The sequence below is a fragment of the Spiroplasma endosymbiont of Notiophilus biguttatus genome, from assembly GCF_964030985.1.
Taxonomy (GTDB): Bacteria; Bacillota_I; Bacilli_A; order Mycoplasmatales; family VBWQ01; genus Spiroplasma_E; species Spiroplasma_E ixodetis_A.
In genome coordinates this window covers 173,015-288,357 of sequence record NZ_OZ034993.1, presented here as the reverse complement: position 1 = coordinate 288,357, position 115,343 = coordinate 173,015, and the positions used below count along the sequence as shown (strand labels likewise).

Genomic DNA, 115,343 nt, shown 5'->3' with positions numbered 1-115,343 from the left:
ACATCTTTTACTAATTCTTCTAAATCTTCATTAATAACTTTTGTTTTTACTTCATTTAATTCAATTTCAAATTGTACCAATTGACCTTTTAAATTTGGAACATGATAATCTTCTGGGAAAGTAACTTCAATAGTTTTTTTAGATTTAGGTTCCATATCAATCATTCTTTCTTCAAAACCAGGAATAAATTTACCAGAACCAATTTCTAATTCCATGTTTTTAGCTTCACCACCAGGGAATTTTTTACCTTCTAAAAAACCAGTGAAATTAAAAACTGCGGTATCACCTTTTTCTAATTTTCCTTTTTCTTTTGGATTAAAAATAGCAAAACGATCTTGTAATAGTTTAATTTGAGTATCAATTTCTTCTTGATTAACAGTTGCTACAGGTTTTACTATATCAATACCACAATATTTACCAATAGTAATTTCTGCTGGTAAATCAAATACAAACATTATTTCACATTCTTTAATAGTAGATTTTTCCACATTAACTTCGGGTTGATTAGTAGGCATTAAGTTAGGTTTTTGTTTTAAGGCAAAATCATAAGCAATAGTAATAACTGCTTTAGTTGCTGTTTGTAAAGTTTGTTCTTCAGTTACATGTTTTTTAGCCATTTTAGTAGGAACTTTTCCTTTACGAAATCCAGGAATTTCTACTTGTGCAATCAATTTATTTTCAGCTTTTGCCAATTGGTCTTTTCAAGTTTTAGCATCAATGGTAACATGTCATTTTCCAACACCATTTTTTTCATCTTTTATAATATTTAATGTCATTTTCAAATCTCTCCTTATGTAATTTGTTGTTGAATCATAATACTTAAGTATTTTTTTATTAAAGTAGTAGTAGTTTTAAATTTTTTAGCACTTTCTACCAATTTTACACTAATAAACTGGAAACTACAAGCACGAATATACAAAGCAGCTGCTAGTGCTGCTGCTTGATTTTTATTAGGTAATGTTGGAAACAAATTCTCAAAATAACTATCCAATAAAAACAAGCAAATACCATAAATACCTGGATTATCAATATGAACTTCATCTTCAAATATTTTTGTAATTTTTAAATAAACGAGTGATTCTTGTCATTGTGTTATTTTTTTTGGATTAATTTTAAATGTATCATGACCTTTTATTACTTCTATTTCTTCATCAATACCTTGATTATTTAATATAAATAATAGTTGTGTTTTATTTATATTATTTATATTTTTATTTGTAAGATAAATCTTAATTGTTGGCAAAATTAACCTAGCATTATGACTTTGTAAATAATAAAATGCCACCGGATGAAGATCTTCATCAAATGGATTCATTAATACACGACTTATTCTCTCTAAATTTCACTCATGACTTTCATTTTTACTATTTAATCTAATATGAGTAGTAATATTATGATGTAACTCTTGTAATGTAATTTCATGATGAATAGGAATATAAGGCATCTCTAATTCATGTTTGACCAACTTCATTGCTTGATCTCATTTATTTTCACTAATGAGGTGGTTAATTTTACCAATAATGTCTTGATAATAATTGTCATGATTTATCATTATTTAGTTAAACCTTCTTAGTATTTTAAAAATTTAATGGCGCCCACGAGAAGATTCGAACTTCTGACCCCCGCCTTAGAAGGGCGGTGCTCTATCCACTGAGCTACGTGGGCATAACATTTACCATAAGTAATCTTAACTTGTTTGATTAAAAAATGCAATTATTAATTGGCTACTTTTCAATAAAATAATAATAATATTATATTTAATATTATTATTATTTTATTGTCTACCTTTAAGTAATAATTTTTTTCGGAATTTTACGCTTATTGGTTAACACTTAATTCTTAATAAATAATTTAATTATGATATTTTTAAATGTGATTTTTTCTTTACGGTTATTATATTTAAAACAAAATTCATTTAAATAAGATTGGAGTCATTTTTTTGAAACTCAATGAAATTGGCCGATAAAACCTCTTTTTAATATTGCTCAAAAACTTTCTATTGTATTTGTATGAATACCATTATAAGAAAAATATTTTTTGTGATTAACTTGTTCATGTGGTAAAATTTTATTCATTTTATAATATCCACGATATTCATCAGTAAAAAGAATAGAATTGTTAATATCAACATTTTCTTTAACTATTTTCATTAAATCTTCAGATTTAATACTTTTATTTTTTGCATGAAATAATTTAAAATTACCATTTCGTTCAATAATGCCAACAACACACTCTTTACTAGTTCCTCTACCACGTAATGAGTTATTTTTATTATCAACATCATTATATTTACGCGGTTTTCCACCCACATATGTTTCATCCATCTCTAATATTTTTGCTAATAATTTAATCTCATCATTAGCCATTGCCTTTCTAATTTTATGCATCATTTTTCATACAGTTGCTAAACGTAAATTTAAGTCTCTTGAAGCTTGAGATGATGATAAACTTTTTTTAGCATTAGCCATTAATACTATTAAAATAAATCACTTTTGAAGTGGTACACGTGTATGATGAAAAATAGTTTGAGCAGTTACACTAAAAGACTTATGACATTTTTTGCATTTATAACGCGACTCTTTTAAAACAGAGTTAACTTTTTCACTAAAACAAAAAAGACATTTTGGTTTGTTATTTCATCTTATTTCTTCTAAAAATTTTATACAAGATTCTTGGTTTGGAAATTTATTTATTATGTCTAAAATATTCATTTTCAATCACCTTTAATTAGATTTTATTTTACTAATATCTAATTATAGTTTTCAGAAATAATAATGTATATAAGTTATTGCCAATAAACGTAAAATTCCGTTTTTTTTTATACGCTTTTCTCAGCGTTTATGTACTATTTTTTGATTTTATCACATAAACGCTGAGAAAAGCGTATGATTTTTATAAATTTAAATTTCAAATGGAATCATTAACTCCAAATCAATTAGAATGATTTACTTCTAACCAAAAGGCAACATTTACCAAAGAACAAATACAAACATTCACAATCAAACAAAAAAAATCTTTTAATAAACCTTCTATACAAACAAGAAATCAACAATTAAATTATTTTGTTTTTATTTTTTTATAACTAAAATTTCATACTTTTTTTATAAAGAATAAGAATAAGAATTTTAATTAAGTTATAATTAAAATATGAAATTTGATTAAACATTAGAATAATGATTTAATATATTTTAATTAAAATATAGTTATTATTGTTAATTATTTAGTATTAAGAGAGGGAAAAATATATGAACCAAGATTTGCAAAAACTTTTCCATGAAATGGATTTTAATGATGTTAATAATGAATTTAATCATGCTACTATTAAAAAAGTACAATATTTTCATCATAATCAACAAGTAATAATTACCATCAACTTACCTAATTTTCTAACAACTACTACTTTAAAAAGTTTTGAACAACATTTTGAAAAATTACCTGTTTCTAATATTAGTGTTGATTTTAATGTTTCCTTTACTGCTGATGAATCAACTGTATTAACATATTTTCATTATATTAAAACTCATAAATTGCAACTATTAGCTGGCATTTATTATTCTTTACCCGACTCAGCAATTAATTATAAAAATAATATTATTACCATTACTATTCATAATAGTATTGAAGAAAAATTAATAACTAATGAATTTTTACAATTTATTAATTACTTTCAACAATATGGTTTTAAAAAAATTGAATTAAAAACTAAAATAAATAAAGCAGAGCAACCATTTATTAGTTATGAAAATGAATCTAAAGTAGAAATTAGCAAAATTACTAACAATTTAAAAACTAAAATTACTAACAATAATGTAAGTAAAAATTTTAATAACACTACTTATCGCAAAAAAGCAAAAGTTAATTTAGAAATAACATACCCAACTCATAGTATTAAAGATATCATTGGCGATGAACCCAATATTATTATTTGTGGTAAAGTTTTTAAAATTAATAAATTTTTAACTAAAACTCAAAAATGATTTTATTCATTTTGAATTACTGATTATAGTGATGCAATTACTTGCAAAGCATTTATTAATAGCGATCAACCAGATGAGAAATTTGATAATATTAAAGTTGATGATTGAATAAAAATTAATGCTAATAGTCGTTATGATAATTATAGTAAAGAACAAGTACTATGAATTGATGATTTAATTATTGATTTAAATAATAAAAATGCTAACAATAACGATGATGTTAAAACTAAAAGAATTGAATTTCATACTCATACTAAAATGAGTGCTATGGATGGTATTACTTCACCAAGTGATTATATCAATCAAGTAGCGAAATGAGGACACCAAGCAATTGGTTTTACTGATCACTTAAATGTACAAGCATACCCAGATATTGCTAATGCTGCTAAAAAACATCCAAACTTAAAAGTAATGTATGGTGTTGAAATGGATTTAATCCCCAATAATATTAGTATTACTAAAAATAATATTAATACATCATTATTAGATTTAGAATACATTGTTCTTGACTTAGAAACAACTGGTTTATCAACGAATTACCACGAAATTATTGAATTTGGTTATACAATTGTTAAAGACAATATGATTTTAAAACAAGATACAATTTTAATTAAACCAAATAATCCCGTACCTGAACATATTACTGAACTTACTAGTATTACCAATGTTATGCTAAAAGATAAACAAACATTACAACAAATATTGCCAACAATTATTGAAATAATTGGTAATAAAACGATAGTTGCTCATAATGCTAACTTTGACTTTGGTTTTTTACAATCAGCAATGAAACAATTAGGTTTCATTGCTTTAAATAATCCTGTCATCGATACTTTGCAATTATCTAGAGCAATTCTACCACAACTAAAATATTATCGATTAGGTACTATTTGTCGTACTTATGGCATTAAATATGATGATGAAATTGCCCACCGTGCTAATTATGATGCTAATGTATTAGCACAAGTATTTTTAAAAATGTTGCAACAATTAAAAACAGAATTTAATTGTATTAATTTACAAGAAATTAATAACTTAATTAATGAACAAATTAATTATAAACTTCGTGGTGAACATATTACTGTTTTTGCAAAAAATCAATTAGGTTTAAAAGATTTATATCAATTAGTTTCACTATCTCATACAAAATATTTTTATAAAACACCAAAAATCATAACAGAAGCAATTAATGAAAATAGAAAAGAATTATTAATTGGTAGTAGTTGTATAAATGGTGCTGTTTTTGAAACAGCATTAAATAAAAGTGAAGAAGAACTAATTAAAGTAATGAAATGATTTGATTTTATTGAAATCCAACCACCTGCTGTTTATAATCACTTAATACAGTTAGGAAATATTACTAAAGAACAATTACATGATACTATTAAAAAAATTATTAATAATGCTCTTAAATTAAATAAATTAGTAATTGCTACTAGCGATGCTCACTACTTACATCGCCATGAAAAAATGTATCGTGATGTTATTATTAATAGTAAAGCAATTGGTGGTTTATTGCACCCATTATTTGATCGTAAAGGTAAAGTTACATCATATCCTGATCAACATTTAAGAACTACTAATCAAATGTTAACAGAATTTAACTTTTTAGATGACCCTAATTTAATTAATGATATTGTTATTAATAATCCTTTGCAATTAGCTAAACAATTTGAAATGATTAAACCAATTAAAGATGGCTTATTTACACCAAGTATTGTTAATGTTGATACTAAATTACGTAATCTTTGTTATGAACAAGCATGAAATCGTTATGGCAATCCATTACCAACATATGTAGAAAAACGTTTAACTCGCGAATTAGATGCAATTATTACTCATGGTTTTGCTGTTGTTTATTGAATTGCACACAAATTAGTAGAAAAATCTTTACAAGATGGTTATCTTGTTGGTAGTCGTGGCTCAGTTGGTTCATCTTTAGTAGCTACTTTTGCTAACATTACTGAGGTTAACCCACTACAACCACATTATTTATGTCCGCAATGTAAAACTAGTGAATTTATTAGTAATGGTTCTTATAAATGTGGTTATGACTTACCAAAAAAAACGTGTTCACAATGCAATATTGATTTAATTACTGATGGTCATGATATTCCTTTTGAAACATTTTTAGGATTTGATGGTGATAAAACACCTGATATTGATTTAAACTTTTCTGGTGAATATCAAAATAAAGCTCATGATTTTACTAAAGAAATGTTTGGTGAAGAAAATGTTTTTCGTGCTGGAACAATTTCAACAATTGCCAATAAAACAGCTTATGGTTATGTTAAAGCTTATGCAGAAAAAATTGGTCAATCAGATATGCGTGCAGCAAAACTAGAGTTACTAAGTCAAGGATGTGTTGGTATTAAAAGAACAACTGGTCAACATCCCGGGGGTATTATTGTTGTACCAAAAGAATATAATATTAATGATTTTACACCAATTAATTTTCCAGCCGATGATACTAGTTCTACATGAAAAACTACACACTTTGATTTTAATGCTATTCATGATAATTTATTAAAATTAGATATTCTGGGTCACGTTGATCCAACAGCATTAAAAATGTTAGAAAATTTAACTGGTATTGATCCAAAAACTATTCCTAATCAAGATGAAAAAGTTTTATCATTATTTTCTAATTTAAGTGCCTTAAATATTACTAGTGATGATTTACTTGGTGAAAAAACAGGGGCAATTGGTATCCCTGAATTTGGTACTGGTTTTGTTCGTAAAATGTTAAGTGATACATTACCTACTTCATTTTCTGAATTAGTACAAATATCTGGTTTATCACATGGTACTGATGTTTGATTAAATAATGCTGATGAATTAATTTCACAACAAGGTTTAAAACTAAAAGATGTAATTGGTTGTCGTGATGATATTATGACTTATTTAGTATATCAAGTCTTACCAGCAAAAATTGCCTTTAACATTATGGAAGATGTCCGTAAAGGAAAAGGCATTAAACAAGAATATGAAAAGTTAATGCAAGAAAAGAAAGTTCCTAATTGATACATTCAATCTTGCAAAAAAATTAAATATATGTTTCCTAAAGCACACGCTACTGCTTATGTATTAATGGCATGAAGAGTGGCTTGATTTAAAGTTTATTATCCACATGAATATTATGCTACTTATTTTACAACAAGATGTGAAATTTTTGATATTAAAACTATGTTGCAAGGTATTGGTGCTATTACTAATAAATTAAAAGATATTAATAACAGATTAAGGAAAAATGATGGTCAAAAAAATACAGTTACTACTAAAGAAAAAGATTTAATCCCATTATTAGAAGTAGCATTAGAAATGAATGCTAGAAATATTAAATTTAGCAATATTAGTTTAGAACATTCTGATGCTAAACTTTTTCAAGTTAAAGTAATAAATGGTGAAAAACAAATTTTACCACCATTTATTACTTTGGACGGATTGGGTGAAATTGTGGCTAATTCAATTGTTAAAGCAAGGAATGAACAAGCAATTACTTCAAAAAATGATTTACAACTACGAACTAATATTACTAAAACTAATTATCAACTATTAAATGAGTTAGGAGTATTAGAACATTTAGAAGAAAATACACAATTAATATTAGAATTATAATACAAAGAAAAAAGAAAAGATGTGGAATTATTATGTATAAATTAAGTAACAAAGCCAACTTTTATATACGTTTATCTGCATTAATAATGATAATTTTATTTTTAATTATTGATTTAATTAGTGCAATATATTATCCATTGGAAAAGTTTGAAGATTTAGGATATGGTGAACGAGTAAGTAACTACTATGCCTTTTTCACTACTGAAAGTAATTATATGGTTGTTATTTATTTTTGTGTTTATTTATTTGACTCTTATTTTCGTGGTACTAAACCAAGTTTTCAAACTCGATTAGCAGTAACTGTTTATATTACTATTACGATGTTAGTATTTTGAATAGGAATTTTTACTGCTGAACAAGATCCAAAACAATACAGTGCTTATAATTGAATTGCAACATTAATTTTACACTTATTAATGCCAATAATTATGATTACTAGTTTTATTGTTACATCAGGTCATCAATATATTAATATGAAACAACAACATAAAATATATTTATGATTAATTGTTATTTATCCAGCAATTTATTGTATTGTTATTTTAATTAGAGGTCATTTACGTTATTTAGATTTTATAGAAACTGGTCATCCACCAAGAGATACATGATATCCATATTTTTTCTTTGATTATTCAAATGGAGAATATGGATGATTAATCGCTGCTAGCGCTGTTGTTTTTGTTTTTGGTTTAGTGTTCAGTTTACAATATTTTTATATATGAATTAATAACTTAATGTTCAAACGTTATCAAACTTCTGAACATCGTTTATATGATTTTTATCAAAAAATATTACGTAAACTTAATAAAAAAAAAGCAAAATTAAAAAGAAAAGAAAAAAATAAAAATTTAAAACATATCTTATATTCCTTACAAGATAAATATTATTGATTTAATTAAATAAAAAAGAAAAGTTAGGTGATTGTAATTGAAAATTAACTTTAAAACAATGTTAAAACATGCACAAATTAACAAATACACAATCCCAAGTTTTAACTTTGATAATTTAGAAATGTTAATTGCAATTACTAATGCAGCCGAAAAACAAAAAGCACCAATATGTTTAATGATAACACCCAACACTATTAATTGTATTGATTTAAAATATGTACTTGCTATTACTAACAATGTTATTAATCGTGCAAAAGTACCAATTTTATTACAACTAGACCACTGTCTTGATCCACACTTTATTAAAACTAAAATTACATCTGATTTTAGTTCAGTTATGCTAAATTACAGTAACTATCCAATTAAAGAAAATATTGAAAAAACTAAAGATATTGTCCACTTTGCCGCTCCTTTGGGTATTAGTGTTGAATCAGAGATTTTTTATAATAATACAAAAGGAGATATTACTAATGATATTAATTTAATTGAACAAGCAATATTATTTAGAAATAAAACTAATATTAATGGTCTTGTATTTACTGCTATCAATAGTCATCATCAAGATAATAGACAAGATTTAAAAATTTCTCTAATTAAAGAAATTGCTATTAAAATGCCTGAAATTTTTTTAGTATTACATGATAATGTTACTATTAATGATGAACAATTAACTCTAGCAATTAAAGCCGGTATTACTAAAGTTAATATTAGTAGTGATTTAAGAAAGATTTATGTTGAAAGTCTAAAAAAAAGTTTGCAAACTAACTCTAATTTATCCAATATTAATACTTTAACAGAAAATGCAATGATAGCTATTCAAAAATTTGTTGAAGAAAAAATAATTCTCTTAGGAGCAAATAATCGATATAAATTTTAATTTTTATATTTATAGATTTTATTTCAAAATAAAATAAAAAGTGAACAATATTGTTCACTTAAAATAGTTACTATTTTATTTTTTTAAAATATAAATAATTAAGAAAATTACTCAAAACTTTTTTGTTCAAATTAATTATCCTATTATAAATAGGATTTTACTATAAAGTAAAGATTAAAAAAATATATCTTTAATAGTAATAGCAATAAAAATAACTAAAAATAATATAGCTCCAGCAATACTAACAATAATTTTATATTTTTCATTTAATTTTTTTCTTGTTACTGCTTCAACTGCATTTTCAACAAATTTATAACCATCCAATGGCGGAATTGGTAACATATTTAATAAAAATAAATTAGAAGATAATAATGCTGCTCAACGAAAATATGTACTTGCTGCTTGTGTTGATGATAAATCAGGATTTAAAAAACTATTAGTTGATTTAACAATACCAACAGGTCCTGATAAATTTTGTCAATGAAAAGTAACTAATTGTCCCAATGCTTGTAAAAGACTATAACTATCTTTAAAAGTATCAATGATACCATCACCAATAACTTGCCCTGCATTTAAATAATAACTACCTTGACTAACACCAATGAATAGTTCCCCTTTTTGTTCTACTGGTTTAAAAGTAACAGTTCTATCGTCTTTATTATCAAAAGTAATTTCGTAATCAGCAATAACTGTACCATTAGTAGTCTTTTTATTATATTTACTTAATCATACTTGTAAATCATAATATGATTTAATTGATTGTTTAGATTCAATATCACCAGTATTATAAATACTAGTAATAGCATCAGTATCTAAAATTGGTAAACTTGGATTTTTTTCATTATATTTTTGAACAGCTTCATATAATGGTCCTGTTGTTGCATAGGTTGGTGGCAAGTTAGGATCATATTTATGTGGATAAATTCCATATCCAATCATTAATAAAATAAAAGCTAATAATAAATTCATTAGTGCACCTGCACTAATGAAAGCTGCTTTTTTACCACGTTGCAAGTTTTCCATCATTCGTTTATTATCAATTACTTCATCTTCTCGTCCCTTAGGAGCATCAGCAATTTCTGAAGCAATAGAAACATAACCACCCAATGGTAATAGTCTTAAAGTATAACGTGTTTCTTTTTTACCTCACTGCAAAAGTTTTGGACCCATACCAATAGCAAATTCATATACATATGCTCCTGATAATTTAGCAATTACAAAATGAGCAAATTCATGCAAGGTAATTAAAAATAATATTGTAAATAAACCAATTAAAATGGCTAAAAATATATACATAACTTCATCCTTAAATTTTATATATTAAGCAATAGCTGCTAGAATAATTAGAGAACCAAAAATAACTACTGTTGAAAATGAATCTAAACGATCTAATAATCCTCCATGTCCAGGTAGAATATTTGAAAAATCCTTAACATGATAATTACGTTTCAAATTTGAAAATAATAAATCACCCATTTGACTAGCAATTGAAAGAATAAAACTAGTAGCAAGATAAGCAATATAGATTGGTGCTTTACTATTAACTTCTAAAAAAGGTAATGGATTATAATTACTTGTTTCTAAAAAAATAGTTACTGTTATCATACTTAAAATAATTGCTGTTATTAAACCAGTAATAGCACCTTCTCAAGTTTTATTTGGTGATATACTTGGTGCCATTTTTGTTTTACCATAAATTATACCACCAATAAAAGCACCAACATCATTAGACATAACAATAATGAATAAAAACAATAATGTTGGTCATCCTAGTTTTGAAAGTTTAATTTCTGATAACATTAAAAAATTAACAGCTTTAACAACAAATACTAAATAAATAATTCAAGTAAAAATAAAAACAACATCATTTAATTGAAAATTTTTACTTCGTCAAGCAATTAAAATAAAAATACAAATGAAAAATAATAAAATTAATAAAGTCATTCAAGTTTCAAATCAATAATGATTATAAATATATGGGCCAAAAGTTTCCTTACCAAGTGGAACTCATAAAAGTATGACTCCTGTTAAAATTATAGAAATTTTAAGTACAACTGATCAATTTGATTGTTTTCTTAAATTAATAATTTCTCATAAACAACTAATAAAAATAAAAGTATTAATTATCATAAATGTATAGGTTGATCACTGTGGTTTATTACCAAAAATTGGTTCTAAATAAACTGCCCCAATAAACATTCATAATACGCCACAAGCAATTAACATAAAGCTTGTAAGAATACGATTTCGATAGGTTCTAAAAAAATTACTAAGTTTTGCAAAAAAAGAAACTTTAGATTTTATATTTTCTTTATTTATTATCTTTTTTTTCACAATATTTAACCCCTAACTATTTATTGCTAAATTTTCATTAAATCGGTTTTTTTATTGTTTTCTATTAATACAAGTTCTTTAATTTTACTATCAGTTAAATCTTGAATTGTAGTTTCTGCATGTTTTTCTTGATCTTCTGGTAATTTTATTTTTTTCAGATTTTGAACAGCATCACGTCGACAATTACGGATTTTAACTTTATATTCTTCAGTTTTTTTACTCAAATCTTTAACTAAAGATTTACGAACATCTTCTGTTAATTGTGGAAAAATTAAACGTATATGCTCTGTTTCGGTTTTAATTTGTAATTTCAAATCGGCTTTCGTAACAGCTTCTGTAATGTCTTTAATTAAACTACGATCATATGGTTTAATTAATAATTGATGTGCTTCTGCTACTTTAATTTGGGCAACATTACTTAAATTATCAACACCACCATAACATCTAACATTAACTCCTTCTAAGATATTAGGATTAGCTCTTCCTGTGCGAATTTTGTTAATTTCATTTTTATAACGTAAAATTATTTCATTCATGAAATTTGTGGCTTCTAAAATAATAACTTCCATATTTGTTTTCCTCCTAGTTAATAATTTTAAATTGTTTTTAAATCAAACTATAAAAATTATATAATAATTTTTACTAAAACCAATGGAAAACTATTTAAAAAAATAAAAAACATCATTAATTAATGATGTTTTTTATTAATATCTTTGAATTTTATTTTCATCATTGTTTAAATTAACTAATATAAAAATACCACCAATAATACCTAATGCAGCACCAAAGATAATTCCTAATATTGCTAAAGCAATTTTTTGATCGGTAGTTGCTTCACCTTTACTTACTTTTTTGTATAAAATAAAACCAGGTATTGTTCATAATAAAGGAATTATAAATATTGATTCTAAAATAAAAACAATAAATATTAATATACTTCCTGCTTTTAACATATTTTTTCTCCTTCTTTAATTCTTATAATTAATAATATCACTTCATAAAATTGAAAGATAGAATTGTGTCCTCATTTAAAGTTTAGTTTTTTAACTTATTAAGTTATCACTTTAATTACTATTAATTTCAAATGTCTAATTATTAATAATTAGACATTTGAAATTAATAGTAACAAAAAAAATATGATAATTAACAAAAACTGTCATTATATTTTTTAAAATATTTAATGATTTAAACAGTTGGTGGTATACCACAATCTATTCTAGGTAAAAGAAGAACATCACCAAAATATACTGCTAAATAAACTTTTAAATTTCTAAATTTCCTGTTACTAATGGACCAACAGCAACGCTAGCACGGAACTGGGTACTAACATTTGTATTTAATAGTTGAACTAGAGAATCAAATTGTTTTTGTTTACTTTCTGAATTTATTACTACTTTAAAATCAGCAACAGACTCACCTTGTTTAAATCCTTGAGCAGCAGTTAATTTTAAACCATTTTTATCACTAATAAGTTCAGTAATAACTATCTTTGAAATATTTAATCCATCATTTTAGCAGTATTGATAGTATAAGATTTTACTACACTATCATCATCTTTGTTTATAATATCAATTTGACAAGTACCAGCAAGAACTTTAAAATCAGTTCCTGTATCATTTTCTTCAGTTTTACCTGATTCAGTACTGGTAACTTTTGCAGATAAGGTACTAATTTTTTTAACATCAGCAGGCGAATATTCTTATTCTTCGTTTTCACTACCACTTGTAATTCCTAATTCTTTCAAAAATGCTGCAGCATCAGCATCTTTTGCTTGATTTGGATTTCTAATTTCGTTTACTTTTAATAAACTGTTTTTAAAATTAGTCATCATAATTTTTGTGTCATCAGCCTCAATTGAATACTTCTTTTTACCAGTAGTATCATCCTTCTTTAATTCTTGATTAATTAAACTTGTATTTTCATCACTATATCAGCCTAATAATTTTTCATATTTACCATTTAATATTGGTGCTTTTGTTTCAAAAGCACAGGCAACAATTGAACTTGCTGCAGTTGTAGTTAAAGCAGTAGCAGCCATTAATCGTAATAATGTTTTTATATTTTTCATATAGTATTTTCTCCCCTTTTAGATAATTTTCTAAGAAATATAAATTATTTTCTGCTGTTTATTATATATTCTTCTTAAATTAAAACTATTTTTATAATTTTAATTACTATTAGTAGTATTTTTTAAATGATAAAAAAGAATATAAATTAAAAAAGATTGCAATTGCAATCTTTTAAAATATTTAATGATTAAGCGGGCATTTTGTCAACTTTAAAACTTACTACCTTTACTTCACCAAATATTACTCTTAAAAATACATCAGTAGTAATATCATTAGGATACTTGTTTATAGCATCTCCATCAGCAGTAGTAGATCAAACTAATTTTTGATCACCAATTAACTTAACTAAAGAATCATATAGATTTTTTTCTTTAGTCTTTCCATCAGCTCAAGGTAAAGATGTAAGAACCTTTACATCTTTTTTAAAATTGTTTGCAGGAGTTAATGCTAAATTGCCCTTTTCAACAATTGCTGCTACTGCAGCAGGAACATCTAATTTATCCTTTTTTACAGTATCAATAGTATATTTTTTTACAGATTTGGGATCATCTCCGGTTGCCTTATCCATAATGTTAATTTGACAAGTACCAGCAGCAACATTAAAATCATTTTTTCCAGTATTTGCTTCAATTTTACCTGATTCAGTACTTTCAACTGTTGCAGATAAAGCAGTAATAGATGTAACTTCTTCAGCTTTATAAAAAGCACTAGTGCTACCAGATGTAAATCCTAAGTCTTTTAAAAAGGCTGCAGCATCAGCATCTTTTGCTTTAAATTTACCAGTATCAGGAGCAGTACCTTCTGTTAATAAAACATTTTTAAAATTAGTTGCAGTAATCAATGTAGCAACAGCTTCAATTGAATATTTTTCTTTACCAGCAGTATCATCCTTTTTTAATTCTTGTGCTATTTTACTTGTTTTATTATCTGCATCATATCATCCTAGTAATGTTGCATATTTGCCATCTAATGCTGGCGCTTTTGTTTGAGTTCCACATGCAACAACTGAACTTGCTGCAACTGTTGTTAAAGCAGCAGCACCCATTAGTCGTAGTAATGTTTTCATGTTTCTCATATTGTTTTTCCCCCTTAGATAATTTTTCTGAAAAATATAAACTATTTTCTGCTCTTAATTATACATTCTTTTTTATTTGGTATTCTTTTTATAATATTTTTCATTAATTAAGTGTTATTTTGTTTTTTTAAAGAAAATAATTTCAAAAATGTTAGGATTAAATTGTTCATTAACTGAACATTCTTATTATTTTTTATATACTCTACAGTACTTCCAAGATTATTGAGTAATATAATATAAAAAACCTGAAAATTTTTTCAGGTTTTTTATATTTAAAAATTAAGATAAAAAAGGTAATAGTTTAACGATATTCATAATGAATTTAAAGTATTCATCTATACAAATTAATCTTCAATTAGTTAACTTCTGCTAATTGATAGTTTTTAATATCGCTTTTCTCCCTTTATGTACTATTTTTTAATTTTATGACATAAATGCTGAGAAAAGCGTATCTACGGACTTCTCCCCACATTTTTAAATTAAACACAGCATTACAATTTCAAAACTAGGTATCTTGTTGAATTTATATGCAGCTTCTTTGGGATATAAATAAACATGATGTTTTGCAACTTTGATATGTGTTTTAAATGTTCTTCTTATATGTTTTCAAACTGATTCAATTTGATTGGTATTTACACCAGTTTTTGAAACATAACCATCTTGATGGTTAACTGTTTTATGTTTTGGGAAAACCAATTTGAAATCGCAATATCCTTTTCAATCATCAGTATGTACATGACATTTTGAAGAAATGTGGCTTCTTGCAAAATTCAAAAGACTTTTACTCTTTGCATTTTTCAATACTTTCACAATTAAATTATTAGTTGTTTTTTCATAAATGCCAACAATCAATGTTTTATTTTTCAAGGATCTTCCTTGTTTTTTAAAAGCCATATGTGAAAGATACATTTCATCAATTTGCACTGTGCCTTCAACAATAAATTGAGGTTCTTGTTTTGCAATACGTGTTCTAATTTTATGACCCATTCTCCATGCTGTTTTTAAGGTCACTCCCAATTCTTTTGAAACATCAGTTGATGGAATTCCATGTTTGGTGTTTATTCATCTAAAGATGAAGTAAAATCATGATCTTAAAGATGTTTGTGACCTTGAAAATATGGTACCCGTGAGAATACTAAATGTTTGATTACATTTCAAACATCTTATTCTTTTTAAATCAGAAGTTCAAATTAAAACTAGAACACCTAATACATTTGTTTTCTTTCAAATTTGCTATATATGCAAGACATTGCTATTCAGTTTGAAAAGCATTGTTGAACTCATTCAGTTTCATTGTTCCCTCCACAAGTACATGTGGGGAGAAGTCCGTTTAATATTATAATTTTATTTTACAAACAGAAAAAAGAAATCAAAAAATGATGAAAAGGAAAAAATAATAAATGGAACTAAAAGAAATTTTTAAAGCAATAAAAAAATAACTAAAGAATCTGAGCAAGAACAAAATCAAAAAATAAATTTATTTCATAAACAATTTAATGAAGAAATAAAAAATATAGGTTCTATATTAGAAGGAATTGAAATTAGTTCATTTGGAAAATTTTCTCCACATAATAATACAAACATATCAAATAATAATAAATTAATACATTATGGAAAACTTTAATAAAAAAGAAATAAATTTTATTAGAAATAACTCAAATCTTAAATTTGGTAATTAATTAGAATTATTTATGGATAAAATTCAAAAAATATAAACAAATATGTATCTAAAGATAAAAAATATTATATTCAAAACAAAGAAAAATGAACGTTATATCTTTCAATGATAATAGAACAAAAACAATTACTACTATATAAATAATTATATTTAATCAATTTAAAACTTGAAAATTACCATTAATATAATGAAAGATATTTTTACAATATAATCTACCATAATAAAACTCTATCATTTAATAAATTTATATTGTTTTCAAATTACTAATATTGTATAATGAATTAGAATTATAGCAAGACAGCTACCAGCTGTCTTTATTATTTCTAGTGTAATATATTTTTTTTGATTTAAGTATATTTTCATTTTGAAATAAATCTATTTCAAATACTATTAAATAATAAACAACAACAATGTTTATAAAAACAAGGAGGAGAAAAAGTGGATAAAGAAATTAGTCAAATCATTTTAAATGCCATAAATGAAATTGCTGAAGAAAAACAAATAGCAAAAGAAGATATCATTGAAGCTTTAAAAGAAGGACTAAAAAAAGCATATGAATATCAAAGTCATCGTGATGATAGTACAAATATCAGAATTGAAATTGATCAAAATAAAGGTACTATTAAAATTTTAAAGGATTTAATTGTTGTTCCAAAAGTTGAAGATCCTGAATTAGAAATTGCACTTTCAACTATTAAAACAAAGAATCCTGGCTTAACAATTGGTGATACATATACGCAAATAATTCCTAGTGATCAATTCTCTCGTTTATCAATTTTTAAAGCTATTCAAGTAGTTAAACAATCAATTCGTGAAGCAGAAAAAACATCAATTTATGATGAATTTATTGATAAAAAAGAACACATATTAATTGGTACTATTGAAAGCGTTGAAGAAACTTATATGTTAATTAAAATTGGTAGAGCCTATGCTTTCTTACCAAAACAAAATCAAATCCCTAGTGAGATCTTACCAAAAAATAAACCAATAGCTAATAACACTTACATCAAATTTTATGTTGAAGATATTATTAAAAACAAAAACTATGGTCAAATTTTAGCATCAAGAACTCATGTTAATTTTTTACGTTGTTTACTAGAATTAGAAGTTCCTGAAATCGCACAAGGTGTAATCGAAGTTAAAGATATTGCTCGTATTCCTGGAATTAGAGCTAAGGTTGCAATCGTTAGTCATGATCCAAGCATTGATGGTATTGGTGCATGTATTGGTCCAAAAGGCGAAAGAACAAAACTAATTACGCAAGAATTAAGTGGTGAAAAAATTGATATCATTGCCTGAAATCCTAATATAAAAGAATATATAATTAACGCTTTAACACCAGCTAAAGTTATTTCAATTGATATCAATGAAGAAGAAAAACAAGCAAATATTATTGTTCCTACTGAACAATTATCATTAGCTATTGGTAAAAATGGTATGGCTGCTAAATTAGTTGCCGGTGTAACTCACTGAAATATTAATATTACTTCATTAGAACAAGCAAATGAAAATAACATTAAATTTACTTGAAATGCTAATATTAAAGAAAGTGAATACGAAAAGTTTATATCTGAATTATTAAAAAAAACAGAATGAAAAAATAAAAATCAATAAACAATAAAGTAGATCGTTATGAATAAAATACCTTTAATTCAACGTAAAAAAATACCAATGCGTAAATGTATAGTTACAAATACTATTTTACCTAAACGTGAATTAATTAGAATTGTTATTAATAAAGAAGGACAATTATTCATTGATAAAACTGGCAAACAAAATGGTCGCGGTGCCTACATCCAACCAAAACTTGAATTAATACCTTTGCTTATCAAAAACAAAGCATTAGAACGAGCATTAAAAACAAAAATTCCAAATGAATTTTATGAACAATTAATTAATGAAATTAAAAAAAATTGAGATTAATTTTCCCAAGCGAAAGGCGGGATGCAAATGGCAAAAAAACGAATATCTCAACAAACACAAAATATTAATCAACAACTAAAACAAAAAACATCTCAAATTAATGAAAAAGGAGTATTCTTATATAACGAACCATTAACTATTTCAGAATTTGCTAAAGCATTGAATCATCCAGTAACTGACATTATTAAATACTTCATGAAACAAGGCAAACTATTTAATCAAAATCAAATATTAACTCAAGAATTAATGCTTGAACTTTGTTTGGAATGAAATATCGATTTTGAAAAAGCTAAAGTGGTAACATATGAAAACTTATTAGAAAATATTAATGTCGAAGATGATAAAAAAAATTTAGTAACTCGACCACCTGTTGTGACAATTATGGGCCATGTTGATCATGGAAAAACAACACTATTAGATACTATTCGTAATTCTAAAGTTACTAATCAAGAACACGGTGGTATTACTCAACATATTGGTGCTTATCAAATTAAAACTAATAATAAATTAATTACTTTTATTGATACTCCAGGTCACGAAGCATTTACTGAAATGCGTTCACGTGGTTCTAAAATTACTGATATTGTTGTTCTAGTAGTTGCTGGTGATGATGGTGTGATGCCACAAACTCGTGAAGCAATTGACCATGCAAAAGTAGCTGGTGTTTCAATTATTGTTTTTGTTAATAAAATGGATAAACCGAATGTTAATACTGATCGCATTATGAATGAACTAGCTAATTGTGATTTAACTAGTGAAGAATGAGGTGGCGATACTATTTTCGTTTATGGTAGTGCTTTAAAAAATCAAGGAATTGATGAATTATTAGAAGCAATATTAGTAATTGCTGAATTAAAAGAACTAAATGCTAATCCAAATCGTTTTGCTAATGGAACTGTTATCGAATCTCATCATGATAAAAATGTTGGTTCAATTTGTACTTTGTTAGTACAAGGTGGAACACTAAAAGTTACTGATATTGTAGTTGCGGGTAGTGTTAAAGGTAAAATTAAACGTCTTATTAATGATACTGGTAAAATGATTACTAAAGCTGGACCTTCAATGCCTGTTCAAGTTTTAGGATTTGAAACAGCCCCTACTCCGGGTGAATCTTTTATTGTTTTTAATGATGATAAAATAGCAAGAAAAGTAGCACTAGTACGACAAACAGAAGAAACAAATAAAATTAGAAATAATCGACAAATTAGTTTAGGTAATTTAACACAAGATGTTGCTACAGGTGAATTAAAACAAATTAATGTTATTTTACGAGCAGATACTCAAGGTTCAGTGCAAGCAATCGTTCAAGCAGTAAATAAAATTAATGTTAATGATATTACTGTTAAGTTTATTAGAGCAACTATTGGTGGTATTAGTGAATCAGATATTAAACTTGCTCAAACTTCAGGAAGTATTATTTATGGTTTCAATGTTCGTCCCAATCATGTTATTCGTGAAGCTGCTAACAATGCTGGTGTTGAAATTAGATTACATAATATCATTTATAAAATAACTGAAGAATTAGAATTGGCTGCTAAAGGCTTATTAGAACCAACTTATGAAGATAAAATTCTTGGTCAAGCACGAGTTATTAAAACTTTTCATTTTTCAAAAATAGGAACAATTGCTGGTTGTGTTGTCATTAATGGCTTCATTCAACGTAACAGCAAAGTTCATATCATTCGTGATGATGTTGTTATTTATAAAGGCGAAATCAGTGGTTTAAAACATGAAAAAAATGATTTAAAAATTGCTAAAAAAGAAACTCAATGTGGTATTACTATTAAAAATTTTAATGACTTAAAAGAAAATGATATTATTGAATCATATTTAGTGGAAGAAGTGGAGATAAAATAGGATGTCTATCATTAAATTTGAACAACAAGAAAGTTTCTTAAAAAAAGAAATTACTAATATATTAAAAAAAGAATCAAAAAATATTCTTTTCAAAGATATCACTATTACTAATGTAAAAATAACAAAAGATAATAGTTATGCTACCATTTATTGAACGGTTTACTTAGATAATTTAGATATTAAAAGCATTAGTAATGCTCTAGAAAAAGCGAAAGGTTTTTGTCGAAGCGCACTCGCTAAAACAAGTAATAAATATAAAGTCCCAGAATTACGCTTTAAATATGATAATACCAACACTAGAGTTAAAAACATTGAAGAAATATTAAAAAATATCAAAAATAATAATTCATCTAATTAATAAAAAATAGTTATAACATATACTTATTAAAACCTTTAATTAGGTTTTTTTATTTTCTTTAGGAACAGCCGCTACTGGAATTCGGCAATTGGGTTTATATCCGCTCCCAGTGGTGGTGCCGATGGTTATGCTTGTGGATCAATTATTAGTGATTTTATAAAAGAAACAACATCTATTTGATTAGAACCTGTTTAGAATCTTTTAGAGAATAAGGTAAAATTATTATATATTTTAAAATAAGAGGTATATATGCATAAAAATTATCCAAGTCATGTCACTAAAGAACAATTTGAGAACATAAGATTAATTTTAGAAAATGTCAAAAAGAAAACAAAACCAAGAAATTTAGATTTATATGAAGTATTTTGTGCAGTTTTATATGTATTAAAAAGTGGTTGTCAATGAAAAATGTTACCAAAAAATTTTCCAAAATGACAAACTGTATATTATTATTTTCAAATTTGAAGTAAAAATAATGGTAAAGAACGTAGCATATGACAATTAATTTTAAAAAAAATTAGTTAGAAAAGTTCGTATCAATAATCATCGAAAAGAAAAAACCAGTTTTTGTATAATTGATTCACAAAGTGTTAAAATACAGATACTACTAAAAACAAAGGTTATGATGCTGGTAAAAAGATTTCAGGAATAAAACGTCATATTGCTGTTGATTCTCAAGGTTTACCACATGCAATTTACGTAACTACAGCAGAAAAAACAGATCGTAATAGTGCTATAATAATGATTCAAAATGAAAAAGAAAATCTTTCTACAGTTCAAAAAATAATAGTAGATGCTGGTTATACTGGTGAAAAATTTGCTTCTGCAATCAAAACAATTATAAATGCGAATGTTGAAGTTGCAAAACGTAATGAATTACATTCTTTTGTAGTATTACCAAAAAGATGAGTTGTAGAGCGAAGTTTTGCTTGATTAGAAAAATGTAGAAGATTATGAAAAAATTGTGAAAGAAAATTAAATACTAGTTTACAAATGGTTGTTCTTTCCTTTATTTCAATTTTATTAAAAAGATTCTAAACAGGTTCTTATAATTTTTATTATATAAAGTTAATAATTAATATTTTTTCTTTCTAATTTATAAAAATATTTCATAATTTTATCTTTTTGCTTGTAATAACTAATATTTATGGTTAATATTAAGATTAAAGTTAATATTTATATTAATCTAAATTAGATAAGTATTATTAATAATAATTAGTTTTCAGCGAGAGTGAATAGTGTAAGCACTTAACCATTATTAATTAGAAGCTCCTAATTTAACAATTTTAATCATTAATTAAGCGCATTTACTTTGTAAGTGAATTAGGATGGTACCGCGTTAAAAAACGTTCCTATTTTGATAGGAATTTTTATTATTTTGAGGAGAAATTATTATGTCAATAAAATGAACAACAGATAAAGTTAGAACAACTTGATTAAATTTTTTTAAAACTTATGATCATCATATTTTAGCAAGTGCATCACTTGTTCCAAATGACGATCCTTCACTATTGTGGATTAATTCTGGAGTTGCTACATTAAAACCATATTTTGATGGACAACAAACTCCAATTGCTAAAAGATTAGCAAATTCACAAAAAGCAATTAGAACTAATGATATTGAAAATATTGGTATTACAGCAAGACATCAAACTTTTTTTGAAATGTTAGGTAATTTTTCAATTGGTGATTATTTTAAAAAAGAAGCTATTATTTGAGGATGAGAATTTTTAACTAGTAAAAAGTGATTAAATTTAGATGCTAATTTATTATATGTAACATTTTTTAATGAAGATGAAGAAACATATAATTTATGATTAAATATTATTAAATTACCGAAAGAACGTATTATTAAAGGTACAAGATCTACTAACTTTTGAGATATGGGTCAAGGTCCTTGTGGTCCTAATACTGAAATTTATTATGATCGTGGTATTAAATATGATTCTGAAAATATTGGTATTAAATTATTAAAAGATGATATTGAAAATGATCGTTATATTGAAATTTGAAATATTGTTTTTTCACAATTTAACAATGATGGCAAAAATAATTATACTGATTTACCAAGAAAAAATATTGATACTGGTGCAGGATTAGAAAGACTAGTAGCAATTTTACAAGATGTACCAACTAATTTTGATACTGATTTATTTCAAAATATTATTCATGAATGTGAAAAATTAACAAATTTTCGTTATGATATTAATAATTATTTTACACAAGAGATTAAACAAAAAACTATTAATACTGCATTTAAAATTATTGCTGATCATATTCGTTGTTTAGTTTTTGCAATTAGTGATGGTGTTTTTCCTAGTAATAAAGATCGTGGTTATGTATTACGAAGATTGATTAGAAGAGCTGTTGTATATGGACAAAAACTTAATATTAATGAACCATTTTTGTTTAAGTTAGTTTCAATTATTATCAAAGTTATGGGTCAACATTATCAAGAATTACATGAAAAAGTCGATTTAATAACTAATATTATTAAAAGCGAAGAATTAAAATTTTGAACAACATTGATAACAGGAAAACAATTGTTATTACAAGTTATTAGAGATAATAAAAAAGTAGATGCAACTGCGGCTTTTAAATTATTTGATACCTATGGTTATCCTATTGAATTAACATTAGAGATTGCAAATGAAGAGAATGCTACTGTTGATTTAAAAGGTTTTCAAAAATTATTGGATAACAGTAAAGATAATACAAGAAAAGTAAGAATCAATCATCAAGCTTTAACAATTCAATCTTCATTACTAACTAATTTAAAAGTTCCTTCAACCTTTATTGGTTATGATAAAGAACAAATAAATACAAATATTGTTTTTATGTTTAAATCAGAGCATGAGGTAAAAGTTTTAAAAAATGAAAAAGGTTATTTAATTTTAAATGAAACTCCTTTTTATGCAGAAGGGGGGGGGCAAGCAGCTGATGATGGCATTATCAAAGGAGAAAATGGAACGGCCTCTGTTATTGATGTACAACAAGGACCACAAAAACAGCATATTCATCAAGTGGAAGTAAAAGGTGAATTAACGCAAACAGAAATTGTTGAAGCACAAATTAATAGTTCACATCGTTTCTATACAAGAAAAAATCATTCAGGAACTCATTTATTACATGCTGCTTTAAGAAAATTATTAGGTTTACATGTTATACAATCTGGAAGTTTTAATAATTATCAATATTTACGATTAGATTTTAGTCATTATGAAATGTTAACTTTAGAACAAATTATAACCATAGAACAACAAATCAGTAAATGAATTAAAGGTAAATATCCTTGTGAAATTATTTATTGTACATATGAAGAAGCAATAAAAATTGGAGCTTTAGCTTTTTTTGGTGAAAAATATGAAGAAAAAGTTCGAGTAATTAAGTTTGGTGATTTTTCAATTGAACTTTGTGGAGGCACTCATTGTTATAACTCGCAAGAAGTAGAACAATTATTAATAACTAATGTTGAATCAAAAGGATCTGGTTCTTATCGAATTCATGCTTTAACATCATTAAAAACTATTAATGAATACTTAACACAACAAATAATGATGATTAAAGAACAAAGCAATAATTTATTTATTCAATATCAAAAAAATAAAGATAATTGTATGCAAGAGGAAGAAATTGAAAAAATATATGATGCTATTAATAATTTAAAAGTGGTAGCTGCTGATTGAAGAAAGGGAAAAATGTTATTACTAGAATTACATGGTTTATTTAAAAAATGACAAATTAATTTTGAAGAATTAAATCGTCAGAAGATAGTGAAAAAATATTTAACTTTAGTTCCTAAAAATGAAAATAATTATAAACTATTAATTGCAAATTTTGAAAATTTAGATATTAAAACATTAAGAGAAATAGTTGAACATTATCGTAATCAATATCAAAATATTATTATTATTTTTATTAATAAAATTAACAATCAAGAATATTTAGTATTAGTTGCTTCAAGTAAAGAATTACATAATAATAAACAGTATCAAAGTAATAATATTTTACAAAAAATATTAAAAATATATAATGGTAAGGGTGGCGGTAGCCCAATCTTAGCGCAAGGGAAGATTGATAAGTTTATTACAGAAAAAGAAATTAATAAAATTATATATTAAACGGCATCAGTCACTTAAGTTTACCAATTAATATTTTCAATCTGTAATATAATTAAAAATAATTAATACAGAAGGAGAAATTATGAATTATAAAGTTTATTCAAAAGAAACAAAATTAGCCGTTGTTAATGAGTATTTAGTTGATAAAAAACTAAAAATACATGAAATTCAAGTCAAATATAAATTATCAACTCCAGTATTAATTTATAATTGGGTTAACCAATATCAAATTAAAGGTGAAAATGCATTCACCAAAATTTCTAAATCCCAAACTTCTCACAGGATCGATAAGAAAGATATTGAAATTAAACTATTAAACAAAGAAATTGATAAACTTAGAAAACAAGCTTTAAAAGATGAGGTTGAAAAAGAACTTTTAAAGGAGCAATTAGCCTGTGAAAAGAAATTAACAAGGGGAAAAAATAGTAAATTATTAAAATATAAGTGTTTTTTAATAGTAGAAAAATATAAGCAAAAAGGTCATCAATTAAATAAAATTATTGTTTACATAGCTATTAGCAAAACAGCATACTATTTATGAGTAAAAAAAGGTAAAAAGCAATATCAATCAAAAATTAATGATAATTTGATACAAGCAATAAACAAAATAGTTCTCATTAAAAATGAAAAAAAGTACATTAATATCACTAGTTTTGAAAAAGTAAGATTAGAGTTAAAAATAAAAAATAAAGGTCTTAAATGCAGTAAAACAAGCATAAAACAAATATTAAAAGATAATAATATTAAATTATTATTAGAACCTAAATCAACAAATAGAGTAGTAGAAAATAGTGATTTAAAAAATAATAAAGATTTATTAAAACGTAATTTTTCAAGTAATAACTTTCTTGAAAAAGTTGGTATGGATGGCACATGATTTAAAAATATAATTATTGGTGATAAAAAAACAAAATTATTAGTTGTTTTTGCTACTGATATGTACAGTAATTCAATTGTTGGCTGAAAAATAAACAAAAGTGAAAATGCCAAAACTGTGTTAAATGTGGTTAATCAAATAGAATTAGCGAGTGCTAAACAATGTAATTTTACGACTATTCAATCAGATTTAGGTTTTGCTAATACAAGCGAAATTGTTAGTAAAGTTTTTAATACAAGTACTAATCTAATTCATTCAAAAAGTCTATCAGGTTTTAAAGGTAATCAAGTTAGTGAATGTTTAAATCGTTGAATTAAAAGAGATTTTAAAATGATGTTTGGTAGCACTTTTGAAAGTATGGAAAGTTTTAATAAAATATTAGAAAAATTTGTTAGATATTGAAACAATGATAGAATAGTTATTAGATTGAAAATGCCTCCAAATCAATTTGTACAGATTTGAAGACAAGAAAGTAAACTTATCTAACCAATGCCGAATTAGAAAAAGAAGAAGAAATTATAGAAAATTTTGAAGTGTAGTATGAATAAAAACATGAGAGTTAGATGTGCAGAATGTGATATAAAAAATGGAGAATTTGATAATGAATAATCAACAAATAAGAAATGCTTGATTAACTAGTATTGGTATATGATATAAAAAAAATCCTAATTTATTATGTGAATTTATTTTTGGCTTTTCTCCCTTTATGTACTATTTTTTAATTTTATCACATAAATGCTGAGAAAAGCGTATCTACGGACTTCTCCCCACATTTTTAAATTAAACACAGCATTACAATTTCAAAACTAGGTATCTTGTTGAATTTATATGCAGCTTCTTTGGCATATAAATAAACATGATATTTTGCAACTTTGATATGTGTTTTAAATGTTCTTCTTATATGTTTTCAAACTGATTCAATTTGATTGGTATTTACACCAGTTTTTGAAACATAACCATCTTGATGGTTAACTGTTTTATGTTTTGGAAAAACCAATTTGAAATCGCAATATCCTTTTCAATCATCAGTATATACATGACATTTTAAAGAAATGTGGCTTCTTGCAAAATTCAAAAGACTTTTACTCTTTGCATTTTTCAATACTTTCACAATTAAATTATTAGTTGTTTTTTTCATAAATGCCAACAATCAATGTTTTATTTTTCAAGGATCTTCCTTGTTTTTTAAAAGCCATATGTGAAAGATACATTTCATCAATTTGCATTGTGCCTTCAGCAATAAATTGAGGTTCTTGTTTTGCAATACGTGTTCTAATTTTATGACCCATTCTCCATGCTGTTTTTAAGGTCACTCCCAATTCTTTTGAAACATCAGTTGGCGGAATCCCATGTTTGGTGTTTATTAATCTAAAGATGAGGTAAAATCATGATCTTAAAGATGTTTGTGACCTTGAAAATATGGTACCCGTGAGAATACTAAATGTTTGATTACATTTCAAACATCTTATTCTTTTTAAATCAGAAGTATTCAAATTAAAACTAGAACACCTAATGCATTTGTTTTCTTTCAAATTTGCTATATATGCAAGACATTGCTGTTCATTTTGAAAAGCATTATTGAACTCATTCAGTTTCATTGTTCCTTCCACAAGTACATGGGGGGAGAAGTGCGTATAAATATTTAAAAAGTGAGAATAAAATTCTCACTTTTTATTTTAATTTAGTATTCTTCTTCAAGTGAAGAATTACCCATACCTATTAACTTCTCAGTTGACATTAAACCAGTACCAGCCGGTATCAAGTTTCCTAAAATAACATTTTCCTTTAAACCACGTAAATTATCTTGTTTTGACTTAATAACAGCATTAGTTAATACTCTTGTTGTATCTTGGAAAGAAGCAGCAGCCAAGAATGATTCTGATTCTAATGGTGCTTTTTTAATCCCTAAAATAATTGGATGACCAAAAGCAGGTTTTTTACCAGCAACAATAATTTTGGCATTAACATTCTTAAATTCTTTGATATCAACAATCGCTCCAGGCAATAATGGTGAATCATTACCTTCAACTACAAAAATACGATTCAACATTTTTTTTACAATAATTTCAATATACTTATCAGAAATTTCAATTCCTTGTAAACGATAAACACGTTGTACTTCTTTTAAAATATATTGTTGAACTTCAATGATTCCTGCTACTTCTAGTAATTGTGTAATATTAATTGCACCTTCAGTTAGTTTTTGTCCAATCTTAACATTATCACCAATTTTAATTCTTACCTGCGCATTATATTGAGTTTTGTATTCTTTATAGTCAAGTTTTGATTTTACAGTAATTGTATAAATTCCTTGCTCTTCACGAATATCTGTTACTTTACCATCAAACTCACTAATAATAGCAACAGCACCTTTGGGATTAGTAATATCTAATAATTCTTTAATTCTTGGTAATCCTTGGGTAATATCACTACCACCAGCAACTCCTCCAGTATGGAAAGTTCTCATCGTTAGTTGAGTTCCTGGTTCACCAATTGATTGCGCTGCAATAATTCCAACTGCTTCACCAATAGCAACAATAGAACCTGTTGTTAAATTAATACCATAACATTTTTGACAAACACCATAACTTGCTTCACAAGTTAAAACTGAACGAATATTTATTTTTGTAATTTTTGCCTCTAATATTGTTTCTACTAATTTTTCAGTAATTAATTCGTTATTTGCAACAATTACATTATTTTTACTATCAACAACATCACCTTGAACAAAACGTCCAAATAAACGGTCACGTAGCGGCACAATAATATTATTACGTTTTTGGTCAACAACGTCACTAATTATAAAGCCATTACCGGTATTACAATCTTCTTCAGTAACAATAATATCTTGTGAAACGTCAACTAGTCTTCTTGTTAAATAACCTGAGTCAGAAGTTTTAAGCGCCATATCTGCCATTCCTTTACGAGCACCATGGGTAGAAATAAAGAACTCTGAAACATTTAATCCTTCACGGAATGAAGATTTAATTGGTAATTCAATAACTTCTCCTTTTGGATTATTCATTAAACCACGCATCCCTACTAATTGAGTAAAGTTACTAATATTAGTTCTAGCACCTGAATCTCACATCATAAAGATTGGATTTTCAATATCTTTTCTTAAAACTGTTTCTAGTTCAACTTGAATATTATTTTTAATACTACTTCATTTATTAATAATATGGTAATGACGCTCACGATTAGTTAACATACCTTGTTTATAAAACTTGTTAATTGTTTTAACATATTCATCTGCTTCTTTAAATAATCTTGTTTTACCTGAATAAGACACAACATCGCCTGCAGAAATTGTTGTTCCTGAAATTGTTGAAAATTTAAAACCAAGATTTTTCATTTTATCTAACATTTGTGCAGTTAATTGAGTCCCAAAAGTTTTAAAATATTTATGAATAATATCTGCTAAAGCTTTTTTCTTAAATGGTTCAACAATAACTCTCTTTTTAATAAATTCACGAAAATCAACATCAGTTGCAACTAAATCTTCATTATGAGTTTCAGTTAAATTAATAATATTTGGGCGATTAATAAATGGCATTCTTTCTGAAAACATTTGATTAAAAATAATCTTACCAATAGTAGTAATTAAAAATTTATTTTGATCGGTAGCAGCAAATTTACTTGCACCTAAACTAGCAACACGGATTCCAATAATAGCATGTAATGAAACTTGTTTTGTATCATAAGCTTTAATTGCTTCATTAACATCTTTAAAAATTGAACCTTGACCTAATTCATCTAATTTTTCAATAGTTAAATAATAATTACCAAGAACCATATCTTGAGTTGGCGTAACAATTGGTTTACCATCTTTAGGACTTAAAATATTTTTTGAACCTAACATTAAACTTCTTGCTTCAGCTACTGCTTCTTGGGTAATTGGCACGTGAACAGCCATTTGGTCACCATCAAAGTCAGCATTAAAAGCAGGAGTTACTAGTGGATGTAAACGGATAGCTTTCCCTTTAACTAGAATTGGTTCAAATGCTTGAATTCCTAAACGGTGTAAAGTTGGAGCACGGTTTAATAAGACAGGACGATCTTTAATTACTTCTTCTAAAACATCCCAAATTCGTTCATCTTGAATTTCAATTAATTTTTCAGCAATTTTAATATTTAAGGCTAATTCTTGATGAACTAATCTTTGCACAACAAAAGGTTTAAACAAAATAATTGCCATATCACGAGGAATACCACATTGATACATTTTTAATTCTGGACCAACAGCAATAACACTTCGACCTGAATAATCAACACGCTTACCTAATAAGTTTTGACGGAAACGTCCTTGTTTTCCTTTTAATGTTGAAGTTAAAGATTTTAATGGACGTTTATCTCTTCCTGTTACTGGACGTGCTTTACGTTCATTATCAAATAAAGCATCAACTGATTCTTGCAACATTCTTTTTTCATTATTAATAATTAAGATTGGTGCTCCCATTTGTTTTACTTTTTTTAAACGTTCATTACGAATAATAATTCTTCGATATAAATCGTTAATTTCTGATGTTGTAAAACGTCCACCATCTAATTGAATAATTGGACGAATATCAGGCGGAATCACAGGAATAGCATGTAATACCATTCATTCTGGTTTATTTCCTGATTTAGCAAATGAATCAATAACATCTAAACGACGTTCTAATTTTCTACGATCAGTTTGTGATTTCTTGTTTGTCAATTGTTTTTTAATGGCAAGAAATTCTTTTTCTAAATTAATATTTTTTAATAAATACTCAATAGCTGAAGCACCAATTCCAAATTTTGTTCCAGTATGTTTAGTAATAAATTGAGCACATTCATCCATTGAAAATGGACGTGAAGTATCTGCTAAAGTATCAGTTAACATTTGAGCACGAGTATAAGCAAAAGAAGAAGGTTCTAATTGTTCTAAAATTTGTGGAAATACTTTACGTAAACGATTACGAGTATCAGTTGAAGATTTAGCATTACCTAAATCCATAATCATTTTTTGTTTTAAACCTTTAGCGGTCCCTGGATCTAAAACAATATAAGAAACAAAGTATGCTACTTCTTCTAAGTCTTTAGCTTTCATATCTAATGCTAACGCAATTCTTGAAGGAGAAGCCTTTAACATTCAAATATGAGTTACTGGCTCTTCTAACTCAATGTGTCCTAAACGTTCACGTCGAACAATTGCTTCAGTAATTTCTACTAAACAGCGTTCACAAACTTTACCTTTATTTTTTATTTTCTTATATTTACCACAAGTACATTCATAATTTTTAGTTGGTCCAAATATTCGTGCATCAAATAATCCATCTTTTTCAGGTTTTAATGACTTATAATTGATTGTTTCTGGCTTTGTAATTTCTCCATGTGATCATGAGCGAATTTGATCGGGAGAAGCAAGAGAAATTTTAAGGGCAGTATAATGTTTTGAATTTTTTTGCATTTGCATATATTTATTACTCCTTTTCTAATCCTCAAGATAGCTTTCGACTTCTTCATCGTAAGTTACCACTTTTTGTTCTTGACCTTTTTCGTCAATTAACACAATATTTATTCCTAAACCTTGTAGTTCTTTTGTTAAAACATTAAATGATTCAGGGATACCTGGCGTTGGAATTTGTTTATTACGTAGAATTGCTTCATAAGTTTTAATTCTACCTTTAATATCATCAGATTTAATAGTTAGAATTTCTTGTAAAGTATGAGCAGCACCATAAGCTTCTAATGCTCAAACTTCCATTTCTCCAAATCTTTGTCCACCATTTTGTGCCTTACCTCCTAATGGTTGTTGAGTAATTAATGAATATGGGCCAACATTACGAGCATGTAATTTATCATCTACCATGTGTGATAGTTTTAGCATATACATAACACCAACAGAAATTTTCTTGGCAAACTTTTCACCAGTTAAACCATCATATAATGTTAATTTATCAAAGTCATTATATTTTGCTTCTTTCATAATATCTAACAAGTCTTGATTTTTTGCACCATCAAAAACAGGTGTTGCTACTTTAATTCCTAAAGTTTTAGCAGCCATTCCTAAGTGTAATTCAAGAATTTGTCCAATATTCATCCGTGATGGTACTCCTAATGGATTTAACATAATATCAACTGGTGTTCCATCTTCTAGGAAAGGCATATCTTCAATTGGTAAAACTTTAGAAATAACACCTTTATTTCCATGTCTTCCAGCCATTTTATCTCCTTCTCGGATTTTACGTTTTTGTACAATAAATACTTTAACTACTTCTTCTACTTCTGAAGGTAAATCAAAACCATCTTCACGTTTATAACGTTTGATACCTTGAACAATTCCAGCACCACCATTTGGTACTCGTAATGAATTATCTTTAACATTACGTGATTTTTCACCAAAAATAGCAGCTAATAATTTTTCTTCAGCAGTTGATTGTGTTTGACCTTTTGGTGTAACTTTACCAACAAGAATATCTCCTTCTTTAACTTCAGTTCCAATTAAAACAATTCCTTCATCATCAAGATAACGTCTTGATTGTTCAGAAGTATTAGGGATTTCACGTGTAATTTCTTCTTTACCTTGTTTTGTTTTTCGACATTCTAAATTATATTCTTCAATATGCATTGAAGTATAAACATCATCTTTTACTAAACGTTCACTAATAATAATAGCATCTTCATAGTTATAACCATGTCAAGTCATGAAAGCAATAATTACATTTTGCCCTAATGCAAGTTCACCATCTTTCATCGAAGGTCCATCTGCTAAAATTTGATTAACTTCAACTTTATCACCAACTTTTACTAATGGCACATGAGTTACTGCTGTTCCTTGATTACTACGTTCAAAACGACTTAATTCATAAGTTGTTATTTCATCTTCTGATTTAATAATAATCTCATGAGAATCAACATATTGTACAACTCCTGGTAAATTAGCAACAATAGCTAATCCTGAGTCACGAGCAACAGCATACTCAACACCGGTACCAACAATTGGTGTTTGTGGTTTTAATAATGGAATTGCTTGACGTTGCATATTAGCACCCATTAAAGCACGGTTAGCATCATCATTTTCTAAAAAGGGAATACAACTTGTAGCTATTGAAACAATTTGTTTTGGTGAAACATCAATATATTCAACTTCATTTGGTCCAACAATAATATTTTGACCATTACTACGAGCAATAACATTATTATTTTTAATAACATTATTAGCATCTAATTCAATATTAGCTTGTGCAATGATATAACTCTTTTCTTCACCAGCAGTTAAATATTTAATTTTATTAGTAATTTTACCTGCAATTACTTGACGGTAAGGTGTTTCAATAAAACCGTATTCATTAATACGAGCATAAGTGGCTAAATTATTGATTAAACCAATATTAGGTCCTTCAGGAGTTTCAATTGGACAAATTCTTCCATAGTGAGAATAGTGAACATCACGAACTTCTAAACTAGCACGATCACGTGACAATCCACCAGGTCCTAAAGCAGTTAAACGTCTTTTATTAGCCAATTCTGCTAATGGATTAGTTTGATCCATAAATTGTGATAATTGTGATAAGTTAAAAAACTCACCAATAACAGCTGTTAATGGTTTATTATTTGTAATATTTGCTGGTTTCATTTTATCACTATCAGTAGTTGACATTTTTTCTTTAACATTTTTTTCAATACGTCCCATTCCAATACGAAATTGGTTTTGTAATAATTCACCAATTGTACGAATACGACGATTTGCTAAGTGATCAATATCATCAGCATTACCAATATCATGAACAAAATTTAAAATATAAGAAAGGGTTGCTAAAATATCAGCAATAGTAATAATTACTTCTTTACATTTAGGATTAATTCCAACAACATTAATAACTTCATTTAATCTTTCTTTATCATTATAAACTTTAATTAACTGCACATAATGTTTTGGTTCACTATCACTGATTGATGTTTTTAAAGGTACTAAACATGCTCCTTCTTCTAATACTGTTTTTAGAATTTCTAATTGTGATTTACCAATTACTGTTTTTTTGGATAAAACAACATTACCTCTAATATCTTTAATATCTTCAGCCAAAGTGTAATTTAAAACACGATCTGTAATAGCTAATTTTTGAATTAACTTATATCTTCCTGCTTTTGTTAAATCATATTTTTTTGAATCAAATAATAATCCAGTTAAAAATTTTGTAGCACCATCAACACTGGCAGTTTCTCCAGCTTTAATTTTCTTATAAATTTCTTGTACTGCTGCTGGTCAATTTTGATGTTCATCATATTCATAAGTATTTAATAAAACATCATCTTTACCAATGATATTAATAACATCTTCTTTAGTTAATCCCAAGGCAGTAAGTAAAGTGGTTACTGCAATTTTACGTGATTTTTCAATTTTAACTTGAATAATATCTTTAATTGCATTTTTATTACGAACTAATTTATTACGTTTAGAATCAGTTTCAAATTCTAGTCAAGTTCCACGTGATGGAATTAAATCACCTAAAAATTTATATAATCCGGTTTTTGGATCAATTTCAATTTTAAAATATGCACCTGGTGAACGAACTAATTGTGAAACAACAACCTTTTCACTTCCATTAATAATAAATGTTCCTTTTTGTGTCATTAATGGAAAATCACCTAAAAATACATCTCCTTCACGAGTTAATGTATAATCAACAATTAAAACATCTTCTTCTCTATTTTTAATAGTAACTTCAATAGTTGAAAATTCACTATTAGCATGAACATTTTTTTCTTCAAAATAATATATATTATCGCTAACTTTTGGTTCATTAATGTTTTTAATACCAAATTGGTCTTTAATCCAACGCATTAAATAATCTAAAATATTATCTTTAGCAGCAATAGTTAAATGACGATTATTTTCATGAATTGATAAAGATAATTTTGTATAGATTGGTGCTTCATAAGTTTTTGACTCATCTTTTGCTTCTTTTAATGTTCTTCTTGGTTTACGAAATTCTCAATCAATCAATGATAAAATAATACGATTATCATTATCAGTTACTGGAAATATTTCATTAAATACTTCTTGTATTCCTGTATCAATAAATCATTTATAAGTATCACGTTGAATTGAAATTAAATCAGGAAGATCTAAATTTCCTGATACTTTAGTATAGTCACGTCTTTTAGCATAATGACCAAATTGTTTTGTAGTATATGACATTGGTTCATCTCCAATTTTAAAAATTTATTAAAATCAAATAATTTGATTTCAGTTAATTAGTATTAATTTACTAATTAGTTTGATAAAATATTAAGTTTTAAGTTGATAATTTTTAATTAAATAACAAACAGAAAACCAGTATTAATTAAAACTGGTTTTCATATAAATTTTTAATATTTGAACTACTTAACTTCAACAATAGCACCAACGGCTTTTAACGTTGCTTCGTGTTCTGTTGCTTTTGCTGTATCAATATTTTCTAAAATCTTTTGTGGTCCTGTTGCTACTGCATCAACCATTTTTTTAGCATCCATTAAAGATATTGTACCACCAACAATTGCCTTAACTGCTTTAATAACATCAACTTTTTTGTCTCCTACTTCTTTTAGGATTACAGAAACTGTTGATGGTTTTGTTGCTTCTTCTTTAGCTGCTGCTGGTGCAGAAGCAACTGCTGCAGTTACTCCAAAAGTTGTTTCAATTAATTCAACTAATTCTTTTAATTGAACTGCTGTCATTGTTTTAACATGTTCAATAATTTGTTTATTTGTAATATTTTCCATTATTTTTTCCTCCATATATTTTTTTATTTAATAAGTGTTAATTATGCGTTTTCTTTTTGTTGGGCTACTGCCTTAATTGCTAAAGCCAAATTGCGAACTGGTGCTTGTAAACAAGAAGCTAACATTGAAATTAATTCTAATTTTGATGGTAATGAAGCTATTTTTTGTAACTCACTTTGATCAATAACTTTCCCTTCAAAAATGCCACCTCTTAATACTAATAATTTATTAATTTTAGCATAATTAGAAACTATTTTAGCTGTTTCTAAGTCGTTTTCAAATCCAAAGATAAAACCATTTGGGCCAACTAAACTACTTTCAAGCGATGAATATTCTTTTTTTAAAGCACGAGCAACTAAATTATTCTTATAAATAGTGAATGTTGCACCTTTAGCTCTTAATTCCTTACGTAAAGAACTAATTTCTTCAACATTCATACCTTGATATTGTACAACAATTGTTGTTTTTGAATCATTAATTTGCTTAGCAATTAAATCAATAGTTTTTTGTTTTTCAACCATTGCTGGGCGCATAAGTACACCTCCTTATTATTTTGAAATAACTAGCAATAAGTAGTAAATAAAACTCGGAGCAAAAGCGAGTAAATCACATGCATATATAATGATGGAAATTACCTGGGCAACATAATTAAGACAAAAGTCCGTTGCTGTCTTTGGCTTATTCTAGCTTGTATATTATATGATATATATATATTAAAATCAAGAAAAATTTACAAAAGATTAAATAAATAATTTTTTATTATATATATTTTAAGTTATAGATACTATTTTTAATAAATAAATGCTAATTTCATCAATATCTTAATGAAAATTAATGAAATAAATTAAAATAAACTTCATATTGAAGTTTATTTTAATTAAAAAAATTGTTATTTTATAATTGGTTACTGTTTTTACTACTAGAGTTTTTGCTTTCACTTGAAGAAGATTCACTATTTATTTTTGATTTATCTAACTCAAGATTTTTACAAACTCTTTCTCTTCTTTCTGATTCGTTTTTTTCTCCTCAAGCTTTATTTATTTTATCAGCATTTTTAGCATGCGCTTCTTGTTTTAATTTATTATTCTCAATAGATTTTCATGGCATAATTTATTATTCCTTTCACTTTTTGAATATTTTTTCTACCTTTAAATACTCAATAAAATTATATATTTTTAATAAAAAATATATATAAAAATATATATAAAAATATATAAAAAATTACTCTTACTTAATTAAGTAAGAGTAATTAAACTAATTATACGTTATATTTTAAAATGAATAACTTCGTTGTATTACATTTGTAGGAGGTTGCATATTGCCCATAGAATTAGCTTTATCTACATCAAATTGATTTTCAACTGGAATTATATTATTTTCAACATTTAGTATTATTTTATCATTCATTAGTTCATTTATAGTTTTAAGTTTTCTACTATCCAGTTCTTGTTTTAATATATTAAATTGTGTTTCTAATTTATCACTTGTTAAATCTTTAGATACTGATTTAACTTCTTTTTTATCTTTATTATTTTTAAATAATTTATTATAAATTCATGATTCAACTTTTTTTGATGCAGTTGAAAAAACTGATGTAATTGCTTTAAAACCTCCACTAATAAAAACTGAAGCAATAGCAATATCAATCTTAATTGTTGCCACTACTGCAGCAGCCAAATAAGGAGCTAAAATCACAGGAATCAAATTTGGAAGAACAGCAATAATAATAGTAATGACTAAAATAATAACCCAAACTTTTCACTCCGTTTTAGATGGCTTTAATTTTAATTCTATTTGTTCTTTTAATAATTCTTTAACTGGCATTGTACTAATATTATTTGCATTTTCTTTATCAATTAAACAAGTACTTTTTTTATATTCTTCAATACTCTGATACTTTTTAGTCTGTTTTCAAACTTCAATTTCATTTTTTTCATTATTATCAAAATATATTATTTCTTCAAAAATTGATTCATCATTATAAACTAAAGTTGTTATATAAAATATCTTATCTTTAATTAGAAAAATTTCTTCATACATTTTTCTAACATTTTGACTTTTAATATTTCATTCTTTTTTTATTTCTTTTTTTATTTCTTTTTTTATTTCTTTTTTTATTTCTTTTTTTAACTTAGAAATATTAGAAAATATTTTTAGTCTTTGCTCTTCAGTTAAATCTTCTTCATCAATTTTTCTTTGTAGTTCTATTCTTCTATTAATATTATCTTTTAATGATAACGGCATCCAATCATCACTATAACTATCTAGTTCATTATTTAAATTGCTTATAGTATTTTCTAATTCCTCAATTTTAGAATTATTTTTTTCAATATTATCATTCAATTCTTTTTTTATATTTCTTTGTTCTTCAAGTTTTAATTCTTTATTTTCTATTGTTTCTTTAAGAGCAAAATATTCTCTAAATTCACTATCAGTTGTATTTTGTTTCTTAGTTTTATTTATTTCCATTTTTCTTTCTTTACGTTTTAAATCATCACGTAATGGTTTAAGCTGAATAATTTCTAATTCAAAAAGATTTTCTCTAACAATAGTTAAGTTTTGATTTAAATCATCATTTGTTCTTTTGAAATCTTCTAATTGTTTTGTAAAATTAAAAATTTCTTCTCTAAGTTTACTTATCTTTTGATCTTCTATAATTGTAAGACAATTATATTTATATTTATTTAAATCATTATTATCACTATTTGTTTCATTTAGAGTATTTGTACTTCTAGAAGATTTTATTGCTAAACCTCCATGTCTTTTTTTTATAGAACCATCAGTTTGAGCAAAAATATTTTCTGGATTATTTTCCATTATTCGCTGAAATGTTGTTGATTTTCTTTTATCATTATCACGCATTTTATACACCTTCTTATAAAATAAAACCCATTTACTTACAAATAAAGCAATGGGTTAAAAACTATATTTAGTTTTACACTTATCTTTTACCAAATTTTAGAAATTTTTACAATATTTTTTTATTTTCAAATTATATAGATGATTTAAGTATTATTAAATTTCGGAATTTTACGTTTATTGGCAATAACTTATATACATTATTATTTCTGAAAACTATAATTAGATATTAGTAAAATAAAATCTAATTAAAGGTGATTGAAAATGAATATTTTAGACATAATAAATAAATTTCCAAACCAAGAATCTTGTATAAAATTTTTAGAAGAAATAAGATGAAATAACAAACCAAAATGTCTTTTTTGTTTTAGTGAAAAAGTTAACTCTGTTTTAAAAGAGTCGCGTTATAAATGCAAAAAATGTCATAAGTCTTTTAGTGTAACTGCTCAAACTATTTTTCATCATACACGTGTACCACTTCAAAAGTGATTTATTTTAATAGTATTAATGGCTAATGCTAAAAAAAGTTTATCATCATCTCAAGCTTCAAGAGACTTAAATTTACGTTTAGCAACTGTATGAAAAATGATGCATAAAATTAGAAAGGCAATGGCTAATGATGAGATTAAATTATTAGCAAAAATATTAGAGATGGATGAAACATATGTGGGTGGAAAACCGCGTAAATATAATGATGTTGATAATAAAAATAACTCATTACGTGGTAGAGGAACTAGTAAAGAGTGTGTTGTTGGCATTATTGAACGAAATGGTAATGTTAAATTATTTCATGCAAAAAATAAAAGTATTAAATCTTCAGATTTAATGAAAATAGTTAAAGAAAATGTTGATATTAACAATTCTATTCTTTTTACTGATGAATATCGTGGATATTATAAAATGAATAAAATTTTACCACATGAACAAGTTAATCACAAAAAATATTTTTCTTATAATGGTATTCATACAAATACAATAGAAAGTTTTTGAGCAATATTAAAAAGAGGTTTTATCGGCCAATTTCATTGAGTTTCAAAAAAATGACTCCAATCTTATTTAAATGAATTTTGTTTTAAATATAATAACCGTAAAGAAAAAATCACATTTAAAAATATCACAATTAAATTATTTATTAAGAATTAAGTGTTAACCAATAAGCGTAAAATTCCGTTAAATTTTGAGGTATATAATAATCATTTAAAATAAATAAAAGAGTTACCAATAATGGTAACTCTTATTCACTGTTAGGTGCCAACCCAATGAATATTTACTTACCCTTAACTAAGTAAGTATTTTTATTATACTACTAAAATAAAGTTTTTTTAGTTTTATTTACTAAAAAAATTAAAACCTTTTTAATTTTATATATTTTTGATATTTATAATTAACTATTAATATACATCTGTATGCTTATTAGTATTTAATTATTTATTTTTTCTAATCAAAAATATTATTTAAAACAACATTCTGATCACATAAAATTTTCTTAAATAATTGATAAAAAACTATATTTTTTAATTTTTAATAATAATAATAATGAAAATCTTTTAAAAGTTTTTCATAACAAATAATTTTTTTAATTTTTGTTTTTGTGAAGAGAAATAACATTTTAGTTTATTTTTAGATTTTTTTGGACAATCTTCTATATTTTCTTCAAATAAATTTATTTCTTTGAAAAGATCAAAGTTATTTTTCAGTTTTTCAGTTTTAACTTTATCTTGACATTTATCAAGTAATTTTTTTAACTTTAAAGGATTTGAAACTACATTTGAAAAACTTTCAACAATTGCATAGTTATTTATTACATTTTCATAAATTCTTGGAGTAGAATTTTGTTCATTAATTAAAGTTTTATAATCCTTATCATTAAAATCACAATTTTTTTTTGTTTTTTTAATAAAATCATCAGTTAAAAGTATTAATAAACTATTTTTTTTCCTTCGATGAAGACTACCATATATTGATAATGAAGCTGCAATTTCTCAATCAATATGTTTTCTACATTTTGTATGTTTTCCTAAAATAACTATAGTAATATCTGAATCTTTTAAATATTCTTCTCTAATAGTTTTAAATATCTTTTTAGGAGGTGATTGGGGATCAATATCACCTAGTTTTACAGATACGTCTTTTACTTCGAAATATTCTCCATAACATTGCCAAATTAATTCTGATAATTCATCCTTTGCTTTTTGTTCTCTTAAATGATGATATGAAATAAAAATTTTTAACATTATGTATTAACCTCTTTTTTAACATTATTAAAAAAATATTTTTTTATAAACTTTAATAGGTTTATACTTTATTATAAAATAATACTGGGCGGTTGTCAAATTTACTAAATAATTTATTACTATATTAGTAACTTATTTCCGAAAATGAATTATTTAAAAAATAATTAAAATTAGACAAAATTACTCTCTTTTCTTAAAACATTAAATTTATATTTTATATTCGACGTATTTAAAAAAAAAAATATACATTTTATAAGTTAAATTAAAATTATCAACAAGGAAAAAGACAAGAAATAATCTTGTCTTTTTTTGTAATTGTAAAATTTGATAACATGGCATCAGTCACTTAAGTTTACCAATTAATATTTTCAATCTGTAATATAATTAAAAATAATTAATACAGAAGGAGAAATTATGAATTATAAAGTTTATTCAAAAGAAACAAAATTAGCCGTTGTTAATGAGTATTTAGTTGATAAAAAACTAAAAATACATGAAATTCAAGTCAAATATAAATTATCAACTCCAGTATTAATTTATAATTGGGTTAACCAATATCAAATTAAAGGTGAAAATGCATTCACCAAAATTTCTAAATCCCAAACTTCTCACAGGATCGATAAGAAAGATATTGAAATTAAACTATTAAACAAAGAAATTGATAAACTTAGAAAACAAGCTTTAAAAGATGAGGTTGAAAAAGAACTTTTAAAGGAGCAATTAGCCTGTGAAAAGAAATTAACAAGGGGAAAAAATAGTAAATTATTAAAATATAAGTGTTTTTTAATAGTAGAAAAATATAAGCAAAAAGGTCATCAATTAAATAAAATTATTGTTTACATAGCTATTAGCAAAACAGCATACTATTTATGAGTAAAAAAAGGTAAAAAGCAATATCAATCAAAAATTAATGATAATTTGATACAAGCAATAAACAAAATAGTTCTCATTAAAAATGAAAAAAAGTACATTAATATCACTAGTTTTGAAAAAGTAAGATTAGAGTTAAAAATAAAAAATAAAGGTCTTAAATGCAGTAAAACAAGCATAAAACAAATATTAAAAGATAATAATATTAAATTATTATTAGAACCTAAATCAACAAATAGAGTAGTAGAAAATAGTGATTTAAAAAATAATAAAGATTTATTAAAACGTAATTTTTCAAGTAATAACTTTCTTGAAAAAGTTGGTATGGATGGCACATGATTTAAAAATATAATTATTGGTGATAAAAAAACAAAATTATTAGTTGTTTTTGCTACTGATATGTACAGTAATTCAATTGTTGGCTGAAAAATAAACAAAAGTGAAAATGCCAAAACTGTGTTAAATGTGGTTAATCAAATAGAATTAGCGAGTGCTAAACAATGTAATTTTACGACTATTCAATCAGATTTAGGTTCTGCTAATACAAGCGAAATTGTTAGTAAAGTTTTTAATACAAGTACTAATCTAATTCACTCAAAAAGTCTATCAGGTTTTAAAGGTAATCAAGTTAGTGAATGTTTAAATCGTTGAATTAAAAGAGATTTTAAAATGATGTTTGGTAGCACTTTTGAAAGTATGGAAAGTTTTAATAAAATATTAGAAAAATTTATTAGATATTGAAACAATGATAGAATAGTTATTAGATTGAAAATGCCTCCAAATCAATTTGTACAGATTTGAAGACAAGAAAGTAAACTTATCTAACCAATGCCGAAAATTAAATACTAGTTTACAAATGGTTGTTCTTTCCTTTATTTCAATTTTATTAAAAAGATTCTAAACAGGTTCTTAGAACTATTCATAGAGTTTTTAAGAATTTAGAAGTAATTGAAGTAAATCCAGTAAAAGTAAAATTAGAAAAAAATCAGCCTATTTTTGTAGCGATTGATGATGGACATCGAAAGTTTTGAGATTTTAAACGTAAAGGTATAAAACACTCTATGAGATTAATAACAACATATACAGATAATATTAATCATAAATTACAAAATAAAAGAGTAAAAGCAATTATAAGACCAACAAGAACAGCAATTGGAATTAAAAAGACTGCTGAATTTATTAAAGAATATTGTCAAAAATTTTATGAAAATGTTGAACAAGCAAAAATAATTATTTGTGGTGATAGTGCAGGGTGAATTAAAGATGTAGCAGATTATTTAGTGCTGAGTTTGTTTTAGATAAATTCCATTTAATTAGAACATTATATCTTAGTATAATGGTTGGAAATAAAGGAAAATATTTAAAAGAATATAATCATTGTAAAAATTTAACGGACTTCTCCCCACAAGTACTTGTGGGGAGAAGTCCGTTTTTTAATTTTCATCTTTAAGTTCTCCTTAAATTTATTTGTTAATTTTAGCATTTAATAAAATTTATCGGAATTTTACGTTTATTGGCAATAACTTATATACATTATTATTTCTAAAAACTATAATTAGATATTAGTAAAATAAAATCTAATTAAAGGTGATTGAAAATGAATATTTTAGACATAATAAATAAATTTCCAAACCAAGAATCTTGTATAAAATTTTTAGAAGAAATAAGATGAAATAACAAACCAAAATGTCTTTTTTGTTTTAGTGAAAAAGTTAACTCTGTTTTAAAAGAGTCGCGTTATAAATGCAAAAAATGTCATAAGTCTTTTAGTGTAACTGCTCAAACTATTTTTCATCATACACGTGTACCACTTCAAAAGTGATTTATTTTAATAGTATTAATGGCTAATGCTAAAAAAAGTTTATCATCATCTCAAGCTTCAAGAGACTTAAATTTACGTTTAGCAACTGTATGAAAAATGATGCATAAAATTAGAAAGGCAATGGCTAATGATGAGATTAAATTATTAGCAAAAATATTAGAGATGGATGAAACATATGTGGGTGGAAAACCGCGTAAATATAATGATGTTGATAATAAAAATAACTCATTACGTGGTAGAGGAACTAGTAAAGAGTGTGTTGTTGGCATTATTGAACGAAATGGTAATGTTAAATTATTTCATGCAAAAAATAAAAGTATTAAATCTGAAGATTTAATGAAAATAGTTAAAGAAAATGTTGATATTAACAATTCTATTCTTTTTACTGATGAATATCGTGGATATTATAAAATGAATAAGATTTTACCACATGAACAAGTTAATCACAAAAAATATTTTTCTTATAATGGTATTCATACAAATACAATAGAAAGTTTTTGAGCAATATTAAAAAGAGGTTTTATCGGCCAATTTCATTGAGTTTCAAAAAAATGACTCCAATCTTATTTAAATGAATTTTGTTTTAAATATAATAACCGTAAAGAAAAAATCACATTTAAAAATATCATAATTAAATTATTTATTAAGAATTAAGTGTTAACCAATAAACGTAAAATTCCGAAATTTATTATAAGTATCTTAGTTGTAATATTTTTAAAATAGTAGTAAGATGATTTTACAATTACATAAAATCCCAAATTATTTCTTGTCTACATTATAATAAGACTATATAAGATTTAATTTTTTCCGGATTTTTGACAATCTTCCAATAATAATCACTAAAAGTAATATTTTTGACTTTTAAGTTTTATAAAATCTTATTATTAAAATAAAGTAAATATTATACAAATTTCAAGTAATTACTAGTATAATGATTTAAGAATAAAAAAGAATAATTAGTACAAATAAAACTTGTTATTTTAAAGGAGAATAATATACATGAATAAAAACTATAAAGATACATTATTAATGCCTCAAACTAACTTTGAAATGCGTGCTAATTTAACTATAAAAGAACCACAACTACAAAAATATTGACAAGACCAAAAAATATATCAACAACTAATTAACAAAAATAAAAAATCTACGAAAACTTTTATCCTTCATGATGGACCTCCATATGCTAATGGTGATCTACATTTAGGGCATGCATTAAATAAAATTTTAAAAGATATTATTGTTCGTTATTATAATAATAACAATTATTATGCACCCTATATTGCAGGTTGAGATACGCATGGTTTACCTATTGAAACAGCAGTCACTAACTCGGGAATTAATCGTAAAACAATAGCAGTATCAGATTTTAGAAAACAATGCCAAAAATATGCAGAACTGCAAGTTGCTAATCAAATTAATCAATTTAAAACATTAGGATTATTAACAGATTTTGAAGATCATTATGTTACTTATGATAAAAAATATGAATCTGAACAAATTAAAGTTTTTGCTAAAATGGTAGAAAAAAAACTAGTATATCGTAATTTATATCCTGTATATTGATCACCATCAAGTGAAAGTGCCTTAGCTGAAGCTGAAATTGAATATTTAACAAAAACTAGTGCTGCTATTTATGTTGCCTTTTTACTAAATAACGAAAAAAAAATATTTAACTTACCTACCTCATTAGTAATTTGAACAACAACACCATGAACAATTCCTAGCAATCAAATGTTAGCAGTAAATGAAGAATTTACATATAGTATTATTAAGACTAATGAACAACAATATATTATTGCACAACCATTGATTGATTCTTTTACCAAAGTAAACAACATCACCGATTTTATAATTGTTAAAACAATTTCTGGTAAAGATTTAATTGGATTAACAGCATTACATCCATTATATCAAAGAAAAACTCCAATCGTTCATGGTTCTCATGTTACTATAAATGATGGAACTGGAATTGTTCATACTGCTCCAGCGTTTGGTGAAGAAGATTTTGATTTAGGATTAAAACATAATATCAAAATTCTTTGTCCAATTAATGATCAAGGTCAATTTACATCAGAAATCAACGATGAACAATTAGTCAATAAGTTTTATGATGATACTAATAAAATTATTGTTGAGCGCTTAAAAAAAAATGGTACATTAATTGGTATGAAATGATTTAAACATCAATATCCACATGATTGACGAACTAAAAAACCCGTTATTTATCGTGCTACTTTACAATGATTTATCGCTATTGAAAAAATCAAACCATTACTTACTAAAAATATTAATAAAGTAAATTTTGTTCCTGAGTGAGCAAAAAAAAGAATGTTATTAATGACAAATAATCGCTATGATTGATGCATTTCTCGTCAACGCGCTTGAGGATTACCAATTCCAATTTTTTACACTGAAAAAAAAGAACTAATCATGGATATAAACCTTATTAATCATGTTGCTGATTTATTTGCTAAACATGGTTCAAATATTTGATTTGAAAAAGAAGCAAAAGATTTATTACCACCTAAATATCAACATAAAGATAGCCCAAATGGTATTTTTTATAAAGAACAAGACATCATGGATGTTTGATATGATAGTGGCGTTTCCCACTTAGCAGTTATTAAAAATAATAATTTACCTTGACCAGCAGATTTATATTTAGAAGGTAATGATCAATTTCGTGGTTGATTTAATTCAAGTTTAACAACAGGAACTATTACTAATAATAGTAGTCCATATAAAAACTTGCTAGCACATGGTTTTGTAACTGACGCTAAAGGCAATAAAATGTCAAAATCAATTGGTAATGTTATTAGTGTTAAATCAATTTGTGATACTAATGGTGCTGATATTTTACGATTATGAGTAGCCAGTGTTGATTTTACTGATGATACAAGAATTGGTACTGAAATTTTAAAACAAGTTAGTGAAAATTATCGTAAAATCAGAAATATTTTTCGTTTCTTACTAGGTAATCTATTTGATTTAGATATCAAAACTATTGAAAATAAAACAGAAGAAGACATTATTAATAGTTTATCAGAAGTTGATCAATATATTTTAAATAAATTAAACGGATTAGTGACTAAAATTAATGAAAATTATCAAACTTACCAATTTAATAGTATCTATCATTTAATTTTAAATTTTGTTACTAATGATTTGTCTGCTTTTTATTGTGATTTTACTAAAGATATTTTATATGTTAATAGCAAAAATGACATTAGAAGAAAACAAGTACAAATGACAATGTTTTTAATAGTAAAAACATTAATTGGTCTACTAGCCCCTATTTTACCACACACTACTGAAGAAGCATTCCAAAGTTTAACTAAAAAAGATTTAAATACAAGCAGTGATTCTATTCATTTAAAAAAATTTCCACAACCATGAAATTCAAACAAACAAACAAAATTAATGGAAAAATGAGAATATTTTATTAACTTTAAAAATGAAGTTAATAAAGTTATTGAACAAGCTAAAAAAGACAAAATTGTTAAAACACCCCTAGAAACGATAGTGACTATTATTTTTAAAGATAATCATAATATCTTATCAACAATTGATGAAAAAGAATTAGCACAATTATTAATTGTTAGTGAAGTTAATATTAATTATAATAATAGCAACGTTAATGACTGAACTATTAATGTTAAAACAAAAGATGGTACTAAATGTCCTCGCTGTTGATTAATCGTTAATGAAACAAAAGAAGATGTTTGTAATCGTTGTTTTGAAGTGTTATCATTAATAATGTAAATAACTAATATTAGTTTAGAAAGAAGTAATTATGGAATTTTCTTGATTAGCAATTAAAAATCACTTAAAAACACGTGATTGAAAATGATTAACTAAAATAATTTGTTTTTGCGCAATTATTATTCTAATTGTCACTGATCAAATGATAAAACTAGCAGTACAAAACGGAATAAAAGCCAGTGAAGAATATAAATTTATACCAGGATTTATTAATTTAAAATTTATTATTAATTATGGTTCTGCTTTTAGTTTTTTTCAAAATCAAAGAATCTTTCTAATAACTTTTGCTTTTCTACTAGCAATTGCTAGTAGCACCTGACTATTATTTACTAAATCTATTAACAGAGCACTAGGTCTCAGTTTTGTTATTGCAGGAACAATTGGTAATTTAACCGATAGATTTTTACACAAAGGTGGTGTTATTGACTTTTTATTATGACAACTATTCCCACCATATACTATTTTTAATACTGCGGATATATTTATTACCATTGGTATCACAATTATTATTCTACAAATAATTATTGGAACCATAATTAATGCCTATCAAGAAAAGTTTGGAGAACACAATAATGAAGTCAACAATGGAACATTTACAACAATCATCAATGACAGAAAATCAAAAGATGATAAAACTAACATATCATGAAAACAAAAATATCCGCATCGACAAATATTTAGCAATGGTATTAACAGAACATCATTATTCACGAAATTTTATCCAAAATTTAATCATTAATGGGCAAGTAATAGTTAATAATAAAACTATTTCATCAGCTAATCTACTATTAAAAAATAATGATGAAATAAATATTATTATTAAAAATGAAAAAAAGAACACTTTAAAAGCAACTGCAATTGATTTTGAAATAATTTATGAGGATAATGAAATTCTTGTTATTAACAAACCTAATAATTTAATTGTTCACCCAGGAGCAGGTAATTGAGATAATACTTTAGTTAACGGATTATTATTCCAATCTAAAATTGAAAATATTGATGAAAATAATTTGCGTCCAGGCATTGTTCATCGTATTGACAAACAAACAACAGGATTATTATTAGTAGCTAAAAATAAAATTAGTCATTATATTTTAGCAGAACAATTACAAAAACATGAAATTAAACGAATTTATATTGCTTTAGTTCATGGTACAATTAAAGGTAGATCAGGAACCATTAAAGCGCCTATTGCTAGAAGCAATAATAATCGTCTAAAAATGATGGTCAATGAACAAAATAGTAAGAAAGCAACTACTCATTTTACAGTTATTGAACGATTTAAAGACTATACTTTAATTCAATGTCAATTAGAAACTGGTCGAACACACCAAATTCGTGTTCATTTTGAGTGAATTGAACATCCAATTGTAAATGACCCTTTATACAGCAAGTTTAAATTGGAAAATGCTAATATTGGACAATACTTACATGCTAAAGTCATTACTTTTACTCATCCCACAACTAAAAAAGTTATGACTTTTGAATGTAATTTACCTGATTTTTTTGAAAATAAATTACAATTATTACGAAAGGAAAGTGTTAAATAATGGATGATAATATTCTAGATATTTTAGGTTTACAATTAGTTGATTATTTTATTAGTCATCAAGATTATCGACCATTTAATGTTCCTAAAGAATTAAAATTACATGCTAAAGGTGAAGTATATCTAACTAATAAAGATAGTAATACTTATCATATTATTAAAATTATTAAAGAAAATAATTTTAATCCTCACCATTTAAAAAACAAAGATGAAGTTTATGAAATTTTACATAAACATTTAGCAAATGAAGGTGTTAAAGATATTCGTTATTTAATGGTTATTTTAAATGATGATAACCAAAACGAAAACCGAATGTCACCAGCGGTTGATGTTATTATTGCTACTAGTGATAAAATTGTTCAAGAATTGTCTAAATTTTATCCTAGTATTACTAAATTTATTAAAGTAGACTTACCCCAACTTGAAACTGAAACTGAAAATAATGAAGAGACTAATGAAGATAATAGTAGTGGAACTTTAAGTGATAATTGAAAAAAAGTTAATTTTCAAAACCGTCGTTACTTAAGCGAAACATTAAAAAAATGTACTAATTCTAATTTGGCAGTTACCTGATTTCTTTTTATAATTCCTATTATTACACTTGTTGTTTTTCTAATAATTATAAATCTTAATCAAGATGATTGATTAGCATTAGATTATAATCAGCAACATTTGCTTTTTGGTGCCAATTATCATAACTTAATATTTGGTGCTTATCAATATTGAAGATGATTAATTTATCCATTTGCTGGTAATGATATAAATCCTTCAGCTCCTATTAATTTAATATTTTCACTTTGAATGTTTTATCGTGTTGGCAGATTTGTTGAAGGATTTTATGGATGATGAAAAGCAATTTTCATTTGAATTGGTGCAATGATTCTAACCGGTATTTTACAAAGTGTTGTTGATAATATTAATATCATGTCAGGATTTTGAGTTTTTCCTGTAATTTCATTAGGAGCAATGTTACCTTTCATTTGAAATTATAAATTATTTAAAACTCCAATTATGAGTCGTTTCTTTACAACTATCTTATTAATGTTAATATTTTGATTTATAACTGATCAACAAGTACTGACATTATTATATTGAATGATTGCTTTTGTCACAGGATGATTATTTGCTTCTTTAATCGGATATCATAATCATAAAATAACTGTGTATTATGCTTTTAGTCCAATAGCTATTGGTTCATTAGTATTATTTGCTGGTTTACTTTGAGGTTTAAATAATTATTATCCTGTTGATGATAATAATTATACTTTAGAAATATTAAAACAATATCAAAAACTTGGTCTAATTAGTCAGAGTACTATTAAAAGTATTATGCTTAATTACTTTCATATACAAGTATAAAAAAAATTCTATATTTTTTTTAATGTATCAAACAAATAATTTTCTTTTTTTAAAAGAAGAAAATTAGTATTAACAGTTATTTGTCTACTATTAATATCAATAATTTTAAAATCTATAGCAACATATGAATAATTATTAAAATTAATTTTTAATCTTTCTGATCATTCAATTATCATAAAATTATTCATCATTATTTCATAATATTCTTCTAAATGAGGATTAATTAAACGATAAGCATCCATATGAATTAAATTTCATTCATATTTAGTTTGATACTCATTTCAAATAATAAAAGTTGGTGAATTAATAATATTTTTAACTCCAAGTAAATTACCAATTAATTTAGTAATTTGCGTTTTACCACTACCAAGCGGACCATTTAATAATAAAATTAAATTTGGTTTGGCAATTTTAGCAATTATTTTGGCAAGAGTATTAGTGTCATCTAAATTTTTTAATATATATACATTCTTTTTCATAATAACCTTCTTTGATAATTATTTTATACTTTACAAACTATTATACAAAAAAATAACATATTTTCTAAATTATTATTTTTCTTATTTAAAAGTTATTAATGTTCATATGTTTCTTTTTTAACTACTACTTTTTCTTTACTTCTTACAAAAAATCATTGATAAAAACCAAAACCAGAATTACCAAGAGCAACAATTCACATTAATAAAAGATTTACATCCAAACGATTATGAGCCATTCCCGAATACATAGCTATTTGAAAAATATTAACAATTATTCAAAAAATTCATTGTTCACGAAAACGTAATAACATTAGTATTTGCGCAACAATACTTAAAGAATTAGTTAATGAATCTAAAATATGTGGTAAAATTTTTCAACAAATTTTACCATCAAAATCATATTTTCCTAAAATTACACGTGAAAATTCAGGAATTTCAAAATAAAAAAATACTGATAAAACAATTGCAAAGTAAATAGTAACAATACTTGTTTTTAAATTTAAACGTTTAGAAATTATTTCTTGTTGTGAATCTAAATGAAATTTCCATAAACTATAGCCAATAAATTGAAAAGGCAAAAAGAAAAATAAATTCAACTGCATATCACCAACATAGTCCCAAACTAAAGCAATACAACCATAAATACTAACAGCAAAAAAACCTCAAAAAAAATTAGAAATTTTACCAAACGAAATTAAAATTATACAAATAACATTAGTAAAAGCAGCAATACCATTTAAGAATAATAATACTTGCTGTCAAGGATGATAAGCTTGACGATTTACAATAGTTCAAACCGAAGGATATAAATTAGGATTAATAAAATGATTCAAATCAAAAAATGTATTTCATAACATAAAAATTCCTAAACAAATAATAGCTACTTTAGCAGAAAATGGAATTTTATTAAGATCTTTGGGTATTGATAATAAAAATTCTTTTATATTTTTCTTTCTTTTTATAAATCTAAATTTTATATCTTTAAACATATTTTCTTCCTTTTAAATTTATTTATTTATGTTCACTATTGCATTATTCAATCGTAATTTTCCATAAATTGCCAATGTAAGTGCATCATTAACTTTATCTAGTTCACTCTCATTAATAAAAATACCATTAATACCATTTTCACCAATACTACCATCACCTTTACCAAAATAACTTAACTTTAAATCTAAATTTAAACTAGATAAATCAACAGCATAAAAATGTCATACTTTTATTGAATTTTTATTAGCATAATAACTACCAAGTGTATAAATACAATCAAGTTTTAAACTGCTAATATTAATTCCTGTCTCTTCTAAAATTTCATTTTTAACAGTTTCCAGTGATGATATACCTAATTTACAACCACCTGTTAGAGTACTAAAGAATGATAACTTTTTATTTTCAAATAAAGGATTCTTTTCTTTCATTAATAAAAACCAATATTGATTATATTTATATACAAAAGGTAAAACTGCAACTCCTTCATTATTACATTATGGTTCACTAACCCCTGTCATAAAGCCATTAGTAATCAACTTTAAAAATTTACCCATAATAAACCCCCTTTATTATAACTAATATTATAACATTAACTTAAAATTCAATTTTAAAATTTCATACTAATTAAAAATAAAATTAATCACAAATATAATAGACTTACTGCATAACGTTTTTAAGTTTTAATGATAAATTATAAAATCCTGTAATTAAATTAAATCTTAAAAATATTCGTTTTCTGGCTTTTCTAAATTTATAACCAATAATCTTAAAACATTTTAAAAATGCAAAAACATGTTCAATTTTTCTACGAGTTTTATTAATAATCTTATTAAAGATTTTGGTTTTATTTGTTTTAGGATTATTTTTGCTAATTTTAATGGGTAAAAATGTATTAGCATGAATTTTTTGTAAACCTTGATAACCTTTATCTGCAAGAATTATAGTTTCTGATAAAAACTTTAACTTTGAATTCTTAAAAGTTTTAAAATCATGATTTTTACCAATATCAGAAAAAATATTTAAAATTTCATTAGTATTTGCATTAATTACGGTTTGAAACTTAACAGTATGCATTCATTTTTTACCAGAAAATCAATCTTTTTGGTTATATTTTGGTCGTTCTGTTTCTACCTCTGTTACATCAATTATCAAAATTTTATTTTTTAATTCTTCTTTTTAAAAAAATATTTTTATTTGTTAAATTATTAAACTTATTATTCTTTATTAAAATATCTTCAATTGAACGAATATTTCGTAAAGCAGTAGTATCAACCATACCATACTCAGCACCAATACTATGATATGTACGATTTTCATATAAATATCTTAAACTCATTACTAGTCGATCTTCTATTGACATTTTATATGGCCTTCCACCAATAGTAGTTTTGAGTTTTTGATGTTCTAATAAAATATTTAAAATTTCGTTAAAAACGAGTTTATTAATACCCACTATTTTACGAAAATATTGATCAGATTTATCTTTTAATTCAAAATATGTCATAAAGTTTATCCTTAACTATTCAAATTTTATTTTAATAATAACAAAAAAATAAAAAGTTAACTAGTTATGCAGTAAGTCTAATGAAAAAAATCGTAAATAATTCCCTACTAAGATAATAGTTAATATATAATTTATTTACGGACTTCTCCCCACATGTACTTGTGGAGGGAACAATGAAACTGAATGAGTTCAACATTGCTTTTCAAACTGAACAGCAATCAATGTCTTGCATATATAGCAAATTTGAAAGAAAACAAATGTATTAGGTGTTCTAGTTTTAATTTGAATACTTCTGATTTAAAAAGAATAAGATGTTTGAAATGTAATCAAACATTTAGTATTCTCACCGGTATCATATTTTCAAGGTCACAAACATCTTTAAGATCATGATTTTATCTCATCTTTAGATGAATAAACACCAAACATGGAATTCCGTCAACTGATGTTTCAAAAGAATTGGGAGTGACCTTAAAAACAGCATGGAGAATGGGTCATAAAATTAGAACACGTATTGCAAAACAAGAACCTCAATTTATTGTTGAAGGCACAGTGCAAATTGATGAAATGTATCTTTCACATATGGCTTTTAAAAAACAAGGAAGATCCTTGAAAATAAAACATTGATTGTTGGCATTTATGAAAAAACAACTAATAATTTAATTGTGAAAGTATTGAAAAATGCAAAGAGTAAAAGTCTTTTGAATTTTGCAAAAAGCCACATTTCTTCAAAATGTCATGTATATACTGATGATTGAAAAGGATATTGCGATTTCAAATTGGTTTTCCCAAAACATAAAACAGTTAACCATCAAGATGGTTATGTTTCAAAAACTGGTGTAAATACCAATCAAATTGAATCAGTTTGAAAACATATAAGAAGAACATTTAAAACACATATCAAAGTTGCAAAACAGCATGTTTATTTATATGCCAAAGAAGCTGCATATAAATTCAACAAGATACCTAGTTTTGAAATTGTAATGCTGTGTTTAATTTAAAAATGTGGGGAGAAGTCCGTAGATACGCTTTTCTCAGCATTTATGTGATAAAATTAAAAAATAGTACATAAAGGGAAAAAAGCGTTTATTTATTATATAAAAATAAATAGGAGGAACAATAATGATTTACACAATTAATAATTTATTTATTAATAGTAACGATAAAACTAAAAAAATACCAACACAAATAACTGTTAACGGTTGGGTTCGTTCTAATCGAAATAGTAAAAAAGTTGGGTTTTTAGATTTAAATGATGGTTCTTCAATTAATAACTTACAAGTAGTATATGATCCAAATTTAGAAAATACTAACAGTTTAACTAACGTTACTACCGGTAGTGCTGTTACTATTACTGGCAATTTAATTTTAACACCAAATGCAAAGCAACCATTTGAACTAAAAGTAATTACTGCTACTGTCTACAATATATGTGCTAATGATTATCCAATCCAAAAAAAAGAACATACAAATGAATTTCTTCGTGAACATGCACACTTACGTGTTCGTACTAATACTTTCTTGTCATTATTTAGAATTCGTGATCAAGTATCATGATCTATTCATAAATTTTTCCATGATAATCAATTTATTTACTTACATAGTCCTCTTATTACTGCTAATGATGCTGAAGGTGCTGGTGAAAATTTTATTGTTACTACTATAACTAATGATAAATATGAAAAGGATTTTTTTGGGAAAAAAGCCTCATTAACTGTTAGTGGTCAGTTAAATGCTGAAGCCTACGCTCAATCTTTACAAAAAGTTTATACATTTGGACCAACATTTCGTGCTGAAAAATCTAATACTACACGTCATGCAGCAGAATTTTGAATGGTAGAACCAGAATTTACCTTTAGTAATCTACAAGACAATATTATACTAGCCCAAAAACTAATAAAAACTGTTATTAGAGATGTTCTAAATAATTGTGATTCTGAATTAAAATTCTTAGAGCAAAAACAAGAAACTAAAAATGAACAATCATTAATTGAAAAATTAGAAAAAATTGCCGATTTTAAATCTGATTTTAAAGTTATTACTTATACAGAAGTCATTGAATTACTTTTAAATGCACAAAAAAAAGGGAAAAAATTTGAATTTAATGAAATTAAATGAGGAATTGATTTACAATCAGAACATGAAAGATATTTATGTGAAGAAATAACTAAACAGCCAACTTTTGTTATTAACTATCCACAAACTATCAAAGCTTTTTACATGAAACTTAATCCAATTGATAGTAATCATCCACAACAAAAAACAGTAGCAGCTATGGATTTATTAGTGCCAGGGATTGGTGAATTAATTGGTGGTTCTGTTCGTGAAGATAATTATGAACAATTACTAAAAAATAAAACACAATTCAAAATTGAAGGTAATGATCTACAATGATATTTTGATTTAAGAAAATATGGATATGCACCAAGTGCTGGTTTTGGTTTAGGTCTAGAAAGATTTTTAATGTTTATTACTGGTATTAATAATATTAGAGATGTTATTCCTTTTCCTCGTACACCAAATAACTTATTATTCTAAAATAACAATATTTTAATAATATCTTTTTAACTTAAACTTATAATATTATTTAAAACTCCTATTACTAGATTAAAATCTAAGAACCTGTTTAGAATCTTTTAATAAAATTGAAATAAAGGAAAGAACAACCATTTGTAAACTAGTATTTAATTTTCTTTCACAATTTTTTCATAATCTTCTACATTTTTCTAATCAAGCAAAACTTCGCTCTACAACTCATCTTTTTGGTAATACTACAAAAGAATGTAATTCATTACGTTTTACAACTTCAACATTCGCATTTATAATTGTTTTGATTGCAGAAGCAAATTTTTCACCAGTATAACCAGCATCTACTATTATTTTTTGAACTGTAGAAACATTTTCTTTTTCATTTTGAATCATTATTATAGCACTATTACGATCTGTTTTTTCTGCTGTAGTTACGTAAATTGCATGTGGTAAACCTTGAGAATCAACAGCAATATGACGTTTTATTCCTGAAATCTTTTTACCAGCATCATAACCTTTGTTTTTAGTAGTATCTGTATTTTTAACACTTTGTGAATCAATTATACAAAAACTGGTTTTTTCTTTTCGATGATTATTGATACGAATTTTTCTAACTAATTTTTTTTAAAATTAATTGTCATATGCTAGGTTCTTTACCATTATTTTTACTTCAAATTTGAAAACGGACTTCTCCCCACATGTACTTGTGGAGGGAACAATGAAACTAAATGAGTTCAACAATGCTTTAAACTGAATAGCAATGTCTTGCATATATAGCAAATTTGAAAGAAAACAAATGTATTAGGTGTTCTAGTTTTAATTTGAATACTTCTGATTTAAAAAGAATAAGATGTTTGAAATGTAATCAAACATTTAGTATTCTCACGGGTACCATATTTTCAAGGTCACAAACATCTTTAAGATCATGATTTTACCTCATCTTTAGATGAATAAACACCAAACATGGAATTCCGTCAACTGATGTTTCAAAAGAATTGGTAGTGACCTTAAAAACAGCATGGAAAATGGGTCATAAAATTAGAACACGTATTGCAAAACAAGAACCTCAATTTATTGCTGAAGGCACAGTGCAAATTGATGAAATGTATCTTTCACATATGGCTTTTAAAAAACAAGGAAGATCCTTGAAAAATAAAACATTGATTGTTGGCATTTATGAAAAAACAACTAATAATTTAATTGTGAAAGTATTGAAAAATGCAAAGAGTAAAAGTCTTTTGAATTTTGCAAGAAGCCACATTTCTTCAAAATGTCATGTACATACTGATGATTGAAAAGGATATTGCGATTTCAAATTGGTTTTCCCAAAACATAAAACAGTTAACCATCAAGATGGTTATGTTTCAAAAACTGGTGTAAATACCAATCAAATTGATTCAATTTGAAAACATATAAGAAGAACATTTAAAACACATATCAAAGTTGCAAAACATCATGTTTATTTATATGCCAAAGAAGCTGCATATAAATTCAACAAGATACCTAGTTTTGAAATTGTAATGCTGTGTTTAATTTAAAAATAATACATAAAGGGAGAAAAGCGTTAAAAATAATACTTTTAGATTAAAAAGTAAACGTTTAAATTTAGAAATAATGATTGATTATAATCAAAAAGATCTAATTAATGTTCAACACTCAATTTACAATAGTTCAAAAGTAACCATTTTTTCTAAAGAATTACAAGAATTTTTAAAAAATGGTTACCATAATGCAGTTGCATCTAAAAAAATAGATATCCCATGAGTAATAAATAACAGCAACTTTTAATTTACCAAAATTTAAAATTAATCAAAAAAAATTACCAAATTCATCATATATAACTGAAATTAATGATTTAAAAAATAAAATTATTAAAGAAGGTATAACTATTAAAAATGATGAAACACACTTTGAAACTAAACTTTCTTTAAAAGAAATATGTGAAAACTTTAATATTGAAAATTCTAACATAAAAGAATTACTAAATGATTGCTTAAAAATTCCAGATAATAATTTTGAAAAAATCAAACAACAAAGTAATTTAGATACTAAAAAAACAAAACTTATAATTGATTTTTTACTTCTATAATTTTTACCCTATATGTTTCTTTAATACCTTTAATATCAACAATATCACCAACAACACAATTCATAATTGATACTGCTAATGGGCATTCATTAGAAATTAATCCTTCAAATGGATTAGTTTCAATACTTCCAACAATTTTAAATTTTTCTTCTGAATTAGAAACAATTTTACCATCTTTAATTTTTACAATTGTTACTCAACTACCAACACGAACTGCTTTGGTATTACTATTTTTACGTTGTTTTTGTTCTTCAAGAATAACAGCACTAGTAATAATCGTTTCAAGTTCTTGAATGCGCGCTTCATTTTTACCTTGCTCTTCACGTGCACTAGTATAATCAGCATTTTCTGATAAATCACCATCAGCCCTAGCTGCTTTTAATCGTTCTTTTATTGATTCACGTTCAACATTAATTCGTTTATATAATTCAGTTTTTAACTTTTCTAAACCTTGTTCTGAAATTATTATTTCTTTATTTTTGTTAATTTCGCTCATTAAATGCCTCCATTTATATAATTTAATATTTTAAAACCATTTACTTTATTAATTTTTCTTCTTTTAATAAAGAAATAATTTCTGATTTAACTTCTTCAAGTTTTTTATCTTCTTCTTTTGCATCCATTTTTGTAATAATAAAAGCAATTTTACTAAAATTTTTTGCTTGTAAACCTAGAAAATTAAGAACTGACTTAGCTTTAACTTTAGTTTCATTACCAGTAAGTTTTACTGGCTTCATAATATCTGCATTATCAGGTAATTTAATAACTTCTACCTCAATATTTTTATACTTACTAATAGCGGCTGCAATTTTGGCTATTGGTCGTGCATGTAAACCAATCTTTTTTTCATCATCAATTTGCACCGTATAAATAATACAATTCATTTTTTTCCTCCAAGATTTCTTAAAAATTTGTATAATATAGTTTATTTATAACATATTTTTTATTTTTTAAAAAAAAATATATAATTTAAATTTTTCTTATTAAAATAATGTCCTAGTAAATATTCATTTTTTTACAAATAAATTTTATTTTTTTAAAAAAAATAAAATAAATATGATATTATTTATTAGTTAAAACATTAATAAGGAGAAAATAATTATGGCAAGAAAATGTGCTTTAAGTGGTATTGGTCCACTAGCTGGTAACAACCGTTCGCATGCGATGAACTCTTCTAGAAGAAAATGAAATCCAAACTTACAACCAGTAAAAATTGGTGGAAAAACTTTAATGATTAGTGCTCGTACTTTAAAAACTTTAAAGAAAAATAATGCTTTAGATAATAAAAAATAAAGTTATTTTAACTTTTGAATTATATAAATAAAGAATACTAATAAATAAAAGAAAAGTATTTCTTTTATTTATTATATTAAATTAAAAATATTTAATAAAATGGTATTAAGTTAACTAGTGGTACCATTTTTTAATTACTAAAAAATATTAATAATATAGTCTAGAACCTACATTTTTTATAAAAATGAAATAATTTTTCTAGTTTTTATCAATTATATTGTTATAATACGTGTATGATAAAGAAAACTCTCAGTTGGGTGGATTTATATGCTAAAAAAAAGAATTTTGTCATTATTTTGATTAATCACAATGATTAGTATTTTTATTGTAACTTTAGTTAGTCATAAACCCTATTTTATTATGGGGGGTTCAACTTCAGTAGCACCATTAATGCATACATTAATGGAAGACTATCCCGATAATCATAAAGAAACAGATTTTACTTATAACAGTTTAGGTTCAGATGCAGCAGTAATTCCCGTTAATAAAAATATGTTTGGTATTGGCTGACTTTCAAAAGAATATACAACTCCTGATAATAATTTAATTTCTTTTGTATTATCAAAAGATGGCATGATTCTAGTTTATAATCTACCACAAGATTACTTAGGTAATAATAAACCTATAAATTTTACACAAGATAAAGTAAAAAAAATGTATTTAACTAATTGACCTATTTTCTGAAGAGATTTATTTCCACAAAATACTTCAGAACCAAATCAAGGTTGAATCAAACCAACTTGTGAACTCAAAATTTTACCTTATACTAGAGAAAATGGTTCAGGAACACGAGATGTTTTTAATGAAAAAGTTCTGGGTGATTCAAAAGCATATTATCCACAAGCAATAACCGTTAATTCAAGTACACAAATGTTTAATATGTCTAGTGGTGGTGTTGGCTATAGTTCATATTCAGATAAAAAACAATTAGATTCGAATAAACAATTCACTACTATTCATATTGCTAATTGAGAAAAAATTGCTCCAAGTTTAGATACCATTAAAAATGGTACTTATCAGTTATCACGACCATTTACAGGTTTAATAAATAAAAATTTTAAACAAATTAATACTTTAGTTAAATTTCTAAAATTCTTGTTTATTCCTAACTATCCAGGTCATAACCAATACGTAGGTCCTGCTTTTTCAGAAGCTCAATATGCACAATCAGCAGTACCATTAACTGACGAATTAAATTATGATTTAAATCAGTGATTAAGCAAATTTCCATAAAGGAGTATTAATAAATGAAATCCAAATCTTTTAAAAAGTTTTGACATAAAATAACTTTTAATCATTTTAATAAAAATCATGATCCAAAAAATGTTTTTATTAGTGAACAAAAAAAACATACTTATGATTTGATTGCTAAAATTTGTGTATTGTCTATATCTTCATTAGCACTAATTGCCGCTTCATTATTAATTGGTTTTATTATTGGTCAAACATTTAGTAATATGAGTTTTCTTAATTGATTTAAAATGTTAGGAAATAGTAAATGATTACCTAGTACTAATACTTTTGGTATTATTGCCTTTATTGTTGCCACTTTTTGAGTTGCACTATTTTCAATGATACTTGCTGTTCCTTTAAGTTTACTAACATCATTATTTATATGTGAATTTTTACCACCAAAATTAAAAAAAACAACATTAACTTTAGTAGAATTATTATCTGGTATTCCTTCCGTTGTTTTTGGTGCTTTTGGTTTAATGACCATTGGTCCTATTTTTGTAAAATTGGGAGCACCAACCAAAGAAAATATGATGACAGCAAGTTTTATTTTATCAATGATGGCATTACCAACAATTATTTCATTATCTGTTAATGCTATTACTCGAGTACCAAAATCTTATCTATATGCATCATTAGCACTAGGTATCAGCAGAACTGACACTAGTTTTAAAGTTATTTTTAAAGCGGCGAAAACCAAAATCATTGGTGCAATAATTTTTGGATTTGGAAGAGTCATTGGTGAAACAATGGCCGTCGTCATGATTGCTGGTAATAGTACTCTAACCCCAAATTTTGCACATGGTCCACTTGCATTTTTATTTAGTTCAATTTCTACTTTAGCGGGAGTAATTGGACTAGAAATTGGAGAAGCAGTTAGTTCTCAACAAATATCAGCATTATATGGAATTGGTTTATTTTTATTTATTATAGTTTCAATCATTAATTTTATTGTTTTAATAATTTATAAACGTAGTGATAAAAAAGCAAAAGGTCATAAAAAACCACGAAATTATAATTTAAAAAAAATAAATCTATCTGATAATCAACTAATGTTAACTATTAGTGAAAAAACTATTAAAAAACAAGGTTGAAAACACTTTAAAGACTATTTCCGATTATTCTTTATGGGGTTAGCTTGTTTTATTACTATGGGGTTAATTATTTGAATTATTGGTGATATTATTATTAATGGCATCTTCAACATTAGTGGTAATGCTGGTAGTGGCGTTTTCAATTTTAATTTTGCAGCTTTAATTTGAACAACTGGTGATGAAGGTTACTTATCAATTATTACAATGACATGTTTACTGGTATTAACAACAATTACTATTGCTATGCCAGTAGGTATTATTGGTGCAATTTATCTTCACGAATACGCCAAAAATGGTTGATTTGTTCCAATACTACGTTTTGTGCTAAATACCTTAGCTTCTACGCCGTCAATTATCTTTGGTATGTTTGGATTTACTTTTTTTATTACTTTCTTACAAATAACTTTCTCAGCAATTGCTGCTAGTTTAACATTAACAATTGTTATTTTACCACTTATTATTAGAGCAGTAGAAGATACATTAAAATCAGTACCTATTGAATATCGTGAAGCATCATTAGCACTAGGTGCTAGTAAATTTGAAACAATAAGAAAAGTAGTTATTCCGGCTGCCATTGGTGGCATTATTACTAGCATGATTTTATCAATGGGTAGAATTATTGGTGAATCAGCACCGGTTTATCTAACATTAGGAAGCACTGTTGCTTTTCCCAATAAAGGTTTCTTAAGTTCAGGACAAACCTTAACAACTCATATTTTATTAGTTAATAAAGAATCAAATGACCCTAATAAATTAGGAATGATGTACCAAACAGCACTAATAACAGTTATACTAATATTTATTTTAAACTTTATAGCAAAACATTTTGAAAAAAGTTTAACAACAGGAATCGGGGTGAAAACAAAATGCTCAATTGAATTATTAAAAGAAAAAATGAAAGCAAGAAAGAATCAGCGAATAGCAATAAAAAAAGAAAAGTAAATGTAATTAAACCTTACTTTTTAAAAATGAAAGACAAATTTAAGAAAAAAGCAAATAACAAATCAAACAACTTATCAAATATAGAAAACATTCCAAAAAGTAATTATGTTTTTACTATTAAAAATTTAAATTTTTTCTATAATCATGGTAAAAAACAAGCTTTATTTAATATAAATTTAGAAATAAGTCGTAATCAAGTAACCGCTTTTATTGGACCAAGTGGTTGTGGCAAATCAACATTACTACGAACTTTAAATAGAATGAATGATTTAATTGATGGTGTTAAAATTAATGGACAAATATTATTCAATAATGAAGATATTTATGAAAATAATAAAAATATTATTTCATTACGAACTAAAGTTGGAATGGTATTTCAAAAACCTAATCCCTTTCCAATATCAATTTATGATAATGTTGCATATGGTCCAAAAAATCAAGGCATTAAAAATAAAAAGATTCTAAATCAAATTGTCGAAGATGCTTTAAAAAAAGGGGCTTTATGAGATGAAGTTGCTCAACACTTATTCGATTCAGCATTATCATTATCAGGTGGTCAACAACAACGTTTATGTATTGCTCGTGCTATTGCCCTAAAACCAGAAGTACTATTAATGGATGAACCAACTTCAGCTCTAGATCCGATTGCCGCATCTAAAATTGAAGACTTAATGAATGATTTAAAATCAGACTTTACAATTATTATTGTTACTCATTCAATGCAACAAGCAGCACGAATTTCTGATAAAACTGCCTTTTTCTTAAATGGAGAAGTCATTGAATATAATAATACTAAAAAAATATTTTCACGACCAAAAGATAAAAGAACAGAAGATTATATTACCGGCAGATTTGGTTAAAATATATATAATTAATTATAGAGAAAGGAGGAAAAAATGAAAATAATTAACCGTAGATTTGATTTAGATATCATAAATTTAAAACAAAACTTATTAACTTTATTAAAAGAAGTAAAAAAAGAACATAAAGACGCTTTAATAGCAATGGAAACACAAGATTTTGACATGTCAAAAAGAATTGTTGAAACCGATAAAGAAATTAGAACAGTCGCTGAAAGTTTAACAATTACTGCAATTTGAAGTATTGCTCAACAAAATCCTTTTGCTACTGACTTGCGTACTATTATTGGTTACATGAATATTATTCGTGATTTAGAACGTATTTCAAATTATGCTAAAAATTTATCCAAATTTAATGTCAAATATAAACCAGAAATTAAATTAACATCTCAATTATCAGGATTAATGAAAAAAGTATTTAAAATGATGGATTTAATTGGTGAATCTATAAATGAAAATGATATTAACAAAGCTTATCAAGCAGCAGAATATGATATTGATATTGATAATCGTTTTCGTGAATCAATGAAAAACATTGTCAATATGTTAAAAGTGAACAAAAATAATGATCAACTCTCTCAATATACATCAACAATGCAACAGTTGAAATATATTGAAAGACTAGGTGATCACTTAGTTAACATTTGTGAAACAATAGTATATATTATTAAAGGTAAATTTTATGATTTATCTTCAACAAAAATATCTGAATAATTTATCAATCAGTGTTATTTATTAAAATAATTACTTTTTTGCAAGTTTCATTTAAATATTCTTTTTGTTTACTTAAAATATTTTTAAGTCATACTTTAATCATAATACTTATTATTATTTTATTTTTAATTGTATTAAATTAAGGTATGATTTTTTAATTTAATATTAAAATTTCTAAAAAGGAATGTTTAACTTAATTCTTCTATTTTAATATTACTATTAATATTTTTTTTGTTATCTACATTTTGCTTATTTTTATTATATAATAAAGAAATTCCTATTATTAAACCAATTAAATTTAATGTTAAAAATAATAATATGATACCTAATGCATTATTACTATTACATAAACTTATACCTCAAATTAAAAACACTATTCAAATTACTAAACATATTCATATAATAAATGTAATTAAACCAATACTCATTACCTTGTACCTTTTTCTTTCTAAAAAATAATTAAACTAAATAAAATATAGTATTTTCTATTAGATTCTTATAATTTAATATTTTTTTCTTTATACAAGTATTTATTAAATCAACCCCCATCTATACCCTTCTTTTCTTATGATCAATTTATTTCATTTGGTTTCATTGGTTTTTCATTATTCTTTACACTAATAATTTTACCATTTTTAACGTTAATAACAGTATTTGCAACATATTGGAAGTTAGGATTATGAGTAACCATAATAATTGAAGTTTTATATTCTCGATTAACATCCAATAAAATCTCTAATACCTTACGTCCCATTTCCTCATCAAGCGCTCCTGTTGGTTCATCACAAAATAAAATTGTCGGATTTTTTGCTAGTGCTCTACCAATCGATACTCTTTGTTGTTGTCCACCCGATAATTGACTTGGAAACTTATTCATATGTTCATCCATTTCAATAACTTGAAAAATATCATCAATACTCATATTTTTATTTTTAGCAAGATTTTCACCAACTTCAGCATTTTCACGAGCAGTTAAGTTAGTTAATAAATTGTATTGTTGAAAAATAAAACCAACATTATCTCGTCTAAATTTAGTTAAATGACTATCTTTTAATAAAGATAAATTATATCCCGCCACAAAAACATCACCAGTATTAGGTTTATCTAACCCCGAAATAATATTTAATAATGTTGTCTTACCACTTCCCGATGGTCCTAAGATAACAACAAAATCACCTAATTTAATTTTTAAATTAACGCCTTTTAATACTTCGTATTCTAAGTCTCCAGTTAAATAAGATTTTTTAACATCAAATAATTCAATAACATTAGTTTTAGTATCAGGTGTATTATTATTAGTCATTGATATAATTTTACCTGCTAAAATTTCTTTTGAATGAGTTTTTGTTAATTTTTTAATTGCTTTTTGATTATCTTTAAAAGCTTGCAATTTTGCTTTATTAGCTTCTATTTCTTCCTTTGATTCTGATTTATCATGAGATTTATGAGTTACTGGTGCTATTGTACCTTCATTTTTAGATACTGACTTCTTTGTAAAACTAGATTCTAACTTATTTTTGGTTACTTGTTCACTTGAATTTTCAGTGTTTTTTTTATCATTTTTCATGTTTTTATTCCTTTCTACTTTTAATCAATTTCATTTAAAGTTTTAATTGGATTAATCTTCTTCATGGCATATCAATCAATAATAAAGGTTGTTGCATAAATACCAAAGACAATGAAACCAACTAAAAGTGGTAATCATCAAACAAAGAACAATGGTAAAACCCATGTTGTATTAGCAGCTAAATTGTTAAGAATAAACTTAACAATTATTCATCCTACTGGAAAACCAATAACAAACATAACAGTAATCACTGGTAAATACATACCAATAACAATATTAGTTATCTTTGCATCACTATAACCAAGTGTTTTCATTGTTGCTATTGTTTTGCGATTTTCATAAATTACTAAATTACTTGTTAATAAAATAATAAAGAATGAAATAATTAATGAAAAGATAATAAATGCAATCAATACTGTATCGACTAAAGCAGTAATTTGATTTAACAACTGATGATGGACATCTTGTGGCGTAATATTAACAGCACTACCTGCACCATAACCTTGATAAGTACCCGAATCATCAGTACCACCATTTAAACCAAAAGCACTATAATCTCCATACATTTGTGAAGTTGAAAACGAATTAGTTATATCTGGTAATGCTTGTGAATTTGAAAATTTAAAATTAAAGATTGGATTTTCATTTTCAAATACTTGATTAAGTTTAAAAATAACTGGATCATTTAATTGATTAAGAAAATCTTGATATTTATTAAATGATTTTAATTTACCAAAATCAACATCACACGTTGTATTTTTGTCTTCTCATTCTTTTTTAAATAATAAAAATAAAAATTCTTTTGTTTTATTAAATGATAAAACTTTATCAGCATTAGTTTTACTAATATAAGCATTAGGTTGACCATAACCATTATATATACCAACTACTTTATACGTTGGTGTTTTAGAACTTATCTTATCATTATAAGAATTAACAACCTTACCAGCAGCAACTTCTTTTAACATATTTGTAGCATTAATACCTGCATTCTCATAAGCTCCAGCCTTTAACTTATCAACTTGTGTATAACCAGTTTGTTGTTTTAATAATGTTACATTATTAACATTTTTACTATTACCAACAATGTTATCAATATTAATTTTATCCAAATCAAAAGGTTTCAATTCATTATTATCTTTAAATTTCATAGTATTACCATTATTACTCATTTTAAACTCATCATTTATTTTTAAATTTAATTGTTTAGCAATCGTTTGATTAATAACAATACTAATACTATTATCACTATTTTCTTGTTCTAAAAGTGGATTTAATGAAGAACCTCCAGCATCATATAATTGCATCATTGAAGGTTTGCCTAACTGTTGTTGATTTTGTAAACCGTAAACTTTCATTAAATATTTGTTCTGTTTAAATAATTTTTCAGGAGTACCAATAAAGTAAGTTCCTAATTCATCAGTTTCTTTATCAAAAGGCACAACATTAAAAGCAACATTAAAAGGAGCATTGGGATCACTATAAGCTTTGGCAATATTTTGACGAATAAAATATGGACTTTTAGTATAAGCACCTTGCACTACAGTTTGTCCCATTCTATTATAAAATAAAGCACCAAATCAAATTCCAACTTTATTAATTCAACTATCACGCTCTTTGTCACTAATTTCAGATGCATTATTATTCAATAATTGTGTTTCATTAGTTAAATGTCACGGATATAATTTATCGCTAGTATCAAAACTTAAATTATCAATATCATTAATAAAAGTAGGACCCTCACTTGAGGCATTTTTGTAAGCAGAAATATTACTATTTGCTCAATCTTTGAATTTTGTAATATCTAAATCATTAGGATTAGTACTAATCTTACCAGTCTTCGAAATTGTACCACTAACATTCATTGCCACTGTTGTTCGATAGTTTTGATAAAATTTTCTAATAATATTATAAGTATTCTCACTATAAAAACTGTTAATATTAGTATTTTTTAAAACTGTGTCATACATTGGTAATGCATTTGGTCAAGCCATTTGTACCATAATTCCAACAATCACAGAAGCATCTTTAATATCACTAGAATCTAATCCATTTAAAAAGTTTTTAGTAAGCATTTTACTATTTAAATATGTTAAACTAGTATATCCTAAATCAGTAATACTACCACCCGGATTAGATTCATCTGACATTGGAGCATATGCTTCAGCATTAATATTATTTTCTAATAATTCTTTAACAAAAGTATCATTTAATGGCCCAGAATTATCAAAACGTGGTGGATGTCAATATGTATCACCAGTAGCATTATCAACACTAGAAGTATAAGTTCAATCATCTTTATTATTTGGATTATAAGTTTTATAAAAACTATATGGAGAATTATAAGTCGGAACGTCATATTCAACTAAGGAGTGATAATTCATACCAGTAAAAGAAAGTAATTTATTATCAGCCATAATTTTTGGTCCAATAATAGATGTTGTCATTAATGTTGTTCCTAAAAACATAGTTAATGCTGCTGCTGCCATTTTTCCAATTGATGATGTAAATAGTGATAAACGGAATCTTGTTAAAAATCCACGATTAATACTTTTTGTTTTAATAATTCGACTAAAGCGAGAATTAACAGTAACCGATTCATTTTTAATTAAATCTATTGGTTTTTTAATAACTGTTAAAGCACTAATAACTCATGCAATAATTGATAAAAAACCAAATATTAAAATTAAACAATATATAAATCCTAAACCATTAAAAATAAAATGACCAAAATCTAGATTAAAATAGTTGGCAAATGTTTGAACTATAATTACTTGTAAACCACTTGCTGGTAAAAACACTAAAATAGTACCAATAAGTGCTGCTACCATTGGATAAGCTAAAGATGTAATTAAAATTTTAATATTACTATAACCTAATGATTTTAAAATTCCAATTTGTGTTCGTGAATTATCAATATTTTTATAAGTAATTAATATTACTGTAATTCCTGTAATAATTAAAACAATTAATAATAAAGCAATTAATAAACTTTTAAATCCAATAATAGTTGCATTCAAAGTAGCAGTACGATTATTAAACGTATACTTATTATTTCCTAACTTATATACTAAAGCAGCATCAGAATCAATAGTATTAATATATTTATTTCTTAAACTTTGTGAAATTAATTTAATATCATTAATTTTACCTATTGTTGATTTTCCAACAAAATAAATTTCGCGATCATTATCAGAAGAAATTGTAATTTTTTCATTAGCTTTATCATATGATCAAATATAATTATTTTTTTCTGACCTTTTACTTAAACCAAATTGCATTGGATCAACGTATAATAAACCTTCACGAGTTTTATTTGGAATTGGTGTAGTTTGATCAATAATTGGGGTTGTAAAATCAGCAGATACACCATATCCAACAATTTTTAATCAATTATAACTACTATAAGCAGCATCATTTAAATCATATCCCGAAACTTTTAAACTACTTCCTAATTGATCTGATTGTACACGAATTGTATCATTAATATGCAAATTATTTTTTTGGGCAAATTCTTTATTAATAACTACCTGTTTTCAACTTGGATTTTTATCTGGATTATTACTATCTCCTATTTGATAACCATCACTAATGATTAATTTATCAATACGAGCATCTTGATTATAAGTTAATATTTTTAAAATTCTAGGATTACTATTATTATCTAATTGCATAATTCTGCCTTCAACACGATCTCATATAAATTCATTACCAGCATCATTTGCAATATTGTTAATATCAAAATCATTCTTTTCATCAACAGCAGTTGTTGATGTTGAAATTTTATTAGAAACAGTTTTTGAAGTAGTATTAGATAAATCAATAACAAAATCATGTAAATTAGATTTTGTAACTAATGTTGAATATTCATCAGAAATTCTTGCTAAACTTGTTTGCATTAATGAAAAAATAGTTGATGATAATAATACTAAAACAATTAAACCAACTAATTGAATTTTATTACGAAATGCTTGTTTAAACGCATTTTTAAAAAGCAAAAATGATTGTTTTTTCATATTCGTTCTTCCTTTCTTTTAAATTTTAAAACAAAAAAAGTTATTGAATTAAAGCCATTTTTCATCCATTAATTAAAGTTTTTAAATCTTGAATAGTTTTAGTAATAAGTAGTGTTAATTGGGCACTTAAAAAATAAGTTAAATTCTTCTTAAAAATAGCGATTAAAAGTTTTTTATTATTATCAGTAATAGAAACTTGGTAGTCAAAATTAGTAAATATTTGTTTTTTAAATTGCCATGTTAAAATAATAATTTTAGTTTTAGTATATGCTTTTACTGGAAATTGTTTATTAATAATATTAGGTAATGAAGAATTACTAAATAATGTTACTCAAGTTTTTTTCATTAAATTAAAAATTGTAAATAAATTATCACTAAACATTTTTCATGAAAAAAAAACTAATCAATAGTAAAAGAACACTAAAATTAGTACTGAAACAAAGTTATTTATTGATGGTAATGATATTTTAATCATAGTAAAATTAAATTGTAAAATAATAGCAATTATAATAATTGACAAAATAGTAAAACGCATCACTTTCATAATTTGATTATTATTACGACTTAAAAAACTAAAACAAATAAATAGATGTAAAATTGAAATCAATGATAACATTGGTAAACTTTCTAAATCTAAAAAATTAATATTAATTACCATTTCTTGAACTGGTAATAAAAATAAACAAAATTGTGCTAAAAATCATAAACTAAATTGAAGAATAATGATTTTTGTTTTATTAAATATTTTTTTATTATTAATACTATTTTTATGAAAATTAATAGTAATTAAAAAAGTTAATTTCATAATTAAAAGTAAAAAAAGAACTGGTAAACCAAAAAAAATAAATAATTGTTCAAAATTATTAATACTATTAATTTTTAAAATATTACTACTACGTAACATTATATTCACCTTTAAATAAACTTTGCTATTATTATAATTATAAACTATTAAAATTAAATAATGCAATTATTTAATTTTAGATAGTGTTTAAATATTCAAAAAGAAAAGGAAAAAAGAAAATGTTATGAAACTGCTGTATTAAATTCTCTAGTAATAATTTTGATAATGAATATCAATATTTACAACCTATAGATTTAAACTATATGTACTACCCCACTACTAATTATCAAACTACTACATCTACTACCAAAACAATAACTGTTCAACAACCAACTAAAAATACATCAATAGTTTTTTCAAATAGAAAAATTATTTCAAAACCATTGAACAAAAAGATACAAGAAATTAATTTTAATAATATTAGAACCTGTTTAGAATCTTTTAGAGAATAAGGTAAAATTACTATATATTTTAAAATAAGAGGTATATATGCATAAAAATTATCCAAGTCATGTCACTAAAGAACAATTTGAGAACATAAGATTAATTTTAGAAAATGTCAAAAAGGGCATTGGTTAGATAAGTTTACTTTCTTGTCTTCAAATCTGTACAAATTGATTTGGAGGCATTTTCAATCTAATAACTATTCTATCATTGTTTCAATATCTAACAAATTTTTCTAATATTTTATTAAAACTTTCCATACTTTCAAAAGTGCTACCAAACATCATTTTAAAATCTCTTTTAATTCAACGATTTAAACATTCACTAACTTGATTACCTTTAAAACCTGATAGACTTTTTGAATGAATTAGATTAGTACTTGTATTAAAAACTTTACTAACAATTTCGCTTGTATTAGCAGAACCTAAATCTGATTGAATAGTCGTAAAATTACATTGTTTAGCACTCGCTAATTCTATTTGATTAACCACATTTAACACAGTTTTGGCATTTTCACTTTTGTTTATTTTTCAGCCAACAATTGAATTACTGTACATATCATTAGCAAAAACAACTAATAATTTTGTTTTTTTTATCACCAATAATTATATTTTTAAATCATGTGCCATCCATATCAACTTTTTCAAGAAAGTTATTACTTGAAAAATTACGTTTTAATAAATCTTTATTATTTTTTAAATCACTATTTTCTACTACTCTATTTGTTGATTTAGGTTCTAATAATAATTTAATATTATTATCTTTTAATATTTGTTTTATGCTTGTTTTACTGCATTTAAGACCTTTATTTTTTATTTTTAACTCTAATCTTACTTTTTCAAAACTAGTGATATTAATGTACTTTTTTTCATTTTTAATGAGAACTATTTTGTTTATTGCTTGTATCAAATTATCATTAATTTTTGATTGATATTGCTTTTTACCTTTTTTTACTCATAAATAGTATGCTGTTTTGCTAATAGCTATGTAAACAATAATTTTATTTAATTGATGACCTTTTTGCTTATATTTTTCTACTATTAAAAAACACTTATATTTTAATAATTTACTATTTTTTCCCCTTGTTAATTTCTTTTCACAGGCTAATTGCTCCTTTAAAAGTTCTTTTTCAACCTCATCTTTTAAAGCTTGTTTTCTAAGTTTATCAATTTCTTTGTTTAATAGTTTAATTTCAATATCTTTCTTATCGATACTGTGAGAAGTTTGGGATTTAAAAATTTTGGTGAATGCATTTTCACCTTTAATTTGATATTGGTTAACCCAATTATAAATTAATACTGGAGTTGATAATTTATATTTGACTTGAATTTCATGTATTTTTAGTTTTTTATCAACTAAATACTCATTAACAACGGCTAATTTTGTTTCTTTTGAATAAACTTTATAATTCATAATTTCTCCTTCTGTATTAATTATTTTTAATTATATTACAGATTGAAAATATTAATTGGTAAACTTAAGTGACTGATGCCGTTTTAACATTAGTATAAAGGATTATCATTTAATAATCAATATGTAAATTCAATAATTTAAAAATATTTATTTGGGTATTTATTATATATTTGTTACAATTATTAAGCATTTATGAAAAGGATTAAGGAGCAATAAAATGACAGAAAAAAAACGCATTATTGTTGGTATGAGTGGTGGTGTTGATTCATCAGTAACAGCAGCACTTTTACAAGCAGAAGGCCATGAAGTTATTGGTCTTTTTATGCGTAATTGAGATTCACTTTTAAATAATGATTTACAAGGTAACAATAATCAAGATATTTGTCCACAAGAACAAGATTATCTTGATGCTTTAGCTGTTTGTCAAAAATTAAATATTAAATTAGAAAGAATTCATTTTGTTAAGGAATATTGAGATAATGTCTTTACTTATTTTCTTGAAGAATTTAAAAAAAGTCGTACTCCTAATCCCGATATTTTGTGTAACAAATATATTAAATTCGATGCTTTTTTAAAATATGCACAAAAAAATTTACAAGCAGATTATATTGCAATGGGGCACTATGCACGAATTAACTACAATCCAATTACTAAACAATATCAGTTATTAAAAGGAATTGATGATAATAAAGATCAAAGTTACTTTTTATGTCAATTAACACAAAAACAATTAAAATATAGTTTATTTCCTTTAGGCAACAAAACTAAAACTGAAGTTAGGGAATTGGCAAAAAAATATAACTTACCAACAGCAACAAAAAAAGATTCTACTGGCATATGTTTTATTGGTAATCGTAATTTTCAAACATTTTTAACAAATTATTTACCAGTTAATCCTGGCAAAATTGTTAATATTAATACCAAAACTACTATTGGTAATCACAATGGTGTTTACTACTATACATTTGGTCAAAGAAAAGGTATTAATCTTTCAGGAATGAAAGTTCCTTATTTTGTTGTTGAAAAAGATGTTACTAATAATATCCTTTATGTTGCTAATGATAATGAAAATAAATGACTAATGAATAGCGGTTGTACTGTTAAATCATTGAATTGAATTAATAATAGTACATTAAAAAACCCTTTAAAAGGTAATGCAAAATTTCGCTATCGTCAATCTGATGTTGCTGTTATTATTAATTTTATTAATAATGATGAAATTAAGGTTGAATTTTCAGAAAAGATACGCGCTATTACGCCCGGTCAAACCGCTGTTTTTTATGATGGTGATATTTGTCTTGGTGGTGGAGTTATTGACCAAATATTTCGCTAATCAATTATTAAAAAACTAATATAAATAATAAAATTTTTAATTGCATATTATTTTTTATAATTATCAAGATTAAAAAATTACTATTAAACTATTTTTTTAGTTTTTAGATACTTTTATTGCATTTTCTTTTTTATGTTTTTAAAAATATAAAATTGGCATTGGTTAGATAAGTTTACTTTCTTGTCTTCAAATCTGTACAAATTGATTTGGAGGCATTTTCAATCTAATAACTATTCTATCATTGTTTCAATATCTAATAAATTTTTCTAATATTTTATTAAAACTTTCCATACTTTCAAAAGTGCTACCAAACATCATTTTAAAATCTCTTTTAATTCAACGATTTAAACATTCACTAACTTGATTACCTTTAAAACCTGATAGACTTTTTGAGTGAATTAGATTAGTACTTGTATTAAAAACTTTACTAACAATTTCGCTTGTATTAGCAGAACCTAAATCTGATTGAATAGTCGTAAAATTACATTGTTTAGCACTCGCTAATTCTATTTGATTAACCACATTTAACACAGTTTTGGCATTTTCACTTTTGTTTATTTTTCAGCCAACAATTGAATTACTGTACATATCAGTAGCAAAAACAACTAATAATTTTGTTTTTTTATCACCAATAATTATATTTTTAAATCATGTGCCATCCATACCAACTTTTTCAAGAAAGTTATTACTTGAAAAATTACGTTTTAATAAATCTTTATTATTTTTTAAATCACTATTTTCTACTACTCTATTTGTTGATTTAGGTTCTAATAATAATTTAATATTATTATCTTTTAATATTTGTTTTATGCTTGTTTTACTGCATTTAAGACCTTTATTTTTTATTTTTAACTCTAATCTTACTTTTTCAAAACTAGTGATATTAATGTACTTTTTTTCATTTTTAATGAGAACTATTTTGTTTATTGCTTGTATCAAATTATCATTAATTTTTGATTGATATTGCTTTTTACCTTTTTTTACTCATAAATAGTATGCTGTTTTGCTAATAGCTATGTAAACAATAATTTTATTTAATTGATGACCTTTTTGCTTATATTTTTCTACTATTAAAAAACACTTATATTTTAATAATTTACTATTTTTTCCCCTTGTTAATTTCTTTTCACAGGCTAATTGCTCCTTTAAAAGTTCTTTTTCAACCTCATCTTTTAAAGCTTGTTTTCTAAGTTTATCAATTTCTTTGTTTAATAGTTTAATTTCAATATCTTTCTTATCGATCCTGTGAGAAGTTTGGGATTTAGAAATTTTGGTGAATGCATTTTCACCTTTAATTTGATATTGGTTAACCCAATTATAAATTAATACTGGAGTTGATAATTTATATTTGACTTGAATTTCATGTATTTTTAGTTTTTTATCAACTAAATACTCATTAACAACGGCTAATTTTGTTTCTTTTGAATAAACTTTATAATTCATAATTTCTCCTTCTGTATTAATTATTTTTAATTATATTACAGATTGAAAATATTAATTGGTAAACTTAAGTGACTGATGCCAATACTAGTTTACAAATGGTTGTTCTTTCCTTTATTTCAACTTTATTAAAAAGATTCTAAACAGGTTCTTAGAATCTTTTTAATAAAATTCAATACTACTGATTGTAAACATTCTTTTTCTAGTTCTAATAATTGCTTTGAAATAGTTATTTCTGTTGATAATTCTTTACGAAATGCTTGTGTTGCTGCTACTCAAAGTATTTTTAACGCAGCTGCTTTTTTATTAGGTGATGTTTTTAACTTTAATCTATCTAAATGACTAACTTTTGTTTGACTTTTTTCTCCATTCAAATTAATAATCTTATTTAATTTTACGGACTTCTCCCCACATGTACTTGTGGAGGGAACAATGAAACTAAATGAGTTCAACAATGCTTTAAACTGAATAGCAATGTCTTGCATATATAGCAAATTTGAAAGAAAACAAATGTATTAGGTGTTCTAGTTTTAATTTGAATACTTCTGATTTAAAAAGAATAAGATGTTTGAAATGTAATCAAACATTTAGTATTCTCACGGGTACCATATTTTTAAGGTCACAAACATCTTTAAGATCATGATTTTACCTCATCTTTAGATGAATAAACACCAAACATGGAATTCCGTCAACTGATGTTTCAAAAGAATTGGGAGTGACCTTAAAAACAGCATGGAGAATGGATCATAAAATTAGAACACGTATTGCAAAACAAGAACCTCAATTTATTGTTGAAGGCACAGTGCAAATTGATGAAATGTATCTTTCACATATGGCTTTTAAAAAACAAGGAAGATCCTTGAAAAATAAAACATTGATTGTTGGCATTTATGAAAAAACAACTAATAATTTAATTGTGAAAGTATTGAAAAATGCAAAGAGTAAAAGTCTTTTGAATTTTGCAAGAAGCCACATTTCTTCAAAATGTCATGTATATACTGATGATTGAAAAGGATATTGCGATTTCAAATTGGTTTTCCCAAAACATAAAACAGTTAAGCATCAAGATGGTTATGTTTCAAAAACTGGTGTAAATACCAATCAAATTGAATCAGTTTGAAAACATATAAGAAGAACATTTAAAACACATATCAAAGTTGCAAAACATCATGTTGAATTTATATGCCAAAGAAGCTGCATATAAATTCAACAAGATACCTAGTTTTGAAATTGTAATGCTATGTTTAATTTAAAAATGTGGGGAGAAATACGTAGATACGCTTTTCTCAGCATTTATGTCATAAAATTAAAAAATAGTACATAAAGGGAGAAAAGCGTAATTTTATTATATGACCAAGTTCTCCATTAATAATTAATATTTTAACTATTAATAAATTCATTATTTAAATAACATAGTTATTCGCAAATTATTATTTTTATTTATTTTATTTAACATATCTTTTTATCTTCCTTTTCTCTAAAATTTTTATTAAATTAGTAATTAAGATTATAGTTTATTTTTTTAGTCTATCAATAAATATGCTTGTTACTAATTTTATTAACACTATAAAATGTAAGTAAATATTAGAACCTGTTTAGAATCTTTTTAATAAAATTGAAATAAAGGAAAGAACAACCATTTGTAAACTAGTATTTAATTTTCTTTCACAATTTTTTCATAATCTTCTACATTTTTCTAATCAAGCAAAACTTTGCTCTACAACTCATCTTTTTGGTAATACTACAAAAGAATGTAATTCATTACGTTTTACAACTTCAACATTCGCATTTATAATTGTTTTGATTGCAGAAGCAAATTTTTCACTAGTATAACCAGCATCTACTATTATTTTTTGAACTGTAGAAAGATTTTCTTTTTCATTTTGAATCATTATTATAGCACTATTACGATCTGTTTTTCTGCTGTAGTTACGTAAATTGCATGTGGTAAACCTTGAGAATCAACAGCAATATGACGTTTTATTCCTGAAATCTTTTTACCAGCATCATAACCTTTGTTTTTAGTAATATCTGTATTTTTAACACTTTGTGAATCAATTATACAAAAACTGGTTTTTTCTTTTCGATGATTATTGATACGAACTTTTCTAACTAATTTTTTTTAAAATTAATTGTCATATACTAGGTTCTTTACCATTATTTTTACTTCAAATTTGAAAATAATAATATACAGTTTGTCATTTTGGAAAATTTTTTGGTAACATTCTTCATTGACAACCACTTTTTAATACATATAAAACTGCACAAAATACTTCATATAAATCTAAATTTCTTGGTTTTGTTTTCTTTTTGACATTTTCTAAAATTAATCTTATGTTCTCAAATTGTTCTTTAGTGACATGACTTGGATAATTTTTATGCATATATACCTCTTATTTTAAAATATATAGTAATTTTACCTTATTCTCTAAAAGATTCTAAACAGGTTCTTATCATCTTATAAAAACACTTTCATTTTATTTAAAAACCAATATTAATAGAATAATATATTAATATTATTCATTTTTCCAGTCCAATTAATTATACGACACTATCTTAATTTTTAATTTGATATAATTATAAAAACAGTAAGTATATTAAAAATAGATTGGGGTATTTTTATGATAGAGGAAATAAATTCTAGTTCAATGAAAGAACCAAAAATTTATCGTATTGGTCTATATAGCAAATTAACAATTCTTATTAACGGCCTTTTAATTACTACGAGTTTAATGATAGGTTGGGGTTTATGAGCAACTATTGGTCGAGATGCAGTTGATAACTATATTAAATGATTCAATAATCCACAACAGCCTAATTCTAATTTACAAATTAGTTTCAATATAATAAGTATTATTGTTTTCATAGTCTCTGGTTTATCTTTAGCATTAGTGGTCGTACCTTTTATTTTTTTAAAAACTAAAAATAGTGTATCAGCACTTTTTTGCTTAATAAGTTTTATTTTTTCAGCAATATTTGTTATTTTTCTTATTGTATTTTTTATTTTTAGATTTAAAACTTTTACTTTCCTAGCTAATAAAAAAGATGGCGAAATAAAAAATACAACCGGTAACTTTCTAATAGCTTTTTTACCATGAATGTTGGCTGAACTATTTGCAATACTTTTATTAATCCACAGTCTTTGATTAATTATTAATATTACCTCTAAATACAAATCAAATACACTATTAATGCCTATTGCTAAACCAAAAGCAAAACAAGAAACAGTAATAGCAAAACAAGAAGTTGATGATACAATAACGCTTCCTAACGTTGTACCAATACCAATACCTCAAAATAATAAAGAACAAGAAACTAACAATACCGTTCTTAAGCAAGATCCAACACAAGAAAAAATAATTACTAACCCTTCAACAGCAACTGTCCATTATACTAATCATGAACTATCACAAACACCAACTCAAGGTGCCTATCATGCCGAAGCTGTTTCACCAACACCAGGTACTCTTACTAATCTTAAATCCGAATCTATTACGAATGAAGAAGAAATAAATGATAATATCGAAAATGCAACAATATATTCAGAACCAACAGTTGAAAAAACAAGTGTAGAAGATACAACAATATATTCAAAATCACCAACACCAGAAAGTAATATTAATACTGAAACTAACTACCATCCAAAAAATGAAGGTGGTTTTGATGTTAAAGACAGTAGTTATTCTGAATCTGAAACATCTAATTTTAATGAACAAGCAACAACAATAACTGTTGAAGAAACACTAGCAATAATAGAAAAAACAAAAACAAAAAAAGAAACAATCGAAGTACAAAAAGTTACTACTCACCATTGAACATTAGAACAAATTGAAGCTGTTTGAGAAAAAGCGGAAATAATTGATGGTGTTAGTGATAAATTATATCGTAAAGATTATGGTGGTGCTTGAATGTTTCGTGATTCATTTACCACTGATTATAGCACAGCAGATAACTTAGAAACTTACTCTTGAACTATTGTTCTGCATCGTCCTACTAGTCAACAAGGAACAACTGAATTATATAATCTAGATCCAATGAATATTGTTAATGCAAAAAGTAAAGGTGAAAATTATCCTTCTTGAAAAACTAAAATTTCTTCAAAAGGAAATAAAAATATTGCAAAAGAACAACATTGAAAAGCACGAACATAAATAATAAATATTTTTTTATTATATGTAATATTTAATATTTTAATAGTAATTTAAAATAAATATAGTATTATTTATTTATGAATACACAAACTACTATTGAACATTTATATATAGAAATACCTAATTTTAAAAACGAATTAAATAGTAACCATTCTTATTTTATAGAAAGTGTTAAAAAAGAATTAACAAATATAATAAATAAATACCAATTAAAGTTAAAAACAATTTATCTTGCTAACAAAAATAAGTCAGTTTTACCAATTAATTTTTTAGAACAACTATTAATATTACTTAAACCATTGACAACCACTATCAAAGAATACAACTTTGAATGTACTATTAATAATACTAATTTCACAACTCTACAATTATTTTCCAAATTTCAAATTAAACGATTAATTTGAAAAATAATTAGTTTTCAAAATCAATTAAACAACAAATTTAATTATCAACAAAGTATAAAAATTATCGGAATTTTACGCTTATTGGTTAACACTTAATTCTTAATAAATAATTTAATTGTGATATTTTTAAATGTGATTTTTTCTTTACGGTTATTATATTTAAAACAAAATTCATTTAAATAAGATTGGAGTCATTTTTTTGAAACTCAATGAAATTGGCCGATAAAACCTCTTTTTAATATTGCTCAAAAACTTTCTATTGTATTTGTATGAATACCATTATAAGAAAAATATTTTTTGTGATTAACTTGTTCATATGGTAAAATTTTATTCATTTTATAATATCCACGATATTCATCAGTAAAAAGAATAGAATTGTTAATATCAACATTTTCTTTAACTATTTTCATTAAATCTTCAGATTTAATACTTTTATTTTTTGCATGAAATAATTTAACATTACCATTTCGTTCAATAATGCCAACAACACACTCTTTACTAGTTCCTCTACCACGTAATGAGTTATTTTTATTATCAACATCATTATATTTACGCGGTTTTCCACCCACATATGTTTCATCCATCTCTAATATTTTTGCTAATAATTTAATAGACTTACTGCATAACTAGTTAACTTTTTATTTTTTTGTTATTATTAAAATAAAATTTGAATAGTTAAGGATAAACTTTATGACATATTTTGAATTAAAAGATAAATCTGATCAATATTTTCGTAAAATAGTGGGTATTAATAAACTCGTTTTTAACGAAATTTTAAATATTTTATTAGAACATCAAAAACTCAAAACTACTATTGGTGGAAGGCCATATAAAATGTCAATAGAAGATCGACTAGTAATGAGTTTAAGATATTTATATGAAAATCGTACATATCATAGTATTGGTGCTGAGTATGGTATGGTTGATACTACTGCTTTACGAAATATTCGTTCAATTGAAGATATTTTAATAAAGAATAATAAGTTTAATAATTTAACAAATAAAAATATTTTTTTAAAAAGAAGAATTAAAAAATAAAATTTTGATAATTGATGTAACAGAGGTAGAAACAGAACGACCAAAATATAACCAAAAAGATTGATTTTCTGGTAAAAAATGAATGCATACTGTTAAGTTTCAAACCGTAATTAATGCAAATACTAATGAAATTTTAAATATTTTTTCTGATATTGGTAAAAATCATGATTTTAAAACTTTTAAGAATTCAAAGTTAAAGTTTTTACCAGAAACTATAATTCTTGCAGATAAAGGTTATCAAGGTTTACAAAAAATTCATGCTACTACATTTTTACCCATTAAAATTAGCAAAAATAATCCTAAAACAAATAAAACCAAAATCTTTAATAAGATTATTAATAAAACTCGTAGAAAAATTGAACATGTTTTTGCATTTTTAAAATGTTTTAAGATTATTGGTTATAAATTTAGAAAAGCCAGAAAACGAATATTTTTAAGATTTAATTTAATTGCAGGATTTTATAATTTATCATTAAAACTTAAAAACGTTATGCAGTAAGTCTAATCTCATCATTAGCCATTGCCTTTCTAATTTTATGCATCATTTTTCATACAGTTGCTAAACGTAAATTTAAGTCTCTTGAAGCTTGAGATGATGATAAACTTTTTTTAGCATTAGCCATTAATACTATTAAAATAAATCACTTTTGAAGTGGTACACGTGTATGATGAAAAATAGTTTGAGCAGTTACACTAAAAAACTTATGACATTTTTTGCATTTATAACGCGACTCTTTTAAAACAGAGTTAACTTTTTCACTAAAACAAAAAAGACATTTTGGTTTGTTATTTCATCTTATTTCTTCTAAAAATTTTATACAAGATTCTTGGTTTGGAAATTTATTTATTATGTCTAAAATATTCATTTTCAATCACCTTTAATTAGATTTTATTTTACTAATATCTAATTATAGTTTTCAGAAATAATAATGTATATAAGTTATTGCCAATAAACGTAAAATTCCGAAAATTATTAATGATGCTATTAACTTAAAAATTAATAATTTCTCAATTGATTTAAAATATAATTTTCCTCATCAAACAGTAATTGATGTTAATAATGATTTACAAATATGTATGCAATTAAAAACACCTCATATTAGCTATGATAGTTATAATCACAAACAAAATCTTACTATTAAAAGATACATTAATAATTTCTTAAAAAAGCAAAAATATGATAACTATGAATACTATAGTTATAGTAAAAATGCTAATAATCAATCAAAATATATTATTGCATATTGTTTATTAGAAAACTATTATGGAATTGGTCCAAATGCTGTTTCACATATTAAAACAGAACATAAAGCAATAATAATTACTAATAGCAATAACATTAATAATAACAATCAAAAAAATAGTATTTTATCAACAAATGAAATTTTAATTCAAAAATTAATACAAGGTTTATTACTAAAAAAGGGAATAAAATTTAACAAAAGTGATAATATTCTAGAGCAGCCACTGATTAGTAAATTAATCAAAAATAAACAAATAAAAATAAAAAATAATCATTTATCTTGCACAAATAGTTCCTGATTATTGTTAAATGATTTAATAGTTGATATTATAACTAATACTACTATTTAAATTTATATATCAAGGAGTGAATAAATATGGAATTCAATGAAAAATTGCTAAAGGAAAAATATTTTCCGCAAGCACTAACAAAAATAAAAGAAATTGTTAAAATTCAATCATATGCTCAACCACCCACAACAACAGCACCTTATGGACCTGGTGTTAAGGAAGTATTAGAACCTGTTTAGAATCTTTTAGAGAATAAGGTAAAATTACTATATATTGTAAAATAAGAGGTATATATGCATAAAAATTATCCAAGTCATGTCACTAAAGAAAAATTTGAGAACATAAGATTAATTTTAGAAAATGTCAAAAAGAAAACAAAACCAAGAAATTTAGATTTATATGAAGTATTTTGTGCAGTTTTATATGTATTAAAAAGTGGTTGTCAATGAAGAATGTTACCAAAAAATTTTCCAAAATGACAAACTGTATATTATTATTTTCAAATTTGAAGTAAAAATAATGGTAAAGAACCTAGCATATGACAATTAATTTTAAAAAAAATTAGTTAGAAAAGTTCGTATCAATAATCATCGAAAAGAAAAAACCAGTTTTTGTATAATTGATTCACAAAGTGTTAAAATACAGATACTACTAAAAACAAAGGTTATGATGCTGGTAAAAAGATTTCAGGAATAAAACGTCATATTGCTGTTGATTCTCAAGGTTTACCACATGCAATTTACGTAACTACAACAGAAAAAACAGATCGTAATAGTGCTATAATAATGATTCAAAATGAAAAAGAAAATCTTTCTACAATTCAAAAAATAATAGTAGATGCTGGTTATACTAGTGAAAAATTTGCTTCTGCAATCAAAACAATTATAAATGCGAATGTTGAAGTTGTAAAACGTAATGAATTACATTCTTTTGTAGTATTACCAAAAAGATGAGTTGTAGAGCGAAGTTTTGCTTGATTAGAAAAATGTAGAAGATTATGAAAAAATTGTGAAAGAAAATTAAATACTAGTTTACAAATGGTTGTTCTTTCCTTTATTTCAATTTCGGAATTTTACGTTTATTGGCAATAACTTATATACATTATTATTTCTGAAAACTATAATTAGATATTAGTAAAATAAAATCTAATTAAAGGTGATTGAAAATGAATATTTTAGACATAATAAATAAATTTCCAAACCAAGAATCTTGTATAAAATTTTTAGAAGAAATAAGATGAAATAACAAACCAAAATGTCTTTTTTGTTTTAGTGAAAAAGTTAACTCTGTTTTAAAAGAGTCGCGTTATAAATGCAAAAAATGTCATAAGTCTTTTAGTGTAACTGCTCAAAGTATTTTTCATCATACACGTGTACCACTTCAAAAGTGATTTATTTTAATAGTATTAATGGCTAATGCTAAAAAAAGTTTATCATCATCTCAAGCTTCAAGAGACTTAAATTTACGTTTAGCAACTGTATGAAAAATGATGCATAAAATTAGAAAGGCAATGGCTAATGATGAGATTAAATTATTAGCAAAAATATTAGAGATGGATGAAACATATGTGGGTGGAAAACCGCGTAAATATAATGATGTTGATAATAAAAATAACTCATTACGTGGTAGAGGAACTAGTAAAGAGTGTGTTGTTGGCATTATTGAACGAAATGGTAATGTTAAATTATTTCATGCAAAAAATAAAAGTATTAAATCTGAAGATTTAATGAAAATAGTTAAAGAAAATGTTGATATTAACAATTCTATTCTTTTTACTGATGAATATCGTGGATATTATAAAATGAATAAAATTTTACCATATGAACAAGTTAATCACAAAAAATATTTTTCTTATAATGGTATTCATACAAATACAATAGAAAGTTTTTGAGCAATATTAAAAAGAGGTTTTATCGGCCAATTTCATTGAGTTTCAAAAAAATGACTCCAATCTTATTTAAATGAATTTTGTTTTAAATATAATAACCGTAAAGAAAAAATCACATTTAAAAATATCATAATTAAATTATTTATTAAGAATTAAGTGTTAACCAATAAGCGTAAAATTCCGTTCAATTTTATTAAAAAGATTCTAAACAGGTTCTAAGAACTATTACAAATCAAAAACAAGAAAATATTACAGAAGAAGTACAAGATAAATATTGAATTTTAAAAGGTGTATATGAAAGATTTTTCATGGTTTAATGTTTTTTATTGCGTGGGGTGCTACATCTCCTATTGCTAAAATAATTATCACACCAATAATTAGTACATTTGTTGTGTCAAGTACTCTTATGGGTTGATTACCTTTTACTATTGCGGGTATTGTTGCTGGCATTTGTTACAAAAATTTATGTGAATGTGCTAAAAAATTAAGAAAAATAATGTTTCCAAATGAAAAAGATAAGTCTCAAATTGAATTAGAACAAAAAATAAAAGAACTAGAAAATAAATGAAATAATTTAGAAGAAGAAGTTCAATATTTAAAAGACATATCTTTAAATTCAAAAGAAACAATAGAAGAAAGAATTTTAAATTGTTTGCAACAAACTAGAGAATAAAATGAACCAAAAACTTTTAAAACTTTAAAAAAAAGAATTAAATTGAAAGTTTAAAAGAAATAAGTTTTCAAAAAAATATGCCCAATCAATCAATGAAACCAAAAATGACAAGAAAATATTGCATTTTCAAAATATTTAGAATCTAAACATATAAAAAAAATAAAAGATGTTTTTACTGAAAATAAAAAAGAAAAGTATCAAATTGAATACGAAGAAAAAACAAAAGAAATATGATCAGAATTTCAAGAATGAAAAAAATAAACTAAAAGAATTAGAAAAAAAAGCTAGTGAAACTAGAGTAAATGGATTTATTGCAGAAGAAGATAATAGACAAAAATCACCAGTTAGAACTATGAAAAGAATGGGTTTTTAACTTTAAAAAAAGTATTACAACTTTAATTTACCAGATTTATTATTCTATACACAATATTGAAAATTTGGTAAATTAGTTTTATTTTTTATTTGAAAGTTATATAATAACACATAAGTAGTTACAAAATACTTAGATTAGAGAAAGGAGAAAGTATTAAAGAAGGGAGAAATAGAAAGAAATATGCAATTTATTTACAAGCTGATGTTGGTCAAGCTGTTATAAATACATTAAAAGCTTGAGGATTTTGAAGTGCAATTTTAGCAACGATATTTGTAATTTTTTTTAGGTTGATTTTTAACGAAGAAAGGGACATTTAAAAAGATTGAGAAGCAGTTTTAATTAAAATTGTTATGGTTTGGTTGGGAGGTTCCCAAAAAAGTTACCAATTAGGGTAATTTTTTAATTAGCTACCAATTTAATTATGTAAATTTGAGAATTTTCATTTTCATAAGAGTTTTTATTATACATTATTTTAATATTTTGAATAAATGTTTTTTAAAAAATACAGTAAATGAGAAAACCTACTATTATTAAAGTTATTGTTATCATTAAATTGGGCATCAGTCACTTAAGTTTACCAATTAATATTTTCAATCTGTAATATAATTAAAAATAATTAATACAGAAGGAGAAATTATGAATTATAAAGTTTATTCAAAAGAAACAAAATTAGCCGTTGTTAATGAGTATTTAGTTGATAAAAAACTAAAAATACATGAAATTCAAGTCAAATATAAATTATCAACTCCAGTATTAATTTATAATTGGGTTAACCAATATCAAATTAAAGGTGAAAATGCATTCACCAAAATTTCTAAATCCCAAACTTCTCACAGGATCGATAAGAAAGATATTGAAATTAAACTATTAAACAAAGAAATTGATAAACTTAGAAAACAAGCTTTAAAAGATGAGGTTGAAAAAGAACTTTTAAAGGAGCAATTAGCCTGTGAAAAGAAATTAACAAGGGGAAAAAATAGTAAATTATTAAAATATAAGTGTTTTTTAATAGTAGAAAAATATAAGCAAAAAGGTCATCAATTAAATAAAATTATTGTTTACATAGCTATTAGCAAAACAGCATACTATTTATGAGTAAAAAAAGGTAAAAAGCAATATCAATCAAAAATTAATGATAATTTGATACAAGCAATAAACAAAATAGTTCTCATTAAAAATGAAAAAAAGTACATTAATATCACTAGTTTTGAAAAAGTAAGATTAGAGTTAAAAATAAAAAATAAAGGTCTTAAATGCAGTAAAACAAGCATAAAACAAATATTAAAAGATAATAATATTAAATTATTATTAGAATCTAAATCAACAAATAGAGTAGTAGAAAATAGTGATTTAAAAAATAATAAAGATTTATTAAAACGTAATTTTTCAAGTAATAACTTTCTTGAAAAAGTTGGTATGGATGGCACATGATTTAAAAATATAATTATTGGTGATAAAAAAACAAAATTATTAGTTGTTTTTGCTACTGATATGTACAGTAATTCAATTGTTGGCTGAAAAATAAACAAAAGTGAAAATGCCAAAACTGTGTTAAATGTGGTTAATCAAATAGAATTAGCGAGTGCTAAACAATGTAATTTTACGACTATTCAATCAGATTTAGGTTCTGCTAATACAAGCGAAATTGTTAGTAAAGTTTTTCGGAATTTTACGCTTATTGGTTAACACTTAATTCTTAATAAATAATTTAATTGTGATATTTTTAAATGTGATTTTTTCTTTACGGTTATTATATTTAAAACAAAATTCATTTAAATAAGATTGGAGTCATTTTTTTGAAACTCAATGAAATTGGCCGATAAAACCTCTTTTTAATATTGCTCAAAAACTTTCTATTGTATTTGTATGAATACCATTATAAGAAAAATATTTTTTGTGATTAACTTGTTCATATGGTAAAATTTTATTCATTTTATAATATCCACGATATTCATCAGTAAAAAGAATAGAATTGTTAATATCAACATTTTCTTTAACTATTTTCATTAAATCTTCAGATTTAATACTTTTATTTTTTGCATGAAATAATTTAACATTACCATTTCGTTCAATAATGCCAACAACACACTCTTTACTAGTTCCTCTACCACGTAATGAGTTATTTTTATTATCAACATCATTATATTTACGCGGTTTTCCACCCACATATGTTTCATCCATCTCTAATATTTTTGCTAATAATTTAATCTCATCATTAGCCTTTGCCTTTCTAATTTTATGCATCATTTTTCATACAGTTGCTAAACGTAAATTTAAGTCTCTTGAAGCTTGAGATGATGATAAACTTTTTTTAGCATTAGCCATTAATACTATTAAAATAAATCACTTTTGAAGTGGTACACGTGTATGATGAAAAATAGTTTGAGCAGTTACACTAAAAGACTTATGACATTTTTTGCATTTATAACGCGACTCTTTTAAAACAGAGTTAACTTTTTCACTAAAACAAAAAAGACATTTTGGTTTGTTATTTCATCTTATTTCTTCTAAAAATTTTATACAAGATTCTTGGTTTGGAAATTTATTTATTATGTCTAAAATATTCATTTTCAATCACCTTTAATTATACATTTTTACACTAATAATTTTATATTTATTTTATTTTTAATAAATAAAATAAATAATTGTTTTTTTTTAAAAAAATATTATATAATTTTATTTGTATTATTTAACTTAAAGTTTAGTATAAATAAACAAAAGGAGAAAATAATCAATATGAAAATTGGAAGAAAGTTAAAAATTTTAAGATTGAAACATAATTTAACTATGGAAGAGTTAGGGAAACGTTGTGATTTATCAAAGGGATTTATTAGTCAATTAGAGCATGATGTTTCTTCACCTAGTATTGAAACTCTAAAAAGTATTTTAGACATTTTTGATTGTCCATTATCAACTTTTTTTGCTGGTGAAGTAAAAGAAAAAATAGTTTTTAAATCACAAGATGTTACTGTTAGTGACGAAGAAGATTATCAAATAAAATGAATTATTCCTAATGCTCAAAAATTAACATTAGAACCAGTAATTTTAACTTTAAAACCATTTGGTAATTCAAATAAAATTCCGCCATTTCAAGGTCAGATCTTTGGATATGTATTAAGTGGAACAGTATTTGTTCATTATGGTGGAACTAGAGTAAAAGCAGTAGCTAATGAAGCATTTTATATTAAAGGTAATGAAAAACATTATTTAGAAAATCCCAATAATTCAATTGCAACTATTTTATGAGTTTCAAATCCGCCAATTTTTTAAACCATTTAAAGGAGGAAATTATGAGTGTAAATATTTTAGAATTACGTAATATTACCAAAGAATATGATGGTAAAGTTGTTTTAAAAGGAATTAGTTTAAATATTCATGAAGGTGAATTTCTTACCATTCTTGGCCCTAGTGGTTGTGGTAAAACAACATTATTAAGGATTATTGCTGGTTTTGAACAACCAAACAATGGTCAATTATTGTTTAAAAGTAAGGATTTAACTAAAATTCCAATTCATAAAAGAGAAATAAATACTATTTTTCAAAATTATGCTTTATTTCCACATTTAAATGTTTTTGATAATATTGCTTATGGTTTAAAGTTAAGAAAAATTGATCGTGAAAAAATCAAAAAAGAAGTTAAAAAAGCTTTAGATTTGGTTAAATTAAATGGTATGGAAGATAAAGATGTTAATGATTTATCTGGTGGTCAAAAACAAAGAGTAGCAGTGGCTAGAGCATTAGTTCTTAATCCTAAAATTTTATTATTAGATGAACCTTTTGCTGCTTTGGATTTGAAATTACGTCAACAAATGCAAGTAGAATTAAAAAAAATTCAAGAAGAAATTAATATTACTTTTATCTTTATTACTCATGATCAAGAAGAAGCATTTATTATGTCAGATCGGGTAGTTGTTTTAAATCAAGGTCAAATTCAACAAATTGGGACACCACAAGATATTTACAATGAACCTGAAAATAAATGAACATCACAATTTGTTGGTAGCTCGAATGTTATTGAAAATGGTATATTTGTTAATGATTATTGTGTTCGTTTTGATGGTAAAAAATTTGCATGCTCTGATACTGGTTTTGGTGAACAAGAACGTAATATTGATATTGTTATTCGACCAGAAGATATTGATTTAGTTAATGCAGGTAGTGGTTTTTTTGATGGAACTATTAAAACTATTGCTTTTAAAGGATTATTATGAGAAATTGAAATTATTGCTAATAAACGCAAATGGATAGTTCATACTACTGATAATTTTGAAGTAGGTAACCGTGTTGGTTTAAAATGAAATGTTGAAGATATTCATGTTATGTGAAAGGAAATTGAAGAGTAAAATGAAAAATTTGTTTAAACGTAATATTAAAACACAAATTTTAAAATCACAAGATATGTTAGTTAATAATTCAAATCCAGAAAAAATTATTGATAATCAAAATAAAAAAAAGTATAGCTTTAAAAAATGGTTTAAATTTAAAAAAAATAATGTTTCTTTACAAGAAGTAGCAAAAAATAAAGAATTAAAAATGAAACGAGTAAAAAAGAAAAAAACATTGTTATGTTGAAAAAAAACAAAGCAAAAAGTAAGTTTTATTAAAAATAAAATCAAAGATAAATCAGTAAATTTTGGTTTTAAATCATGAGTTACGCTTGCTTATCCGTATTTATTGGTGATGATAATTTTAATTGTATTACCATTATTAATTGTAATTTTATATTCAATTATTAAAGCAACTAATAATGCTTGAATATTTCGATTTACATTTAGTAATTTTAATGATTTTTTTAAAGAAAATAGTTATGTTATGGTTCTATTACGTTCAATTGGTTATTCATTTGTTGCCACTTTAATTGCTGTTATTTTTGGTTATCCCATTGCTTATATTATGGCTTTTATGTCAACAAAAATTGCTTCAAAAAATATTTGAGTTTTAGTTACTTTACCAATTTGAATTAATATTTTATTACGTACAATTGGATTACAGATTATCTTTAGTATTTTAGGTCCTAATGTTTTATTAGGAACTCCAATTGGTATTATTTTAGCAATGGTTTATATGTTTATGCCTTTTGTTATTTTACCAATTTATAATTCTTTAGAAAAAACAGATCGTAATTTATTAGAAGCAAGTCAAGATTTAGGAGCTTCTAAGATGAAAACATTTTGAAAAGTTACCTTTCGTTTTTCAGTACCTGGTATTGTTTCTGGTTTTACTTTGATGGTATTAAGTGCTATGACTTCACTAGTAGTAGTTAAATATATTGGTGAAGGAAAAACTATTTTAATTGCAAATATTATTGAGTCATATTTTTATCGTGGTGCTAATTTTGCTTATGGTGCTGCTATTTCTGTTATTTTAGGTATTATTGTTTTAATTATTATTTTTACTTTAAAAGCGATTGGTAGTTGAGCTACTGGTAAAAAAATAGGAAGTATTAATTAATGAAATCTTTTTTTAAAAATAGTTATTTAGCTATTATCTTTTTATTATTTTATACTCCAATTTTAGTTTTAATGATATTCTCTTTTAATGGTGGCGATTCAGTTCGCAGTTGAAATTCTTGATCATTACAACCTTATTACGATTTATTTCAACAAAGCGAACTTTGAGAATCAGTTAGTGTAACATTAATTGTTGCTTTTATTTCTACTTTTGTTGCTGTTATTATTGGTACGTTTGCTGCTTTGGGTTTAAGTAAAACAAAAAAAATAACACGTAATATTACTTTAGGGATTACTAATATTCCTTTAGTTAATGCTGATATTGTTACTGCTGTTTCTTTAATGTTATTATTTATGGCATTTGGTTTTAGTTTTGGTCTTGGAACATTAATTTTCGCTCATATTTCTTTTAATATTCCTTATGTTATTATTACTGTTTTACCAAAAATTAGATCAATAAATATGTCACAATTAGAAGCAAGTCAAGATTTAGGTGCGACACCTTGATATACGTTACGTAAAATTGTATTACCAACAATTAAACAAGCAATAATTGCTGGAGCAGCTATTGCTTTTGCTATGAGTTTTGATGATTTTTTAATTTCTTATTTTACTGGCGGTAATACTTCTAACGTCTCAACTTTTATTTATTCTTTAAAACGAATTAAACCTTATATTAATGCTTTTTCAACAATAATTGTTTTATTAATTGCAGTACTTATTATTTCTTGAAATACTTATATTCTTTGCAAAAAACAAATTAAACAACGTAATGAAAAAATTGATAAAGGTATTTATCATGATAAAAAAATTATTAAAACTGAGAAGTTGTTAACTAAATATTATTTACAATTAAATGGTTTTAACTATAAAAAGGTTAAGAGTAAAGGTAGAAAACGTAAATCATTATATAGTGATGGTAATTTTGAAATTGTAACTGAGCAAGATATTATTAAAATTCAAGATTATATTAAAAATCACCCGAAACTTATTAATCAAATTTCTAAACTTGAAACAAAACTTGAAATGGAATCAATTTGAATTGAACATATAAAGAATAAGATTAAAAAAAAGAAAGAGTTAAAAGAAGAACGCTCAAAATTAAGAAGAGAAAAATATCGTTTTTTACTATGACCGTGAAAATTAATTATGATTAGTATCATCTTACTATCAAGTTTTATTAGTTTGGGTGCTTTCTACATTTTTACTAATGTTTATGATTTATCAATTGCTAATTGAGGAGAATATATGAATCCTAATATTTTAAAAGAATTTGAAAATAAATATCAAGTTAAAATAAAATATTCAACTTTTGATGATAATGAATCATTGTATGCTAAATTATATACTACTAGTTATGATGTAATGGTTCCTAGTGATTATATGGTGGCTAAATTAGCAAGTGAAGATAGACTTTTTCCAATTGCAACAAAAAATTCTGCAGGTGATATTGAGTATGATAGTAGAATTGATTTTAATCCAAAAGAAGATATTAATCATGATTTATATGAATTAATGAATAAATATCAAGTTGAAAATAGTGATGGAATTTTAAATGAATTTGGTTTAAATAGTTATAGTATTCCTTATTTTTGAGGTGATGTTGTATTAGTAATTAATACTACTAATGCAAATAATCTAAGTGATCTTGGTATTAAAGCTGATGGTTCAAATGTTCAATGAAGTGTTTTAACAAAGGCTGCAAAATTAGCTAAACGTATCGTTTTAAATGATGATATGCATAACTTATTTATGACTGCGCTTACTGATTTACACTATAAGAATAAATGAGGAAAAAATAACGGTTCAGGTCAATATAATCAAGTAGGAAATGATTTTCATGATAATATTAATGCTCATAGTCCAATTGAAATTAAAGATGCAAGTGACTGGTTAGAACCAGTTATCAAAAATAAAAATACAAAATTATTAAATGATGATATTGTTGATGAAATTAGTAATGAAAATAAGTGGGATATAGCAATGATGTATAATGGTGATTTATTATCTGCAATTGCTGATGATCCTGATTGTTATAATGGTAAGTACCTTGTTGTTAGACCATATATGGGGACTAATGTTTGAAATGATGATATGGTAATTAGTAAAGATTCTCCTCATAAAGATTTAGCTTTTAAATTTATTAATTATATAATGCAAAAACAAACACAAGTTGATTTAAGTAGTGAATTTGGTTATACCTCACCTTTACAAGCAGCTATGGATGAAGTTAGTACTAATTTTTCAGCAGAAATTTGAAAGCATGTATATATTCCAAAAAATGGTCAATTACCCGATCCATTAGATCCAAAAAATCATCACGAAGGATATTTTAATGGTTTATATACTCGTAGTTTTGACCCACAAATGCAAACTGCTTATAATAGATTATTAGCACGTTAATAAAATAAATCGGAATTTTACGCTTATTGGTTAACACTTAATTCTTAATAAATAATTTAATTATGATATTTTTAAATGTGATTTTTTCTTTACGGTTATTATATTTAAAACAAAATTCATTTAAATAAGATTGGAGTCATTTTTTTGAAACTCAATGAAATTGGCCGATAAAACCTCTTTTTAATATTGCTCAAAAACTTTCTATTGTATTTGTATGAATACCATTAGACTTACTGCATAACGTTTTTAAGTTTTAATGATAAATTATAAAATCCTGCAATTAAATTAAATCTTAAAAATATTCGTTTTCTGGCTTTTCTAAATTTATAACCAATAATCTTAAAACATTTTAAAAATGCAAAAACATGTTCAATTTTTCTACGAGTTTTATTAATAATCTTATTAAAGATTTTGGTTTTATTTGTTTTAGGATTATTTTTGCTAATTTTAATGGGTAAAAATGTATTAGCATGAATTTTTTGTAAACCTTGATAACCTTTATCTGCAAGAATTATAGTTTCTGGTAAAAACTTTAACTTTGAATTCTTAAAAGTTTTAAAATCATGATTTTTACCAATATCAGAAAAAATATTTAAAATTTCATTAGTATTTGCATTAATTACGGTTTGAAACTTAACAGTATGCATTCATTTTTTACCAGAAAATCAATCTTTTTGGTTATATTTTGGTCGTTCTGTTTCTACCTCTGTTACATCAATTATCAAAATTTTATTTTTTAATTCTTCTTTTTAAAAAAATATTTTTATTTGTTAAATTATTAAACTTATTATTCTTTATTAAAATATCTTCAATTGAACGAATATTTCGTAAAGCAGTAGTATCAACCATACCATACTCAGCACCAATACTATGATATGTACGATTTTCATATAAATATCTTAAACTCATTACTAGTCGATCTTCTATTGACATTTTATATGGCCTTCCACCAATAGTAGTTTTGAGTTTTTGATGTTCTAATAAAATATTTAAAATTTCGTTAAAAACGAGTTTATTAATACCCACTATTTTACGAAAATATTGATCAGATTTATCTTTTAATTCAAAATATGTCATAAAGTTTATCCTTAACTATTCAAATTTTATTTTAATAATAACAAAAAAATAAAAAGTTAACTAGTTATGCAGTAAGTCTATTATAAGAAAAATATTTTTTGTGATTAACTTGTTCATGTGGTAAAATTTTATTCATTTTATAATATCCACGATATTCATCAGTAAAAAGAATAGAATTGTTAATATCAACATTTTCTTTAACTATTTTCATTAAATCTTCAGATTTAATACTTTTATTTTTTGCATGAAATAATTTAACATTACCATTTCGTTCAATAATGCCAACAACACACTCTTTACTAGTTCCTCTACCACGTAATGAGTTATTTTTATTATCAACATCATTATATTTACGCGGTTTTCCACCCACATATGGTTCATCCATCTCTAATATTTTTGCTAATAATTTAATCTCATCATTAGCCATTGCCTTTCTAATTTTATGCATCATTTTTCATACAGTTGCTAAACGTAAATTTAAGTCTCTTGAAGCTTGAGATGATGATAAACTTTTTTTAGCATTAGCCATTAATACTATTAAAATAAATCACTTTTGAAGTGGTACACGTGTATGATGAAAAATAGTTTGAGCAGTTACACTAAAAGACTTATGACATTTTTTGCATTTATAACGCGACTCTTTTAAAACAGAGTTAACTTTTTCACTAAAACAAAAAAGACATTTTGGTTTGTTATTTCATCTTATTTCTTCTAAAAATTTTATACAAGATTCTTGGTTTGGAAATTTATTTATTATGTCTAAAATATTCATTTTCAATCACCTTTAATTAGATTTTATTTTACTAATATCTAATTATAGTTTTCAGAAATAATAATGTATATAAGTTATTGCCAATAAACGTAAAATTCCGAAATAAATTGTAATATTAAGTTTAAAAAAATATAAAAAAATATTGTAACTTATAGTATAATTTAATACGAAAGGGGTTAATTCATTGTGGCACGTCGTAAAAAGTGAGAAAAAGAAGACAAAGAAAAAATATGAAACTATTCTATTCAAAAAATGGAGAAATATTTTAAAGGATTATCTGAATTTTGAACATTGAATGTGCAAGCTCCTTGTCCGTGGTGTTGTTTGCCAATGATAAAAGGTGCTTATCAAGGTGAACAACCAACTTCAGCATTTGCTTGAAATATTGATCACATTGATGGTGATCCAAATAATAATAGTTTAGAAAATTTACAACCAATGCATGTTGAATGTAATATTAAAAAAAATTAACCATAATTTAAAAATTCAATGATTAAATTAAATAGTCATTGAATTTTTATCTTAATTAAGAAAAATTATTTTACTATTAGTGTTCTTTTTTAATTAAAAATATTGTCTTTTTTTATAATAAGTGTAATATTATTTTTAAGGACAGAGTATTTCTTTCCTTATAATTTTAATAGGTGTATAGCAAAGTTTATATAATTATTAAAATTATTAATATTAAAATATAAAAACTAAATTTAATTGGTTTACTTTAAACCTTAGTTTTATTTTATTAAAACTAAGGTTTAAACTATTTTAATATTTTAGTTAAAAATAGCAAGTTAAAGCGTTAAGCTATATTTTTCACTTTAGATTATTTAAAAATAATGCTAGGAAAGGATTGTTAAAATGAAATATAAAATAAATAGTAATACCCCGAGTAAAGATATGGTTAATCAGGATAAACATAAAAAAATAAAAACAGGATCTAATTCAATATATACAATTAATGTTAAAAAAAATAAGAAGAAAAGAATCTTATTATTTTCGTTGTATTTATTAGCATTTGGTTCTACAACAGTTACTACGATATTACTCTTACATACTAATGCTGCTTTCAATAATTCTGAATTTAATCCTAATTCTAATAATAAATTATGAGATGATTATTATCAAAAACATCACCGTAACTCTGGACCTATTAGTTTAGATTTTACTATTGATTATTTTAGTAAACCAACAAATATTGTTAATTTTAATGTTATTGAAAATACTGCTGATAATGGTAATATTGATTTTACAAATGTTTTAAATAGTATTGATGATAATTTACAAAAAGTTAATAAAGAAAGTGCTATTGATAATGATGATTCAACTTTATTACCAATTAATTTTTTTTTAAATGCTAATTATAATCCAGCAGTTAACTTTACTGTTGGTAAGGATAAAAAGCCGATAACTAATACTTCTTTTATTTTGCCAAAGAACTTTAATGAGTCTAAAAGTTATGTTTTAAATTTAACAACTAATGATCAAGCATCAACTTTTGGTATTAAAAATACTAACGTTAATATCGAAATTAATATTAATATTATAAATCAAGTTGCAATTAATATTGCTAGTTTACCAGTTAACTTTCCTGATAAAATTATTAATATTACTAATCCTGAAAATGCTACTATTGATTCAATAAAAGATAAATGATTAATTCCAACAATTGAAGATCAATTTGCAACAACTTTAAGTAAAGCATTAAATGTATCCAAAGAAGAAATTAAACCTAATTATTACAAAATTGCTTTTGATGATTCAACAACAAAGAAAGATTTTACTAAAAGCGTTCCTGTTCAATTTTCAATTACGTCTTTAGATAATAATCCTTGAAACTTTACAGGAAAAAAAGATGATTGCACTATAAATGTTAAAAATGATAAAGCAATTTTAGCTAATATGAAAGAATTAACTAATGAAATTGAAGCACAATATAATAATGATAAAGATAATAAAAACTTTCAAATTACAATAGATAATAAAAAAGATGAAAAAGGTAATTTTATTAATGCCGATAGTAAATTATCAGAAGAAGATGTTAAATTTGTTAATAGTCAAATTATTGAGAGTATAAAGAAGATTTCTCAATCTTATTTCCAAAAAAATTATTCAGATCTTAATATTGAAGATAGTGATTATACAATATCAACAAATTTAAAAGTTGGTGATAATATTTTTAATAATAAATTAGGTAAAAATATTGAAATAACAATAAAAGCTGCTGATAATAGTTATAAATTAGATGGTTCTTTAAGTGCTAAAACTATTGTTCATGGTCATAATAAAAATAATATTACTGGTAATTATCCTTCACCAAAAGGTTTTGCATTAAAGGGTATTTGATTAAAAGATGGTCAAGATGCAAATATTTTACAAGAAGGTCAACATTTTTATGAACAAGATAATTTATTAGATAATTGAATTACCAATAAAAATAGCTTATTAAATACAATTAATAACAATTCTTATCGTCCAGTTAATGATGGGTTTACTGGAAAGTTCACTATGAATTATTTATTAGATGGTGACAAAACACCAAGTGGTATGTCAGTTGATATTAGTAAAGATATTAAAGGTGGTAAGGTAAATAATTTCTGAGATTTAATTACTCAAACAAAAAGTATTTTTCTAGAAACCGATGTTGCAGTAACAACAAAATCGGGTTGAGAGTTAAATAATGTAAAACTAGTATTTACTGATAGTGAAACACAACCAACTAAAGATAATACACTCTATACTCTTGATTTATCAGACAGGTTTGCTGGCAAAACTATTAGTGATCGTGCTACTTTAACATTCCCTGATTTTAATTTTAATTTTAATTACCAGTTAGTAAGTTAAAAAAAGGAAAAATTAATATGAAACAATTATTAATCATTTTAAGTACATTAACAATATTAACTTTAACAAGTAGTAGTATTATTAATACTATTGATGATACTAATACTACCATTAATAAATTATTAGCAAATAAATCATCAATAAATGATTCTGTAACTTCATTATTTAATAATCAATATGGTTATTTAAATGATAGTGATATAATAACTAATCAATCAATAATAGATCATAAGTTTTATAGTTATGATACTAGTCATGCTGATTATTTATTAAGTGATGGTAAGACATCAGCACGAACATTATTTGTTGTTAATGATAAAGGTGAATTAGTTTATAAAAAAGATGCTGTAATACCATCAAAAGATAAAGTTGATGTTAATAATACTAAACAAGAAATGCTTAGTCATAAAAAAATTGATAGTATTAATAATATTTATAATCCATATAGTAAAAGCGAATATTCTAACAAATATTTTAATGGTGATAATACTGATTGACAATATATTCAATTTGGTGGAGTTGAAAAACATATTGATATTTCCCAACAAGCAGGTGCTGATAAAGTTGAACATAGCAATAGTTTAAGTGAAACATTAGGTTTATATTATATTGCAAAAGCAGCACATGAAAATAAAATTACTAAAGTAGTAGCTGTTAATTTAGGAACATATTTTATGAGTCAAACAAGTATTAAAGATAGTTTTAATAAAGATTTAACTAGTAAAATTATTAATTTAATTAGTACTAATAATAATATTTTTAATTTTATATATAGTGCACCAATGAACGTAAATGATAAAAATTATTCAATCAATTATATTTTTGATAGTAATAATAATATAATTTCTATTTATTATACAAAATGAAATAATGATAATCTTGTTTCAAATATCAATGTTAAAACTTATGAAAGTTATAGTGGTAATAATGATTATGGTATGTGATATTATGGACCTACAACTGTTATTAGCAATTTTACGCAAGATGGTAAGATTGCTAGCTGAAAAGATTTTATTACTATATATCCAACATTAACTTTTGATAATAATTCATTTTTTTCTGTCTATTGTCAATACGGTAAGGATCAATATAGTGATTCAAAATTAAGCATTGATACTTCTAAAATTGATACTAGTTACAATTTTAATCATAACTTTTGATCAGTAAGTGCTAATCATGATGGAGGAATATTTGGAGCTCATGTTGAAATAAAAGCTGATGCACAAATTTGACATGATGATCATAATATTTATATTAATTATAGATGATATGATTATTCTAAATTTGCAACGGAAGGTGCTTTTTTCTCAACTACATTAAATCAATCATCTTTTATTAACATTATGAAATAAAATATATAAAATGTTATATCTATTATTATAGATTAATAAGATAGTTTAATTTATAAAAAATATCGGAATTTTACGTTTATTGGCAATAACTTATATACATTATTATTTCTGAAAACTATAATTAGATATTAGTAAAATAAAATCTAATTAAAGGTGATTGAAAATGAATATTTTAGACATAATAAATAAATTTCCAAACCAAGAATCTTGTATAAAATTTTTAGAAGAAATAAGATTAAATAACAAACCAAAATGTCTTTTTTGTTTTAGTGAAAAAGTTAACTCTGTTTTAAAAGAGTCGCGTTATAAATGCAAAAAATGTCATAAGTCTTTTAGTGTAACTGCTCAAACTATTTTTCATCATACACGTGTACCACTTCAAAAGTGATTTATTTTAATAGTATTAATGGCTAATGCTAAAAAAAGTTTATCATCATCTCAAGCTTCAAGAGACTTAAATTTACGTTTAGCAACTGTATGAAAAATGATGCATAAAATTAGAAAGGCAATGGCTAATGATGAGATTAAATTATTAGCAAAAATATTAGAGATGGATGAAACATATGTGGGTGGAAAACCGCGTAAATATAATGATGTTGATAATAAAAATAACTCATTACGTGGTAGAGGAACTAGTAAAGAGTGTGTTGTTGGCATTATTGAACGAAATGGTAATGTTAAATTATTTCATGCAAAAAATAAAAGTATTAAATCTGAAGATTTAATGAAAATAGTTAAAGAAAATGTTGATATTAACAATTCTATTCTTTTTACTGATGAATATCGTGGATATTATAAAATGAATAAGATTTTACCACATGAACAAGTTAATCACAAAAAATATTTTTCTTATAATGGTATTCATACAAATACAATAGAAAGTTTTTGAGCAATATTAAAAAGAGGTTTTATCGGCCAATTTCATTGAGTTTCAAAAAAATGACTCCAATCTTATTTAAATGAATTTTGTTTTAAATATAATAACCGTAAAGAAAAAATCACATTTAAAAATATCATAATTAAATTATTTATTAAGAATTAAGTGTTAACCAATAAGCGTAAAATTCCGAAAAATATTATTTTAGGATGCTAAAAATAGAAAGGAAAAATACAATGAAACAATTATTAATTACTTTAAGTACATTAACAACATTAACTTTGGCAAGTAATAGTATTATTAATACTATTGATGCTACTAATAGTACCATTAATAAATTATTAGCAAATAAATCATCAATAAGTGATTCTGTAACTTCATTATTTAATAATCAATATGGTTATTTAAATGATAGTGATATAATAACTAATCAGTCAATAACTGATCATAAGTTTTATAGTTATGACATATCAGCATTAAAAAATTATACTTTTACTAACGCAAGAGATGTCTTTTTAGTAGATAATACAGGAACTTTAATTTATAATCCTGATGTTACTATTCCAGCTGATCAAAAATTAAATATTGAAAATACGATGCAAGAAATGATTAGTCATAAAAAAAATAACTACAGTTAAAGCAAATTACAATTCTTATAGTAGTAGTCAGTATTCATCTACTGATTTTAGTGGTGATAATACTGATTGACAATACTTGCAATTTGGTGGTGTTAATAAACATATCGATATTTCACAACAAGCAGGTGCTGATAAGGTTGAACATAGCAATAGTTTAAGCGAAACATCAGGTTTATATTATATTGCTAAAGGAGTAATTGAAAATAAGATTATTTAGTCAGTAGCTATTAATTTGGGAACATATTTTATAGCACAAAGTAGTTTAAAAGGAGAAATTAATAATGAATTAATTACTAAAATTATTGATTTAATTATTAATAATAAATACGTTTATAATTTTATACGGACTTCTCGCCACATGTACTTATGGAGGGAACAATGAAACTGAATGAGTTCAACATTGCTTTTCAAACTGAACAGCAATGTCTTGCATATATAGCAAATTTGAAAGAAAACAAATGTATTAGGTGTTCTAGTTTTAATTTGAATACTTCTGATTTAAAAAGAATACTAAATGTTTGAAATGTAATCAAACATTTAGTATTCTCACGGGTACCATATTTTCAAGGTCACAAACATCTTTAAGATCATGATTTTACCTCATCTTTAGATGAATAAACACCAAACATGGAATTCCGTCAACTGATGTTTCAAAAGAATTGGGAGTGACCTTAAAAACAGCATGGAAAATGGGTCATAAAATTAGAACACGTATTGCAAAACAAGAACCTCAATTTATTGTTGAAGGCACAGTGCAAATTGATGAAATGTATTTTTCACATATGGCTTTTAAAAAACAAGGAAGATCCTTGAAAAATAAAACATTGATTGTTGGCATTTATAAAAAAACAACTAATAATTTAATTGTGAAAGTATTGAAAAATGCAAAGAGTAAAAGTCTTTTGAATTTTGCAAGAAGCCACATTTCTTTAAAATGTCATGTATATACTGATGATTGAAAAGGATATTGCGATTTCAAATTGGTTTTCCCAAAACATAAAACAGTTAACCATCTTGATGGTTATGTTTCAAAAACTGGTGTAAATACCAATCAAATTGAATCAGTTTGAAAACATATAAGAACCTGTTTAGAATCTTTTTAATAAAATTGAAATAAAGGAAAGAACAACCATTTGTAAACTAGTATTTAATTTTCTTTCACAATTTTTTTATAATAGACTTACTGCATAACTAGTTAACTTTTTATTTTTTTGTTATTATTAAAATAAAATTTGAATAGTTAAGGATAAACTTTATGACATATTTTGAATTAAAAGATAAATCTGATCAATATTTTCGTAAAATAGTGGGTATTAATAAACTCGTTTTTAACGAAATTTTAAATATTTTATTAGAACATCAAAAACTCAAAACTACTATTGGTGGAAGGCCATATAAAATGTCAATAGAAGATCGACTAGTAATGAGTTTAAGATATTTATATGAAAATCGTACATATCATAGTATTGGTGCTGAGTATGGTATGGTTGATACTACTGCTTTACGAAATATTCGTTCAATTGAAGATATTTTAATAAAGAATAATAAGTTTAATAATTTAACAAATAAAAATATTTTTTTAAAAAGAAGAATTAAAAAATAAAATTTTGATAATTGATGTAACAGAGGTAGAAACAGAACGACCAAAATATAACCAAAAAGATTGATTTTCTGGTAAAAAATGAATGCATACTGTTAAGTTTCAAACCGTAATTAATGCAAATACTAATGAAATTTTAAATATTTTTTCTGATATTGGTAAAAATCATGATTTTAAAACTTTTAAGAATTCAAAGTTAAAGTTTTTACCAGAAACTATAATTCTTGCAGATAAAGGTTATCAAGGTTTACAAAAAATTCATGCTAATACATTTTTACCCATTAAAATTAGCAAAAATAATCCTAAAACAAATAAAACCAAAATCTTTAATAAGATTATTAATAAAACTCGTAGAAAAATTGAACATGTTTTTGCATTTTTAAAATGTTTTAAGATTATTGGTTATAAATTTAGAAAAGCCAGAAAACGAATATTTTTAAGATTTAATTTAATTGCAGGATTTTATAATTTATCATTAAAACTTAAAAACGTTATGCAGTAAGTCTATTGATGAAAAAACTAATACTATTAGTGCTACTAGTGGTGGTAATGTAGATGAAAATAGAATATTTAATAATAAAGATGATAAAGATATTACTACTGATTTAATAAATAAAGTAATTAAAAAAGGTATAAAAACAATAACTTATAGAGATAATCCTGTTGTAACTGAAGATTTAAATATTCCAAATAAAAAATATATAGATAAAAAATTAGAAGATAAAGTAGATAAAGACCAATTTCAATATGCTTTTTCTATTAATACTGTTGGTACTAAAATTCCTACCTTAGAAACTACTGATAAAACTATTACTGGTGCTATTAATGAAAATAAAACTAATATTGATAAAAAAACAAGATAAAGAAAATTGAACAATAATAGGTAAAAGTAATCGTGAATATGGAGATTTTAAACTTACTTTTAATACTCTTTATAGAGTAATTATTACATGAGAAAAACCACCATTTAATCAAGTAAATACAATCATAAATGTAGAATTTAAAACTGGTAATTATTTAGGTGGTAAACCTAATGAAAAAAATTTTCTTACAAAAAGTTTAATTGATAATGAAGAAGCTATTTTATATTTACAATTTTTAGGTAATAGTAAGTGACAGTTAATTATAGAAGGTGGAAATCAAGAATATGGTAATATATTTAGTTTAGAAGAATTACAAAATACTGTTAAAGTTGATATTAATAAACCTTTAAATTAAATCAAGTAGTTTAGAAACTAATGAAATAGATGAAAATTATTGAGATATTAAATTAAAAGATAAGCCAACACCAAGTTCAAGTAGTTCAAATTGAAAAGAAGTAGGAATAAAAAATAGTATGTTTAAAATTACATATAAATTTATAAAAATAAATATTATAGAATTTTTTATACTGATTCTAAAAGTAATAATTAGGAGTTTTATTATTTTCTGCAGTTGCTGGTTTAATTATATTTATTATTGTAAAAATTGTATTAAAAATTAATCAAATATTTTAAAAAAGGTGGTGAATATTATGCTAAGTAGATTTTTTAGAAAAGATAAAAGTAATATTAGTGATAATCAAAATCAAAAAGTAAAATTTTTAACTAATAAAAATAAAAGTACACATGCTTCAATTTTAAATTATTTTGGTTTTAATGATTTTAATTATGAAACTTATTTTACTAATTTTGTAGCAGAAAATAATGCTAATTTATATAATGCTCCATTAGAAATTAATAATGAAAGTATTAAAAAATATTTAATTTAACAAGAATTTTATAGAAAAAATTGAAATTCTATTTTTAAATTAAGTAAATTAGGAATTAGTGGTTATTTAATTTACGGAATTTTACGCTTATTGGTTAACACTTAATTCTTAATAAATAATTTAATTATGATATTTTTAAATGTGATTTTTTCTTTACGGTTATTATATTTAAAACAAAATTCATTTAAATAAGATTGGAGTCATTTTTTTGAAACTCAATGAAATTGGCCGATAAAACCTCTTTTTAATATTGCTCAAAAACTTTCTATTGTATTTGTATGAATACCATTATAAGAAAAATATTTTTTGTGATTAACTTGTTCATGTGGTAAAATTTTATTCATTTTATAATATCCACGATATTCATCAGTAAAAAGAATAGAATTGTTAATATCAACATTTTCTTTAACTATTTTCATTAAATCTTCAGATTTAATACTTTTATTTTTTGCATGAAATAATTTAACATTACCATTTCGTTCAATAATGCCAACAACACACTCTTTACTAGTTCCTCTATCACGTAATGAGTTATTTTTATTATCAACATCATTATATTTACGCGGTTTTCCACCCACATATGTTTCATCCATCTCTAATATTTTTGCTAATAATTTAATCTCATCATTAGCCATTGCCTTTCTAATTTTATGCATCATTTTTCATACAGTTGCTAAACGTAAATTTAAGTCTCTTGAAGCTTGAGATGATGATAAACTTTTTTTAGCATTAGCCATTAATACTATTAAAATAAATCACTTTTGAAGTGGTACACGTGTATGATGAAAAATAGTTTGAGCAGTTACACTAAAAGACTTATGACATTTTTTGCATTTATAACGCAACTCTTTTAAAACAGAGTTAACTTTTTCACTAAAACAAAAAAGACATTTTGGTTTGTTATTTCATCTTATTTCTTCTAAAAATTTTATACAAGATTCTTGGTTTGGAAATTTATTTATTATGTCTAAAATATTCATTTTCAATCACCTTTAATTAGATTTTATTTTACTAATATCTAATTATAGTTTTCAGAAATAATAATGTATATAAGTTATTGCCAATAAACGTAAAATTCCGTTAATTTATATTGCTAATGATGATTTATATTTTCAAGTAGTAGATATACAACAAAGAGTTTATGATATTACTAATAAATTAATTCAATGTACTATTTTTTATGATAGTTATGCACAAAATGCACAAAATGTAAGATTATTTGAAGTTTATACATTAAATAATAAACAAGTAACAATTAATCGTGCAATTTATAATATTAATGATACTAAAAAACAAACTAAACTAGATTTTAAATCATATATTAATAATCCTAATTTATCACAAGAACAAACATTAAATATTAACTATATACCAATAGCAATTATGAGAAATAAAGCAAATGAATTAGCAGATTGTGATAAAGTAATGGATAAAATTAAAGCACTAGATGTTATTTATGAACAAATTGTTTTAGATAGTATTTTAAACTCACCTAAATTTATTTTTGACCAAACTTATGGTAATGTTCAATCTTCAATGGAAGAAGCAGTAAGAATATTAGTTCCCAAAAACTATATTTGAAAAACTACTGGTGATAATAATGAAAAAAATGAAAATATTAATATGACAAGTAGTAATTTTAAAGGTAAGAATTTAACTGATATATACGATTGAAATGTTAATGAAATATTTAAACGTTGTCGTATTCATATACCAAGTCAAAAGAAATCCGCACAACAATCAGTTCCCAAAAGTATAGCAGTAAATATTTCAACTATTAATTATATTGAACAAAAATTATGACAATTTAATATTGATATTCTTAAATTTATTCAATTATTAGTACGCTTAGATAAAGATTTATTAAATAGTAAAACATTTAATATTAATGATTAACAAGAAATTAATAATTTAACAGTTAAATTAAAATTATTTAACTCCGAAAATAATCAATTAATAGGAGATAACAATGGACAACAACAAACTACAAACCAAGTTTCCACAGAAACAGAAGCAAACTAAACTTAATCAAGCAAATGTAGAAAATGATTATTTAATTGATAACGGAATTTTACGTTTATTGGCAATAACTTATATACATTATTATTTCTGAAAACTTTAATTAGATATTAGTAAAATAAAATCTAATTAAAGGTGATTGAAAATGAATATTTTAGACATAATAAATAAATTTCCAAACCAAGAATCTTGTATAAAATTTTTAGAAGAAATAAGATGAAATAACAAACCAAAATGTCTTTTTTGTTTTAGTGAAAAAGTTAACTCTGTTTTAAAAGAGTTGCGTTATAAATGCAAAAAATGTCATAAGTCTTTTAGTGTAACTGCTCAAACTATTTTTCATCATACACGTGTACCACTTCAAAAGTGATTTATTTTAATAGTATTAATGGCTAATGCTAAAAAAAGTTTATCATCATCTCAAGCTTCAAGAGACTTAAATTTACGTTTAGCAACTGTATGAAAAATGATGCATAAAATTAGAAAGGCAATGGCTAATGATGAGATTAAATTATTAGCAAAAATATTAGAGATGGATGAAACATATGTGGGTGGAAAACCGCGTAAATATAATGATGTTGATAATAAAAATAACTCATTACGTGGTAGAGGAACTAGTAAAGAGTGTGTTGTTGGCATTATTGAACGAAATGGTAATGTTAAATTATTTCATGCAAAAAATAAAAGTATTAAATCTGAAGATTTAATGAAAATAGTTAAAGAAAATGTTGATATTAACAATTCTATTCTTTTTACTGATGAATATCGTGGATATTATAAAATGAATAAAATTTTACCACATGAACAAGTTAATCACAAAAAATATTTTTCTTATAATGGTATTCATACAAATACAATAGAAAGTTTTTGAGCAATATTAAAAAGAGGTTTTATCGGCCAATTTCATTGAGTTTCAAAAAAATGACTCCAATCTTATTTAAATGAATTTTGTTTTAAATATAATAACCGTAAAGAAAAAATCACATTTAAAAATATCATAATTAAATTATTTATTAAGAATTAAGTGTTAACCAATAAGCGTAAAATTCCGTTTGTTTTTATTCAGTTTTTCATATTTTATTTCCCCCTTTTACAATAAAGTTATTACAAAATATAAAAAATTAACGCTTTTCTCCCTTTATGTACTATTTTTTAATTTTATGACATAAATGCTGAGAAAAGCGTATCTACGGACTTCTCCCCATATTTTTAAATTAAACATACATTACAATTTCAAAACTAGGTATCTTGTTGAATTTATATGCAGCTTCTTTGGCATATAAATAAACATGATGTTTTGCAACTTTGATATGTATTTTAAATGTTCTTCTTATATGTTTTCAAACTGATTCAATTTGATTGGTATTTACACCAGTTTTTGAAACATAACCATCTTGATGGTTAACTGTTTTATGTTTTGGGAAAACCAATTTGAAATCGCAATATCCTTTTCAATCATCAGTATATACATGACATTTTGAAGAAATGTGGCTTCTTGCAAAATTCAAAAGACTTTTACTTTTTGCATTTTTCAATACTTTCACAATTAAATTATTAGTTGTTTTTTCATAAATACCAACAATCAATGTTTTATTTTTCAAGGATCTTCCTTGTTTTTTAAAAGCCATATGTGAAAGATACATTTCATCAATTTGCATTGTGCCTTCAACAATAAATTGAGGTTCTTGTTTTGCAATACGTCTTCTAATTTTATGACCCATTCTCCATGCTGTTTTTAAGGTCACTCCCAATTCTTTTGAAACATCAGTTGACAGAATTCCATGTTTGGTGTTTATTCATATAAAGATGAGGTAAAATCATGATCTTAAAGATGTTTGTGACCTTGAAAATATGGTACCCGTGAGAATACTAAATGTTTGATTACATTTCAAACATCTTATTCTTTTTAAATCAGAAGTATTCAAATTAAAACTAGAACACCTAATAAATTTGTTTTCTTTCAAATTTGCTATATATGCAAGACATTGCTATTCAGTTTGAAAAGCATTGTTGAACTCATTCAGTTTCATTGTTCCCTCCACAAGTACATGTGGGGAGAAGTCCGTTAATTATTTATATAAATAATTAGATAATCATAAAAAGTTAAAAAAACAATATTTTAAAAATAATAAAAAAGGTATTGTTAATCAAAGTGCAAAGTGAAATATTGGCTGTTTTACTGAAACAAATATTTGACATGTTTTAAAAGAAATGATTGTTAATAGAACATATAGTATTTTTATTTATATAAAAATTGTTATTTTTAAGTGTAATAAAATAAATTTAGAAACATAATTTAATGAATATAGTAATTATTGATTATTTCACAATTTTGAATGGCATCTCAAAAATTATTATTTTTTAAATTTATTTTTAACCCAATAATTAAACAAGTTAACGACATAGTTATAGATATTAAAATTGGAGTTAGAATTATACAAAAAATAACTCCAATTTGTAATTTTATTAATTCATAATAATTTTCATAGTTATTACAAATTGAACATAAGTAATTTGAAGAATGATCAATAAAGTAACTTAATCCATAATGATTTAACATTTTAAATCCATTACAATATTTTCATTTATTATTAAAATAATCATGAAAATTACTACAATGTATTAAAATTAATCCTATAATCATAATTATAATAATTAAAATAAATAGTAATACAGTTAATAAATGTAATTTTTTAAGTTTCATTTTTAAGTTCTCCTTAAATTTATTTGTTAATTTTAACATTTAATAAAATTTATTATAAGTATCTTAGTTGTAATATTTTAAAAATAGTAGTAAGATAAATTTACAATTACATAAAAATCCTAATTATTTCTTGTCTAAAATATAATAAGACTATATGAATTAATTTATTCCGGATTTTTGACAACCATCCAAATTCCACCTTTTTCGTCAGAAATTATTAATGATATTTTATATGGACGAGGTGTATTAGATGATAAAGGGCCAACAATTATTTTTCTATACTGTTTAAAATATTTAAAAGATCATGGCTATCAACCAAATCGTCGAATTAGAGTTATCTTTGGTTTAACTGAAGAAACAACATGAGATTCAATTAACACATATATGAAGCAAGAAGGTACTCCAACTTTTGGTTTTACTCCTGATGGTATGTTTCCGCTAGTATGTGCTAAAAAAGGAATTATTAACTTAGAACCTGTTTAGAATCTTTTAGAGAATAAGGTAAAATTACTATATATTTTAAAATAAGAGGTATATATGCATAAAAATTATCCAAGTCATGTCACTAAAGAACAATTTGAGAACATAAGATTAATTTTAGAAAATGTCAAAAAGAAAACAAAACCAAGAAATTTAGATTTATATGAAGTATTTTGTGCAGTTTTATATGTATTAAAAAGTGGTTGTCAATGAAAAATGTTACCAAAAAATTTTCCAAAATGACAAACTGTATATTATTATTTTCAAATTTGAAGTAAAAATAATGGTAAAGAACCTAGCATATGACAATTAATTAAAAAAAATTAGTTAGAAAAGTTCCTATCAATAATCATCGAAAAGAAAAAACCAGTTTTTGTATAATTGATTCACAAAGTGTTAAAAATACAGATACTACTAAAAACAAAGGTTATGATGCTGGTTATACTGGTGAAAAATTTGCTTCTGCAATCAAAACAATTATAAATGCGAATGTTGAAGTTGTAAAACGTAATGAATTACATTCTTTTGTAGTATTACCAAAAAGATGAGTTGTAGAGCGAAGTTTTGCTTGATTAGAAAAATGTAGAAGATTATGAAAAAATTGTGAAAGAAAATTAAATACTAGTTTACAAATAGTTGTTCTTTCCTTTATTTTAATTTTATTAAAAAGATTCTAAACAGGTTCTAATAGTTTCAAATTTACTTGGTATTAATTCTGTTAATTCCACAATAAGATTTGAAATACCATAAGCATTTAATGAAATATAAGTATCTCAATCCATTAGACTTACTGCATAACGTTTTTAAGTTTTAATGATAAATTATAAAATCCTGCAATTAAATTAAATTTTAAAAATATTCGTTTTCTGGCTTTTCTAAATTTATAACCAATAATCTTAAAACATTTTAAAAATGCAAAAACATGTTCAATTTTTCTACGAGTTTTATTAATAATCTTATTAAAGATTTTGGTTTTATTTGTTTTAGGATTATTTTTGCTAATTTTAATGGGTAAAAATGTATTAGCATGAATTTTTTGTAAACCTTGATAACCTTTATCTGCAAGAATTATAGTTTCTGGTAAAAACTTTAACTTTGAATTCTTAAAAGTTTTAAAATCATGATTTTTACCAATATCAGAAAAAATATTTAAAATTTCATTAGTATTTGCATTAATTACGGTTTGAAACTTAACAGTATGCATTCATTTTTTACCAGAAAATCAATCTTTTTGGTTATATTTTGGTCGTTCTGTTTCTACCTCTGTTACATCAATTATCAAAATTTTATTTTTTAATTCTTCTTTTTAAAAAAATATTTTTATTTGTTAAATTATTAAACTTATTATTCTTTATTAAAATATCTTCAATTGAACGAATATTTCGTAAAGCAGTAGTATCAACCATACCATACTCAGCACCAATACTATGATATGTACGATTTTCATATAAATATCTTAAACTCATTACTAGTCGATCTTCTATTGACATTTTATATGGCCTTCAACCAATAGTAGTTTTGAGTTTTTGATGTTCTAATAAAATATTTAAAATTTCGTTAAAAACGAGTTTATTAATACCCACTATTTTACGAAAATATTGATCAGATTTATCTTTTAATTCAAAATATGTCATAAAGTTTATCCTTAACTATTCAAATTTTATTTTAATAATAACAAAAAAATAAAAAGTTAACTAGTTATGCAGTAAGTCTATTAAATTATTAACATTATTATCTTTATTTAATAATAATGGTCATGGTGGTATTTCAGTAGTAGTTGTGCTTGTTGTAGTAGGAATTATTGTTGTAGTTATAGGCATAGATGTAGTAGTTGGTTCTATTGGTTTAATTATAGTACTTATAAATTTACTATAATTTGCTAAACCAATTGTTCCTAAACCTAATAATATTTTTTTACTACTATTAATTACTTTTGTTTTATTACTTGCTCTTTGATTTAAGTTTCATATATCTAAACCTAATTTTTTACCAAATAATAATGAATTAATACTACCTAATACTGTGGATTACCTATAAGTTGACCATAATAAGCACTTGTACCAATCATTGCTGAAATAGGACTTATTCCAATTCTTATTAATTTTAATAAAGTATAATTTGATTGTATATTTTCTATATTTGGCATAATTTACTTCCTTTAATTTTCTATTTTTTTAATTCAAACTTTTACTCAACCTTGATAAACATCATTATCACCAACTATTAATGCAACATTATCTTCTGGGTCAGAAATAATTATATGTTGTGATTTAACATTAGGATATTTCATTAATATAATTGCTCTAATATCATTATGAGTACGAAGTGCTTGTGGTGATGGTGTTAATATTTCAATTTCATCTTTATCACCAAATAAAGTAGGCAATATTATCATTAATGAAATTCTCCATTTTCTATAAACTCAATCGGAATTTTACGTTTATTGGCAATAACTTATATACATTATTATTTCTGAAAACTATAATTAGATATTAGTAAAATAAAATCTAATTAAAGGTGATTGAAAATGAATATTTTAGACATAATAAATAAATTTCCAAACCAAGAATCTTGTATAAAATTTTTAGAAGAAATAAGATGAAATAACAAACCAAAATGTCTTTTTTGTTTTAGTGAAAAAGTTAACTCTGTTTTAAAAGAGTCGCGTTATAAATGCAAAAAATGTCATAAGTCTTTTAGTGTAACTGCTCAAACTATTTTTCATCATACACGTGTACCACTTCAAAAGTGATTTATTTTAATAGTATTAATGGCTAATGCTAAAAAAAGTTTATCATCATCTCAAGCTTCAAGAGACTTAAATTTACGTTTAGCAACTGTATGAAAAATGATGCATAAAATTAGAAAGGCAATGGCTAATGATGAGATTAAATTATTAGCAAAAATATTAGAGATGGATGAAACATATGTGGGTGGAAAACCGCGTAAATATAATGATGTTGATAATAAAAATAACTCATTACGTGGTAGAGGAACTAGTAAAGAGTGTGTTGTTGGCATTATTGAACGAAATGGTAATGTTAAATTATTTCATGCAAAAAATAAAAGTATTAAATCTGAAGATTTAATGAAAATAGTTAAAGAAAATGTTGATATTAACAATTCTATTCTTTTTACTGATGAATATCGTGGATATTATAAAATGAATAAAATTTTACCACATGAACAAGTTAATCACAAAAAATATTTTTCTTATAATGGTATTCATACAAATACAATAGAAAGTTTTTGAGCAATATTAAAAAGAGGTTTTATCGGCCAATTTCATTGAGTTTCAAAAAAATGACTCCAATCTTATTTAAATGAATTTTGTTTTAAATATAATAACCGTAAAGAAAAAATCACATTTAAAAATATCATAATTAAATTATTTATTAAGAATTAAGTGTTAACCAATAAGCGTAAAATTCCGTAAATTATTAACTATTATTTCTAAACATTTCATACATCAATTTTTACTTAATCAGATTCTTTTATTAGATTTTTTTCATTTTTTCATCTATTCATACCTTTAATGTTTTTCCATTATCTTGAATTTCATATTTAATTTTTCTATCTTCTTGTATTCAATTAGAATATTCTTTTGTATATCATTGATAATCTTTATGAGTTAATTTGTTATTATTTACACAAATTTCAATTCTAGTTAATTTATTCATTATTAAATTCACCATTAATTATTTTTTGTAATAAAATATCAAGTATTAAATCTATTTCTGTACCATTATAGAATTTTTGTTGTTTTTTAATATAATTAATTTTTTATTCCTTTCATTTTTTAAATCATTTAACATTGATTGAACAAAATGCACGATTTTAGGAATATTTAAAGTATTAAAGATTTGACCAGTTACTATAATTTCATCGTTTTTGTTTAATAAAATACATCGGTTATAAAATTTTGCGGAATTTTACGCTTATTGGTTAACACTTAATTCTTAATAAATAATTTAATTATGATATTTTTAAATGTGATTTTTTCTTTACGGTTATTATATTTAAAACAAAATTCATTTAAATAAGATTGGAGTCATTTTTTTGAAACTCAATGAAATTGGCCGATAAAACCTCTTTTTAATATTGCTCAAAAACTTTCTATTGTATTTGTATGAATACCATTATAAGAAAAATATTTTTTGTGATTAACTTGTTCATGTGGTAAAATTTTATTCATTTTATAATATCCACGATATTCATCAGTAAAAAGAATAGAATTGTTAATATCAACATTTTCTTTAACTATTTTCATTAAATCTTCAGATTTAATACTTTTATTTTTTGCATGAAATAATTTAACATTACCATTTCGTTCAATAATGCCAACAACACACTCTTTACTAGTTCCTCTACCACGTAATGAGTTATTTTTATTATCAACATCATTATATTTACGCGGTTTTCCACCCACATATGTTTCATCCATCTCTAATATTTTTGCTAATAATTTAATCTCATCATTAGCCATTGCCTTTCTAATTTTATGCATCATTTTTCATACAGTTGCTAAACGTAAATTTAAGTCTCTTGAAGCTTGAGATGATGATAAACTTTTTTTAGCATTAGCCATTAATACTATTAAAATAAATCACTTTTGAAGTGGTACACGTGTATGATGAAAAATAGTTTGAGCAGTTACACTAAAAGACTTATGACATTTTTTGCATTTATAACGCGACTCTTTTAAAACAGAGTTAACTTTTTCACTAAAACAAAAAAGACATTTTGGTTTGTTATTTCATCTTATTTCTTCTAAAAATTTTATACAAGATTCTTGGTTTGGAAATTTATTTATTATGTCTAAAATATTCATTTTCAATCACCTTTAATTAGATTTTATTTTACTAATATCTAATTATAGTTTTTAGAAATAATAATGTATATAAGTTATTGCCAATAAACGTAAAATTCCGAAATTTTATTCATTTTATAATATCCACGATATTCATCAGTAAAAAGAATAGAATTGTTAATATCAACATTTTCTTTAACTATTTTCATTAAATCTTCAGATTTAATACTTTTATTTTTTGCATGAAATAATTTAACATTACCATTTCGTTCAATAATGCCAACAACACACTCTTTACTAGTTCCTCTACCACGTAATGAGTTATTTTTATTATCAACATCATTATATTTACGCGGTTTTCCACCCACATATGTTTCATCCATCTCTAATATTTTTGCTAATAATTTAATCTCATCATTAGCCATTGCCTTTCTAATTTTATGCATCATTTTTCATACAGTTGCTAAACGTAAATTTAAGTCTCTTGAAGCTTGAGATGATGATAAACTTTTTTTAGCATTAGCCATTAATACTATTAAAATAAATCACTTTTGAAGTGGTACACGTGTATGATGAAAAATAGTTTGAGCAGTTACACTAAAAGACTTATGACATTTTTTGCATTTATAACGCGACTCTTTTAAAACAGAGTTAACTTTTTCACTAAAACAAAAAAGACATTTTGGTTTGTTATTTCATCTTATTTCTTCTAAAAATTTTATACAAGATTCTTGGTTTGGAAATTTATTTATTATGTCTAAAATATTCATTTTCAATCACCTTTAATTAGATTTTATTTTACTAATATCTAATTATAGTTTTCAGAAATAATAATGTATATAAGTTATTGCCAATAAACGTAAAATTCCGAAATTTTGGGTTATTAAAAATTAAAGTAACATAGTTTAATCCATTTCACTGACCTCGAACACTATAATATAATTGTTTATTACCTTTTTCATGATATTTTGCTTCAATAGTGTTACTAAGTTTTACTGTTAATTTAATGTAATTTTCTTTATTCTTCATTTTTATAATTCCTTAAATAATAGACTTACTGCATAACTAGTTAACTTTTTATTTTTTTGTTATTATTAAAATAAAATTTGAATAGTTAAGGATAAACTTTATGACATATTTTGAATTAAAAGATAAATCTGATCAATATTTTCGTAAAATAGTGGGTATTAATAAACTCGTTTTTAACGAAATTTTAAATATTTTATTAGAACATCAAAAACTCAAAACTACTATTGGTGGAAGGCCATATAAAATGTCAATAGAAGATCGACTAGTAATGAGTTTAAGATATTTATATGAAAATCGTACATATCATAGTATTGGTGCTGAGTATGGTATGGTTGATACTACTGCTTTACGAAATATTCGTTCAATTGAAGATATTTTAATAATGAATAATAAGTTTAATAATTTAACAAATAAAAATATTTTTTTAAAAAGAAGAATTAAAAAATAAAATTTTGATAATTGATGTAACAGAGGTAGAAACAGAACGACCAAAATATAACCAAAAAGATTGATTTTCTGGTAAAAAATGAATGCATACTGTTAAGTTTCAAACCGTAATTAATGCAAATACTAATGAAATTTTAAATATTTTTTCTGATATTGGTAAAAATCATGATTTTAAAACTTTTAAGAATTCAAAGTTAAAGTTTTTACCAGAAACTATAATTCTTGCAGATAAAGGTTATCAAGGTTTACAAAAAATTCATGCTAATACATTTTTACCCATTAAAATTAGCAAAAATAATCCTAAAACAAATAAAACCAAAATCTTTAATAAGATTATTAATAAAACTCGTAGAAAAATTGAACATGTTTTTGCATTTTTAAAATGTTTTAAGATTATTGGTTATAAATTTAGAAA

111 protein-coding genes, 1 tRNA gene, 5 pseudogenes and 1 other annotated feature (2 of these 118 running past the window's edge) are annotated in these 115,343 nt (G+C 24.5%); of the genes and pseudogenes, 65 read left to right on the top strand and 52 right to left on the bottom strand.

The annotated features are described in order from the left end of the window. The 4 genes from tig to AAHM85_RS01635 form a co-directional block, all read right to left on the bottom strand. Positions 1-776: the 5' portion of a trigger factor gene (tig, locus tag AAHM85_RS01650; protein WP_342260742.1), read on the bottom strand. Its footprint begins 535 nt before the window's first position; 776 of the gene's 1,311 nt are visible here — the first part of the coding sequence; it begins with the start codon at positions 774-776; the stop codon falls past the left edge of the window. Positions 777-790: 14 nt separating this feature from the next. Continuing rightward, positions 791-1,552 (bottom strand): DUF3196 family protein, encoded by a 762-nt coding sequence (locus AAHM85_RS01645; RefSeq protein WP_252319707.1) that lies wholly within the window; start codon positions 1,550-1,552, stop codon positions 791-793. A gap of 37 nt (positions 1,553-1,589) precedes the next feature. Then, a tRNA-Arg gene (locus AAHM85_RS01640) sits at positions 1,590-1,665 on the bottom strand. A 167-nt stretch (positions 1,666-1,832) separates the two neighbouring features. Next, positions 1,833-2,711 (bottom strand): IS1595 family transposase, encoded by an 879-nt coding sequence (locus tag AAHM85_RS01635; protein ID WP_342260741.1) that lies wholly within the window; start codon positions 2,709-2,711, stop codon positions 1,833-1,835. A 534-nt stretch (positions 2,712-3,245) separates the two neighbouring features. On the opposite strand from AAHM85_RS01635, the gene AAHM85_RS01630 reads away from it, so the two are divergent. The 3 genes from AAHM85_RS01630 to AAHM85_RS01620 all read left to right on the top strand — a co-directional run bounded on the left by AAHM85_RS01630 (position 3,246) and on the right by AAHM85_RS01620 (position 9,362). Then, positions 3,246-7,595 (top strand): PolC-type DNA polymerase III, encoded by a 4,350-nt coding sequence (locus tag AAHM85_RS01630; RefSeq protein ID WP_342260740.1) that lies wholly within the window; start codon positions 3,246-3,248, stop codon positions 7,593-7,595. A gap of 86 nt (positions 7,596-7,681) precedes the next feature. Further along, positions 7,682-8,494, top strand: coding sequence for a Pr6Pr family membrane protein (locus AAHM85_RS01625; RefSeq protein WP_342260739.1), 813 nt, complete (start codon positions 7,682-7,684; stop codon positions 8,492-8,494). Between the two features lie 28 nt (positions 8,495-8,522). Beyond that, positions 8,523-9,362 (top strand): class II fructose-bisphosphate aldolase, encoded by an 840-nt coding sequence (locus tag AAHM85_RS01620; protein ID WP_342260738.1) that lies wholly within the window; start codon positions 8,523-8,525, stop codon positions 9,360-9,362. A gap of 174 nt (positions 9,363-9,536) precedes the next feature. Here AAHM85_RS01620 and AAHM85_RS01615 read toward each other — a convergent pair whose 3' ends face one another. The 7 genes from AAHM85_RS01615 to AAHM85_RS01585 form a co-directional block, all read right to left on the bottom strand. After that, the gene (locus AAHM85_RS01615; protein WP_342260737.1) at positions 9,537-10,658 is read right to left on the bottom strand and encodes a site-2 protease family protein; all 1,122 of its coding nucleotides are present in this window, start codon (positions 10,656-10,658) and stop codon (positions 9,537-9,539) included. Between the two features lie 24 nt (positions 10,659-10,682). Continuing rightward, entirely contained in the window at positions 10,683-11,696 is a 1,014-nt protein-coding gene (locus AAHM85_RS01610) for a phosphatidate cytidylyltransferase (protein WP_342260736.1), read from the bottom strand. A gap of 26 nt (positions 11,697-11,722) precedes the next feature. Further along, positions 11,723-12,265, bottom strand: a complete 543-nt coding sequence (locus tag AAHM85_RS01605) for a ribosome-recycling factor (protein WP_342260735.1) — start codon at positions 12,263-12,265, stop codon at positions 11,723-11,725. Between the two features lie 135 nt (positions 12,266-12,400). Continuing rightward, positions 12,401-12,649, bottom strand: a complete 249-nt coding sequence (locus tag AAHM85_RS01600) for a hypothetical protein (RefSeq protein WP_342260734.1) — start codon at positions 12,647-12,649, stop codon at positions 12,401-12,403. Between the two features lie 746 nt (positions 12,650-13,395). After that, positions 13,396-13,764, bottom strand: coding sequence for a hypothetical protein (locus tag AAHM85_RS01595; protein ID WP_342260733.1), 369 nt, complete (start codon positions 13,762-13,764; stop codon positions 13,396-13,398). 188 nt (positions 13,765-13,952) lie between these two features. Beyond that, a complete protein-coding gene (locus tag AAHM85_RS01590; RefSeq protein WP_342260732.1) occupies positions 13,953-14,840 on the bottom strand; it encodes a hypothetical protein in 888 nt (295 codons plus the stop codon). A gap of 474 nt (positions 14,841-15,314) precedes the next feature. Continuing rightward, on the bottom strand, positions 15,315-15,998 hold the full coding sequence (locus AAHM85_RS01585) for an IS1595 family transposase (protein WP_342260731.1): 684 nt from the start codon (positions 15,996-15,998) through the stop codon (positions 15,315-15,317). A 958-nt stretch (positions 15,999-16,956) separates the two neighbouring features. Between AAHM85_RS01585 and nusA the strand changes: the two genes are divergently transcribed. The 7 genes and pseudogenes from nusA to AAHM85_RS01550 all read left to right on the top strand — a co-directional run bounded on the left by nusA (position 16,957) and on the right by AAHM85_RS01550 (position 26,140). Then, entirely contained in the window at positions 16,957-18,132 is a 1,176-nt protein-coding gene (gene nusA, locus AAHM85_RS01580; protein WP_342260730.1) for a transcription termination factor NusA, read from the top strand. Positions 18,133-18,150: 18 nt separating this feature from the next. Beyond that, entirely contained in the window at positions 18,151-18,441 is a 291-nt protein-coding gene (gene rnpM / locus AAHM85_RS01575) for an RNase P modulator RnpM (RefSeq protein WP_338957115.1), read from the top strand. A gap of 21 nt (positions 18,442-18,462) precedes the next feature. Next, positions 18,463-20,298, top strand: coding sequence for a translation initiation factor IF-2 (infB, locus tag AAHM85_RS01570; RefSeq protein ID WP_342260729.1), 1,836 nt, complete (start codon positions 18,463-18,465; stop codon positions 20,296-20,298). A gap of 1 nt (position 20,299) precedes the next feature. Beyond that, positions 20,300-20,656: a 30S ribosome-binding factor RbfA gene (gene rbfA / locus AAHM85_RS01565; protein WP_342260728.1), complete on the top strand. Its 357-nt coding sequence runs from the start codon at positions 20,300-20,302 to the stop codon at positions 20,654-20,656. Between the two features lie 249 nt (positions 20,657-20,905). After that, positions 20,906-21,694: pseudogene (locus AAHM85_RS01560) on the top strand (IS5 family transposase). Positions 21,695-22,050: 356 nt separating this feature from the next. Further along, positions 22,051-24,777, top strand: a complete 2,727-nt coding sequence (gene alaS / locus AAHM85_RS01555) for an alanine--tRNA ligase (protein WP_342260727.1) — start codon at positions 22,051-22,053, stop codon at positions 24,775-24,777. 82 nt (positions 24,778-24,859) lie between these two features. After that, positions 24,860-26,140 (top strand): IS3 family transposase, encoded by a 1,281-nt coding sequence (locus AAHM85_RS01550; RefSeq protein ID WP_342260726.1) that lies wholly within the window; start codon positions 24,860-24,862, stop codon positions 26,138-26,140. A 289-nt stretch (positions 26,141-26,429) separates the two neighbouring features. Here the strand turns inward: AAHM85_RS01550 and AAHM85_RS01545 are convergent, their stop codons facing one another. The 8 genes from AAHM85_RS01545 to AAHM85_RS01510 all read right to left on the bottom strand — a co-directional run bounded on the left by AAHM85_RS01545 (position 26,430) and on the right by AAHM85_RS01510 (position 38,248). Then, on the bottom strand, positions 26,430-26,792 hold the full coding sequence (locus AAHM85_RS01545; RefSeq protein WP_342260725.1) for a transposase: 363 nt from the start codon (positions 26,790-26,792) through the stop codon (positions 26,430-26,432). Further along, positions 26,776-27,264, bottom strand: a complete 489-nt coding sequence (locus AAHM85_RS01540; protein WP_342260724.1) for a hypothetical protein — start codon at positions 27,262-27,264, stop codon at positions 26,776-26,778. The genes AAHM85_RS01545 and AAHM85_RS01540 overlap by 17 nt, the downstream gene beginning before the upstream one ends. A gap of 71 nt (positions 27,265-27,335) precedes the next feature. Continuing rightward, entirely contained in the window at positions 27,336-31,088 is a 3,753-nt protein-coding gene (gene rpoC / locus AAHM85_RS01535) for a DNA-directed RNA polymerase subunit beta' (protein WP_342261685.1), read from the bottom strand. 24 nt (positions 31,089-31,112) lie between these two features. Then, entirely contained in the window at positions 31,113-34,823 is a 3,711-nt protein-coding gene (locus AAHM85_RS01530; protein WP_342260723.1) for a DNA-directed RNA polymerase subunit beta, read from the bottom strand. A 182-nt stretch (positions 34,824-35,005) separates the two neighbouring features. Beyond that, positions 35,006-35,386 carry a 50S ribosomal protein L7/L12 gene (gene rplL / locus AAHM85_RS01525; RefSeq protein WP_342260722.1) on the bottom strand — a complete coding sequence of 127 codons (381 nt, stop codon included), beginning with the start codon at positions 35,384-35,386 and terminating at the stop codon, positions 35,006-35,008. A 41-nt stretch (positions 35,387-35,427) separates the two neighbouring features. Further along, complete coding sequence (gene rplJ / locus AAHM85_RS01520) at positions 35,428-35,919, bottom strand: 50S ribosomal protein L10 (RefSeq protein WP_252320296.1); 492 nt, start codon at positions 35,917-35,919, stop codon at positions 35,428-35,430. Between the two features lie 36 nt (positions 35,920-35,955). Next, positions 35,956-36,081 (bottom strand) — a sequence feature (ribosomal protein L10 leader region). 199 nt (positions 36,082-36,280) lie between these two features. Then, the gene (locus AAHM85_RS01515) at positions 36,281-36,493 is read right to left on the bottom strand and encodes a hypothetical protein (RefSeq protein ID WP_252320294.1); all 213 of its coding nucleotides are present in this window, start codon (positions 36,491-36,493) and stop codon (positions 36,281-36,283) included. Between the two features lie 165 nt (positions 36,494-36,658). Continuing rightward, on the bottom strand, positions 36,659-38,248 hold the full coding sequence (locus tag AAHM85_RS01510; protein WP_342260721.1) for a hypothetical protein: 1,590 nt from the start codon (positions 38,246-38,248) through the stop codon (positions 36,659-36,661). 261 nt (positions 38,249-38,509) lie between these two features. Between AAHM85_RS01510 and AAHM85_RS01505 the strand changes: the two genes are divergently transcribed. Further along, entirely contained in the window at positions 38,510-39,388 is an 879-nt protein-coding gene (locus AAHM85_RS01505; RefSeq protein ID WP_342260720.1) for an IS1595 family transposase, read from the top strand. A 404-nt stretch (positions 39,389-39,792) separates the two neighbouring features. On the opposite strand, the gene AAHM85_RS01500 is transcribed toward AAHM85_RS01505, so the two are convergent. Then, entirely contained in the window at positions 39,793-40,479 is a 687-nt protein-coding gene (locus tag AAHM85_RS01500; protein ID WP_342260719.1) for a TIR domain-containing protein, read from the bottom strand. A gap of 414 nt (positions 40,480-40,893) precedes the next feature. On the opposite strand from AAHM85_RS01500, the gene AAHM85_RS01495 reads away from it, so the two are divergent. From AAHM85_RS01495 to AAHM85_RS01465, 7 genes are all read left to right on the top strand, one after another. Continuing rightward, positions 40,894-42,174, top strand: a complete 1,281-nt coding sequence (locus AAHM85_RS01495) for an IS3 family transposase (RefSeq protein WP_342260694.1) — start codon at positions 40,894-40,896, stop codon at positions 42,172-42,174. Positions 42,175-42,410: 236 nt separating this feature from the next. Next, a complete protein-coding gene (locus tag AAHM85_RS01490; protein WP_342260718.1) occupies positions 42,411-42,647 on the top strand; it encodes a hypothetical protein in 237 nt (78 codons plus the stop codon). A 299-nt stretch (positions 42,648-42,946) separates the two neighbouring features. Beyond that, positions 42,947-43,825, top strand: a complete 879-nt coding sequence (locus AAHM85_RS01485) for an IS1595 family transposase (protein WP_342260524.1) — start codon at positions 42,947-42,949, stop codon at positions 43,823-43,825. Positions 43,826-44,170: 345 nt separating this feature from the next. After that, entirely contained in the window at positions 44,171-46,933 is a 2,763-nt protein-coding gene (gene ileS / locus AAHM85_RS01480) for an isoleucine--tRNA ligase (RefSeq protein WP_342260717.1), read from the top strand. A gap of 31 nt (positions 46,934-46,964) precedes the next feature. Beyond that, complete coding sequence (gene lspA / locus AAHM85_RS01475) at positions 46,965-47,672, top strand: signal peptidase II (protein WP_342260716.1); 708 nt, start codon at positions 46,965-46,967, stop codon at positions 47,670-47,672. Then, positions 47,560-48,483, top strand: coding sequence for an RluA family pseudouridine synthase (locus tag AAHM85_RS01470; protein ID WP_342261684.1), 924 nt, complete (start codon positions 47,560-47,562; stop codon positions 48,481-48,483). Before lspA ends, AAHM85_RS01470 begins: the two co-directional genes overlap by 113 nt. Further along, positions 48,483-49,841 carry a hypothetical protein gene (locus AAHM85_RS01465; protein WP_342260715.1) on the top strand — a complete coding sequence of 453 codons (1,359 nt, stop codon included), beginning with the start codon at positions 48,483-48,485 and terminating at the stop codon, positions 49,839-49,841. The genes AAHM85_RS01470 and AAHM85_RS01465 overlap by 1 nt, the downstream gene beginning before the upstream one ends. 8 nt (positions 49,842-49,849) lie before the next feature. On the opposite strand, the gene tsaE is transcribed toward AAHM85_RS01465, so the two are convergent. The 5 genes from tsaE to AAHM85_RS01440 form a co-directional block, all read right to left on the bottom strand. Further along, complete coding sequence (gene tsaE, locus AAHM85_RS01460) at positions 49,850-50,320, bottom strand: tRNA (adenosine(37)-N6)-threonylcarbamoyltransferase complex ATPase subunit type 1 TsaE (RefSeq protein ID WP_342260714.1); 471 nt, start codon at positions 50,318-50,320, stop codon at positions 49,850-49,852. A 95-nt stretch (positions 50,321-50,415) separates the two neighbouring features. Next, entirely contained in the window at positions 50,416-51,309 is an 894-nt protein-coding gene (pnuC, locus tag AAHM85_RS01455) for a nicotinamide riboside transporter PnuC (RefSeq protein WP_342260713.1), read from the bottom strand. An 18-nt stretch (positions 51,310-51,327) separates the two neighbouring features. Continuing rightward, the gene (locus tag AAHM85_RS01450) at positions 51,328-51,738 is read right to left on the bottom strand and encodes a hypothetical protein (protein WP_342260712.1); all 411 of its coding nucleotides are present in this window, start codon (positions 51,736-51,738) and stop codon (positions 51,328-51,330) included. A 229-nt stretch (positions 51,739-51,967) separates the two neighbouring features. Next, complete coding sequence (locus AAHM85_RS01445; RefSeq protein WP_342260711.1) at positions 51,968-52,462, bottom strand: transposase family protein; 495 nt, start codon at positions 52,460-52,462, stop codon at positions 51,968-51,970. 4 nt (positions 52,463-52,466) lie between these two features. Beyond that, entirely contained in the window at positions 52,467-52,814 is a 348-nt protein-coding gene (locus AAHM85_RS01440; protein WP_342260488.1) for a transposase family protein, read from the bottom strand. A gap of 243 nt (positions 52,815-53,057) precedes the next feature. Between AAHM85_RS01440 and AAHM85_RS01435 the strand changes: the two genes are divergently transcribed. From AAHM85_RS01435 to asnS, 3 genes are all read left to right on the top strand, one after another. Next, positions 53,058-53,474 (top strand): hypothetical protein, encoded by a 417-nt coding sequence (locus AAHM85_RS01435; protein WP_342260710.1) that lies wholly within the window; start codon positions 53,058-53,060, stop codon positions 53,472-53,474. Next, complete coding sequence (locus AAHM85_RS01430) at positions 53,435-53,812, top strand: transposase (protein WP_342260709.1); 378 nt, start codon at positions 53,435-53,437, stop codon at positions 53,810-53,812. The genes AAHM85_RS01435 and AAHM85_RS01430 overlap by 40 nt, the downstream gene beginning before the upstream one ends. A 118-nt stretch (positions 53,813-53,930) precedes the next feature. Next, on the top strand, positions 53,931-55,349 hold the full coding sequence (asnS, locus tag AAHM85_RS01425) for an asparagine--tRNA ligase (RefSeq protein WP_425289721.1): 1,419 nt from the start codon (positions 53,931-53,933) through the stop codon (positions 55,347-55,349). A 69-nt stretch (positions 55,350-55,418) separates the two neighbouring features. Here asnS and AAHM85_RS01420 read toward each other — a convergent pair. After that, positions 55,419-55,928 (bottom strand): annotated as a pseudogene (locus AAHM85_RS01420) (IS5 family transposase); the annotation flags it as partial. 194 nt (positions 55,929-56,122) lie between these two features. Here AAHM85_RS01420 and AAHM85_RS01415 point away from each other — a divergent pair. Continuing rightward, entirely contained in the window at positions 56,123-56,878 is a 756-nt protein-coding gene (locus tag AAHM85_RS01415; RefSeq protein WP_342260707.1) for an IS1595 family transposase, read from the top strand. A 525-nt stretch (positions 56,879-57,403) separates the two neighbouring features. Here the strand turns inward: AAHM85_RS01415 and greA are convergent. Together greA and AAHM85_RS01405 are read right to left on the bottom strand one after the other, a co-directional pair. Then, complete coding sequence (gene greA, locus AAHM85_RS01410; RefSeq protein WP_342260706.1) at positions 57,404-57,925, bottom strand: transcription elongation factor GreA; 522 nt, start codon at positions 57,923-57,925, stop codon at positions 57,404-57,406. A 40-nt stretch (positions 57,926-57,965) separates the two neighbouring features. Next, the gene (locus tag AAHM85_RS01405; protein WP_342260705.1) at positions 57,966-58,313 is read right to left on the bottom strand and encodes an HPr family phosphocarrier protein; all 348 of its coding nucleotides are present in this window, start codon (positions 58,311-58,313) and stop codon (positions 57,966-57,968) included. 217 nt (positions 58,314-58,530) lie between these two features. Between AAHM85_RS01405 and rpmB the strand changes: the two genes are divergently transcribed. The 5 genes from rpmB (at position 58,531) to phoU (ending at position 63,565) form a co-directional block, all read left to right on the top strand. Next, the gene (rpmB, locus tag AAHM85_RS01400) at positions 58,531-58,722 is read left to right on the top strand and encodes a 50S ribosomal protein L28 (RefSeq protein WP_252320665.1); all 192 of its coding nucleotides are present in this window, start codon (positions 58,531-58,533) and stop codon (positions 58,720-58,722) included. Positions 58,723-58,989: 267 nt separating this feature from the next. Beyond that, positions 58,990-59,955 carry a PstS family phosphate ABC transporter substrate-binding protein gene (locus tag AAHM85_RS01395; protein ID WP_342260704.1) on the top strand — a complete coding sequence of 322 codons (966 nt, stop codon included), beginning with the start codon at positions 58,990-58,992 and terminating at the stop codon, positions 59,953-59,955. Between the two features lie 14 nt (positions 59,956-59,969). Further along, complete coding sequence (gene pstA / locus AAHM85_RS01390) at positions 59,970-61,991, top strand: phosphate ABC transporter permease PstA (RefSeq protein ID WP_342260703.1); 2,022 nt, start codon at positions 59,970-59,972, stop codon at positions 61,989-61,991. Between the two features lie 26 nt (positions 61,992-62,017). Further along, a complete protein-coding gene (gene pstB / locus AAHM85_RS01385; protein ID WP_342260702.1) occupies positions 62,018-62,851 on the top strand; it encodes a phosphate ABC transporter ATP-binding protein PstB in 834 nt (277 codons plus the stop codon). Between the two features lie 36 nt (positions 62,852-62,887). After that, positions 62,888-63,565, top strand: coding sequence for a phosphate signaling complex protein PhoU (gene phoU / locus AAHM85_RS01380; protein ID WP_174480791.1), 678 nt, complete (start codon positions 62,888-62,890; stop codon positions 63,563-63,565). Between the two features lie 565 nt (positions 63,566-64,130). Here the strand turns inward: phoU and AAHM85_RS01375 are convergent. From AAHM85_RS01375 to AAHM85_RS01365, 3 genes are read right to left on the bottom strand one after another with little or no spacing between them, the layout of a single operon-like run. Beyond that, positions 64,131-65,132, bottom strand: a complete 1,002-nt coding sequence (locus AAHM85_RS01375; protein WP_342260701.1) for an ABC transporter ATP-binding protein — start codon at positions 65,130-65,132, stop codon at positions 64,131-64,133. 20 nt (positions 65,133-65,152) lie between these two features. After that, entirely contained in the window at positions 65,153-69,148 is a 3,996-nt protein-coding gene (locus AAHM85_RS01370) for an ABC transporter permease (protein WP_342260700.1), read from the bottom strand. Positions 69,149-69,188: 40 nt separating this feature from the next. Beyond that, a complete protein-coding gene (locus tag AAHM85_RS01365) occupies positions 69,189-70,052 on the bottom strand; it encodes a hypothetical protein (RefSeq protein ID WP_342260699.1) in 864 nt (287 codons plus the stop codon). A 119-nt stretch (positions 70,053-70,171) separates the two neighbouring features. Between AAHM85_RS01365 and AAHM85_RS01360 the strand changes: the two genes are divergently transcribed. Next, complete coding sequence (locus AAHM85_RS01360) at positions 70,172-70,444, top strand: hypothetical protein (protein WP_342260698.1); 273 nt, start codon at positions 70,172-70,174, stop codon at positions 70,442-70,444. A gap of 123 nt (positions 70,445-70,567) precedes the next feature. On the opposite strand, the gene AAHM85_RS01355 is transcribed toward AAHM85_RS01360, so the two are convergent. After that, a complete protein-coding gene (locus AAHM85_RS01355) occupies positions 70,568-71,035 on the bottom strand; it encodes an IS3 family transposase (RefSeq protein ID WP_342260697.1) in 468 nt (155 codons plus the stop codon). Further along, positions 70,998-71,849, bottom strand: a complete 852-nt coding sequence (locus tag AAHM85_RS01350) for a transposase (protein ID WP_342260696.1) — start codon at positions 71,847-71,849, stop codon at positions 70,998-71,000. The genes AAHM85_RS01355 and AAHM85_RS01350 overlap by 38 nt, the downstream gene beginning before the upstream one ends. A 217-nt stretch (positions 71,850-72,066) precedes the next feature. Between AAHM85_RS01350 and mnmA the strand changes: the two genes are divergently transcribed. Further along, on the top strand, positions 72,067-73,182 hold the full coding sequence (mnmA, locus tag AAHM85_RS01345) for a tRNA 2-thiouridine(34) synthase MnmA (protein ID WP_342260695.1): 1,116 nt from the start codon (positions 72,067-72,069) through the stop codon (positions 73,180-73,182). Between the two features lie 162 nt (positions 73,183-73,344). Here mnmA and AAHM85_RS01340 read toward each other — a convergent pair whose 3' ends face one another. Both AAHM85_RS01340 and AAHM85_RS01335 read right to left on the bottom strand, forming a co-directional pair. Next, entirely contained in the window at positions 73,345-74,625 is a 1,281-nt protein-coding gene (locus tag AAHM85_RS01340; protein ID WP_342260694.1) for an IS3 family transposase, read from the bottom strand. A gap of 125 nt (positions 74,626-74,750) precedes the next feature. After that, the gene (locus AAHM85_RS01335) at positions 74,751-74,996 is read right to left on the bottom strand and encodes a hypothetical protein (RefSeq protein ID WP_342260693.1); all 246 of its coding nucleotides are present in this window, start codon (positions 74,994-74,996) and stop codon (positions 74,751-74,753) included. Positions 74,997-75,118: 122 nt separating this feature from the next. On the opposite strand from AAHM85_RS01335, the gene AAHM85_RS01330 reads away from it, so the two are divergent. Continuing rightward, positions 75,119-75,826 carry an IS1595 family transposase gene (locus AAHM85_RS01330; RefSeq protein WP_342260692.1) on the top strand — a complete coding sequence of 236 codons (708 nt, stop codon included), beginning with the start codon at positions 75,119-75,121 and terminating at the stop codon, positions 75,824-75,826. A gap of 391 nt (positions 75,827-76,217) precedes the next feature. On the opposite strand, the pseudogene AAHM85_RS01325 reads toward AAHM85_RS01330, so the two are convergent. After that, positions 76,218-77,006 (bottom strand): annotated as a pseudogene (locus tag AAHM85_RS01325) (IS5 family transposase). A 264-nt stretch (positions 77,007-77,270) separates the two neighbouring features. On the opposite strand from AAHM85_RS01325, the gene AAHM85_RS01320 reads away from it, so the two are divergent. Next, positions 77,271-78,773 (top strand): hypothetical protein, encoded by a 1,503-nt coding sequence (locus AAHM85_RS01320; protein ID WP_342260691.1) that lies wholly within the window; start codon positions 77,271-77,273, stop codon positions 78,771-78,773. 77 nt (positions 78,774-78,850) lie between these two features. Beyond that, positions 78,851-79,273, top strand: a complete 423-nt coding sequence (locus AAHM85_RS01315; RefSeq protein ID WP_342260690.1) for a hypothetical protein — start codon at positions 78,851-78,853, stop codon at positions 79,271-79,273. On the opposite strand, the gene AAHM85_RS01310 is transcribed toward AAHM85_RS01315, so the two are convergent. Next, positions 79,270-79,779: an IS1595 family transposase gene (locus AAHM85_RS01310; RefSeq protein ID WP_342261683.1), complete on the bottom strand. Its 510-nt coding sequence runs from the start codon at positions 79,777-79,779 to the stop codon at positions 79,270-79,272. The genes AAHM85_RS01315 and AAHM85_RS01310 overlap by 4 nt on opposite strands. 88 nt (positions 79,780-79,867) lie before the next feature. Here AAHM85_RS01310 and AAHM85_RS01305 point away from each other — a divergent pair, with 88 nt between their 5' ends. Together AAHM85_RS01305 and AAHM85_RS01300 are read left to right on the top strand one after the other, a co-directional pair. After that, a complete protein-coding gene (locus tag AAHM85_RS01305; protein WP_342260488.1) occupies positions 79,868-80,215 on the top strand; it encodes a transposase family protein in 348 nt (115 codons plus the stop codon). Between the two features lie 4 nt (positions 80,216-80,219). Further along, the gene (locus tag AAHM85_RS01300; protein WP_342260689.1) at positions 80,220-80,714 is read left to right on the top strand and encodes a transposase family protein; all 495 of its coding nucleotides are present in this window, start codon (positions 80,220-80,222) and stop codon (positions 80,712-80,714) included. Here AAHM85_RS01300 and AAHM85_RS01295 read toward each other — a convergent pair. Then, positions 80,704-81,081, bottom strand: a complete 378-nt coding sequence (locus AAHM85_RS01295) for an IS1595 family transposase (protein ID WP_342260688.1) — start codon at positions 81,079-81,081, stop codon at positions 80,704-80,706. The two genes, AAHM85_RS01300 and AAHM85_RS01295, sit on opposite strands and share 11 nt — an antisense overlap. Positions 81,082-81,292: 211 nt before the next feature. On the opposite strand from AAHM85_RS01295, the gene AAHM85_RS01290 reads away from it, so the two are divergent. The 7 genes and pseudogenes from AAHM85_RS01290 (at position 81,293) to AAHM85_RS01260 (ending at position 86,368) form a co-directional block, all read left to right on the top strand. Further along, positions 81,293-81,808: a hypothetical protein gene (locus AAHM85_RS01290; protein WP_342260687.1), complete on the top strand. Its 516-nt coding sequence runs from the start codon at positions 81,293-81,295 to the stop codon at positions 81,806-81,808. Between the two features lie 26 nt (positions 81,809-81,834). Next, positions 81,835-81,987 (top strand): hypothetical protein, encoded by a 153-nt coding sequence (locus AAHM85_RS01285; protein WP_342260686.1) that lies wholly within the window; start codon positions 81,835-81,837, stop codon positions 81,985-81,987. A gap of 54 nt (positions 81,988-82,041) precedes the next feature. Continuing rightward, a pseudogene (locus AAHM85_RS01280) lies at positions 82,042-82,839 on the top strand (IS5 family transposase). Positions 82,840-82,913: 74 nt separating this feature from the next. Continuing rightward, on the top strand, positions 82,914-83,792 hold the full coding sequence (locus tag AAHM85_RS01275; protein ID WP_342260685.1) for an IS1595 family transposase: 879 nt from the start codon (positions 82,914-82,916) through the stop codon (positions 83,790-83,792). A 250-nt stretch (positions 83,793-84,042) separates the two neighbouring features. Then, on the top strand, positions 84,043-84,309 hold the full coding sequence (locus AAHM85_RS01270; RefSeq protein ID WP_342260684.1) for a hypothetical protein: 267 nt from the start codon (positions 84,043-84,045) through the stop codon (positions 84,307-84,309). A 202-nt stretch (positions 84,310-84,511) separates the two neighbouring features. Beyond that, a complete protein-coding gene (locus AAHM85_RS01265) occupies positions 84,512-84,682 on the top strand; it encodes a hypothetical protein (protein WP_342260683.1) in 171 nt (56 codons plus the stop codon). Between the two features lie 636 nt (positions 84,683-85,318). Beyond that, complete coding sequence (locus AAHM85_RS01260; protein ID WP_342260682.1) at positions 85,319-86,368, top strand: hypothetical protein; 1,050 nt, start codon at positions 85,319-85,321, stop codon at positions 86,366-86,368. Between the two features lie 3 nt (positions 86,369-86,371). Here AAHM85_RS01260 and AAHM85_RS01255 read toward each other — a convergent pair whose 3' ends face one another. Continuing rightward, entirely contained in the window at positions 86,372-87,250 is an 879-nt protein-coding gene (locus AAHM85_RS01255; protein WP_342260681.1) for an IS1595 family transposase, read from the bottom strand. Between the two features lie 168 nt (positions 87,251-87,418). On the opposite strand from AAHM85_RS01255, the gene AAHM85_RS01250 reads away from it, so the two are divergent. From AAHM85_RS01250 to AAHM85_RS01235, 4 genes are read left to right on the top strand one after another with little or no spacing between them, the layout of a single operon-like run. Further along, a complete protein-coding gene (locus tag AAHM85_RS01250) occupies positions 87,419-87,952 on the top strand; it encodes an XRE family transcriptional regulator (protein WP_342260680.1) in 534 nt (177 codons plus the stop codon). A gap of 20 nt (positions 87,953-87,972) precedes the next feature. Then, a complete protein-coding gene (gene potA / locus AAHM85_RS01245) occupies positions 87,973-89,025 on the top strand; it encodes a spermidine/putrescine ABC transporter ATP-binding protein (protein ID WP_342260679.1) in 1,053 nt (350 codons plus the stop codon). Between the two features lies 1 nt (position 89,026). Then, positions 89,027-90,133, top strand: coding sequence for a spermidine/putrescine ABC transporter permease (gene potB, locus AAHM85_RS01240; RefSeq protein ID WP_342260678.1), 1,107 nt, complete (start codon positions 89,027-89,029; stop codon positions 90,131-90,133). Then, on the top strand, positions 90,133-92,535 hold the full coding sequence (locus tag AAHM85_RS01235) for an extracellular solute-binding protein (RefSeq protein WP_342260677.1): 2,403 nt from the start codon (positions 90,133-90,135) through the stop codon (positions 92,533-92,535). The genes potB and AAHM85_RS01235 overlap by 1 nt, the downstream gene beginning before the upstream one ends. 230 nt (positions 92,536-92,765) lie before the next feature. Here the strand turns inward: AAHM85_RS01235 and AAHM85_RS01225 are convergent, their stop codons facing one another. The 3 genes from AAHM85_RS01225 to AAHM85_RS01215 form a co-directional block, all read right to left on the bottom strand. Beyond that, positions 92,766-93,260, bottom strand: coding sequence for a transposase family protein (locus tag AAHM85_RS01225; RefSeq protein WP_342260487.1), 495 nt, complete (start codon positions 93,258-93,260; stop codon positions 92,766-92,768). Positions 93,261-93,264: 4 nt separating this feature from the next. Next, entirely contained in the window at positions 93,265-93,612 is a 348-nt protein-coding gene (locus AAHM85_RS01220; RefSeq protein ID WP_342260488.1) for a transposase family protein, read from the bottom strand. Between the two features lie 64 nt (positions 93,613-93,676). Then, complete coding sequence (locus AAHM85_RS01215) at positions 93,677-94,384, bottom strand: IS1595 family transposase (RefSeq protein ID WP_342260676.1); 708 nt, start codon at positions 94,382-94,384, stop codon at positions 93,677-93,679. A 186-nt stretch (positions 94,385-94,570) separates the two neighbouring features. On the opposite strand from AAHM85_RS01215, the gene AAHM85_RS01210 reads away from it, so the two are divergent. From AAHM85_RS01210 to AAHM85_RS01155, 12 genes are all read left to right on the top strand, one after another. Then, a complete protein-coding gene (locus AAHM85_RS01210) occupies positions 94,571-94,855 on the top strand; it encodes an HNH endonuclease signature motif containing protein (RefSeq protein WP_252319983.1) in 285 nt (94 codons plus the stop codon). 384 nt (positions 94,856-95,239) lie between these two features. Further along, positions 95,240-97,222: a hypothetical protein gene (locus AAHM85_RS01205; protein WP_342260675.1), complete on the top strand. Its 1,983-nt coding sequence runs from the start codon at positions 95,240-95,242 to the stop codon at positions 97,220-97,222. A 17-nt stretch (positions 97,223-97,239) separates the two neighbouring features. Beyond that, a complete protein-coding gene (locus AAHM85_RS01200) occupies positions 97,240-98,574 on the top strand; it encodes a hypothetical protein (RefSeq protein ID WP_342260674.1) in 1,335 nt (444 codons plus the stop codon). Positions 98,575-98,737: 163 nt separating this feature from the next. Beyond that, positions 98,738-99,616, top strand: coding sequence for an IS1595 family transposase (locus AAHM85_RS01195; RefSeq protein ID WP_342260673.1), 879 nt, complete (start codon positions 98,738-98,740; stop codon positions 99,614-99,616). Between the two features lie 71 nt (positions 99,617-99,687). Beyond that, positions 99,688-100,089: a hypothetical protein gene (locus AAHM85_RS01190; RefSeq protein WP_342260672.1), complete on the top strand. Its 402-nt coding sequence runs from the start codon at positions 99,688-99,690 to the stop codon at positions 100,087-100,089. Continuing rightward, positions 100,037-100,306, top strand: a complete 270-nt coding sequence (locus AAHM85_RS01185) for a hypothetical protein (RefSeq protein ID WP_342260671.1) — start codon at positions 100,037-100,039, stop codon at positions 100,304-100,306. Before AAHM85_RS01190 ends, AAHM85_RS01185 begins: the two co-directional genes overlap by 53 nt. A gap of 149 nt (positions 100,307-100,455) precedes the next feature. Beyond that, positions 100,456-100,674: a hypothetical protein gene (locus tag AAHM85_RS01180; RefSeq protein ID WP_342260670.1), complete on the top strand. Its 219-nt coding sequence runs from the start codon at positions 100,456-100,458 to the stop codon at positions 100,672-100,674. Continuing rightward, positions 100,608-101,192, top strand: a complete 585-nt coding sequence (locus tag AAHM85_RS01175) for an IS1595 family transposase (RefSeq protein WP_342260669.1) — start codon at positions 100,608-100,610, stop codon at positions 101,190-101,192. The genes AAHM85_RS01180 and AAHM85_RS01175 overlap by 67 nt, the downstream gene beginning before the upstream one ends. A 152-nt stretch (positions 101,193-101,344) precedes the next feature. Continuing rightward, positions 101,345-101,692 (top strand): transposase family protein, encoded by a 348-nt coding sequence (locus tag AAHM85_RS01170; RefSeq protein WP_342260488.1) that lies wholly within the window; start codon positions 101,345-101,347, stop codon positions 101,690-101,692. 4 nt (positions 101,693-101,696) lie between these two features. Next, the gene (locus AAHM85_RS01165; protein WP_342260487.1) at positions 101,697-102,191 is read left to right on the top strand and encodes a transposase family protein; all 495 of its coding nucleotides are present in this window, start codon (positions 101,697-101,699) and stop codon (positions 102,189-102,191) included. A gap of 323 nt (positions 102,192-102,514) precedes the next feature. Next, positions 102,515-102,907, top strand: a complete 393-nt coding sequence (locus AAHM85_RS01160; RefSeq protein ID WP_342260668.1) for a hypothetical protein — start codon at positions 102,515-102,517, stop codon at positions 102,905-102,907. 295 nt (positions 102,908-103,202) lie between these two features. Continuing rightward, complete coding sequence (locus AAHM85_RS01155) at positions 103,203-103,439, top strand: hypothetical protein (RefSeq protein ID WP_342260667.1); 237 nt, start codon at positions 103,203-103,205, stop codon at positions 103,437-103,439. 101 nt (positions 103,440-103,540) lie between these two features. Here AAHM85_RS01155 and AAHM85_RS01150 read toward each other — a convergent pair whose 3' ends face one another. Continuing rightward, positions 103,541-104,419, bottom strand: coding sequence for an IS1595 family transposase (locus tag AAHM85_RS01150; RefSeq protein ID WP_342260666.1), 879 nt, complete (start codon positions 104,417-104,419; stop codon positions 103,541-103,543). A 403-nt stretch (positions 104,420-104,822) separates the two neighbouring features. On the opposite strand from AAHM85_RS01150, the gene AAHM85_RS01145 reads away from it, so the two are divergent. From AAHM85_RS01145 to AAHM85_RS01135, 3 genes are all read left to right on the top strand, one after another. After that, positions 104,823-105,335 carry a hypothetical protein gene (locus AAHM85_RS01145; RefSeq protein ID WP_342260665.1) on the top strand — a complete coding sequence of 171 codons (513 nt, stop codon included), beginning with the start codon at positions 104,823-104,825 and terminating at the stop codon, positions 105,333-105,335. 73 nt (positions 105,336-105,408) lie between these two features. Further along, complete coding sequence (locus AAHM85_RS01140) at positions 105,409-105,561, top strand: hypothetical protein (protein ID WP_342260664.1); 153 nt, start codon at positions 105,409-105,411, stop codon at positions 105,559-105,561. A 42-nt stretch (positions 105,562-105,603) separates the two neighbouring features. Beyond that, a complete protein-coding gene (locus AAHM85_RS01135; RefSeq protein WP_342260663.1) occupies positions 105,604-106,482 on the top strand; it encodes an IS1595 family transposase in 879 nt (292 codons plus the stop codon). Positions 106,483-106,672: 190 nt separating this feature from the next. On the opposite strand, the gene AAHM85_RS01130 is transcribed toward AAHM85_RS01135, so the two are convergent. Beyond that, complete coding sequence (locus AAHM85_RS01130; RefSeq protein ID WP_342260662.1) at positions 106,673-107,422, bottom strand: IS1595 family transposase; 750 nt, start codon at positions 107,420-107,422, stop codon at positions 106,673-106,675. A gap of 917 nt (positions 107,423-108,339) precedes the next feature. Here AAHM85_RS01130 and AAHM85_RS01125 point away from each other — a divergent pair. Next, positions 108,340-108,645, top strand: a complete 306-nt coding sequence (locus AAHM85_RS01125; RefSeq protein WP_342260661.1) for a M20/M25/M40 family metallo-hydrolase — start codon at positions 108,340-108,342, stop codon at positions 108,643-108,645. 54 nt (positions 108,646-108,699) lie between these two features. Continuing rightward, a pseudogene (locus tag AAHM85_RS01120) lies at positions 108,700-109,319 on the top strand (transposase). A 110-nt stretch (positions 109,320-109,429) separates the two neighbouring features. Here AAHM85_RS01120 and AAHM85_RS01115 read toward each other — a convergent pair. From AAHM85_RS01115 to AAHM85_RS01095, 5 genes are all read right to left on the bottom strand, one after another. Further along, on the bottom strand, positions 109,430-109,924 hold the full coding sequence (locus tag AAHM85_RS01115; protein WP_342260660.1) for a transposase family protein: 495 nt from the start codon (positions 109,922-109,924) through the stop codon (positions 109,430-109,432). Between the two features lie 4 nt (positions 109,925-109,928). Then, positions 109,929-110,276, bottom strand: a complete 348-nt coding sequence (locus AAHM85_RS01110; RefSeq protein ID WP_342260659.1) for a transposase family protein — start codon at positions 110,274-110,276, stop codon at positions 109,929-109,931. A 60-nt stretch (positions 110,277-110,336) separates the two neighbouring features. Continuing rightward, positions 110,337-110,462, bottom strand: a complete 126-nt coding sequence (locus AAHM85_RS01105; protein ID WP_342260658.1) for a hypothetical protein — start codon at positions 110,460-110,462, stop codon at positions 110,337-110,339. Between the two features lie 194 nt (positions 110,463-110,656). Next, positions 110,657-110,788: a hypothetical protein gene (locus AAHM85_RS01100; protein WP_342260657.1), complete on the bottom strand. Its 132-nt coding sequence runs from the start codon at positions 110,786-110,788 to the stop codon at positions 110,657-110,659. A 12-nt stretch (positions 110,789-110,800) separates the two neighbouring features. Continuing rightward, positions 110,801-111,037 carry a hypothetical protein gene (locus AAHM85_RS01095; protein WP_342260656.1) on the bottom strand — a complete coding sequence of 79 codons (237 nt, stop codon included), beginning with the start codon at positions 111,035-111,037 and terminating at the stop codon, positions 110,801-110,803. A 132-nt stretch (positions 111,038-111,169) separates the two neighbouring features. Between AAHM85_RS01095 and AAHM85_RS01090 the strand changes: the two genes are divergently transcribed. Next, complete coding sequence (locus AAHM85_RS01090) at positions 111,170-112,048, top strand: IS1595 family transposase (RefSeq protein ID WP_342260524.1); 879 nt, start codon at positions 111,170-111,172, stop codon at positions 112,046-112,048. A gap of 91 nt (positions 112,049-112,139) precedes the next feature. On the opposite strand, the gene AAHM85_RS01085 is transcribed toward AAHM85_RS01090, so the two are convergent. The 3 genes from AAHM85_RS01085 to AAHM85_RS01075 form a co-directional block, all read right to left on the bottom strand. Continuing rightward, a complete protein-coding gene (locus AAHM85_RS01085; RefSeq protein ID WP_342260655.1) occupies positions 112,140-112,322 on the bottom strand; it encodes a hypothetical protein in 183 nt (60 codons plus the stop codon). A 272-nt stretch (positions 112,323-112,594) separates the two neighbouring features. Continuing rightward, positions 112,595-113,473 (bottom strand): IS1595 family transposase, encoded by an 879-nt coding sequence (locus AAHM85_RS01080; protein ID WP_342260524.1) that lies wholly within the window; start codon positions 113,471-113,473, stop codon positions 112,595-112,597. Between the two features lie 74 nt (positions 113,474-113,547). Continuing rightward, a complete protein-coding gene (locus tag AAHM85_RS01075; RefSeq protein ID WP_342260654.1) occupies positions 113,548-114,222 on the bottom strand; it encodes an IS1595 family transposase in 675 nt (224 codons plus the stop codon). Positions 114,223-114,581: 359 nt separating this feature from the next. Here AAHM85_RS01075 and AAHM85_RS01070 point away from each other — a divergent pair, with 359 nt between their 5' ends. Together AAHM85_RS01070 and AAHM85_RS01065 are read left to right on the top strand one after the other, a co-directional pair. Continuing rightward, the gene (locus AAHM85_RS01070; RefSeq protein WP_342260653.1) at positions 114,582-114,929 is read left to right on the top strand and encodes a transposase family protein; all 348 of its coding nucleotides are present in this window, start codon (positions 114,582-114,584) and stop codon (positions 114,927-114,929) included. Positions 114,930-114,933: 4 nt separating this feature from the next. Continuing rightward, positions 114,934-115,343: the 5' portion of a transposase family protein gene (locus AAHM85_RS01065; protein ID WP_342260487.1), read on the top strand. It continues 85 nt past the right edge of the window; only the first 410 of its 495 coding nucleotides appear in the window; it begins with the start codon at positions 114,934-114,936; its stop codon lies off the right edge, out of view.